Source organism: Streptomyces sp. NPDC051452 (assembly GCF_044454765.1).
Lineage (GTDB): Bacteria > Actinomycetota > Actinomycetes > Streptomycetales > Streptomycetaceae > Streptomyces.
Genome location: NZ_JBITEB010000001.1, coordinates 260,584 through 372,703, shown reverse-complemented (window position 1 = coordinate 372,703; position 112,120 = coordinate 260,584). Strand labels below are relative to the sequence as shown.

Genomic DNA, 112,120 nt, shown 5'->3' with positions numbered 1-112,120 from the left:
CCCGGTGCGGCTGCGCCGCCGCATCGGGTACGTCATCCAGCAGGTCGGCCTCTTCCCGCACCGCACCGTCCTGGACAACACCGCGACCGTGCCCGCGCTGCTCGGCTGGAAGCGGTCGAAGGCGCGGGCCCGCGCGGCCGAGCTGCTCGATCTGGTGGGCCTGGACCCGAAGACGTACGGGCGGCGCTATCCGGAGCAGTTGTCCGGCGGCCAGCGGCAGCGGGTCGGGGTGGCGCGGGCGCTGGCGGCGGACCCACCGGTGCTGCTGATGGACGAGCCGTTCGGCGCGGTCGACCCGGTGGTGCGCGAGCAGTTGCAGGACGAGTTCCTGCGGATGCAGGCCGCCGTGCGCAAGACGGTGCTGCTGGTCACGCACGACATCGAGGAGGCGGTGCGGCTCGGCGACCGCATCGCCGTCTACGGCGAGGGCCGCATCGAGCAGTTCGACACGCCCGGCGCGGTGCTCGGGTCGCCCGCCACGCCGTACGTCGCCGGATTCGTGGGCGCCGACCGGGGCCTGAAGCGGCTGTCGGTGACCACGATCGAGCCGGACGACCTGGAGCAGCCGCCGGTGGCCCGGCTGGACGAGCCCGCCGCCCGGGCCGCGCAGCGGCTGCGGTCCGAGGGCTCCCGGTGGGCGGTCGTCCTCGACACCCGGGGCGACCTGCACGGCTGGGTCGGCATCGACGAGCTGACACCGCACGGCACGGTCGGGGAAGCCGTCCACCGGATGACCGCCTGGGTGCCGGTGGGCGCGCCGCTGAAGCAGGCGTTCGGGGTGATGCTCCAGTACGACGCCGGGTGGGTCGCGGTGCTGGACGGGGCGCGGTTCCTCGGGGTGCTCACCCCGGCGAAGCTGCACGAGGCGCTGCGCCGCTCGGTGGACGCGGACGCGCGGGGCGTAGCGCGGGCACAGGTGCCGTTCGACTCGGTGTCGGACGCCTGAGAGGGCCTGCCCGCCGACCCTTCTCACGTCCGCTGCTTGAGCAGGCCCTCGCGTTCCAGATAGGCGCGCGCCACGTCGGCGGGCAGTCGGCGCCGGCTGTCGACCTCCCGGTTCATGTCGGCCAGGTCCTGTGTGGTGAGGACGTCGTTGAGCTTGCCGAGCGCCTTCGTGACGCCGGCGCTGCCGGCTCGGGAGCGGTTGACGACCGGGACCACGTAGTCGGCGTTCTGCAGATGCTTGTCGTCGTCGAGCAGGACCAGGCCGAACTCGTCGAGCGTGGCGTCCGTGGTGGTGGTCAGCACCATCTGGTCCCGGCCGTCCTGCACCGCGCGCTTGGCCTGCGTGGTGCCCACCCCCTTGGGGTCGACGCCGGTGATGTCGATGCCGTACACCTTCTTCAGCCCCGGCTCGCAGTACGGCCGCCGCACGCACTCGTCACCGGCGGCCAGTCGCACCTTCAGCTTCGAGGCGCCGAGGTCGCCGAGGGTGGCGAGGTGGTGCTGCCGGGCGTAGGCGGCGCTCACCGCGAAGGCGTTCTGGTCGACCGCCCGGCCGGGTGGCAGGACGGTCAGTCCCCGGGGTGTGGCGAGCCCGCGCAGCGCCTTCATCGTGGCGTCGAGGTCGGGCGAGCCGACCGGACGCGCGTCGGCGCCGTGCGTCTTGGCGTTCAGCCAGTCCGCGAAGGTGGCCGCGTACTCGGGCACGACGTCGATCTGGCCGGACTCCAGCGCCGGTTCGTAGAGCTCCCGGTTGGCGACCGTGAGGAGGGACGTCCGGTAGCCGGCCTGGTCGAGGAGCTGGGCGTACATCTGGGCGAGCAGATCGCTCTCGGTGAAGCCGGCCGAGCCGATGGTCAGGTGGTGGCTGTCTCCGGGCGGCGCGGTGACCTGGCCGCGGTTCTCCAGGGAGGGGCCGGTGGTGCAGCCGGTGGGACCGAGGAGGGTGAGCACGGGGAGGAGGGTGACCGCGGCCCGGGCCCTTCGGCCGTTCACCGCCCGCCCCTGGCCCACACCGGTGCCAGCCGTTCGGCGAGCTCGAAGAGGCCCTCGACGAGGAGCGCGAACACGGCGACGAGCAGCGCGCCGGCGACCACCTGGGGTGTGCTGGCGAGGTTGAAGCCGGCCGTGATGATGCGGCCGAGGCCGCCGCCGCCCGCGAGGGCGGCGATGGTGGCGGTGGCGACGAGCTGGACGGCGGCGATCCGCACCCCGTTCATGACCATCGGCAGCGCGAGGGGCAGTTCCACGCGCAGAAGCGTCTGCCGGCCGGTCATCCCCATGCCGCGGGCGGCCTGGACGACGCCGCGGTCGACCTCGCGCATCCCCACGTAGGCGTTGGTGAGCAGCGGCGGTACGGCGAACAGCACCAGGGCGACCACCGTGGGCCCCTCGCCCCACTTCCCGACCGGGGTCAGCAGGAGCAGGACCAGGACGGCGAAGGTGGGGACGGCCCGGCCGACGTTGGAGATGTTGACGGCGAGCGCGCCACCCCTGCCGAGGTGGCCGAGGACCAGGGCGACGGGCAGCGCGATCAGACAGCTGACGACGAGGCAGACGACGGTGAGCACGAGGTGCTGCAGCAGCCGGTGCCGGACGCCGTCCTCCCCCGACCAGTGCGCGGGGTCGGTGAGCCAGTCCCAGGCGGCGGTCAGAGTGCTCATGCGCGCCTCGCCCGCACCCAGGGTGTGATCAGCCACTGCACGCCCAGCAGGAGCAGATCGGCGGCGATCGCGATCAGCACGCACAGCACGGAGGCGGTGAGCACCTGGGCCTTGAAGTAGGTGTTCATACCGGCGTAGATGAGGTTCCCGAGACCGCCGAAGCCGACGATCGCCCCAACGGTGACCAGGGAGACCGCCGAGACCGTCGCGATGCGCAGGCCGGCCATGGCGGCGGGCAGGGCGAGGGGCAGTTCGACGGTGAGGAGGAGGCGGACGGGGCCGTAGCCGAGTCCGCGCGCGGCCTGCCGGGTCTCCTCCGGCACCGCGCGCAGACCGGCGAGGATGTTCCGGACGAGCAGGGTGAGCGAGTACAGCACGAGTCCGGCGACGACGAGGGTGGCGGAGAGGCCGTAGACCGGCAGGAGCAGGGAGAACATCGCCAGGGACGGGATGGTGTAGAGGATCGTCGTCCCGGCCAGGACCGGTCCGGCCGCCCAGCGCCAGCGACGGGCGAGCACCGCGAGCGGCAGGGCGATGACCAGGCCGATGAGGATCGACAGGGCGGTCAGCTGCACATGCTGGCCGACCGCGTCGAGCAGGATCTGCCGCCGGGTCCGCACATAGTCGCCACAGATCCACTCGTTGCGCGCGAGGCAGTCGTCCGAGGCGGCGGTCACAGCTCCATTGCACCGGTCCGGCGGCGCGTCGGGCGCGCTGAGGTGATCCGTATGGGGGTCCGGGCCGTGCCTCGGGGGATCTCAGTCCACGCCGGCGGCGTCCAGCAGGACGGTCGCCGTCGCCGTGGCGAGGCCGTCGGCCAGGTGTTCCACTCCGGCGCCGGCCCGGGCACTGGCGCCGTCGAAGACCAGCACGAGCTGGCGGGCAAGCAGCTCGGGGTCCCGGGCGCCACCCCGCTCGGCCTCGGCGCGGAAGGAACTCCTCAGGCCGTCCTTGACCCGCCGTGCCACCGCGTTCGCCGGGTGCCCCGGGTCCTTCAGCTCGACCAAGGCGGCCAGATAGGGGCAGCCGCGGAAGCCGTCGTCCACGGAGTCCTTCTCCAGTCGTTCGAACACGTACAGGATCCGCTCGCGGGGTGTGGCCGATTCGGGGTGGGGGTGGGTGAGCCGGGTCTGGTACCCGGGGATCCGCCGCTCCAGGCTCGCGGCCAGCACCGCGTCCTTGCTGTCGAAGAGCTGGTACATCGACCGCTTGGAGACCCCGGCCTCCCGGCACAGCGCCTCGACGCCGACGAAGACGCCGTCGCGGTAGGAGAGCCGGGCGGCCGCGTCGAGCAGCCGGTCGCGGGAGGACGCCTTGTCTGTGGAGGCCATAAGGCGAGGTTACCGCGCCACGGGCGCATGGAAACCGATCGGTGTATCCATCTCGCCGCCGCCGACACCGACCATCCGCCCGCCACGGGGGCGCGTCCCCCGAACGCCTTGGGGGCATCCCCCGAACGCCATGGGGCATCCCGCGAACACGTGACAGGCAGTCCCGCGAACAGTCCGCGAACACGTGACAGGCAAGCTGAACAAGCGCTTAGATAGTGCCCGGAAAGGCCGCACCGCTCCTCGACCCCGCCGGAGGCCCCGTTGTTCTCTTCCGTCGACGACGTCTCCGCCCGCCTGGCCGAGACCGGCTATCTCGCCTCGCCCGCCGTCGCCACGACCGTCTTCCTCGCCGCCCGGCTCGGCAAGCCGCTGCTGGTGGAGGGCCCCGCCGGAGTGGGCAAGACCGAGCTGGCCAAGGCCGTCGCCCAGGCGGCCGGAGCCCGGCTGGTCCGATTGCAGTGCTACGAGGGCGTGGACGAGTCCCGGGCGCTGTACGAGTGGAACCACGCCAAGCAGTTGCTGCGGATCAGCGCGGGCCGCGGCGAGGACTGGGACGAGACCCGCACCGACATCTTCAGCGAGGAGTTCCTGCTCCCCCGCCCCCTGCTCACCGCCATCCGCGGCGAGGAGCCGACGGTGCTGCTGATCGACGAGACCGACAAGGCCGACGTCGAGATGGAGGGCCTGCTGCTGGAGGTGCTCGGCGACTTCCAGATCACCGTCCCCGAGCTGGGCACGGTCACCGCGACCCGCCGCCCGTTCGTCGTCCTCACCTCCAACGCCGGCCGCGAACTGTCCGAGGCCCTGCGCCGCCGCTGTCTGTTCCTGCACATCGGCTTCCCCGAGGAGGAGCTGGAGCGGCGCATCGTAGGGCTGAAGGTGCCGGGCCTCGGCGAGGCGCTGACCGGGTCGGTGGTCCGGGTCGTGGGGGCGCTGCGCGCGATGGACCTGCGCAAGGCGCCGTCCGTCGCCGAGACCGTCGACTGGGCGCGGACGCTGCTGGCCCTGGGCGCCGACACCCTGGACGAGACGGTGGTCCGCGACAGCCTCGGCGTGATCCTCAAGCATCAGGACGACATCCAGAAGGCGGCGGCGAAGCTCGACCTGGACGCGCTGTGAGCGGTGTCGCCGAGCGGATCACCGGCCTGGTCGGGGCGCTGCGCGCGCACGGGATGCGGATCGGCACCGGGGAGAGCGTGGACGCGGCCCGCGCGGTGGAGGCGCTGGGGCTCGCGGACCGGGAGCGGCTGCGCGAGGGACTGGCCGCGACGCTGTTGCACGGCCCCGCTGGGCGGGCCGTGTTCGACCCGGTCTTCGACCTGTACTTCCCGCGCGGGGTCGGTGGCCGGGACGGCGGGCCGGTGGACCGGGAGGACTTGCGCGACCGGCTGGCCAAGGCGCTGGCGGCCGACGACCGTGCGCTGCTGGCCGAGTTGGCGGCGGAGGCGGTCGACGGCCTGGGCGGGTACGGGAGTTCACCGGCCTCGGACGGCTGGTCGGCCTACCAGACCCTGGACCGGCTGCGCCCGCAGACCCTGTTGGCCCGGGTACGGGCCGATGTGCGCGGCCAGGACGGCGGCGGCACGCGGTTCGCCGACCGGCTGCTGGACGACGAGATCCGGCGCCGTATCGAGGAGTTCCGGCGGCTGGTCGGGGCGGAGGCGCGGCGCCGGGTCGCGGAGCGGCGGGGACGGGACGAGATGGCGCGACGCGCCGTGCGGCCGACCGCGGACCGGGTGGACTTCCTGTTCGCGAGCCGGGAGCAGCTGGCCGAACTGCGCCGGGCCGTGTCACCGCTCGCGCGCAAGCTGGCCACCCGGCTCGCCGCGCGCCGCCGGCGTGCCGCGCGCGGCACCGTCGATCTGCGCCGCACCCTGCGTTCCTCGCTGTCCACGGGCGGTGTGCCGATGCGCCCGGTGCTGCGCCGGCGCCGCCCGGTCCGGCCCGAACTCGTGCTGCTGTGCGATGTGTCGGGCTCGGTGTCCGGCTTCTCCGACTTCACGATGCTGCTGGTACAGGCGCTGCACGACCAGTTCACCAAGGTGCGGGTGTTCGCCTTCGTCAACCGGCTCGACGAGGTGACCGGCCTGCTCGACCACGGCCGCGCCGATCCCGAGGGGCTCGGCGCCCGCATCCGCGCCGAGGCCACGCTCACCGGCTGGCACGGCAGCAGCGACTACGGCGTGGCGCTGGGCGAGTTCGCCGAACGGTACGCCGACGCGGTCGGGCCGCGTACGACGGTGTTCGTGCTCGGGGATGCCCGGACGAACATGAGCGACCCGAACCTGCCCGCCGTGCGGGAGGTCGCCGGGCGGGCCCGCCGCGTGTACTGGCTGAACCCCGAACCGCGCGCCCAGTGGGGCACCGGCGACTCGGCCGCGCCCGCCTACGCCGGGCTGGTGGAGATGCACGAGTGCCGTACGGCCCGGCAGCTCGGCGCGCTGATCGCCCGCCTGCTGCCGGTGTGACGCCACCCGGCCGGCCGTGATCGACTGGCCTTCCGCCGGCCCGCTCTCCAGGAGTTCCGCCATGAGCCACCCGCCCGTTCCGCTCGGCACGTACCCCACCCCCGTCGAACCGGCGCCCCGGCTGGCCGCCGCGCTCGGGCTCGAACCGGACGACCTGTGGATCAAACGCGACGACGTGACCGGCCTGGGCGGCGGCGGGAACAAGATCCGCAAGCTGGAGTGGGCGGTGGGCACGGCACTCGCCGAGGGCGCCGACACGCTCGTCACCACGGGCGCGGCGCAGAGCAACCACGCCCGGCTGACCGCGGCCGCCGGTGCCCGCCTCGGGCTGGACGTCGTCCTCGTGCTGCGCGGCTCACCGGGCGTCGCACGGTCCGGGAACCTCGCCCTGGACGGCCTGTTCGGGGCCCGGCTCGCCTGGGCGGACACGGTGGACCAGGCGGGGCTGGACGCGGCCGCGGCCGAGGTCTGCGCACGGTTGCGGGCGGACGGCGCGCGTCCGGCACTGATCCCGTTCGGCGGGTCCAGTGCCGTGACCGCGCAGGGGTACGCCCGCTGCGGCGAGGAGTTGCGCGAGCAGGTGCCGGACCTGCGTACGGTCGTGGTCGCGCTCGGGTCGGGCGGCACCATGGCCGGACTGGTCGCGGCCCTCGGCACCCGGTCGGTACTGGGCGTGGACGTGGGCGCGCTGGCCGACCCGGCCGCGGCGGTCGTACGGTTCGCCGCGCCACACACGGCGGGGGCGCTCACCGCGGAACGGCTGCGCGTCCGCCGGGACCAGGTGGGCGGGGGGTACGCGACACTCACCGGCGCGGTGGCCGAGGCGCTCCGGCTCGCCGCCCGCACCGAGGGACTGGTCCTGGACCCGACCTACACGGGACGGGCCCTCGCCGGACTCCACGCGGCCGTACGCGACGGCGACGTCCGCCCGGGCGAGAAGACCGTCCTCCTGCACACCGGCGGCCTGCCCGGCCTGTTCGGCCACGCGGACGCGCTCGCCTTCGCGGAGCGGGGGGCGACGACGTTCCCGGGCTGACGTTCCCGGGCTGACGCGATCCCGGAGGGGCCGTACACGACGTCATGGCCCGGCCGACGGCAACGCCGTCCAACCCGCCCCACGAGCTGGGCCGTGACGTCGGGCCTTCGCCGCGTGGTGGGTCCCGCCGCCGGATGGGCCGGCTACCAGGTGCGCGCCGCCTCCAGCAGGCGGGCGCGGACCCGGGCCACGTCCGGGTTGTCGAGGGCGCCGGGGCGCTGGACGAGGAAGCCGGTGTTGATGGGCGGGTCCTCCGGCTCCAGCAGGGCCACCAGCGCGCCGGACTCCAGCAGGCCCTGGCACAGATAGCGGGGCACCACGCTGAAGCCGGCGCCCGCGGCGACGGCGGCGAGCACGCCCCGCAGATCCGGCACGGTCACGGCGGCGGTCCGGGACAGCCGGCGGCCGAAGACGTGGCGCCAGTAGCGGCGGGCGATCGGCAGATCCTCGGCATAGGTGATCAGCGGGACGTCGTGCAGGGCCGCCGGCCCCTCGACGGCCGGCCGGTCGGCCAGCCGTCCGGCCCACACCGGCGCGGCGACCAGGACGAACTCTTCGTCCATCAGCGCGACGGCCTGCAGCGTACGGCCCCGGGGGCGGGAGGTGGCGATCACCAGGTCGTGCCGGCCGGCGCGCAGTTCCTCCAGCAGCGGATCGGTCAGCCCGGTCACCACCCGCAGCCGTACGCCCTCGCCGACCAGCGGGGCCAGGGCGGGCAGGACGGTGGTGCACAGGAGTTCGGCGGGACCCGCCAGATGGACGGGCTCGGCGCGGGCCCCGCCCGGCGAAGCGGGGCCGGCCACGGCGGACAGCTCGTCCAGCGGGTCGGCCACCCGGGCGGCGAGTTCCTCGGCCACCGGCGTCGGCGCGACACCGCGGGGCAGCCGTTCGAACAGCTCGCGGCCGGTCAGCCGTTCCAGCGCGCGCATCTGCGCCGTCACCGTCGGCTGCGACAGGCCCAGCAGCCGGGCCGCGCCGGTGAAGGACCCGGAGCGGTACACCGCGAGAAAGGTGCGCAGCAGGTTGAGGTCGAGAGAAGCGGTCTCCACGCGTCCGAGTATCACCGCCCGACATTTCCCGGGCCCCATAGGTATCCCTATACCGGGCATTCGATGCCCCATTGGCTGCCTATGCGCCTCCTCGCCTACGTTCTTCTTCATAGGGCTCGTAGGGCTCGTAAGGCTCGTAAGGCTCGTAAGGCAAGACTTCCGGGAGAGAGAACCTCATGTCGAAGATCCTGTTCGTGATGACCGGCGCCGACCGGTGGACGCTCGCCGACGGCACCTCGCACCCCACCGGCTTCTGGGCCGAGGAGGCCGTGGTCCCCTACCGCGCCCTCAAGGCCGCCGGTCACGAGGTCGTCGTCGCCACGCCGGGCGGTGTGGTGCCGCCGGTCGACCGGGCGAGCCTGGCCGCCGAGGTCAACGGCGGCCAGGAGAAGGCCGACGCCCTCGCGCGCGCGGTGGAGGAGATGACCGAGCTGCACAGCCCGGTGAAGCTCGCGGAGGTGGACCTCGACGACTTCGCGGCGGTGTTCTACCCCGGCGGCCACGGCCCCATGGAGGACCTGTCCGTCGACCCCGAGTCGGGCCGGCTGCTCGTGGAGGCCCTCGACTCGGGCAAACCGCTGGCCGTGGTCTGCCACGGGCCGGCCGCCCTGCTCGCCGCCGTCCGGGCCGACGGCACCAACGCCTTCGCCGGCTACCGGGCCGCCGCCTTCACCAACGAGGAGGAGACCCAGGGCGGCCTCGCAGAGCGGGCCGCCTGGCTGCTTCAGGACCGGCTGACCGAGGCGGGCGTCGACGTGCGCGCGGCCGAGCCGTGGGCGCCGCACCTGGTGGTCGACCGGAACCTCGTCACCGGCCAGAACCCGGCGTCCTCGGCCCCGGTCGCCGAGGAACTGGTCAAGCGGCTGGGCTGAGGCAACGGTCACGGCCTCCCCCAGCGCACGACGGCCGTGAGAGGGCCGGAGGAGCCGGTGGAACGCGTCCGGTGAAGCGGGTTCCGGCGCCTGGCACGGCGGGACCGGCTCCGAGGCGGGCGCCCCCATCCCGCCCGACCCGGGCTCACCCCCGCGTCGCCGGCCCCCGCCGCCCCGCCGACCGCGCCGCCCGCCGTAGGGCCCCCGGCACCCGCCGTACCCGAAGGGCCCGTGACGCCCACCGCGACTGTGGCGCCCACCGCGCTCGTGGGGCGACGGCGGTGGCGGTGGCGCGGGAGGCGACGGGCAGACCAAGCGGTACGCGGGTTCCGCGCTCACGGCACGGGGGCGAGCACCGCTAGGTTGGGCGGTATGAGCAACCTTGACCGTGCGCCCGTGCCCAGTGCCTGCGGCGGCCGCGGGTTCGTCGTCGCCGAACCCGTGCGCGAGCTGCTGAGCCCCCGACGCGTGAAGCTGGGCGAGTCGACCGAGGTGCGCCGACTGCTGCCGAACCTCGGCCGCCGCATGATCGGCGCGTGGGCCTTCGTCGACCACTACGGCCCGGACGACATCGCGGACGAGCCCGGCATGCAGGTCCCACCGCACCCGCACATCGGGCTGCAGACGGTCAGCTGGCTGCACCAGGGCGAGGTGCTGCACCGGGACTCCACCGGCAGCCTGCAGACGATCCGGCCCCGCCAGCTGGGCCTGATGACCTCGGGCCGCGCGATCAGCCATTCCGAGGAGAGCCCGAGGTCACACGCCCGCTTTCTGCACGGAGCCCAGCTGTGGGTGGCGCTGCCGGACGAACACCGCCACACGGAGCCGAAGTTCGAGTACCACCCGGAGCTGCCCACCGTGACCGCGCCGGGCCTGACGGCCACGGTGATCCTGGGCGACCTGGACGGCTCCCGCTCCCCCGGTACGGCGTACACCCCGATCGTCGGCGCCGACCTCACCCTCGCCCGGGGCGCCGACGTCCGCCTGCCCCTCGAACCCGACTTCGAGTACGGCGTCCTGGCCATGTCCGGGGAGGTGCGCGCGGACGGGGTGCCGGTGCTGCCCGGCTCGATGCTCTACCTGGGCTGCGGACGCTCCGAACTGCCGCTGCGCGCCGAGTCGGACGCCTCCGTCATGCTCCTGGGCGGCGAGCCGTTCGCCGAGGAACTCATCATGTGGTGGAACTTCGTCGCCCGCTCCCAGGAAGAGATCGTGCAGGCTCGCGAGGACTGGATGGAGGGGGTTCGTTTCGGCGAGGTGAAGGGCTACGACGGGGCTCCGCTGCCGGCACCCGAGCTGCCGCCGGTGCCGATGAAACCACGCGGAAGGGTGCGCTGACCTGGACGGCCCTTGAACGCACGCCCGGCCAGGCCGGTGACGCACCCGCGTCCACTCAGGTCATGGCCCGCTTACGGGTCCCCCGTCGGACCGGCCGCCCAGGACCATGCCGGACGTGGTCCTGATGAGGAAACACCCTAGGTCCTCTCATCCGGCCTCGGCCTGTCCGAACCCGGATTCAGCGCCGTCACCTCGACAACGCTGCCGGCGGTCACCGATTCCACTTCGCCGATGTCCTGCGGCGTGAGGTCGAGGTCGGAGATCTCGTCGTCACCGGGCCCCTCTGCCTCTCTCCGGGCCGTGCGCCGGTCTTTGAGAAGCGCAAAGACAACAGCGGCGAAATAGAGCACCCAGATCGGCGCGGCCAGCGCCAGCATGGTCAGCGGGTCCGTGCTCGGCGTCGCCACGGCCGAAAAGGCCGTGATCCCCATGACCATGCCGCGCCACCAGCCGAGCATCCGTCGGCCGCCGAGCACTCCGGTGAGGTTCAGCATCACCAGCAGCAGCGGCATCTCGAAGGAGAGACCGAAGACGACCACCATGCGGGTGACGAGGTCGAGCAGATCGTCCAGCGGCAGCAGGTTCTGCACCCCGTGCGGGGTGAAGTCGATCAACACCTTGGCGGTCGTGGGCAGCACCTTGTAGGCGAAGAAGGCTCCGCCGAAGAATAGGGGCACGCCCGCGCCGACGAACGCGTAGGCGTATTTCCTCTCGTGTTGGTGCAGGCCGGGGGCAACAAACGCCCACAACTGGTACAGCCATACCGGCGAGGCCAGCACCACGCCAGCCATCAGGGACACCTTCAGCGCCAGGGTGAAGGGCGCGAGCAGACCGTTGATCGTGATGCGCGCGCAGGTGGTGGCCGCGGTCCGCTTGGCCAGATCGGCGAAGGACGTCGGGCAGCCGACCGAGTCCAGCACCGGCCTGGTGAAGAAGTTCACGATGCCCTTGTAGGAGAAGGCTGCGGCGATCGTGACGACCAGGATGGCGAGGACGGCCTTGGTGAGCCGGTTGCGGAGCTCACGAAGGTGCTTCGCGAGCGGCATCCGCCCCTCGGGATTCTTCTGCTGGCTGCGGGCTGACTGGAGCACGCCGCGTCCTCATCTCGTGCGGCAGGCCGGATGCCACCGGCCTTGCGTCAGTGCTTGATCGTCCCCGGTCCCGGTGCAGGCTCAGGCTCGGGGGGTGGCTCGTTCGGGGCACCGTCGTCCTTCATGGCCTTGGTCTCGCTCTTGAGGATCCGCATGGACTTGCCCAGCGCCCGGGCTGTGTCGGGTAGCTTCTTCGAGCCGAAGATCAAAACCACCACGGCGACCAGGATCAGCACGTGCCAGGGCTCCAGCGCATTGCGGAACATCGTCACACCACCCCAAGCGGCACCGATCGCCGCAGACGGTATGAAGGCTGACGCGTTCGAAGGCGGTTGACGGGGCGGGAGGCGCACACCTTGTCGTTGCGGGTCATGTCTCCTTCTTTCCGGTCGGATCGGGGTCGAGTCAGGTTCCGGGGCGCCCGGCGGCCGTCCAGGCGGCGTACTCCTGGCGGACATAGAGGCGGCGGTTAGGGGTGAGGGCGTCGGGGTGGTGTGAGCCGGCCACCAGGTCGGGATGGCTGCGGTCGAGCAGGACGAGTTGTTCGGCGGTTTCCGCGGCGGCTGCGACCGGGCCGGGGCCGGGGTCGTCCAGGGCCATCCGATCCATGAGGGCGGCCCGGCGCAGCCGCCAGGTGCGTTCGGCGACTGTCGGATCGACCGGGGGGCCGGTGACGGGCCTGGCCTGGCGGCCGTCGCGTTCGGCCCCGAGGGCGAGCACCTGGTGTATCTCGCGGCGCAGCTCCGGCGCATTCGCGTACGCCTCGTGCGGGGGCGGAGCGCTGATGCCCTCGCCACTGTTCGGGGTGTTCGGGGTGACGTTCACGCTCACACCTCCGCCGGCAAGTAGGGGGCTGGCGCCGCAGCGTTGGTCGTCGGGTGCCCCGGCGCCGCAGCCGCCCCCGGTGACCTGTCGCTGCGCCGGCCCGGTCATGGCCAGCACCTCAGGCACGCGCGGACTTCGCGGCCACTGCGTGTCTGGTGGACCTCGGTCGACTCGGCGAGGTACTGGACGATGCCGGTGCCGCGGCCGTGTTCGTCGGGGGCGGTGTCGGGGCGATGGTGTTCCACGCTCATGCCGGAGTCGGTGACCACGATGTGCAGAGCGCCGGCGTCGAGGACGAGCAGCAGGGTCATCCGCTCGTGGCCGTACTGCGCGGCGTTGGCGGCGAGTTCGTCGACGATGAGGACGGCGGAGTCCCGCTTGCCTGCGGGCACACTCCAGGTCTCCAGCAGATCGGCCGCGAAGTGACGAGCGGCGGAGACGTGCGCCTCCTGCGCGGGCAAGGTGAGCAGCGCGCGGTGGCGGCTGTGCCGACCGAGCAGTGAACTCGGGCTGGGGGAATCGGTCACAAACATGGTCTTCTGGCTCTTCCGTGGATGTGCGGGTGCCGGTACGGGGGGACCGCCAACAACTTCGGGGACGGTCGGCAGGCGGGATCCTGTATGGCCGCGCTCATTTGGTTCCACGGACGACACATGCCGAACGGTTCGGGTTATCCGCCCCTTTTATTCGACTTCTTGCGAGTCATGTCGATGCCAGCGGTCGGGCTGGACTCACTCGCCTTTGTCAGAGCTCTACGCAGAAGGGAGTTGAGGTCGCCCCGTGCCGGCGTGGTGGCATCGGTCGACGACGGTGATCACGAGCGTGGCTGTGCAGCCGGCCCCAGTGGCACGAGCGTCCTGGCCTCGCGTCACGCCCGGATGGTGACCAGCTTCTGACCGTTGCCTGCGTGGATCTCGAAGTGCTCGATGGCTCCCGGGGACATGGCAACCGCTCCTGGGATGGTGGTGCCGGGAGGATACTCGCCTGCCCGCCAGCTGGCGACGTCCGTCCTGGCTCCGCCGGGCCCGACCACCTGAAGCCGGCAGGTGATCCCGGCGGGTGCCCCCTTGGCCGAGACCTGCACGACGCTGCCCCAGGATGCGGGCGAGACCTTCACCGAGGCGGAGACACCGGTGGCGGGATCGCTTCCGGAGAAGGTGCGCCAGGTAGTCGGCGCGGTCGGCCCAGGCGGCGCCGCCTGACTGCCCACGGATCCGACGGCCGCCAGCCATGTGCCGCCGACCGCTGCCGCGATGAACGTCAGCGAGGCAGCAGCGCCGGCCAGTTGCAGACGCCAGGTCCTGCGGCGCCGGGACGCGGCCTGCTGAAGCAGCCTCTCCAGCAGACCCCCCTCCGGCATCCTCGACATCGCGGCCATGGCGGGCTGTTCGGGCAGGGAGCCGTGCCCGCCTTCGGCTGCCCGTGCCACCAGCCGGTCGGCCAGGTCCCCGTCGGCCGTCGGCACCATCCGGCCTGAGGCTTCGGCCTCGGTCACCGTCGCCAGCAGCGCGGGCAATCCCGCCAGCTGGGTGTGTTCGGCCCGGCATTCGGCGCATTCCATGAGGTGGACGCGCACCCGTTCCATTTCCGCCGGGGGCAGCGCGCTCAGGACGTATCCTCCCAGCGCCATCCGGAGGGCGTCGTGCTCCGCACTCATGGTCGCCACCTCCTGCGCGCCACGGTCATGGCTCGATCCCCCGTTCCTGCAGCGCCAGGCGAAGGGCGTGCAGGGCGTAGTACGTGCGCGACTTCACAGTGCCCAGCGGGATGCCCAGCACCTGCGCGGCCTGCACCATGGTCCGGCCGCGGTAGTAGGTCTCCAGCAGTACGGCGCGGTGATCCGGGGACAGCGACCGGACCGCGTCGGCGACCGCCCAGCTCTGCAGCGCCTGCTCGATCTCGTCCTCGCCGGGTTTCTGCTCGACGGCCCGCTCCAGCACCTCGCCGCCGGCTTCGGCCGGCCTGGCCTGCCGGGCCCGGTGGGCGTCGATGACCAGGTGCCGGGCGACCGTGCACAGCCATGCCCGGGCCGGGCCGCGTGCGGGGTCGAACGCGTCGGGATGCTGCCACGCTCGCAGCATCGTCTCCTGCACCACATCCTCCGCCCATTGCCGGTCTCCTGAGGTCAGTCGCAGCACGTAGTGGAACAGGGCTCCTGCGTGCTCCGCGTACAGAGTGCGCAGCAGTTCCTCGTCTGTGGTCGAAAGCGTCCCTCTACCGGAGACACGGTGCGCGGAGCGATCCGGATCGGTCCTTGGACCACGCTTTCGGGAACTCCAGGACATAAGACGATCATCGCGCATATGTCCCGCTTTGTCCTGCAACGCACAGCAGGAAACAGGTAACGCTCTGCGAGCATCGCGGGCGATCAGCCTCGATACCAAGAAGTCTCAATAAAAGTGCATGTCCACCGAACCGCGGGAGCCCCGCCGTCCGTGGAGCCGGACAAGAGCCGACTCACACGAAATCCCTCATCCGTCCCTGTCTCCGCCCAATCAGTGAGGAGCGGACACCATGTACCTGAACTTTCGCACGCCAGGCCGTCGATCGCGGCCCGCGGCCGGGCTGGCCGCCGCCACCATCGCCGCTGCCGCCGCGGTGGGGCTCCTCAGTTCATGCGGCCAGTCGTCGCATTCCTCGTCCACCGGAGCCGACGCCCTCACACCCGGTGCGGGGCAGCACCAGACGGCGGGCATGCCCGGAGCCACGGGGCCGGGGAACACAGCGGGCCCCGCTTCCGGCACCTCGCCCATGCCGAGCATGAGCATGCCCATGAGTCCCTCGAGTACGGGCGGCCCGGCCTCACCGGTGACCGGCAACACCGTAACGATCAACAACTTCGCATTCTCCCCGGCCACGCTGAAGGTCAAAGCGGGCACGACGGTGACCTGGACCAATCGGGACAGTGACGCCCACACCGTCACCAGTGCCGGAACGGGCGGCCCGTTGCACTCGGCCGCCCTGGCCACCCACGCCACCTACACGTACACGTTCACCAAGCCCGGCACCTACGCCTACCTCTGCACCATCCATCCGTTCATGACCGGCACCGTGGAGGTGACCTGATGAGCAACTACTACGACAGTCACGAAGGGGCATCGGCCGAAGACACCGGACACCCCGAGGCCGAAAACGGTATGAGTCGGCGTCAGCTGCTGCGACACGCAGGGTGGTTCGGAGGAGCGGTAGTGCTGACCGTGGCCAGTGGAGAGGTGATCAGCCACATCGCGGACTCCGGGGACACCAACGCCACGGCCGTCGCAGCCGAAAGCGGTGCGCTGCGGTTCGTGCAGATCTCCGACAGCCACATCGGATTCCGGGGCCCGGCCAACCTGGACGTGGTCGGTTCGTTCACCGAAGCGATCCACCAGGTCAACTCGCTCGGCTACCGGCCGGACTTCGTCATGCACAGCGGTGATCTGACCCACCTGTCCACAGCCGGGCAGTTCGACCAAGTCAAGCAGCTGATGGCGGGATTGAAGACGGACCGCGTCTTCACCGTGCCGGGCGAGCACGACTCCATCGGCGATGCCGGCCGCGCCTACCGGCGGACTTTCGGCACGGGCAAGCTCGGCGAGGGCTGGTACAGCTTCGACACCCACGGCGTGCACTTCATCGCTCTGGTCAACACTCTGAGCCTGGAGAAGCTCGGCCACCTCGGCAACGAACAGATCGACTTCGTCCGTAAAGACGTCGCAGGACTGTCGTCGGACACACCCATCGTGGTGTTCAGCCACATCCCGCTGTTCGCCATGTACCCACAGTGGGGCTGGAGCACCGACGACGCCCTCAAGGTCATCGCACTGCTGCGCCGCTTCTCCTCCGTCACCTGTCTCAACGGCCACGTCCACCAGCTGTTCACCAAGACCGAGGGCAACATCACCTTCCACTCCGCCACCACCACCGCCTACCCCCTGCCCAAACCGGGCCGTGCCCCCGCCCCCACCCCGCAGGTCGTCCCCGCCCGGCGGCTCAAGGACGCACTCGGCATCCGCAGCGTCGGCTACCGCCAAGGCGACCGCGAACTGGCCATCAAGGATCAGAGGCTGGCATGAACGCCCGAAGGCTCCTCGCCCCCACCCTGCGGTCGGCGACCGCCGCGACGCTCGCTGCCGGCGGATACATCCACGCCCAGCTCTACGTCGGCGGGTATCGCTTCATCCACGTCGTCGGCCCACTGTTCCTCCTCCAGGCCAGCGCTTCCTTCGCGCTCGCCGCCCTGCTGCTGGTCGGGATGTCACCCCTGCTGCTACGGACCGCCGCGGCAGGTGTCGCGCTCGGCGCCCTCGGCGGCTTCACCGCTTCGCGTACCGTAGGCGTGTTCGGGTTCACCGAGCACGGTCTGCAGCCCGAGCCGCAAGCCGTCCTCAGCCTCCTCGCCGAAGTCGGCACGTTGCTGCTGCTCGCCATCTGGCAGGTGAGCGTGACCAGGCAACCCCGTGCTGCCCGACCGCCCGTCATGACACCCGACTGGGCCGCCACCCGCACACCACCCAACTGAACGACCATCACGAAGCCGCCCGGGATGCCTGCTTCCAGGCTCGAGTGCGGCGGATCCGGCAGAGCCATACACCGCCGCACGGCCTGAATACCGGCCACTCTCCCCCTCGCTGCGCGAGCCGCAGACGGACGGCGGTGTGGATGCCGTACGCGAACCACCAGGCCGGCGGGGCGCACCGGCTACGCCCCCCGGCCAGCCAGTCGCAAGGCCTGCGACATCGGCTTCGCCTCCGAACACACCGTCGACTTCACCGGTGCTGTCTGCGCCGCCGCCCCCCATTTCCGGAACCAAGGAGCACCCCCATGTACCTGGAACCGCGCCCGGGAATCGCTTGGCCGAGCCCGCTCCTGCGCGAACTGAGGGACGCAGTACGCGCGTTGCTCGGTCTGGACGAGGACACCGCCGTCATAATCCGCCAACTCATCCGTGGCGAGGCCGGCCACCCGCCGCTGGAAACCGTCGTCAAGGTGCTGCCCATGGACAGCGAGGCCCGCCGCTGGACGCTCCACCGCCCCGCTGAGCAGATCACCGTCAGCGAGCTACGGGCCACCTTGCTCCACCACCGACCGAGCTGACGGCGGTCGGCGGCCCCCTCGACACCGCCCAGCTTGAGGGCAGCGTCGGCCAGCGATTGCAGGAAGTCCTCCGCCGCGGGCCCTGCTTGCAGGCGCTGCGCAGCGGCGAGGAAGTCGCCGCCGACGACATGCTGAGCGAGACGCGCTGGGGTGACTGCCCGGCGTACGCCGCGGCCTGCGGGATCCGCTGCCCGTTCTCCCTGCCGATCGCCCCCCACAGTCACACGGCCTCAAGCTCCGGGAGCTGTGCGTCGAACTGATCGCGGGCCTCACCGGTCAGCCCCCCTCCTCTCCCGAGCTGCTTCCACGCCCGTAAGCCAGGGATTGAGGGTCGGGCAGGGAGCGGGCAACCTCTCCCCGCGCCGGCGCACTCGGCCCCGTCCGCACGCCGACCGCCGAATCCGGGTGTGTCACGGTGGGCGTCCCGGGCACTCCACGGGCATGCGTCCCCACCGTCTGGTTCCCGAGTCCCTGGCCCTGCTGAGCGAGGGATACGCCTGGCTGCCCGATCTCCTGCGCGCCCGGGGCGAGACCACTGTGGGCTTTCGCCTTCTCGGCCATCCGGCACTGGTCCTGCGGGGCCCCGAGGCGGTCCGCTTCTTCTACGACGAGGCACACGTCCGACGCCACGGCGCCCTCCCCGCCCCGGTCCTGAGCACCCTCTTCGGTCACGGCGCGGTCCACACCCTCGACGGCGCCGCCCACCGGGCCCGTAAGTCGTTGTTCCTGCCCCTGCTGGAGACCGACGCGGTCGCGGGTTCGGCGGAGCACATCGCCACCGCGTGGGACGAGGCCGTACCGCGCTGGCGGGAGCGGCCGGACGTGGTGCTGTTCGATGCCGTCGGCCGTGTGATCACGCGGGGTGTGCGCCGCTGGGCCGGCGTCCCGCTCGCCGAGCACGAGGAAGGAGCACTGGCGCGGGACCTGCCGGCCATGGTGAGCGGATTCGCCACGGCGGGCCCGAGGCACTGGCGGGCCAGACGAGCTCGTAGCCGCCAGGAGCAGCGGTTCGCCGACCTGGTCACCGAGGTGAGATCCGGCAGGGCCGAGACGCCGGCGGGCTCCGTGCTGGACCGCGTCTGCCGGCACCGCGACGCCGACGGCGCCGAACTCACGCCCCGGGTCGCCGCCGTGGAACTGCTCAACGTCATCCGGCCCACGGTGGCGCTCAGCCGGTTCGTCGCCTTCGCCGCGCACGCACTGCACCGGTGGCCCGGAAACACGGATCGGCTCGCGTCGGGCGACCCGGAGTTCGCCACCGCCTTCGCCCACGAGGTCCGCCGGTTCTACCCCTTCGCCCCCTTCCTGGGCGGTCGGGCGGTCACCGACCTGACCTGGCAGGGCCGCCAGGTCCCGGCGGGTGGCCTGGTCCTCCTCGACGTCTACGGCCAGAACCACGACGAGCGGCTGTGGAAGGACCCGTACGCCTTCCGCCCGGAGCGGTTCCTCGGCCACCCGCCCTGCCGGGACGAACTGATCCCCCAGGGCGGCGGGGACCCGCGCACCGGACACCGCTGCCCCGGCGAGGCCATGACGGTGGGCATCCTGGAGATGCTCTCCCAGAGACTGGCCGCCCTGCCGTACGAGGTCCCGCCGCAGGACCTCACCATCGCCCTGCACCGCGTTCCCACGCGTCCACGCAGCGGAATGATCATTCGGCTGACCGCCGGCCGGCCCCCTTGGATGCCCCGCGACGAGGAGACCGACACGGACCGCCGTGCCGTTCGGTCCTGACGGGGGCATAGCAACAAGGCGCCCAGGACAGCCGCGGGACGAGCGGGACGGGAAACGGAGTCTTCATGGCCAGCACCAAGGTGTCCGACTACATTCTCCAGCGACTGCGCGACTGGGACGTGGAACATGTCTTCGCCTATGCGGGTGACGGGATCAACGGTCTGCTGGCGGCCTGGGGGCGGGCGGACAACAAGCCGAAATTCGTCCAGGCACGTCACGAGGAGATGGCCGCCTTCGAGGCGGTGGGGTACGCCAAGTTCTCCGGCAAGGTCGGGGTGTGTGCCGCCACCTCGGGCCCTGGTGCGATCCACCTGCTGAACGGGCTCTACGACGCCAAACTGGACCACGTTCCCGTGGTGGCGCTGGTCGGGCAGACCAACCGCAGTGCCATGGGCGGTTCCTACCAGCAGGAAGTGGACCTCGCGAACCTGTACAAGGACGTCGCCTCGGCCTTCTGCGAGACGGCGATGGTGCCCGAACAGCTGCCCAACCTGATCGACCGGGCCTTTCGTACCGCGTACGCCAGGCGCACCGTCACCGCGATCATCCTCCCCGCCGACGTGCAGGAGCTGGACTACAGCCCGCCCACCCACGCGTTCAAGATGGTGCCCTCCAGCCTCGGACTCGGACGCTACGCGCCGGTTCCGGCCGACGAGGACGTCCAGCGGGCCGCCGACGTGCTGAACGCCGGTGAGAAGGTCGCCGTCCTCATCGGCCAGGGCGCGCGAGGCGCCCGCGAGGAGGTCGAGCGGCTGGCGGACGTGCTGGGCGCGGGTGTGGCCAAGGCCCTGCTCGGCAAGGACGTGCTGGCGGACGACCTGCCCTACGTGACCGGCTCCATCGGACTGCTGGGCACCCGCCCCTCCTACGAGCTGATGCAGGAGTGCGACACCCTGCTGATGATCGGGTCCAGCTTCCCGTACACGCAGTTCATGCCGGAACTGGACCAGGCGCGGGGGGTGCAGATCGACATCGACCCGCACATGATCGGCCTGCGTTACCCCAACGAGGTCAACCTCGTCGGCGACGCCCGCGAGACGCTGCGAAGGCTGCTGCCGCGGCTGCACCGCAAGGAGGACCGCGCCTGGCGGGAGAAGATCGAGAAGAACGTCTCCCGGTGGTGGGAGGTCATGCGGCGGCGTGCCGCCGTGAGCGCCGACCCGGTCAATCCGGAGTTCGTCGTCCACGCCCTGGACGACAAGCTGCCCGACGACGTCATTCTGGCCGCCGACTCCGGCTCGGCCGCCAACTGGTACGCCCGGCACCTGCGTCTGCGCGGCCGGATGCGCGGCTCGCTGTCCGGCACCCTGGCGACCATGGGGCCCGGGGTGCCGTACGCCATCGGCGCGAAGTTCGCCCACCCCGACCGGCCGGCGATCGCTCTGGTGGGGGACGGTGCCATGCAGATGAACGGCATGATGGAAATGGTCACGGCGGCCAAGTACTACCGGGAATGGTCCGACCCCCGGCTGATCGTGGCCGTACTGAACAACGGCGACCTGAACCAGGTCACCTGGGAGATGCGGGCGATGTCCGGGGCGCCGCAGTTCGAGGAGTCGCAGCACATCCCGGACCTGCCCTATGCGGGGATCGCCCAGCGTTTCGGCCTGGACGGCGTACGGGTGGAGAAGCCCGAGCAGGTGGAGGCCGCCTGGGACCGGGCGCTCGCCGCCGACCGGCCCTTCGTCATCGACTTCCGCACCGACCCCGCCGTCCCGCCGATCCCCCCGCACGCCTCGCTCGACCAGATCGAGGCCGCTGCCTCCGCGATCCTGCACGGCGACAGCGACCGCGCCTCCATGGTGAAGCAGGGCTTCAAGGCCAAGGTGCAGGAGATGCTGCCCGGCGGCCGGCACCGCGGCGACCGGTCCGGCGCCGGGCCGCACGACGGCGGTGAAACGAACAAGTGACGCACCCGCGGCCGACCCCCTCGGTGTTCCGGGACGGTCCCGCCGTGGAACACCTCGGCGTCCGCGTGTACCGCGTCAGCAGGGCGCCGCCAATACCTCAGCCAGGCGTGCCGCCGGCTGCATCCTTGGCTATGCCCTCGCCTGTCGCCGACGGTCAGTGCCACGCCGGATCACCTCCCATCAGTATGGGTACAGCGCTCCATCGTCGAGGACGAAGTACGGACATGGCTCGCTGTACGCCCAGCAGGAAGCGGGAAAAGCACCGGGGCCGAACCGGGCGGCACGCAGGGCGAAGGGGAAGAAGCAGGCGACCTTGACGCGACCGGCCGAAACTTCAAACGCAAGATCATGGGCGGCATCCAACGCGTCGGTTACTCGGCCGGTAGGCCGGTGATAGCTGCGATCTCTGCGGGGTTGGTCACCTTGCGGAACTGCTCGCCACGATCACAGTCGACGACGGCCCGGCCGCCGCCGGGATGCAGCGCACCGAATCCCAGATGCACGCCACGGGCGACCAGATGGTCGCCGACGCCAAGTCCTGGCGAAGTCAGTCGCCGAGTCCGACAACTACGGGCCGCAGACTCAGGCCGCCGTCGCCAAGTTCCACAACGCACACCCGACGTACCGCGCCGCGGGCAAGAGCTACGACCCCGCCATCGGTCCGAAGAGGTGGGCCGCCCTGCACCGCCTCGCCTACGGCAAGTAGGCCCCGCCAACACCCCGCCCGCCCGGTCGGCACCGCGCCGCGGGGCGGGCCCCACACAAACAGGAGCACCCCATGCAGCCGAAGAACACGCGCGCCATCCGTACGGCGCTCCAGACGTTCGCCGCCGTCGTCACGGTCGTGCCCGCCCTAGCCGCGGTCGTCGCCGATTCCGGCGACCTCGCCGTCGCCAGCCCGTGGATGATCGGCGCCGCCACCACGGCCGCCGCGGTCGCCGGCGTCATAGCTCGCGCCATGGCCTCGCCCGTCGTCGAGGCCCTGCTCGACCGGTTCGGTCTCGGCCTGGTCGACGAAAAGGAGCCCACCGCGCCGTGACGAGCCAGCCCACGCCGTCGGATCCGGCCGCGATCGCGCTGGAACTCGAACGCATCCGGAGGACGATCGAGGTCGGGTTCACCCGCACCGACGGCGCCCTCGCCCTACTTGTTCAGCGCCACGACCACACCGACGCGGAGATCAAGCAGCACGCCGCACGCCTCGACGCCCTCGAACGCGCACGGTGGCCCCTGCCGTCGCTCGCCGCCCTGGTCGGCGTGACCGGCCTCGCTCTGTCTGTTTGGCAGTTCGCCAGATGAAGTGATCTCTACGGCTGACCAGTGACATGCGGTAGCACCTGTGCAAGTGCTCGTTACGCGCGTTGACTTGGCACTCACATAACGTTTCCATAACGTAAATTGAATCTTGGGGCGCCTTTATGCCCCGCCGGGAATTTCGCGCTTAAATACACCCATGGATTTCCGAGCGCGGCGTCGTCGCAGCTCAGGATGGAGGAGTTCAAGAACTGCCATCCCGAGTTGACGTTAGAACCCCTCGGCATGCCCAAAAACTGAAAATTTCGACCCTTCAGACGGCTGTTTGCGCAGGTCACAGGCCAGATCCATGCTTCTCGCCATGACCCAGATTGACGCAGCCGTCGCTGAGTTGCGCGGCACGATGGCCGAGCGGTTCGCCACGGCCAACGGCTCACTTGCCCTGGTATCCCAACGGCAGGATCAGACCGAGCAGCGACTCGGTGACTACGGTGCGCGGCTCGCCGCTCTCGAACGCGGCGAAACGGAGCGTCAGAAGCGCGACGTGGCCCGCCTCGACGCCCTCGAACGCACCCGATGGCCCCTGCCGTCCCTCGCCGCTCTGGTCGGCGTGGCCGGCCTCGCCCTGTCCGTCTGGCAGTTTGCCACCCGCTAGACCGGCCCCCCGTATCGCCGTGCACTGCGATGCGGGGGCCTCATGGTCGTTGCCTGCGCACCCAGTTCAGCGACGCCGTACTCTCGAATCATGAGCGCCAACTTCGGTGAACGGCTCCGTGAGATTCGCAAGCGCCGGGGCCTGAGCCAGCGAGAGTTGTCCCAGAACTCAGGCGTCTCCCTCTCGCTCATCCGGAAGTTGGAGCAGGGGGAGCGAGAAGACACACGCCTCGAAACGGCCCGGCAACTCGCCAGCGCGCTCAAAGTACCTACTACACGGCTCGTCGCGGAGCACGCCGAGGAGCCTGCCGACGATGCGACCGTGAACCGTTGGGCGCCTGTTCACGCAGCTCTCGCGGCACCTGTTCAGCTTGATGGACTGGCGGAAGCGCCCACCTTCGAAGGCGTCCGAGATGCTGTCCGAGCAGCCGTACCACTCTTCTCACATGATCGCTTCGTAGAGCTTGGCACAGCTCTTCCGTCCCTCTTGCGCGACGCGGAAGCACTCACGGAGATCGACCCACGCGGCCGACCACTTCGCGCCCGGCTTCTCGAACTCACCGGCTGGCTCATGACCCAGACTCGACAGTTCGACGCGGCGGAAATGGCTCTTGACCGAGCCCTCGATGATGCCACCGACCGCATCCAGGGTGCGTCCACCGTCAACACTCAGTGCTGGCTACTCCTGCGTAGAGGGAAACTCGCCGACGCCCGCGAGTTGGCCGCACAGTGGGCCGATGACGTCGAACCACGCATGTCCCGAGCGACGCCGGCCGAACTGAGTACCTGGGGCTGGCTGTTGCTACGCCTCTCGGCGGCGGCCGTCCGTGATAACCGCCCTGGTGAAGCCGAGGACGCGCTATGCCTTGCCAATTCAGCCGCAGTGGCCCTTGGACGCGAGTGCACGCCCGAAGGCGATTTTCTGCGGACCTTTGGCCCCGTCACCGTGGCCTTGAAGCGCACGGAAAATGCCATGGTGGCTGGACAGCCCGACAAGGTGCTCACACTGGCCGCGCGGATCCCCATGAATAGCCTGAAACCGACGTCCAACAATAGAAACCGCCACCTACTCGACGTTGCGAACGCCTACACACAACAAAGGCAGTACGCGGAAGCCGTTGACGTCTTCAAGCAAATCCGGGCCGGCTCGCCTCAGTGGCTGCCCAACCAGCGATACGCCCGCGACATCCTCGCCGGCATAGTGGGCAAACGGCGGACCTTGACGCCCGACATGCGAGAGCTAGCAGACCTCGTCAACCTGCCCGTGTGACACTCTGTGGCACTTCCGTCTCCCTCTCCGTAAAAGTGCCATCGACGCACAGTCACAGCAGCTCATAGCTTCACTACATGGCTACCACGGAAAAAGATCAGACGGCCGTGCCGCCCAAGAGCCTCGTGGTCGGCTCCTTAGCGAAAGACCTCGAACGCAACAAAGACGGCCTCGTCATGGGTCACCTCGGGGCGAACCGCGTCCAGCTCCGCCCGATTGGCGGAGGCACAGAGTGGGACGCCTTCAAGGTAAGACCGCTAACCGAGGACGAGGAAGCGCGGCGGCACCACCCAGGGCCCCGGGCAGCGTCGGAAAGGGCCGGCCAATGAGCGGACCCTACGCATCCCGCATACGGCCACGCCCCTCCGACCCGGTGGGTTTCGTCCTCAACCTGCTGTGGGCCGTCGGCACAGCCGCCGGTTTCGTCTGCCTCGGCCTGCTCGCCGGTAACCACGTCGACGAACCGCTTGCCCACGACCCTGCGCTCACCAACCCCGACGTGGCTCCAGTCTCATAAAGCTCCCCGCCCGCTCGGATGCTTCCTACTCCCCCGGGCGGGTGGGGGTACCACCGCAGCCGAGGTCGCTGCGGCTGCCTCGGCGCGCAGACCCCAGGTACCACCCAACAAAAGGAGATCCCTGTCATGGTCACCACAGAGAAGCGCGACGGTACGGATGCGCGCTCCCTGATCAGCACCGAAATGCGCGAGACCCTGGTCGACAACATGCGCGCTAAGTTCCCCCAGCTGACCGAGGAGAAGGCAGACCGAGGCGTCGGCCAGATGCTCGCCTTCCTCGCCGCATGCGACTACGCCGACCGACCGCTCAGCCCCTCACCGCTCGTCGACGACTTTTGGCACGCCTTCCTGCTCCACACCAAGGCGTACGCCGAGTTCTGCGAGCAGCAGTTCGGCCGCTTCCTGCACCACCAGCCCGGATTCCTCGACAAGGAGGAGCACGGCGGCGGCAAGGCCCTGCGCGCGCTGACCGTCGACTCGATCACCCTCGCCGGGTACGAGATCGACATGGAGTTCTGGCCCGAGCTGGACCTCGCCAACTGCTCGCAGTGTCACGCGAACTGCTCCGACAGCCCGAACCACCCGTAGCGGTACCCCTGGCGGTCCTCGGCCTGTGCCACGCTGTGGCCAGGTCGGGGACCGACCCCGTTTTCGCTCGACCAACGCAGGAGACCGCGGGTGGACCGCATCGAATGGCACGACCTACCGGCAACGACCCGGGCCGCCGTCGAACAGCACACAGGCCCGGTCGAGACGGCCGAGACCGCGCCGCACGGCGTCATGTCCCGGCTCGCCTGCACCGTCCGCACACCAGCGGGGCGAGCGTTCATCAAAGGCACTCGACACGACGACCCACAGGCGTGGGTGTATCGCCACGAGGCGCGGGTCACGCGACGCGCACCCCTCGCGCCCGGCGTGCTGTGGGAGATCGACGCCGGCGGGTGGCTGCTCTACGGATACGACTACATCGACGGCCGACATCCGGACTTGACCCCGGGGTCCGACGACCTCGCCCCTCTGCTTCGCACGCTTATCGTTACGTCCGAGGTGCCATGGCCCGAGGCACTGAACAAGAAGCCGCTTCACACACGGTGGGCTGAATTCCTGCCCGACGACGTGCCGTCCGGGCTGCAAGGCCGAGGACTCGCCCACACGGACATGTCCCCGCACAACATGCTGATGACCAGGGGCGGCAAGCTGCTGCTACTGGACTGGGCCCTCTCCTGCCCCGCCCCTGAGTGGGCCGACACGGCGCTTACGGTGCCCCGGCTGATCTCCGCCGGCCACACGCCGGAGCAGGCCGAGACGATCGCCCAGCAGGTGCCCGCATACTCCGCGGCCGACCCTGCCACCGTCACCACGTTCGCGCAGACCGTCTACGCTGCCTGGGAGGACTGGGAACGAACGCGCCCCATGCCTCACAGGGCCGCTCTCACCGCCGCCGCCAAGACATGGGCCACGTACCGCGAGAAAGGTCGGCAGACGGGCGCACATGCCCTTTCCTCTTGACCGGTCACGCTGCGCGAGGCCACGAGACGTCTCCTCGTGGCCTTTCGTGTACCCGCTGACTCCCGGGTGCCGGCGCCGCCGAGACTTCGCGAAAGGCCGACGTGACCTATGCAGCGGCAGGAGGTTGCTCCTCTTCATCCGCGGGACGGGCAGTTAGCTGCGTCACTTGGTTGGGTGCGGACGGTTCTTGATCATCCGAGCTCTTGAAGCGACGCCACGCGGCGCGCGCACGGCTGGCGGAATTGATCACATCGGGGACCTGATCCAAGATCCCCTTCAGTGCAAAGAGAAAGATCGAGGCCACACCTGCGACGGCGAGGATGGCGAGCGTCATTGCCCCGTCCAACTGACTCGGTACCTTTCGGGTCGGGTGACCGAGCAGAAGACTCATGCGCAGGGCACTCATCAGCTCGGCCACAACTAACGTGGCTCGAACTGAGAAGCCCTGCATCCGACGTCTCGCCGGGAATCTCAGACACCAGGCGTGAGCCTGGCTGTTAGTAATCTGTTCGTGATGAAAGCAGAAGACAGCCTAAGTCGAGTGGGATCCGACGTCGGATGGCTTCTGGGGTGTTCGTGACTTTCCCGTACAAGCGCAGCAGCCAGACAGATCACACGTCCTCTGGAACGCCCCGCGTACTCATGCGGATCACAGAGGTGACAAGACATGAAGTTCTGCTGACTGAATGAACAACAACCGACCCAAGGGCCGCCCGTCGACAACCAGTCATGCCCCCACAGGAGTTCGCAGCTCCACCGTGGGCACGTCCATGAGAATAGCGCACAGTTACAGAACATCGCGCAAGTTCAGGCAAACTGGACGTTGAGCTGCACAAATGCCGCTGCCCCGCCTCTCGTAGTGAGGCGGGGCAAGCGCGTCTTTGGTTCCCGAGACTGACTGTCAAACCCTTCGGCATCGCGAGTACGTCGCGTGCCCTTGATCCGCCGGCGCCGCCGCCGTTCCCTACCCGCGCGACGACCACGGCTCCGACTAACGACGCTCGACGAGAGCCATCGCACGCACGCCGCCCTCGTCGAGAAGCCACGACGCCTTCGACGTGCCCGCCGCCAACGACCGCATGAGCCGCGCCGTACGCAATACCGGACGGCCCGGTGTCGCGGCCGGCGCGATCTCCGCCGTGGACACGGCCCTGTGGGCCCTCAAGGCCCGCCTGCTCGGGCTGCCCCTGCTCCGGCTGCTCGGCGCGGCCCGCGACCGGGTCGCCGTGTACGGCAGCGGTGGCCTGACCACGTACGACGACGACCGGCTCGAACGGCAGCTCCGCGACTGGGCCGACCAGGGCATCGACCGTGTGAAGATCAAGATCGCTGAGTCCTGGGGCCGCGAGGAGGCACGCGACCTGCACCGGACCCGGCTGGCCCGCGGGGTCGTGGGCGACGCGGCCGAGCTGTACGTCGACGCGAACGGCGGCTACACCCGCAAACAGGCCGTACGGGTGGCCGCCGCGACGGCCGATCTCGGTGTCACCTGGCTGCAGGAGCCGGTCTCCTCCGACGACCTCGCCGGCCTGCGCGTCGTACGCGACGCGGTCAGGGCCGACGTGGCGGCCGGCGAGTACGGCTACGACCTGCCGTACCTGACCCGGATGGCGGCCTCGGGAGCCGTCGACTGCCTCCAGGCCGACGTCACCCCCTGCGGCGGCGTCACCGTGTGGCTGCGCGCCGCCGCCGTCGCCGAGGGCCTCGGACTGCACATCTCCGGGCACTGCGCCCCGCATCTGCACGCCCACGTCGCCGCCGCCGTGCCCAACGTCCGGCATCTGGAGTGGTTCCACGACCACGTCCGTATCGAGAACATGCTGTTCCGGGGCACGCTCGATCCGGAGGGCGGCACTGTCACACCCGGAGCGTCCGGTGAGCCGGGGCACGGCCTCACCCTGGACCAGCGGGCCGCCGAGCCCTACCGCGTCGCGTGACCGTGCCGGTCCTCGAGCTGTCCGACCTCCTCGCCGGTGGTGGCCTTCAGCTCGTCTGCACACTGGGTGCCGGGTACCCAGGGAGCGGCGGCTGCGGAGCGAGCTGTCTACGGCAAGGTCTCTGAAGGCCAGGCGGCGGTGCCGCGGTCGGACCCCCGCGCCGGTCGTGCGCGGGCTCAGCCGAGGGCGTTCCAGAACGCGCAGTGGTGGCGGAATCGCGACCCGCGCGTGGGGACGATGTGGTCCGGTGCCAGGGACAGCGTCCTCTGCCGGGGCCAGTGCGGCGACGACGGGCCGTTCGGGTCGCCGGAGCGCGCGAAACGCGTCCAGTAGTCGATCATGGTGTCGGCCAGCCGGTGCTGTGCCGCGGTCAGGGCGCGGGGGCGGCCGCCCAGGTCGAACAGGTAGGGCAGTTCACTCGCATGCGGTGCGCCGAGCGGGAAGGGCGGCGTGCCGGGGGTGAGCGGTGGGGCGTGCTCGTCGGCGAACTCGTAGCGCCATACCGGCACATGGGCCGCCAGCAGGCCGGCGGTGCGGGCCGTCGGGCAGGCGAAGTCCGCGTCGCCGATGACGGCGCCGAGCACCTGGCCCCCGCCGGTACGGTGGACCGGGTACGCGCGGACGATCTTCCCCGCCTGTCCCGCGGCGGGGAAGAAGGTGGCCACGACGTCGGGCCAGGTGTCGGGCGTGACGGGGTATCCGGCCTGGACGATCCCGGCGGCCCAGCCGTTGCCCTCGTCGTGGTTGTTGCCGACGAGCACCGGGACATGGTGGAAGCGGTCGGCGGCGATCGTCGAAGCGGGGTCGGCGGGCAGCAACGGGGTGGTGTTCGCGGGCCGTTGGTCGGTGTCCTGGGCGGCGAGCAGCCGGGCGACGTCCACGCGCCGCAGGCAGGCCATGGCGTCGCGGGCAAAGTCGCAGCCGACCTTCGCCGCGAGGTCCGCGCCCGCGGCGCGGGCCGTGGACAGCGGGACCGAGGACGGGGCGAACTGCCGGTCGGGGCGGCCGGTGCACGGGCCGCTCTCGATGATCGCCCGGTCGAAGAGCCCCGCCGCGGCGGGCGAGGCGAGCTGGGCACAGACGCTGTAGCCGCCCGCCGACTCGCCGGCCAGCGTCACGTTGTGCGCGTCACCGCCGAAGGCTCCGATCTCGGAGCGGACCCAACGCAGCGCCGCCTGCTGGTCGGCCAGGCCGAAGGTGCCGGAACCGGGCAGCCCGTCGTGCGCGAGGAAGCCGAGCGCCCCGAGGCGGTAGTCGACGGTCACGACCACGACGTCACCGCGCACGGCCATGCGGTGGGCTTCGTAGGAGCCGCCCGCGCCGATGGTGAAACCGCCGCCGTGCAGCCAGACGATCACGGGCCGGGGGTGGGCCGCCCCGGCACCGTCGGGCGTCGTGACGTTCAGGTGGAGACAGTCCTCGTCGGTGCTGCCGCCGGGCACCTCCCCGGCCGGCTGCGGGCAGGCGCTCGCTGGCCGGATCGCTTCCCGTACCCCGGACCAGGGGGCCGGGCGGCGGGGTGGTGCCCAGCGCAGACCGCCGACCGGGGGTGCGGCGTAGGGGACGCCTTCGAAGGTGCGGTAGCCGTCGTGGACGGCGCCCCGCAGCGAGCCCTCGTGCGTGCGTACCGTCGTGGCGGCGGGCCGGGCGGTCCGCGTCGGTGGCGCCGCGCACCAAGCCGTCGCCAGCACGGCGGCCAGGGCGCAGCCCAGCGTGGTCAGGGCGCGGTGCGTGGTCATCGTCTCCCCCTCGGTCAGCCGCCGCCCATGCCGCCGTGCGCGGCGATCATGGTCGTCGGCAGTGTGCGTACGGCGTCCCGCAGGCCGGGCGGGAGGCCGGCCAGACCTCCCGTGCGGATGTCGACCCGATCCCGGAAGGTCTTGCGGTCCCGGCGCGACACGACCGACCGGATGCCGCCCGCCGCGGCCAGTGCCAGCAGGGCGGCGTCGGCGGCGGGGATCTCCCGCGCCGGCCCGTCCCCGCGCAGTGCCGTGGACACGCGAGCGCGGACCGCGGCGGGCACGGCGCGGTCCGTCGCGGTCAGCCGTCGTGTGCCGAAGCGGGTGCGGGGCGCCCGCACGGTGAGGAGTCCCGCCGCGACGAGCCGGTCCTCCACTTCGTGCAGGGTTCGCCCACGGTGGCGGCGCAGCAGGCGCTTCCAGCCGTGCCCGGCTGCGGCGTCGCGCAATACGGCGTCCAGCACGGTGTCGCCGGTCGGTTCCGCGCCGACGACGGTGACCGTGCCGCCGTCCTCCCCCAGCCGACCGCGCAGCGCGAGGTCGATCAGGGCGGCGGCACGCACGAGCAGCTCGGTGCGGGAACGGTCGTACGGGCCTTCGGACGCGTCGTCGTAGGCGAGCAGATACACAAGGCAGGGCAGGTCGTCGGTCACACCTCGACGCTATGGCCGGGGGCCCCGGCCATGGATCCGCCCCGGGAAGGGGCCGGCGTTGGGAACGTGGGAGGATCCGCGGGCCGGTCTCCTCCCTGAGCAGGAGACGGCGCCCTCAGGGGTGGCGTGGCCGTACGAGGCCGTGGTCGTAGGCGGCGACGACGGCCTGGACGCGATCGCGCAGGCCCAGTTTGCGCAGCACGGCGGTGACATGGTTCTTGACGGTGGCCTCCGACAGGCGCAGCCGCTCGGCGATCTCCGCGTTGGACAGCGCCTGCCCGATCAGGGTGAGCACCTCCCGCTCGCGGACGGACAGGTCCCGCAGGGAGGGTGGCGGCGCGGAATCGGGTGTGGTGCGCAGGAAGCGGTCGAGGACACGGCTCAGTACGGCCGGGGCCAGCAGGGCGTCGCCGCGCGCGGTGAGGCGGATGGCGTCGACCAGTTCGGCGGGGCGGATGTCCTTGAGCAGGAAACCGCTCGCCCCGGCTCGCAGGGCGGCGACCACGTGCGCGTCCACATCCCAGGTGGTCAGGACGAGCACCCTGGCCGCACTGCCGCTCCGCGCGATGAGCCGGGTCGCCTCGATGCCGTCCAGCACGGGCATGCGTACGTCCATCAGCACCACGTCGGGCGTCAGCTCGCGCGTGAGCCGCACCGCCTCCCGGCCGTCGGGCGCCTCACCGACCACCTCCAGGTCGTCCCGGGCGTCGATGATCATCCGGAATCCGGTCCGGACCAGGGTCTGGTCGTCGGCCACCACCACGCGCAGCGTCATGACGCGCGCTCCACCGGCAGCTGCGCGGCCACCTCGAACCCGCCCCCCGGCAGCGGACCGGCACGCAGGCTGCCGCCCACGAGCCGTGCGCGCTCCCGCATCCCCACCAGGCCGCGTCCCGGTCCCGGCCCGGGCGCACCGCTGCCCCGCGGCACCCGCCCGTCGTCGACCACCGTCACGTTCACACAGTCCCCTTCCAGCGTCACGCGCACGCTCACCTCGCCGGCACCGGCCGCGTGGCGCAGCGTGTTGGTGAGGGCTTCCTGAACGATCCGGTACGCCGTGAGGTCCACCGGGGCGGGCAGCTCGTCGGTGGCGCCCTCGCGCCGCACGTGTACGGTCAGCCCGGTCGCGCGCACGGTCTCGGCCAGCTCCTCCAGACGCGCGAGCGAGGGCCTCGGCTCCCGCTGCTCCCCGTCCTCGTCCTCCCCGGCATCGGGGCGGAACGCGCGCAGCAGCAGACGCAGTTCGCCGAGCGCGGAGCGGGCGCTCGTCTCGATCGCCCGCAGCGCCTGCCGGGCCTGCTCGGGCCGCTGGGTGAACACGTCGTCGGCGGCGGCCGCCTGGACGGTCATCACCGACAGGGTGTGCGCCACGACGTCGTGCACCTCGCGCGCGATCCGGGCACGCTCCTCCAGCACGGCGCGGCGCGTCTCCGCCCTCGTGCGCGCCTGGTGCGCCCTGCGCCACTGCCCCGCGGTCCACGCCAGCACCACGGTCGGCAGATAGACCGCCAGCCCCGCCGGGCCGCCCACCAGGAACGCCGCCAGCGCCGGCAGGCACATCGCCGCGAGCGCCCCCACCGACACCCGCCGGGGCCGCGTCGCCGACAGCACGCACAGGGCGATCTGCGCCGCGAGCAGCGCCCCTGTCAAGGTCACCGCGGGCAGCAGCACCCACACCACGAGACCGGTCACCGCGGTCGCGGCCAGTACGGCGGCCGGGAAGCGCGCCTGCCATCCGAGGGCGTATGCCTGCACGACCACCAGGGCCATGGCCACGGACAGTCGTCCGACCTGCCCGGCGCCGGCGACGACCACCGACGTGCCGAGGACGGCCAGCACCAGACCGGCCGACCCCCGCCACAGGGCCCGGGCCACCCGGGGCGGCAGTTCGCCCCCCGCTTCGCCGGCGAACGCCTCGTCCGGCTGCCTACCGCTGCGGTCCACGCCTCGACCCTATCCGGCGCTCGCGCACGCGCGGCCGTTCCGCTCCCGGCGGTCCGGGGTCCAGGGTCCGGGGTCCGCCCACAGATCGCCGGAAAACCGGATCCACGCACCCACATGCCGCGCCGATCCGTGGGCACCAGATGTCCGACCCTGCACGCCGCCCGAGCACCGGAGGTGAGAGCATCCGCCTCATGGATGACGCGGACGGTCGCACGGCTCGTTGGTGGGCGGCATTGCGCCGGACACCGGCCGCCGTCTGGAACGACGACATCACGGACTGGGCCGCCGCACTGACGTACTACGCGGTCCTGGCCCTGTTCCCGGTGATGCTGGTGATCCTGTCGATTCTGGGTCTGACGATGCCCATGGCCAAGCCGGAGGTCATCGACCGTCTGTCACAGGCCGCCCCGGTCGCGTCCCGCGAGTTGCTGCGCAGCAGTCTGCGGCAGACGACCGGCCAGTCGTCGGCGGCATGGACGCTGGTCTTCCTCGGAATGTCGGGAGCCCTGTGGTCGGGCTCCAGCTATCTGAGTGTCTTCCGCCGGGCGTTGCACGCCATGCACCGGGTCAGCGCGCACCGGCCGGTCTGGCGCACCGCTCCCCGCATCATCATCACCGCGCTCGTCCTGCTCGCCCTGCTGCTCACGTCCACCCTCGCGCTGCTCCTCACCAGCGGCATGGTCCGCAGGCTGGGCCGGGTACTGCATCTGGGCACCGGGCCGCAGGCGGCGTGGGACGCGCTGCGGTGGCCGGTCGTGGCCGTGGTCGCCGTCGCCCTGGTGCTCATCCTGTACCGTTCGGGCCCCGCGCTTTCCCGCCCCGTCGCGAGGATGGCACCGGGCGGCGCCCTGGCGGTGGTGCTCGTGCTGGCCGTCTCGCTCGGGTTCGCCGCCTACACCTCTCACGTCAGCGCCTACCACCGCCTGTACGGTTCACTGGCGGGTGTCGTCGTGTTCCTGGTGTGGTTGTGGCTGTCCAATCTGGCCCTTCTCATCGGCGCTCAGTTCAATGTGGAGCTGGCGAAGTCCGCCCGAGGGGAGGGAGCCGACCGGCCAGTGCCCGTGGCGGACCTGCCGTAGCCTCCGGCGATGCTCGCGATACACGCGAACGGCAAGCCGCGCTTGTGCTGCGGCCGCCCGGGTACAGCGTTTGAATATGGGTTGTCCCGCAGCACCCGGCCTTACCGAAAGTGATGTGTCGTGACTCTTCCCGGCGGCGCCGACGACCGCGCCCAGGGCTCGGGGGGCGAGCCGCGGGCGGGCGCTCACGAGATCGCCGACGCCGTGGAACGTCTCGCGAACCTGTGGAGCACCGCCGCTCAGGAGGCCGCAGTCCGGTTGTCCCCCCACCAGTTGCGGGCGCTACGGGCTCTGGAGACGGCTCCGGAGGTGAATCTCACCGGCCTGGCGGAGCGGCTGGACATAGGGCTTCCCACCGCGAGCCGTCTGTGCGACCGGCTGGAGGCGGCGGGGATGCTGGAGCGTTCGCTGCACCCCCACAACCGTCGTGAGGTGCAACTGAGCCTCACCGGTCACGGGCGTATGGTCCTGAACGACGTGGCCCGTCGACGCGTCGAGGCCCTGGCCGGAGTACTGGCGGCCATGGAACCCGCGGAGCGGTCGGCCCTGGTCCGCGGGATGAGAGCCTTGCTCTCCGCGCCGAGCGCGGACGCCGCCAAGCCACAAAAGGCGCCGTAGGCTGTGGGCCGTAGTCCGTGGGGCCGTAGTCCGTGGCCGTAGGGTCAGCCGTTCGGCCGCGGCCCCGGCCGCGACTTCGTCTCCGCGTCGCGCCCCCTCCAGTCGAGGCAGACGACGGCGGCATCCGAGACGAGATCCTCGGTGCCGACGTGTTCGATCAGCGCGGCGACGACCGATCGTGCCGTCTCGTGAGGCGTGCTGCGCCTGGTCGCGCCGAGGATCTGACGCAGGACGGCTTCCCCGAACTCCTCCCCGGCCGCCGACCGGGTGCTGTGGACGCCGCTGCTCAGGACGACCAGCCGGTCACCGGACCGCACCTGGAAGGTCTGTTCCTCGTAGAGGGTGTCCTCGAACATGCCGAGAGGCATCTGGGGGTCCAGTTCGACGCGTTCGACGGTCGTGCCGCGCTGGCGGTAGAGCCGCGGGGACCCGGCGTCGACGGCGCGCACCATGCCGGTGGCGAGGTCGAAGCGCAGCAGCAGCGTGGAGGCGTAGACCTTGCCTCCGTACTGGGAGTAGAGCGCCTGGTCGGCGAGGCACGCCTGATCGGCGAGGTCGAGGCCGGCGCGCCGGGCGTTGCGCAGGGCGCCCACGGCGAGACTCGTCAGCAGCGAGGCCTCGATGCCCCGGCCCATGCCGTCGGTGACGGTGAGGGTGAGATGGTCGGCGCTGGTGGACCAGTCGAAGTTGTCGCCACCGATCGCGTAGGCCGGCTCCAGGTGGGCCCCGATGACGTACTCGTCCCGGGCGCACCCGCGGCCCGGCAGGAGCTGCCACTGCATCTCGGCGGCGAGGGTGAGACGCCGGGTGCGGCGGGCCTGGAGGTACAGGTCGGTTTCCCGGCCGGCCGTGACCACCTCGTGGCCCAGCGCGGTGGCGAAGTCGCCGAGCCGCAGCACGGTGCCGGGATCGACGGCGGTATCGGGCATACGGACGGTGAGCACGCCGAGCCGGTCACCGCGGACGGTGATGGGGAGGTGCACCAGCTGCGTGGCCGGATCGGCCGTGACCTCCACCACGGGGTTCTGGGTGGTGAAGGCGGTTCCGGCGGCGCCGTCCTGGGCGGAGACCGGATCGCCCGTGTACGGCAGCCGGGTGACGGGTTGCAGGACCGTCAGGCCGTAGTCCGCGAGGAGCAGCGTGACGTCCCGGGCGCCGAAGCGCTCCGCCAGCAGGCGTCCGGCCGTGGCCACCAGGGCGTGCGGCGGAGCGGCGCGCAGCGCGCCTTCCTCGGACGGCACCGGCTCGGAGGTATCCACGGCGTCTCCATCTTCTCCCCGCATGACCTCCACGCTATCGCGACTTCCCGTGGGCACCGCGGGGCCGGGTTCGGATCGTGACGGCGGACGGCATCGTCACGACCGAGGCTCGTGATCACCGGGACGGCGTCCGCGCCAGTCCAGACAGACCACCAGGGCGTCGCCCTTCGGGACGGACTGCCCTCGAGGGCCGGACAGTTCCCGCAGGATGGCGCGCGGCACCTCCGCCGCGGGCAGGAGGCGGGTGGACATGATCGCCCGAACCAGTGCGGCGTCACCATGGGCCTCCCCCTGGGGCGAGGTGACCGCGTGCACCCCGTCGCTGACGAAGACGAGCCGGTCGCCGGGCTCGACGGCGAAGTCCTGAGCCCGGTAGTCGGTCTCCTCGAACATCCCGAGCGGCAGTTGCGCCTCGAAGGTGACGCGCTCGACCACCCCCTCACGCAGTCGCAGCAGCCGCGGGGAGCCGGCGTCCACGACCTTCGCCCGCCCCGTCGCCAGTTCGAGGTCGAGCATCAGCACCGAGGGATGGCAGCGCCCCCGGTAGTGGGCGTACACCGCCTGGTCGGCCAGCGCGGCCTGGTCGTCGATGGCGACACCGGCCCGCCGGGCGTTACGCAGCGCGTTGATGGCGAGGTTCGTCAGCAGGGAGGCTTCTATGCCCTCCCCCATGCCGCTGGTCACGTAGAGCATGAGTCGCTCCGCGGTGGCGGACCAGTCGAAGTTGTCGCCGTGGATGGCGTAGGCGGGCTCCAGTTGTGCGCCGAGTTCGTACTCGAGTCCGGAGCAGGAGCGGCCGGGCAGGAGCTGCCACTGCATCTCGGCAGCCAGGGTCAGCCGGTCCTTGCGCCTCGCCCTCAGGTACACGTCCGTGTCGCGCTCGGCCACCACGACCTCGTGAGCGAGCACTACGGCGATGTCCGCGAGCTCCTCCAGATCGCGGCGCGCGCCTTCTCCGTCCGGCAGGGTGACCGACAGCACGCCCAGCCGGTCCCCGCGCACCGTGACCGGCAGATGTACGCGTACGCACCCCTCGTGGGCGCCCTCGACGAATGGTTCCTGGGCGCCGAAAGCACGGCCGGCGGGGCTGCCGTGCGCCGACACCGGTTCCGTGGTGTGGGGCGGCAGGGACACCGGCCGCAGGACGGTGAGGCCGTAGTCGGCCAGGAACAACTCGACGGACCGCGCCGCGTACTCCTGCGCGAGCACGCGTCGCGCGGCCTCGAGCAACGCGTGCGGGGCCGCCGTGCGCAAGGCGCGCTCGGCAGTCACATATCTGTTCACGATGGGTAAATACACCAATCCCTTGACGGACTCATACGGACCTCGTCCGGGCGTCGAGGCCGCTCGGGCCGAGCCGGGCAGGACCGTTCGGCCTCTCTCCCGCCGGATCCCTGCGAGAATGTGACGGTGACTGTCTTCCGCTCCCGCCCCGGACCCGTCGAGGCCACACGCGTGACCCTGACAGCCATGGAATTGCTGGAAGTCCTGTGGGGCCGGGCGTCGACCGCGCCCGCCTCTCCGTCGCAGATGCGCGTACTGCTGATGCTCGAACACCAGGACGGCATCAATCTGCGCACCCTCGCCGACTCCCTCGCCTCCACGCCCCCGTCCACCAGCCGGCTCTGTGACCGGCTGGTGGCCGCCGGCTTCATCGAGCGCATGGTCAGTCCGGTCGACCGGCGCGAGGTGCGGCTGCATCTCAGCGGCCGCGGCCGTGCGTTCCTGGACGACCTGCGCGGGCGCCGGGAGCATGAGCTGCGGGCGGTGCTGGAGCTGATGCCCGCCGCGAAGCGGGCCGCGCTCCTCGAGGGGCTGGAGGCGTTCTGCGCCACGGCGGCGCTGCAAATACGCGACAGTGCCTCGCAGTCCAGGGGCCGGACGGCCTGAACACAGGGTCGGCCCTCCGCTCGCCCCGCGCCCCGGAGCCTCGGACGACCGGCGCACGGAGCGACTTCCGCCCACCGGAACATTGCAGACCTTTCCCCGCGCAGCACGTCCCGGCTACTTTGTTGCCTCGCGGGCATAGTTGTCAAACGGCAACAGTCGGTTGGCCGCCCGGCCCGTCGCGCGGGATCCGGTCGACCTGGTGTGCCCGCGCCGCCTGCCCGTGCCCGGGTGGGGAGTTGCTCGTTTGAGCATCTTATGGACTACGATTTCTGGAGCCAGATCTTCGAGCGCGGCGGCGTCGACGCCGTTCAGGCCGCGTTGGGGGATTTCGCTCCCTGCGCGAGCGAAGACGAACTGGACGCGGCCGTGGATCTGGCTTGCCAGGTCGTAGACGATGACACCGACCGCGTCATTGCCCGTGTCGATCGCATCAGGGCGAGGAAGAGCCGGTTCGGCAAGGGGGCCGCGGTGCTGGAGCACTAGCTCGACAGCCCGCCGGGCCGCACGATCGGTGAGCTTCTCGATCCGCGTCTCATACGGCTATGACGATGCCTCAGCCGGGCGGGAGCAGACCGGTGCCCGGCGCCGACGCTGAGGCCGAACTGGCCGTACTCCACCTGGAGTTCACAGCTGTACGCATCCGGGCCGTCGGGCGCCGGGAAGAGGTAAGCCCGCCGTACCGCGACCGAGGGACCCGTACCCCTGGACGAACCGGTGCTCCTCGGCGGGGCCTGAAGCGGCGGGGCGCCGAGGGGTGCGGGGGGGGGCCGGTGGCCCGGATGAGGTCCTGCCCACCGGGCCACCCGGCCACCGGCGACGCGATCGCGTGCCGGCGGCCGGCCGGTCGGTGAGATCGACTGGTTCACTGCACCCTGTTGACGTTCTCCGCCTGTGGACCCTTCGGGCCCTGGGTGACGTCGTACTCGACCTTGTCGCCCTCGTACAGTTCCTTGAAGCCGGTGCCCTGAATGGCAGAGAAGTGAACGAATACGTCCGGTCCGCCGCCGTCCTGCTGGATGAAGCCGAAGCCCTTCTCGGCGTTGAACCACTTCACACTGCCAGTTGCCATCGCTCTGAATCCTTCTTCATGTCCCACGGCACCGGAGTCGCGGTGCCGGCCGAGCCCTGCGGGGCGCCGGCAATCCAAGTCTCCACCTCTTGGCGGGACTCCGCTCGTCGCCGGGCCGGGCGGAGCCGTGTTCACAACCGGTCAAGCGTCGTGACGCAGCACGTCGTAGGCCAGGTGCGTCGCGGTGGACGTCGGGATCACGTTCCGCTGTACGAGGGTGTGCGGTACTCCGCCGGTGAACAGGGGCGTCCCGCCGCCCAGCACGACGGGCGCCAGGTGAACCGTCAGCGCGTCGACCAGACCGGCGTCGATCGCCGAGCCGATCGTGGCACCGCCGCCCATCAGGATGACGTCGAGGTCGCTGCCGGTGTCCGACGACGCCGCCTCCGCGCGCCGACGCGCGGTGGCGAGGGCGTCGGCCAGACCGGTGGTGACGAACGTCCAGTCGAGGTCGGTCAGGCGCACCGACTCCGGCGGCGAACTAGTCACGACGACGAAGGCCGGCGTGCCGACCTCGCCGGCGCCGTAGCCGCACCGGTCGTCCCAGCCGTTCGGCCCGTCGACCAGGTCGAAGAGGTTTCGGCCGAGGACGACCGCGCCCGAGCGGGCGGTCCCCTCGCGCAGGATCCTGCGGTCCTGGGGGTCGTCGGAGAACGCCCAGGTGTGCAGGGCGTCGCCGCCGGCCCCCAGACCGGTGTCCGGCCCCGGGTCGGGGCCGGTGACGTAGCCGTCGAGGGAGATCGAGATGTCAGCGATGATCCGGGTCATGCCCGTATAGACCCGGTCCGCGGGCCGGACTCATCGCCGGTCCGTGGCCTGTTCACGGACGAGGGCGCAGCTGCGGCTGATGAGCCGGGAGACGTGCATCTGGGAGAGGCCGAGGCGGTCGGCTATGCGGCTCTGCGTCATGTCCTCGAAGAAGCGCATGTAGAGGATGGCGCGCTCGCGCTCGGGCAGCCGGCGCAGCCCTTCCTTGGCGGCCTCGCGGTCGAGGACCACGTCGTAGGAGGTCTCTGCCGTGGCGAGGGTGTCGGCGAGGCTGTAGCCGTCGTCGCCGTCGGCCAGCTCGGCGTCCAGCGAGAGGGTGCTGAAGCTCTCCAGCGCCTCCAGGCCGGCGCTCACCTCGTCCTCGGCGAGCCCGGTGTGTGCGGCGATGGCGGCGACCGTGGGTTCGGGGCTGCCGGGCCGCTGGGTGAGTTCGCGCCGCGCCACCCGCACCCGGTTGCGCAGGTCCTGCACCCGGCGCGGCACCCGAACGGCCCACATGCGGTCCCTGAAGTGCCGCTTGACCTCCCCGGTGATGGTGGGTACGGCGTAGCTCTCGAACGCTCCCTGGGACGGGTCGAACCGGTCGATCGCCTTCACCAGCCCGAGCGCGGCGACCTGCCGCAGATCCTCGAGGGACTCCCCGCGATCACGGAATCGGCCGGCGATCCGGTGAGCCATGGGCAACCAGGCGGTGACGAGTTCCTCCCGTACGGCGTTCCGCCGGGGACCGTCCTCCAGCTCTTTGAGCAGGGCGAACAGCCGGCCGGTGTCGGGTGCGTCGGCGTGAGAGCGCCGGGCGGGTGGCTCGGCGACGGGGAGGGTCGTGTCGGGCGTGCCGTGACGGCTTGTCGACATGTCGGTGAGCATGCGGAATCGCTCCTGAACGTGATCGCAGGGCACCGTCGGAACAGGGTTCCGGATTCAGGCCCGAAAGTGGTGCCAGGGTCTGCCGCGGGATGTACCGCCCAGGCCGCCGGTAGGGGACCCAGGCAGCGGTACAGACCCCGCTGGGCGCGCGCCTCCGGTCCGAAGCACGAGACCCGCTTGCCCCTCGCGTCCGCCGGTAAACACCGGTATGCGGACCTTCGGGGCTCGCCCGGCGTTACGCGGGCGGGCCGGCCGTACGGCCGAGGGGGCGAGGCGTCCTGTGGTGCTCCGCGATACCTGTCTCGGCTGCCGCCCGGCGGTTGGTGGGCGTGGGCCCGAGCCATTCGCACAGCAGGACGGTGGCGTCGTCCTGCAGGTAGCCGTCGTGATGGTCGACGACGGCCCTGGTCAGACGGCGCAGGGTCTCGGGGACGGGGAGGCCGTCGGCGTGATGGCGGACCAGGAAGTCCACGAAACGGTCGAGACCGAACTCGGTTCCGGCGCGCCGGGCCTCGGTGATGCCGTCGGTGTAGAGCACGAGCCGGTCGCCTGGTTCGAGCTGCTCACGGCAGAGGGAGACGGGCAGCCCGAGGCGGGTGCCCATGGGATGCGCCGGCGGGCAGCCCAGCCGGGTGGCCCAGCGGCCGCCGCGGATCAGCAGCGGTGGCACGTGCCCGCGATTGACCCAGGTCAGCAGGCCGGTGGCGGTGTCCAGGTCCGCGAGCACGCCGGTCGCGTAGGAGCTGTCGGCGAACTGCTCGGTCAGGACCTGCTCGATCGTCTCGGTGACCTCGACGAGTCCCGCGCCCTGGCGGCGCGCGTTGCGGCAGGCCGCCATGGCCAGGTTCGCGGTCAGGCCGGCGGCGGTGTCGTGGCCCATGGCGTCGAAGACGGACAGGTGCACCACGTGTCCGTCGGTCGCGTAGTCGAAGGCGTCCCCGCTGATCCGATAGGCGGGCTCCATGACCGCGGAGACCACCACCCGGCCGTCGGCGTAGGTGCGCGGCGCGGTCAGACTCCACTGCATCTCCGCGGCCACCCCCATCGGCGCCGACCGCACGAGCCGGGCGTAGGAGTCGCTGTGGTCCCGCTTGCTGACGATGATCAGTGCCAGCAGCGACGCCAGGGCCTGCATGTCGTCCGCGGTGCGCTCGTCGTCCGTCGCCGTGACGATGTGCAGCGCGCCCAGCCGTTCCGTGCCGTCCAGCAGCGGCACCCACCAACCGTGGCCGTCCGGACCCGCCGCGGCCGGCACGATCCGGCCGAACCGGTAGGCCCGGCCGGCCAGGGTGGCGTCGACGACCAGCTCGGCCGCGTCGCCGCGCGCGCCCTCGGCCGCATCCGGGCCGGAGCCGGTCAGCAGTCGCAGGACCGTATGCCTGAGATCGGCGAGGTAGATCCGCACCTCGCGCAGCCCGGCGGCCGCCGCGTACGCGTTCGCCTCGCGCGGCAGCGCCTCCAGCGGCATCAGATGGCTCGCGGCCAGCAGATCCGCCAGCATGCGTTCCCCGCTCGAGCCCTCAGTGGTCACGCCAGAGCCGCCTCTCGCGCAGCACGAACAGCGGATGCCGTCGGCTAAGGCCCAGCGTGCCACGCGACACCGGTCCCCGCCCTCGCCCGGCCGAGGCCGGACCCGTGCGCACCCAAGGGTGGGCGCCCGCCCGGCCGTACCGCGTGCTCGGCGGGAGCGGTACGTCGGCGTTCCGATCGGGTGGGGGCCGGTCCGAACCAGTCGGTCAGGGCGGTGTGCGGGTCGTCGGTGCCGGGAGGGGTCGTCACCGGCTCGGGCGAGATGGCCGCCGGTGCGGATGAGCAGCACCGCGGCCTCCGTGTCGGTGTGCGGCGCGGTGACGGCTCGGACGCGACCGCTGCAGGGGGCCGCGGAGCGTACGGCCGCGGGGGGGGTGAGGTGCGGTCCGGCAACAGCGGTCGGCCCTCGCGCAGCGGTCCCGCCGGTCGTGCGGACCCGGAGCCGGTCGCGAGCCGCCGGTCGGCGACGAAGGCCCCCACGCGGGGGTCGCCGTCGCCACCTCGGCACGGTTACGCCGGGCATCAGACGCTCCACTACCAGAGCAAGATCATCCGGATTGCACCGTATTCCGGATTGTTTACTGCGGCCGCGTTTCGAGCTCATGGCGGGACCCGCCGAAACCTGGTGTGCGGCGCAAGGTACGGACCAGGCTGGCCTGCGACCTTCCCGTCTCCGCAGAAAGCTCCGCCACGCATGTACTCGTGTCCTCTCCCCGGCGCCCCGCAGGCGCACCTCTTCTGTGTGGTGAGGGGGTGCCGCGCGTGGTGCGCTATGTGACACGCAAGGCGGCCGGCTGGCTGCTGATGATCGTGGTCGCCACCAACGCCACCTATTTCCTGGCGAGTTGGTTCCTGGATCCGCGATCGAACTTCAAGGAGCTGCGGCCGGTCCGCAGCGAGGACCAGATCGACCGGGCCCTCGCTCCCTACAACCTGGACCCGCGGGTGCCGTTGGTGCACCGCTGGTGGGACTGGCTCACCTCGGTGGTCCTCCACTTCGACTGGGGCAAGTCCCCCACCGGCGTCTCCGTCAACGGCGAGGTGGGCTACCGGTCCCTCGTCAGCGCGGAGTTGGTCGTCATCGCGACGATCCTGTCCGTGGTGATCGGCGTCGCGCTCGGGGTCTACACCGCCGCACGGCAGTACGGCTGGGCCGACCGGCTCACGCAGGCCGTGTCCATCGCGGTGTTCAACGTGCCCACGTCCGTCGCCGCGCTCGCCGTGGTCTTCGTCGCCATCTGGCTGAACCAGCACGCCGGGCTGCACTTCCTCTACGTCGCCGGGGCCAACTCCCCCAACGTGGAAGGGCTGCTCCCGACCATCGGCGACCGCCTCCTGCACCTCATCCTGCCCACCCTGACGCTGACGTTGATGGGGTACGTCGGCTACCACCTGACGCAGCGTTCGCTGCTGCTGGACACGATCAACGCCGACTTCGTCCGCACGGCCCAGGCCACCGGCCTCACCCGTGGCCAGGCGATTCGCAGACACGCCCTGAGGGCGGCGCTCATCCCCACGGCGGCCTCCGTGGCGTTCAGCGTCCCGGCCATCTTCACCGGCGCCGTCATCACCGAGACGGTGTTCGGCTGGAACGGCATGGGCCGCTACTTCGTCCAGACCATCGCGAAGAACGACGTGCACGGCACGGTGGCGACGGCCGCCTTCGCGGCGGCGCTGACCGCCCTGGGCGCGGTCCTCGCGGACATCGCCACCGTCTTCCTCGACCCGAGAGTGCGGGTGAGCTGACATGGCCATCGACGCGACGCCCGGCCCCCCGTCCACCACGGCGCCCGGCCCGGCCGCCGACGTGCCGCTGCCCGCGCCGGACCATGGCGACCTCGGCCTCGGCCGGCTCTATCTGCGGCGCTTCCGGCGCAACCGGCTCGCCGTCGCCGGTGTGGCGCTCTTCGTGCTGCTGGTGCTCTTCGGCGCCCTCGGCGGCCTCTTCACCTCCTACGCGTACACCGACGCCGACTTCACCGCGCTCACCCAACCGCCCAGCGCCCTGCACTGGTTCGGCACCAACCAGGGCGGCAACGACATCTACGCGTGCGCCGTGCACGGACTCCAGCGCTCCCTGGTGATCGCCGTGAGCGTATCCGTCCTGACGATCGTCGTCGCCGCGGTCATCGGCTCCAGTGCCGCGTACTTCGGCGGCCGGGTCGAGACGGTGACACTCGCCGTCATCCACTTCCTGCTGATCGTCCCCTCGTTCCTCATCCTCGCCCTGGTCTCGCACCGCCTGGCCGGCGACTGGCGCGTCCTCGTCGCCGTGCTGACCGTGTTCGGCTGGATGCCCACCGCGCGGGTCATCTGGTCCGTGTCGACCTCCCTGCGCGAACGGGACTACGTGACGGCGGCGGAGTTCATGGGCGTCAGCCCGCCGCGCATCATCCTGCGCCACATCATCCCCAACCTCGGCTCCCTGCTCATCGTCAACCTGACGCTGGGCGTGGTGGCGACGGTGCTCAGCGAAACCGCCCTGTCCTTCCTCGGATTCGGCGTCCAGAGCCCGGACGTCTCCCTCGGCACAATGCTCGCGGACGGGGCGAGCACCGTCACCAGCGCACCCTGGCTGTTCGCCTTCCCGGCGGGGCTGGTCGTCCTGCTCACCGTGTCGATGACCTTCATCGGCGACGGACTGCGCGACGCCCTCGACCCCACGTCGGTGACCGGCTCGGCGGGAGGCCGACGTTGACACTCGCGACCCCACTGAGCGGCCCGGTGCCGCCCGCCGACGCCACTGCCGTGCTGTCCGTGCGGGACCTGCGGGTCTCCTTCCCGTCCGAGGCCGGAACCGTCGAGGCGGTGCGCGGGGTGAGCTTCGACCTGCTGCCCGGCCGGACCCTCGGCATCGTCGGCGAGTCCGGCTCGGGCAAGTCGGCCATGGCGACGGGCATCATGGGCCTGCTGCCGCCCTCCGCCGAGCTGCGCGGTCGGGTGCTGCTGGGCGGGCGGGACCTGATCGGCCTCGGCGACCGGGAACTGTCCGGGATCCGGGGCAACTCCATCGGCATGGTCTTCCAGGACCCCCTGTCCGCGCTGACGCCGATCTTCTCCGTGGGCAGGCTGCTCTCCGACGCCCTGCGGGTCCACCAGGACCTGACCAGACGGGCGGCCTGGGAGCGGGCCGTCGAACTGCTCGACCTCGTCGGCATCCCGGACCCGCGGAACCGGGCCACCTCCTTCCCGCACGAGTTCTCCGGCGGCATGCGCCAGCGCGTGGTCATCGCCCTGGCGATCGCCAACAAGCCGTCCGTGCTCGTGGCCGACGAGCCCACCACCGCGCTCGACGTCACCGTGCAGGCACAGATCCTCGACGTCCTGCGACTGGCGCAGGAGGAGACCGGTGCCGGTCTGGTCCTCATCACCCACGACCTCGGGGTCGTCGCCGGGCACGCGGACGACGTCGCCGTCATGTACGCGGGCCGGTTCGTGGAGCACGCGGGCGTCGAGGAGCTGTTCCGCCGGCCGACGATGCCGTACACCGCGCGGTTGCTCGCCGCCGTACCGACCGTGGACGGCGGGGCCCGCCGGCCGCTGGTCCCGATCGGCGGCGAACCGCCCACCCCGGTGGGCCTGACGGGCGGCTGCCCCTTCGCGCCCCGCTGCGCCGTCGCGCTCGACGCGTGCCGCGACGACGAACCCGACCTGCAACATGTCACCGGGCACGGGCACGTGGCCTGTCTGCGCGCGACGGAGATCGCCGACGGATCCCTCGACCCCGCCGGGAACACCGGCTACGACGGATCCCTCGACTCCGCGGGGGAGTTCGAGCCCGCGAGGTGCACCGGGCCCGCCGCCCGGTCCGAGGGGAAGGCCACGCCCGCACTCGCGACAGCCACGGTCCCGCCCCCGGGTCCGACCGCGTCGCGCGAAGTGGTGCTCCGGGTCGAGGACCTCGTCAAGACCTTCCCGGTGACCAGGGGCGCCCTCCTCAAGCGCAGGATCGGCACCCTGCACGCCGTCAACCGGGTCGGCTTCGAGCTGCGCGCCGGTGAGACGCTGGGCCTGGTGGGCGAGTCCGGCAGCGGCAAGACGACGACGCTGATGGAGATCCTGCGGCTCAGACGGCCCGAGGGCGGCCGGATCGAGATCGCCGGCACCGACGTCGCCACGATCGGTTCCGGCGCGCGGACCCGGCAGCTGCGGCAGGACGTGCGCATCGTCATGCAGGACCCGCTGGGGGCCCTCGATCCGCGGCTGCCCGTCTTCCAGTCGCTCGCCGAGCCGCTGCGGGCGATCGGCCGGGACCGCGCCTCGATCCGGTCCCGGGTGCGCGAACTGCTGGCGCTGGTAGGCCTGGACGGCTCGGTGGGCGACCGGTTCCCGGCCGCCCTCTCCGGCGGTCAGCGCCAACGGGTCGGCATCGCAAGGGCCCTGGCGACGGAGCCGAGGCTGCTCGCCCTGGACGAACCGCTCTCCGCCCTGGACGTGTCGGTGCAGGCCGGGGTGATCAACCTGCTCGCGCGGCTCCAGCGTGAACTCGGCCTGGCCTACCTGGTGGTCGCCCACGATCTGGCCGTGGTCCGGTACATCTGCGACCGCATCGCGGTGATGTACCTGGGACACATCGTGGAGAGCGGGGACACCGAGACGATCTTCTCCGACCCCCGACACCCGTACACCCGGGCGCTGTTGTCCGCGATCCCGGTGCCGGATCCGGTGCGGGAACGCTCCCGTGAACGCGTCGTGCTGGAGGGCGAGCAGCCCAATGCCGCCCGACTGCCCCCGGGCTGCGTCTTCGTCGACCGGTGCCCTCTGTACCGGACCGCCGACGAGACCGTGCGGCGCCGCTGTCGTACGGAGCGCCCCGCACCGACCGCCGTGGCCGGACAGCCCGGCCACCAGTACGCATGCCACGCGGGCTGAGTGCCTGTCACACCGTCTGCACACCCGCCCGCGGACCCGGGCCGCCCCCGGCCTCCCTGTCCAGGCCCGCCGTTCCCGGCCCGGCCGCTGTCACCGACCCGTAAGGACTCCTCCCCCATGCGCACAAGACTGGCCCTGCCCGTCGCCCTCCTCGCCGCCGTCTCCGTCGCCGCCACCGCGTGCCGGTCGTCGTCCGGGACGGGCGCCGCGGACTCGGACCCGAAGGGTGCTCCGACCGCCGCGCCGGCCGCCGCCGACTACAACCCCACCCCCTACGACAGGATCAGGGACGGTGGCACCTTCACCACGGTCGGCACGTTCGACGACCAGGGCAACCCGTTCAACGTCAATGCCACGCTGACCGCCGCCCGGGTCTGGGCCTGGTACAACGCCGACGCGATCACCTACTCGCCGACCGGCGAGGTGCGGTACAACCCGGACTACTACAGCGATGTGAAGGTGACCGTCGAGGGCGGCGACCAGAAGGTCACGCTGACGATCAACCCGAAGGCCGTCTTCAACGACGGCACACCGATCGACTGGACCGCGATCAAGGCCACCTGGAAGGCGAACAACGGCTCCGACAAGGACTACGCCGCCTCTTCGACCAACGGCTACGACCAGATCACCTCGGTCGAGAAGGGCAGGGACGCCAAGCAGGCCGTCATCACCTTCAAGGGCGTCGACTCCGCCTGGTCGAGCCTGTTCACCACCTTCCTGCACCCCAAGGCCGCCACGGTCGACCATTTCAACAAGGCGTATGTGAAGAAGGCACACCCGGAGTGGGGCGCCGGCCCGTACACGGTCGGCAAGTGGGACACACACTCCGGCGACATCACCTTCGTCCGCAACCCCAAGTGGTGGGGAAGGAAGGGCAAGTTGGACAAGCGCGTCTACGTGGACCTGGAATCGACCGCGGCGGTCAACGCCTTCAAGAACGGCCAGCTGGACTACGTCTCCGCCGTCGACGCGGAGAGCCTCAAGCAGGTCAAGGGGCTGAGCGGCACGGAGATCCGCAGCGGTGGCAGCCCCTTCGAGTACGCGCTCTACTTCAACACCCGCTCGTCCGTCCTCGCGGACCGGGGTGTGCGCAAGGCCATCGAGGAGAGCATCGACCGCGCCCAGATAGCGAGGATCCGGTTCCAGGGCCTCGACTACCGGGAGCCGTTGCCCGGTTCGGCCGTGCTGTACAGCTTCCAGAAGGGCTACGAGGACAACGTCTCAGCCGTGCTGAAGTACGCGCCGGACGAGGCCGGGAGGGCACTCGACGCGGCGGGCTGGAAGCCCGGGGGCGACGGCATCCGGGCCAAGGGCGGCAGGAGGCTCGAGGTCGGCTACACCCTCCTCGGCGACGACCCGCTGGACAAGGCCACCGCCGGCGCCTTCGCCGCGATGCTGAAGCGGGTCGGCGTCAAACTCGTCGTCAAGAAGGCCGACGAGGCGGACTTCTCCAGCATCCTCAGCGGGCGCAAGTTCGATCTCTTCCTCTCCGGCAACCGCTCCATGGACCCCTTCGGCGCCCGCTATCTGTGCGACTTCTACTGCTCGGACCGTTCCTCCAATCTGACCGGCGCGGGCTCACCCGCCCTGGATCGGGAGATCCGGGCCACCGCCAAGATCGCCGACCTCGGCAAGCAGGCGGCGGCGGTCAACAAGGTCGAGCGGAAGGCGCTGCGGCAGTACGCATTCCTTCCGCTGTTCAGCGGCCCCTCGACCTACGGGGTGAAGAAGGGGCTCGCCAACGTGGGCGCCACCATCTTCGCCAACCCGCTGCCGGAGACGGTCGGCTGGGAGAAGTAGGCCCCGCGCCCGACGCCCCCCACCTGTCGCCCCCGAGCCCGAGCCGTCCCCGCTAGGGCCAGATCGCACTTACCCGCCGCCGGGCGGCAGTGCTACACCCGAGTAGTAGGCCGCACAACAGCCGTTCCTTCGTCCCCGCGCGGATCCGAGGAGGGTTCATGAACGCCTCGACCGGTACCGTGGCCGATCCGGCCGCACCCGCCGACCAACAGGACGAACCGACCGTACACATTCTGTGGATCAACGCGGGGCTGAGTTGCGACGGGGACTCGGTCTCCCTGACCGCCGCGACCCAGCCCAGCATCGAGGAGCTCGCGCTGGGGGCGCTGCCGGGGCTTCCGAAGGTGGCCGTGCACTGGCCGTTGATCGACTTCGAGTGCGGTCCGGTTCAGGGGGCGGACACGTTCATCGAGTGGTTCTTCAAGGCCGAGCGGGGGGAGATCGACCCGTTCGTGCTGGTCGTCGAGGGTTCCATCCCGAACGAGCGGATCAAACCGGAGGGCTACTGGTGTGGTTTCGGCGACGACCCGCAGACGGGTCAGCCGATCACCACCAGCGAATGGCTCGACCGGCTCACGCCGAAGGCCCTCGCGGTGGTGGCGATGGGCACGTGCGCCACGTACGGCGGCATCCACGCCATGGCGGGCAACCCCACCGGAGCGATGGGCGTGCCCGACTACCTGGGCTGGGAGTGGACCTCGCAGGCGGGCATCCCGATCGTCTGCATCCCGGGCTGCCCGGTGCATCCGGACAACGCCTCCGAGACCCTGCTCTACCTGCTCTACCAGGCCACCGGCGCGGCGCCGATGATCCCGCTGGACGAGGAACTGCGGCCGACCTGGCTGTTCGGGGCCACCGTGCACGAGGGCTGCGACCGGGCCGGCTACTACGAGCAGGGACAGTTCGCCGAGGAGTACGGCTCCCCTCAGTGCCTGGTGAAGCTGGGGTGCTGGGGGCCGGTGGTCAAGTGCAACGTGCCCAAGCGCGGCTGGATCAACGGGGTCGGCGGCTGCCCGAACGTGGGCGGCATCTGCATCGCCTGCACGATGCCCGGCTTCCCGGACAAGTTCATGCCGTTCATGGACGAGCCGCCCGGCAGCCATGTCTCGTCGGCGGCGAGCAGCGTCTACGGCTCGGTCGTCCGGCGGCTGCGCCACTACACGGAACGGACCGTGGACAACGAACCCAAGTGGCGGACCAGGGGCGAGAAGCTGACCACCGGGTACCGGGCGCCATGGTGACCGGCCTGGCCGGCGGCGGTGCCGCCCGGCCACTGCCCCGCGCCACGCAGGCGGACCCCCGCCCGGGCGCGCGGAGAGGGCACAGCACCCGACAGGAAATCGGAGCGGCATCATGGGGACGGTGACGGACAAGTCGACCGGTGGCAGCCTCGTGGAGATGTCCTGGGACCCGATCACCCGGATCGTGGGCAGTCTCGGCATCCACACCAAGATCGACTTCAAGGCGAAGCGGGTCGCCGAGTGCTACAGCACGTCCTCGGTGTTCCGCGGGTACAGCATCTTCATGCGCGGCAAGGATCCGCGCGACGCGCACTTCATCACCAGCCGTATCTGCGGCATCTGCGGCGACAACCACGCCACCTGCTCGGTGTACACGCAGAACATGGCCTACGGCGTGGCGCCACCGCACCTCGGCGAGTGGATCATCAATCTCGGCGAGGCAGCGGAGTACATGTTCGACCACAACATCTTCCAGGAGAACCTGGTAGGGGTCGACTACTGCGAGAAGATGGTCCGCGAGACCAATCCGGGCGTGCTGGAACTGGCCGAGCGGACCGAGGCCCCGCACGCGGCGGAGCACGGCTACCGCACCATCGCCGACATCATGCGCTCGCTGAACCCGCTGGAGGGCGAGTTCTACCGTGAGGCCCTCCAGGTCAGCCGGTACACCCGGGAGATGTTCTGCCTGATGGAGGGCCGCCATGTGCACCCCTCCACGCTGTATCCGGGCGGCGTGGGCACGGTGGCGACGGTGCAGCTGTTCACCGACTACCTCACCCGCCTCACCCGCTACGTGGAGTTCATGAAGCGGGTGGTCCCCCTCCACGACGACCTCTTCGACTTCTTCTACGAGGCCCTGCCGGGCTACGAGGACGTCGGACGGCGCCGGGTGCTGCTGGGCTGCTGGGGCGCGCTCAACGACCCCGAGTACTGCGACTTCACCTACGCCCGGATGTCCGACTGGGGCCGGCGGATGTTCGTCACCCCCGGTGTGATCGTGGACGGCAAGCTGATCACCAACGACCTCGTGGACATCAATCTCGGCATCCGCATCCTGCTGGGCAGTTCGTACTACGAGGACTGGGTGGGGATGGGCAAGTTCGTGGAGTTCGACCCGCTGGGCAACCGTGTCGACGAACGCCACCCCTGGAACCAGCACACCGTTCCCGCGCCGCAGAAACGGGACTTCGACGACAAGTACAGCTGGGTGATGTCCCCGCGCTGGTTCGACGGCACGGACCACCTCGCATTGGACACCGGCGGCGGCCCCATCGCCCGGCTGTGGTCCACGGCCCTGTCCGGCCTGGTCGACATCGGATACGTCAAGGCCACCGGACACAGTGTCCAGATCAACCTGCCCCGCACCATGACCAAGCCGGAGACCACCCTGGAGTGGCACATCCCGCGCTGGAGCAACGCCCTGGAACGCAACCGGGCCCGCACCTACTTCCAGGCCTACGCGGCCGCCGCCGCCCTGCACTTCGCCGAGCAGGCGATGGCCGAGGTACGCGCCGGACGCACCCAGACCTGGGAGAAGTTCGACGTGCCCGACGAATCGATCGGCTGCGGCTTCACCGAGGCCGTGCGGGGCGTGCTGAGCCATCACATGGTGATCCGCGACGGCAAGATCGCCAACTACCATCCGTACCCGCCCACGCCGTGGAACGGCAGCGTCCGCGACTCCTACGGCACTCCGGGCCCCTACGAGGACGCCGTGCAGAACACCCCGATCTTCGAGGAGAACCCGCCGGAGAACTTCAAGGGCATCGACATCATGCGCGCCGTGCGCAGCTTCGACCCCTGTCTGCCGTGCGGCGTGCACATGTACGTCGGCGGCGGCCGCACCGTGGAGCAGACCCACATGCCCACCGGACTGAGCGGACTCGCCGTCTGAGCACGGCGCCGGGACGCCCGGGCCGGCCGAGAGGAAGGGGCCGTCGATGGCGGGACAGGACACGGGCGAGCGCGTCGCCGCCCTCCTCGACGAACTGGCGCGCACCGGCGACCCACGCGCCCGCGCCGCGGCCGACGAACTGGTGCGCACGCTCGTCGAGTTCTACGGCGAGGGACTGGCCCGGGTGGTCCGGCTGCTCGGCAACGCCCCGCCCGGCGCGGACCCCGTGGCCGTCCTCGTCGCCGACGAACTCGTCGCCGACCTGCTGATCCTGCACGACCTGCACCCCGAGGACACCCTGACCCGGGTCGGGCGCGCGCTGGACAAGGTGCGGCCCTACCTGGGCTCCCACGCGGGCGACGTCGAGGTGCTGGGCCTCGACGACGGCTCGGCGGAGGGACAGGTGCTGCGGCTACGGCTGCGCGGCAGCTGCGACGGCTGTCCGTCCTCCGCGCAGACCGTGCGCTGGACCATCGAGGAGGCCGTCGCGCGTACGGCCCCCGAGATCGCCCGCATCGACGTCGAGGGAGCGACCGAGGCCCCCGCCGCCGGACCGGCCCTGCTGCAGATCCTGCCCGGCCCACCCGAGGACGCGCCCGGCCACAGGCCGCCGGGCTCCGCATCCCCCGCGTCGCCCGGCCTCGCCCCGCCCGGGCCCGCGCACTGGCACACCGTGGGGCCCGAGGGGCTGCCCGGGCCGGAGCACGCCCTGGGCAGCGCGCGGGTGGACGGCGCCCTGCTGTTGTTCGTGCGGCTGCCGGGCGGGCTGTACGCCTACCTCGATCGCTGTGCCGACTGCGGCTCCCGGCTGGACGACGCCGACCTCAGCGGTGATCTGCTGCGCTGCGCCGACTGCGGCACCGAGTACGACGTACGGCACGCGGGCTCCGGCGCCCAGGGGCATCTCGAACCGCTGCCGCTGCTGGCGGAGGACGACGGCTCCGTGCGTATCGCGCTGCCCGAGCGTCAGGCGGCGGCGTCGTGACCGGCGACGTGCTGCGGCAGTTCACCCGCCGGCCGGCGCCGCCGGGGCAGCTCTGCGAGCTGTGCGGCGAGCCGCTGCCCGAGGAGCACCGTCACCTGGTCGACACCCGGCTGCGCGGCCTGAAGTGCGTCTGTCCGCCCTGCCATCTGCTGCTGGACCGGCCCGGTGCCGGAGGCGGGCGGTTCCGGGCCGTCCCCGCCCGCTACCTCGTCGATCCCGGTTTCCGGCTCGACGAACAAGACAGCGGCCGGCTCCAGATCCCGGTGGGACTCGCCTTCTTCTTCCGCAACTCCGGCCTCGACCGGCTCTGCGCCTTCTACCCCAGCCCGGCCGGCGCCACCGAGAGCGAACTCGACCCGACGACCTGGGACGAGGTGCTCGGCGGCACCCGGCTGGCCGCCCTCCTCCAACCGGACGTCGAGGCACTGCTGGTGCACCAGGAGCGCGGCGGACCGGGCCTGTGCGCGCTCGTGCCCGTCGACGTCTGCTACGAACTGGTCGGCCGGATGCGTCTGCACTGGAAGGGCTTCGACGGCGGCTCCGAGGCGCGCGCCGACCTCGCGGCGTTCTTCGAACGGGTCCGGGCCGCCGCCCGCCCGCTGCCGGCCGGTTCCACCGCCGGCGCGGACCCGGGCACGAACGTCGGGGGGCCGGCGTGACCGACCTGGAGATCAGCTGCACCGGCGTCCGGCCCGAACCCTACGGCGCGGGCCCCACCCTGCTGTTCGGCCTGCGCATCGAGGAGAGCGACCACCGGCCGGTGCACGCGGTCGCGCTGCGCTGCCAGATCCGCATCGAGCCCGCCCGCCGCACCTACGAACCGGAGGAGGTCGACATGCTCGCCGACCTCTTCGGCGAACCCGGACGCTGGGACACCACGCTCAAGCCCCTGCAGTTCGCGCACGCGTCCATCACGGTGCCCGGCTTCACCGGGCCGACCGAGGTCGAGCTGCCCGTGCCGTGCACCTACGACACCGAGGTGGCCTCGGCGTCGTACTTCCGCGCCCTCACCCAGGGCGAGATCCCGCTGCTGCTGCTGTACTCGGGCACCGTCTTCACCTCGGACGGCGGTTTCCGCGCCGAGCCCATCCCCTGGCACAAGGAGTCCGCGTACCGGATGCCGGTGCGGGTGTGGCGGCAGCTGATCGACACCTACTTCCCCGGCACCGGCTGGATTCGCGTACGCAACGACTGCCTGGAGGCACTGCGCCGCTACCGGTCCGAGCGTGCCCTGCCGTCCTGGGAACAGGTCGTGACCGAACTCCTCGGCGCCGCCGACGGGCAAGGGAGCCGCTGACATGAAGGGCGCCACGCACACCGCCGACGTGCTCGACCATGCCCGCGCGGTCGCCGACGCGGTCCTCTACGAGGGCTATGTGCTGTACCCCTACCGTGCCTCGGCCGCGAAGAACCAGGTGCGCTGGCAGTTCGGCGTCCTCGTCCCGGCGGCCGTGGCCCACGAGGGCGGCGAGAACTGCGCCCAGCGCACCCAGTGTCTGCTGGAACCGCGCGGCGCGGCGCGGGTGGACGCCGAACTGCGCTTCCTGCGGGTGCGCCGGCGCACCGTCGAACGCCTGGAGGCCGACGGCTCCTACACCCCGGTGCCCGAGCTGGAACTGCCCGACCGGATCCTGGTGCCGTGGGACGAGGGCGCCGAGGAGCGGGTCCGCATCCACCTGCCCGCCCGGGACCTGACCGCCGGCGGCGAGGACTGGGACGTCGCGTTCGACCTGCCCGCGCACACCGGCCGGGAGCCGGTGACGGACCCGTCCGGACGGACCGTGGGCCGGCTGGTGCGCCGTACCGCGCGCGTGACCGGCACGCTGAGCCCCGCCCTGGAGGAACTGCCCGGCCCCTACCGGGTGCTGCGGCTCACCGTGACGGTGCGCAACACCACCCCTGCCCCGCCGGGGCAGGGCGACCGCGCCGCGGTCCTGGCCCACGCCATGGTCGGCACCCATCTGCTGCTCGGCGCGCCCGGCGGGCACTTCCTGTCGATGACCGATCCGCCGGAATGGGCCCGCGGGCAGGTCCAGGAGTGCCACAACGACCGCACCTGGCCGGTGCTGGCCGGCGCGGCCCACGCGGACGACGTCGTCCTGTCCGCGCCGATCATCCTGGAGGACCATCCCACGCTCGCCGAGGAGAGCCCCGGCCCTCTCTACGACGCCACCGAGATCGACGAGATCCTCTCCCTGCGCACCGCCGCCCTCACGGACCGGGAGAAGCGCGAGGCCCGGGGCACCGACGCACGGGCCGCCGAGGTCATCGACCTGGTCGACGGCCTGCCCGCCGCCGTGCGCGACCGGCTGCACGGGACGATCCGCTCACTGCGCGAGATCACCGGGGAGCGGCAGCCGGACCCCGCGCCCCGGCAGGGGCTCGACCTGCCGCCGGGCACCGGGCACCCATGGTGGGACCCGGCCCAGGAGCCGGGGGCCGGGGACGAGATCGTGGTCGTCGTCGAAGGCGTCCCGCTCGGCGCAGGCAGCCGCGTCGTGCTCACGCCGGGGGCCCGCCGGTCCGACGCCCAGGACGTCTTCCTGCGCGGACGGCACGCCACCGTGGAGGCCGTGGTCGACGACCTGGACGGCGAGACGCACCTGGCGGTGGTGATGGACGACGACCCCGGCTCCGACGTGCGCCGCGCCCAGGGCCGGTTCCTGTACTTCCGGCCCGACGAGGTCAGGCCGCTCACCGGGGAGGAGCCGTGACCGCCGCCCCGGCCGGCCCGGCCGTCCTGGTGGCGGGCGTCGGCAACGTCTTCCGGCGTGACGACGGGTTCGGGGTGGAGACGGTCCAGCACCTGGCCCGCCGCGGTCCCGCCGGCCTGCCACCGGGCGTCGACCTGATGGACGTGGGCATCCGCGGGCTGCATCTGGCCTATCGCCTGCTGGACGGCTACCGCACGCTGGTCCTGGTGGACGCCGTGCACCGCGACGGGCCGCCCGGCACGCTCTACACCATCGACGTGGGCCGGCCGGCGGACGGCGCCGCGGACGCCTGCCCCGGCCCCGTCGACAGTCACGCCATGGATCCGGCCGCGGTGCTGCGGCTGATGCACGGGCTGCACGCGTCGGCGGGCGGCACCCTGCCGGATCACGTGTACGTCGTCGGCTGCGAGCCCGGCGACGTCGGCGACGGCCTCGGGCTCACCCCGCCCGTGGCCGAAGCGGTCGACCGGGCCGCCGATCTGGTGACCGGGCTCGCCCGCCGGGCGTCCCACACAGCGACGAGGAGTTGACCCCCATGCACGGACACACGGGTTACGCGTGGCTCGGCCTCGCGGTCGGTTTGATGTTCGCCTACGAGATGGCGAGAAACCTGCCGGACGTCCAGCGCTATTTGCGTATGCGACGAATGTGACCGGTGGACGGGGATGTTCGCGGCAGACGGCTGCCACCCGGCCCCGCGGCATCCGTGAGCTGGACGTACCGCTCCAGGAAGACATGGAGGACGCCGTGCATCTCCCCCAGGCGTACGAACCACAACGCCAGTTCCATGGCGCCCTGCTCGGTCAGCGTGTACACGCGCCGCGCCGGTCCGTGGTCGGAGGAGTCCCAAGCCGAGGTGACCGACCCGCAGCCCTCCAGGCCCCGCAGCACCCGGTACACGTGCGCGGACTCCACCTCCGGCCAGCCCATGCCCACCAGCCGCTGCACCAGCTCGTAGCCGTGCCCCCGGCGCTCGGCCAGCAACAGGAGCAGGACCGGGGTGAGCAGCGTGCGGCGCTCGGCCTCGTGTGCGTTCATCGCCCCTCCAGCCTAGCCATCGAGCGCCTCGCGCCCCATTCGGCGGCCGCCCGGTGGCGGACCGGGAGGTGAGCGGCGTGCACGAGTTGTCCATCGCCACGGCTGTCGTGGACGAGCTGGAACCGCTGGCCGGCGCCGAGACGGTGCGCTCGGTGACGCTGCGCGTCGGGGAACTGGCGGCGGTCGTCCCCGAGGCGCTGTATCTCGCCTTCACCCTCGCCACCGAGGGCACCACGCTGGCGGGCGCCGAGCTGCTGATCGAGACTGTAGAGGGGCGGGCCCGCTGCGACGGCTGCGGGCACGAGAGCCCCACCGGGATGCCACCGGTGCTCTGGTGCGAACAGTGCGCCCGGCCACTCGTCCTGCTCTCCGGTCGCGAGCTGGAGATCGTCCGGCTGGTCACGGAGCCCGTCTCCGCACCGGCCCCCACCACCCGCTTCGCCTCGGCGAAGGAGCCGTCTCCCACCCGGAGGTAGCCCATGTGCCGCTCGGTCGACCTGCACCGGGCCGTACTCGCGAGGAACGACGAGAACGCCACCGCGCTCCGCCGCTATCTCGACCGGCACGGCACGGCCGCCGTCAATCTGATGTCCAGTCCCGGCAGCGGCAAGACCGAGCTGCTGGAGCTTCTGCTCACGCGGGCCCGTGCGCGGGGTACGCAGGTCGCCGCGGTCACGGCGGACCTCGCCACCGAGAACGACGCCCGGCGGCTGGCCCGCTCCCGGGCCCCCGTCCAGCAGATCCTCACCGACGGGCTGTGCCATCTGGAGGCGGGGATGCTCCGGGAGCGTCTGGAGCCGTGGCTGCCCGACGGTGTAAGGCTGCTGTTCGTGGAGAACGTCGGCAATCTCGTCTGTCCCGCCTCCTACGACCTCGGCGAGACCCTGCGGATCGTGCTGGTGTCGGTGACCGAGGGGGAGGACAAGCCGCTGAAGTATCCGGCCGCGTTCGGCCTGGCCCAGGTCGTGGTGGTCACCAAGAGCGACCTGGCCGACGCCGTCGGCTTCGACCGGGAGGCCTTCCTCGGCGGCGTGCGGCAGGTCAACCCCGGGGTGCCCGTCATCGAGACGTCCGCCCGCACCGGCGCGGGCGTGGACGACCTGCTCACCCACGTCATGGCCTGCGCCGGCGGGCGGCCCCCGCACGAGCCCGTACTCGCGCGCCGGCACGATGGGCACCCGCACCACCACGAGCGTCCGCACCCGGCCGCGGTCGACGCGGTGGCGGGCCCGGGGCTCTCGCCATGACCACGGCGCGCGCCCGTCGGCACGTCACCGTGCGGGGCGTCGTGCAGGGCGTCGGGTTCCGCCCGTTCGTCCACGCCCTCGCGGCCGAGCACGGCCTCACCGGCTGGGTCGCCAACGACGCGCGCGGCGTGGACACCGAGGTCGAGGGCCCGTCGGCGGCCGTGGACGCGTTCTGCCGGGAGATCGTCACCCGAGCCCCGCCACTGGCCGTCGTGGAGTCCGTGGCACACCACTCGGTACCCCTCGGGCACGACACCGGCTTCACCATCCGGCCGTCCGGCACGGGTCCGGGACGCACCCTCGTCGCTCCGGACACCGCAACCTGTGACGCCTGCCTGGCCGAACTCGCCGACCCCGCCGACCGCCGGTACCGGCACCCGTTCCTGACCTGCACCCACTGCGGCCCCCGCTTCACCATCGTCACCGGCCTGCCCTACGACCGGGCCACCACGACCATGGGCGGCTTCCCGCTGTGCGAGGACTGCGCCCGCGAGTACGCCGACCCCGCCGACCGGCGTTTCCACGCCCAGCCGATCGCCTGCCCGCGCTGCGGTCCCCGGCTCACCCTGCTGCACGCGCCCGGCACCGCCCACCGGTTGCCCGCCGCGCTGGACGCCCCCGGTGCCGTACGCGACGGCGAGGCGCTCGCCCGGGCGCGGCGGATGCTGGCCGACGGAGCCGTCCTCGCGGTCAAGGGCATCGGCGGCTACCACCTGGCCTGCGACGCCTCCGACCCGCTCGCCGTACGCACCCTGCGCAAGCGCAAGAACCGTGGCGACAAGCCCTTCGCGGTCCTCGCCGACGGCCTGGCCACGGCGGAGCGGATCGCCCACGTCGACGCCGCCGAGCGGGCCCTGCTGCTCGGCCAGCGCAAACCGATCGTCCTGCTGCGCCGCCGCGACCCGGCGCCACCCGAGGTGACGGCCGGCGTCGCGCCCGGCAGCCCCGACCTCGGCGTGATGCTGCCGTACTCGCCGCTGCACCGGCTGCTGCTGGGCCTGCCCGGCGACCCGCCCGGACCCGGCGTGCTGGTCCTGACCAGCGGCAACCGGGCCGGCGAACCGATCGCCACCGACGACGCGGACGCCCTGCGCCGGCTCGACGGACTGGCCGACGCCTGGCTGCTGCACGACCGGCCGATCCATGTGCCGTGCGACGACTCGGTCGTCCGGGTCTGCGACGGTGTGGAGCTGCCGGTCCGCCGCTCGCGCGGCTACGCGCCGTTCCCGGTGGCGCTGCCCGCCCGGGTCGTCCCTGCACTCGCCGTGGGCGGCGACCTGAAGAACACCTTCTGCGTGGGCGACGACCGCTACGCCTGGCTGTCCGCCCACGTCGGCGACATGGACGACCTGGCCACCCTGACCGCCTTCGAGCGGGCCACCGCCCACCTGGCGGAGCTCACCTCCGTCCGCCCCCGGCTGCTGGTGGCCGACCTGCACCCGGGCTACCGGTCGTCCCAGTGGGCCCTGCGCACCGGACGGGCACGGGGCCTTCCGGTGGTCCGCGTGCAACATCACCACGCGCACATCGCCTCCGCCCTGGCCGAGCACGGTCTGGACGGATCCCGTCCGGTGATCGGCGTGGCCTTCGACGGCACCGGCTACGGGGACGACGGCGCCGTGTGGGGAGGCGAGGTGCTGCTGGCCGACTACGCCGGCTACCGGCGCTTCGCGCATCTCGGCTACGTCCCGCTGCCGGGTGGCGACGCGGCCGTACGCAACCCCTACCGGATGGCGCTGGCCCATCTGTGGGCGGCCGGGCTGCCCTGGTCGCCGGCGCTGCCGAGCGTCCGCGTCGCCACGCCCGGCGAACGAAGCGTGCTGGCACGGCAGTTGGAGCGCGGCTTCAACTGCGTGCCCACCTCGAGCATGGGCCGCCTCTTCGACGCGGTGTCCTCGCTGACCGGTGTCTGCCATCGCGTCGCCTACGAGGCGCAGGCCGCGATGGAACTGGAGAACGCGGCGCTGGCCGACCGCGACACCACCGCGGGCGCGAGCTACGGATTCGGGCTGCGCCCGGAGTCGGAGGACGACGGCGCCCCGCTCGTGGCCGACGCCGGCCCGGTGCTGGCCGCCGTGGTGGTGGAGACGCTCGCCGGGGTCCCGGTGGAGCGGATCGCGCGCCGCTTCCACGACTCGGTCGTCGCGCTGGTCCGTGACGTCTGCCGCGCGGCCCGTGCCCGCACCGGCCTCGACACGGTGGCCCTGTCGGGCGGGGTGTTCTGCAACACCCTGCTCACCTCGGGCTGCCGCGCCGTACTCGAACAGGACGGGTTCACCGTCCTCACGCACCACAAGGTGCCCCCCAACGACGGCGGTCTGGCGCTGGGCCAGTTGCTCGTCGCCGCCCGGACCCCGCAGTGAGGAGTTCATCATGTGCCTGGCTGTCCCCGGCCGTGTGCTGGAGATCGAGGAACGGGACGCGACCCGCATGGCGAAGGTCGACTTCGGGGGCGTCGTGAAGGACGTGTGCCTGGAGTACGTGCCGGACATGCGGGTCGGTGACTACGCCATCGTGCACGTGGGGTTCGCGCTCCAGCGACTGGACGAGGAGTCGGCGAAACAGACGCTGGAACTCTTCGAGAACCTCGGGGTGCTGGAGGAGGAGTTCGGTGACGCCTGGGCCAAGGCCGCCCGTGACGCGGGAGCGGACCACCCGGCGGCCGTGGACGCCGATGAGGAGGAACGGCGATGAGGTATCTGGACGAGTTCAGCGACCCGGTGCTCGCGCGGCGCCTGTTCGACGACATCCGCGCCGTCACCACCCGGCCGTGGGCGCTCATGGAGGTGTGCGGCGGGCAGACCCACTCCATCATCCGGCACGGCATCGACCAACTGCTGCCCGAGGAGATCGAACTCATCCACGGGCCGGGCTGTCCCGTCTGTGTCACCCCGCTGGAGATCATCGACAAGGCCCTGGAGATCGCCTCCCGGCCCGACGTGATCTTCTGCTCCTTCGGCGACATGCTCCGGGTACCCGGCAGCGGACGGGACCTGTTCAAGGTCAAGAGCGAGGGCGCGGACGTCCGGGTGGTGTACTCGCCGCTGGACGCGCTGCGCATCGCCCAGGACAACCCCGAGCGCCAAGTGGTCTTCTTCGGCATCGGGTTCGAGACGACGGCGCCGCCCAACGCCATGACCGTCTACCAGGCGAAGAAGCTCGGCATCACCAACTTCAGTCTCCTCGTCTCCCACGTCCGGGTCCCGCCGGCGATCGAGGCGATCATGAACTCGCCCGACTGCCGGGTGCAGGCGTTCCTGGCGGCCGGTCACGTCTGCACGGTCATGGGCACCGCCGAGTACCCCGTGCTCGCCGAGCGCCATCAGGTCCCCATCGTGGTGACCGGCTTCGAGCCGCTCGACATCCTGGAGGGGATCCGGCGCGCGGTACGGCAGTTGGAGGCGGGCCGGCACGCGGTCGAGAACGCCTATCCGCGTGCCGTGCAGGCCGAGGGCAGCCCGGCCGCGCGGGCGATGCTCGCCGACGTCTTCGAGGTGACCGACCGGGCCTGGCGCGGTATCGGCATGATCCCCCGAAGCGGCTGGCGGCTGGCGCCCAAGTACCGTGAGTACGACGCCGAGTACCGCTTCTCGGTCACCGACCTGCACACCAGCGAGTCCACCGTGTGCCGCAGCGGCGAGGTGCTCCAGGGGCTGATCAAGCCGCACGAGTGCGCCGCCTTCGGCAAGCAGTGCACCCCGCGCAACCCGCTCGGCGCCACCATGGTCTCCAGCGAGGGCGCCTGTGCGGCCTACTACCTCTACCGCAGGCTCCAGGTACCGGCCAAGGAGGAGGCGAATTCCGTTGGCTGACACTCCCGACGCACCGGTCGCGCTCGACACGTCCGACTCGATGGACGCACCGGCCGACTTCTCCCACTGGACGTGCCCGGCGCCGCTGCGCGACCACGACCGGGTCGTCATGGGCCACGGCGGCGGCGGGACCCTCTCCGCCGAGCTGGTGGAACACCTCTTCGCCCCCGCCTTCGGCAACGACGTCCTGGCCGAGCTCGGCGACTCCGCCCGGCTGCCGGCCTCCGGTGAACGGCTCGCCTTCTCCACCGACTCCTTCGTGGTGCGGCCGTTGTTCTTCCCCGGCGGCGGCATCGGCGACCTCGCGGTCAACGGCACCGTCAACGACCTCGCCATGTCCGGCGCTCGGCCGCTCTACCTGTCCTGCGGGTTCATCCTGGAGGAGGGCGTCGAACTCGCCGTCGTGGCCCGGGTGGCCGGGGACCTGGGCGCGGCGGCCCGGCGGGCCGGGGTCGTCGTCGTCACCGGCGACACCAAGGTGGTCGAGGCCGGTCACGGGGACGGCGTGTTCATCAACACCGCCGGGATCGGGGCGATCCCCGACGGGGTCGACATCCGTCCGCAGCGGGCCGCGCCGGGTGACGTCGTCCTGGTCAGCGGGCCGATCGGGGTGCATGGCGTGGCCATCATGAGTGTGCGCGAGGGGCTGGAGTTCGGGGTGGAGATCGAGAGCGACACCGCGCCGCTGGGCGGCCTCGTCGCGGATCTGCTCGAGGTCTGCCCGGACGTCCATGTGCTGCGCGACCCCACCCGCGGGGGTCTGGGCACCACCCTCAACGAGATCGCCGCCGCGTCCCGCGTGGGCGTGGCGCTGGACGAGGGCGCCCTCCCGGTGCCGGACACGGTCTCCAACGCCTGCGCGCTGCTGGGGCTGGACCCGCTCTACGTCGCCAACGAGGGCAAGCTGGTCGCCTTCGTGCCACCGGAGCGGGCCGAGGAGTGCCTGACGGCCCTGCGTGCCCACCCGCTGGGCAAGGAGGCGGTGGCGATCGGCCGCTGTGTGACGGACCATCCGGGCATGGTCGTCTGCGCCACCGGTCTGGGCGGCACCCGGGTGGTGGACATGCCGCTCGGCGAACAGCTCCCCAGGATCTGCTGAGAGCCGGCCGGGCGGCCGCCGGCCGTCATCCGGAACGCTGTCCGGCCGGGCCGGCGTCCGGGGCGTCCTGGAGCGCGATACGCGCGGTGACCCATTTGCCGGCCGGCGCGCTGCGGGCCTCGAAGCTGTGGGCGACCGCCTTCACGATCTCCAGGCCGTGCTGGCCGATCCGCCCGGCGTCGGCGGCCCTGGCCGCGGGCAGCGTGGGGTCGGAATCCCATACGACGATCTCGACCATGTCACCGTCGATCCGCAGGTCCATCGTCGCCGGGCCGGGCGCGTACTTGCCGGCGTTGGTCACCAGCTCGCTGACCACCAGCTGCGTCACGTCCAGGGCGCGCCGCGAGATCGGCACCTGCCGGACGGTGCCGGTCCGGGCCAGGAAGTCGGCGGCCGCGTGGCGTGCCCGCGCGATGCACCCGCCGCTCCCGTCCAGGGCGACCGTCATCCGCATGGGCTGTTCGCTGGGCGCCGCCGTGCCCTCACCCAAGGTCTGCATCCAACGTTTCCTCTTCGCTCCCCCACTACCCCCGCGCCCGCCCGGGCGGGCGCGGGGCTCCCGCCGTGGTTCTGTTGACTCCGCCGCGCGGAGACATCACTCCCGGCATGCGGGACGGCGCTCCTCACGAAGATCTCGCCGTGCCAGTATCGCCGACATGACCGCGGGGGCAATGGCGGATACCGAACAGGCCGAGCGGCCGGGCCGGCCGGGAGGCGCCTCCACCGTCACCGGCGGCGTGCGAGTCCTGGAAACCGACGCCTCAGCGTTCCCCGCTGTCATGGCTCCCCAGCCGGCCGTAAGCCGCGTCGACGGTGGGGTGGAGGGTGATGACCTGGTCGATCCCGACGATCTCGAAGAACCGCCGCATATCGGGGTTGAGGCCGGCGATGCTGAACTCGGAGCCCGCGGCCGTGGCCTGGTGGTAGGCGGTGATGAGCACGGTCAGGCCGGTGGAGTCGCAGTACTCCAGGCGGGAAAGGTCCACGATCAGGCCGCCGGCCGGCCCGAACGGGATCTGTGTGAGGGCCGCGCGGAGCCGGGGGGCGGTGTGGTGGTCCAGTTCGCCGGCCACGCGCAACACGATCGAACCGTCGGGACCGGACTCCTGTGTGATGGCCAGAGTGCGCTCTGTCTCGGTCACCGATCGTCTCCTGTGCGGCGGATGCGGGAACGGGGCTACGGCCGCCCAGTGGTGCAGCTCGCCCCAGGATAAACGAGGAGGCCGGACGGAGGCCGCACCGTTCACCGACCCCGCCGCCCGCCCGGCCGCAACCGCTTCCGGAGGACCGCGCGCAGGTGTCCCGATCAGCTGCCTTATCCTACGAACCGCATGACCTCGATCGAAGGGCGGCCGCCGGTGTCGGCGGCGCGGTCCGGGCCGGCCCCTGCCGGGTGGCCACCGGTCGGCGCACGGATCGGGCCGCGGCGTCGCGCCGTACGCCCGAGCGCCCCCGGTCAGCCCCCGGAGCCGAGCCGGCGAGCGGACGCGTCACCCGCGCACGCGGCGTGATCGGTGGGGGCGGTGGGGAGAAGGCAGGGGGTCGAGAGGACGGGAGAGTGTCGCGTGGCGCGTTCTGGGGACGCTGAGCACGAGCTGCCGGCGGTGGCCGGTGGCGACGCGTTCGCCGCGGACCGGGAGGTCGGCCGGGACCTCGCGGCGGTGGACTGGGGCGCGACCCCGCTGGGACCGCCCGGGAGCTGGCCGCAGAGCCTGCGCACCGCCGTGAGCATCCTGCTGTCGTCCAGGTTTCCGATGTGGATGGCGTGGGGCCCGGAGCTGACGTTCTTCTGCAACGCCGCCTATCGGCGCGACACGCTCGGCCGCAAGTACCCCTGGGCGCTGGGCCGCCCGGCCGGCGAGGTGTGGGCGGAGATCTGGGACGACATCGGCCCGCGCATCGACACCGTGCTCTCCGGCGCGGAGGCGACCTGGGACGAGGCACTGCTGCTGTTCCTGGAGCGCTCGGGCTACACCGAGGAGAGCTACCACACGTTCTCCTACAGCCCGCTGCGCGACGACACCGGTGCGGTGGTCGGCATGCTGTGCGTGGTCAGTGAGGACACCGAGCGTGTCATCGGCGAGCGGCGGATGGCGACCCTGCGCGATCTGGGCTCCGATCCCAGTGTGATCCGCACCGAGCAGGAGGTCCTGGCCTTCGCCGGCCGGCAACTCGCCCGCAACCAGCGGGACCTGCCCTTCACCCTGACCTATCTGTTCCAGGACGACGGTTCGGCCCGGCTGGCGGCCTCCACCGGCCTGTCGACGGGGCACCCCGCCGCCGTGGCCACGGTGGACCCCCACGATCCGGACGCGGCATGGCCGGTGGCCACGGTGGCCCGCGGCGAGTCGGCGCTGATCTCCCTCGACGGGGACCGGTTCGCCGCTCTGCCCACGGGGAGCTGGGAGCAGCCGCCCGTGCAGGCGCTGGTGGTGCCGCTGCTGCGGCAGGGCAACGCGCCGTACGGGTTCCTGGTGGCCGCTCTGAACCGGTTCCGGGCGCTGGACGAGGGCTACCGCGGGTTCGTGGAGCTGACCGCCGGGCACCTCGCCTCCGGTATCGGCAGTGCCCGCAGCTATCAGACCCAGCAGCGGCGGGCGGAGGAACTCGCCGAGCTGGACCGGGCCAAGACCACCTTCTTCTCGAACATCAGCCATGAGTTCCGTACCCCGTTGACGCTGATCACGGGGCCGGTGGCGGAGCTGCGGGCGCGGCTGGCCGAGGACGCCGGGGCGCAGCGGGAACTGGACACCATCCACCGCAACGGGCTGCGGCTGAGCAAGCTGGTCAACACCCTGCTGGACTTCTCCCGGATCGAGGCCGGCCGGATGCAGGCCCGCTACGAGCCGGTCGACCTGGCCGCCGTCACCGGTGAGCTGGCCAGTGTGTTCCGTTCCGCCGTCGACCGGGCCGGACTGGACTTCCGGGTCGACTGCCCCCCGCTCGGCCGGCCGGTCCACGTCGACCGCGACATGTGGGAGAAGGTGATCCTCAACCTGCTGAGCAACGCGCTGAAGTTCACCTTCGACGGTTCCATCGGTGTCACCGTGCGGGAGGAGGAGGGCCGGGCGGTGGTCCAGGTCACCGACACGGGGATCGGTGTGCCGGCGGCCGAGGTGCCCAGGCTGTTCGAACGGTTCCACCGCATCGACAACGCCCGCTCCCGGTCCAACGAGGGAAGCGGCATCGGACTGGCCCTGGTCCAGGAACTGGTCGGACTGCACGGCGGCACCATCTCCGCGGAGTCCACCGAGGGCGAAGGCACCCGCTTCACCATCCGGCTGCCCTTCGGCACCGGCCACCTGCCCGCCGAGGCCCTCGCGCCCGCGGCCGCGCCGGGCGCCCCGCGTCCCGCCGCGCGGGCCACCGCCGACCCCTATCTGCACGAGGCGCTGCGCTGGCTGCCGTCCGACAACGACACCGCGGACCGGATGCCGCAGGCGGCCGACGCCCTGTCCTCCCCCGCCGCCGGATCCGATGTCCCCGCGCGGATCCTGGTCGCCGACGACAACGCCGACATGCGCGACTACCTCAGCCGGCTCCTGGTCGGCGCCGGCTACCGGGTGGACGCGGTCACCGACGGGCGCGAGGCGATGGAGGCGATCCACCATGACGCCCCGGACCTGGTCGTCAGCGACGTCATGATGCCGCGCATGGACGGTCTGCAACTGGTGGCCGCGCTGCGCGCCGACGCCCGCACGGCCTCGCTGCCGGTGCTGCTGCTGTCGGCCCGGGCCGGACAGGAGGCCTCCATCGAGGGGCTCCAGGCCGGCGCCGACGACTATCTGGTCAAGCCGTTCGCGGCCGCCGAACTCCTCGCCCGGGTCGAGGCCAACGTGAAGCTGGCCCGGCTGCGCACCCACCACGCCCGCTGGCGCACCGCGCTGGTGGACTCCCTCCAGGAGGCCTTCTTCGTCTGCGACGAGGACGGCGCCGTCATCGAGATCAACACCGCCTTCGCCGAGATCCTCGGGTACGGCCCGCAGGAGCTGCCGTACGAGCCGGTCCACCCCTGGTGGCCGGATCCGGTCACCGACCCGGCCGCGCACCGGCAGGTCGCCGACGCCTTCGACCGGCTCATGACCGCCCCCCAGGGTTCCTACACCATCCCCGTCACCCACCGCGACGGTCATCGAGTGTGGGTGAGCGCCAACTTCGCGCACGCCGAGGATCCCGACTCGGGGCGCCGCGTCACCGTCGGCACCTTCCGTGACGTCACCGCCGAGCACTACGCCATCCAGCGCGAGAGCGCCCTGGCGTCGCTGAGCACCGGTCTGTCCCGGGCCACCAGCCTTCCCGAGGCCCTCATCGGCGCGCTGACGGAGCTGAAGACCCTGTGGCGCGCCCGGTGTGTGCTCGCCGCGGTCTTCGCGGGCGGCGGCGAGCCGTCCCTGACCGCGACCGACGCCTCCGACTGGCGGGACCTGCCCGCCGGGCACCGGCAGGCGATCACCGACATGCGTGAGCGGCCCCTGCTGACCTGCGCGCCGCATCCCACGGGCGCCGGGATCGTCATCGAGCATCCCGACGGACCGATGGTGGTGTGGATCGACCTCGGCGAGCACCGGCCGTTCACCGAGGAGGACCAGCTGCTGCTGACGCTGCTGGCCGGCAACCTCGCGCAGGGCCTGACCCGCGCGCACCAGATCGACCAGCAGCGCGAGACCGCCCTGGCCCTGCAGCGGGCGATCCTCGGCCCGTCCAGCCTGCCCGACGGCTTCGCCGTCCGCTACGAGCCGGCGACCCGGCCCCTGGAGGTGGGCGGCGACTGGTACGACACCATCGCGCTGCCGGACGCCCGGATCGGCATCGTGGTCGGCGACTGCGTCGGCCGCGGTCTGGAGGCCGCCACGGTCATGGGGCAACTGCGCAGTGCCTGCCGGGCGCTGCTGTTGCAGGACGCCAGTCCCGCCCAGACGCTGATGGCGCTGGACCACTTCGCCGCGACCGTTCCCGGCGCGCTGTGCACCACCGTGTTCTGCGCGGTCCTCGACCCGGCGACGGGTCGCCTGACCTACTCCAGCGCCGGACATCCGCCGGGCATCCTCGCCCTTCCCGACGGCACGACGCGGTTGCTGAACGACGGGCGGGCCATCCCGCTCGCGGTGCGACCGGGCAGGTCGCGTCCGGAAGCCGAGTACGTGGTGCCGGCCCGCGCCACCCTGCTGCTGTACACCGACGGCCTGGTGGAACGCCGGCGCCGTCCGCTGACCGCGGGCATCGACCAGGCGGGCGAGGCGGTCCAGGACGGCCGCGACATCGCCGTCGACGTCCTGGCCACCCAGGTCATGACCCGGCTGGCTCCCGCCGGCGGCTACGACGACGACGTCGCCCTGCTCCTCTATCGCCACCCGGCGCCGCTGGAGGTGTCCTTCCCGGCCGAATCCGCTCAGCTCGCTCCCGTGCGCAAGGCCCTGCGCAGCTGGCTCGACCAGTGCGAACTGCCCCCGCACACCGTGCAGAACGTCCTCGTCGCCGCCGGGGAGGCGTGTGCCAACGCCATCGAGCACGGCCATCGCGACCGTCCCGGGCAGACCGTCCGGCTGCGCGCCGAGGCCTTCGTCGACGACCTGCGCCTGACCGTCACCGACACCGGCCGCTGGAAGGCTCCGCAGCCCGAGCTCAACGCCCACCGGGGTCGCGGTGTCACGCTGATGCGCTCGCTGATGCAGCACGTCACCATCACGCCCGGCACGGCCGGCACCACCGTCGACATGCACACGAGGATCGCCTGATGACCACTCCGCTCACCCTCACCCCCGGCCGGCGTCCGGACGGCTCCGCCCAACTGGCGGTCAGCGGTGAGATCGACATGAGCAACGCCGCCTCGCTCGCCGAGGCGCTGGAGACGACCTCCGGTCCGCTCGTGCTGGACCTGACCGACGTCGAGTACCTCGACAGCGCGGGTCTGAGTGTGCTGTTCGCCCACGCCGACCGTCTCGAACTGATCGCCACGCCTGTGCTGGGCCCGGTGCTGACCGTGTCCGGTCTGACCGATCTGGCCCCCGTCCACGGCATCGGCGAGGGGCCCGCTCCCCAGTGAGCGGGCCCCTCGCCGATGGTGGGTGGTCTGAGTTCAGGAGGTGCTGAGCATGCCCTCGCGCAGGCGCCCCAGCATGCGGGAGATCAGCCGGGAGACGTGCATCTGCGAGATGCCCAGTCGATCGCCGATCTCCTTCTGGGTGAGTTCCTCGACGAACCGCCAGTGGATGATCTTCCGCTCGCGTTCGTCGAGTTCGGCGATCATCGGCGCCAGCGCGTGGAAGTCCTCGACCAGGCCGAGGGCGGCGTCGTCGTCGCCGATGAAGTCCGCCAGCGCGGCCTCGCCGTCCTCGCTGCCGCTGATCGCCGCGTCGAGGGATGCCGAGCGGTAGCCGTTGGAGGCCAGCCGGGCCTCGACGACCTCCTCCTCGGGCAGGCTCATCAGCTCGGCCAGTTCCCTGGTGGTGGGGGTGCGGCCGAGCCGGCTGCGCAGTTCCTCGGTGGCGCGGGCGAGTTGCACCCGGGCCTCCTGCAGGCGGCGGGGCACGTGCACCGCCCAGGAGGTGTCGCGGAAGAACCGCTTGATCTCCCCGACGATGTAGGGGACGGCGAAGGAGGTGAACTCGACCTCGCGCGTCAGCTCGAAGCGGTCGATCGCCTTGATCAGGCCGATCATGCCGACCTGGACGATGTCCTCCATCTCCTCCGCGCCCCGGCTGCGGAACCGTCCGGCCGCGAAGCGCACGAGGGACATGTTCATCTCGATCAGCGTGTTGCGCGCGTACTGGTACTCGGCCGTGCCCTCTTCCAGGACCGCCAGCTGGTCGAAGAACAGCCTGGACAACTCCCGGGCGTCCCTGGGCGCGACCTTGGCCGGTTCCGCTATCTCCGGAACCTCCGCGATCTCCGCCGTCCGCCGCGTCGCCTGCACGGTCGTCGCCATGATGTGCCCTCCCAGATCGGTCGGCCTCGTAGGTGCCTGTTCATCGGCCGACGAACAGGCGCCTACCCCGCCCGGAGCCGGGCATGCCAAGAAGTTGCGACGGACTCGTGCACTTCCCTCGGGGCCGCCCGGCCGGCTCAGCCGGTGCTGTCGTCCCCGTGGCTGCGCATGACCTCCTTCACCTTGGCCAGGGCGAAGCCCCAGCCCTGTTCGACGGTCGGCTTGGCGGGGACGGCGATCTCGTCGGGATTGGTGAGCACGTCGAGCAGGACGGGCCCCGGGGTGTCGAAGGCGCGGCGGACGGAGTCCTCCAGGTCGGCCGGGTCGGTGACCCGGATGCCGGTGATGCCCATGGCCGTGGCGACGGCCGCGAAGTCGGGGTTGTCCAGTACGGTGCCGAACTCCGGCAGGCCCGCCTGTTCCTGTTCCAGCTTCACCATTCCCAGCCGGCGGTTGTCGAAGACCACGAGCTTGACGGGGAGCCGGCTGGTCTTCAGGGTCATGAGGTCGCCGAGGAGCATGCTCAGCCCGCCGTCGCCGCAGAAGGCCACGACCTGGCGCTCACGGTCCAGGCCCTGCGCGCCGAGGGCCTGCGGCATCGCGTTGGCCATGGAGCCGAGGTTGTAGGAACCGATCAGCCGGCGCCCACCGCGCATCTCGACGAACCGCGAGAGCCAGACGGTGGCCATGCCGGTGTCGGAGGTGAACACGGCGTCGTCCTCGGCCAGCCGGTCCACGACGGCCGCCAGGGCCTCCGGGCGGATGTCGTGGGCGCGGTTGTCCAGGGCGGAGCGGACCCGGCCGATCAGGCCCTTGTCGTGTGCCGGGTCGGCGAGCCGGGCCTGGCCCGCACGCCACTGCTCGAAGCGGTCGCGCGCCTTCTCCAGGTGGGAGCGGTCGCGGGCCCCGGCGGGCCCGTCGGTCGTGGCGCCGAGGCGGGCGAGGAGGTCGCGCACGGTCGCGCCCGTGTCGCCGACGAGCCCGACCTCGACCGGGACCCGGCGCCCGATGTGGGCGGCCTCGGTGTCCACCTGGATGACGGTCCTGCCCTCCGGATACCAGTCGCGGTAGGGGAAGTCGGTGCCCAGGAGCAGCAGTGTGTCGGCGTCCTGCAGGGCGGAGGCGGCGGCGGGGTTGCCGATCAGGCCGGTCTGGCCGACCTGGAAGGGGTTGTGGTCGCCCTCGAATCCCTCCTTGGCCTTCAGCGTGAGCACCATCGGCGCGGCCAGGCGGTCGGCGAGGCGCAGGACGTCGTCACGGGCGGCGTGGGCGCCCCGGCCGACGAGCAGCGTGACGCGTTCGGCCTCGTCGAGCAGTTCGGCGGCGCGCGCCACGGCGGACTCGTCGGGCCGGCTCACCGGGGGGTTCAGCGAGAACCGGGCCGGCCGGTCCGCCTCCAGTTCCCGTTCGCCCAGGTCGCCGGGGACGGTCAGGACCGCCACGCCCTTGCGGCCCAGCGCGTTGCGCACCGCCGTCTCCAGCAGCTGCGGCAGCTGGTCCGGTGAGGTGATCGTCGCGCGGAAGACGGCCACGTCGCTGAAGAGGGCGTCGTTGTCGACCTCCTGGAAGTAGTCGCTGCCGAGTTCGGCGAGCGGCACCTGGCCGGCGATGGCCAGGACCGGGGTGTGGCTCTTGGCGGCGTCGTACAGGCCGTTGAGCAGATGCACCGAGCCGGGTCCGACGGTGCCCATGCACACGCCCAGATTGCCGCTGAGCTGCGACTGGGCGCCGGCGGCGAACGCCGCCGCCTCCTCGTGCCGGCAGCCCACCCACTCGATGCCCTCGGTGGTGCGGATGGCGTCGGTCAGCGGGTTCAGCGCGTCGCCGACGACGCCGAAGACCTGGCGCACGCCAAGCTCGCTCAGCGCGTCCACGATGACACGGGCAACGGTTCGGGCCACGGATTTCCTCCCAGTCGTACGGTGAAGCGGTGTCCTCGGGTCCGGCGGTGTCACACGGCCGGCGGTGTCACACGGTGAAGCGGTCGGGGTCGGCCGCGTGCCAGTCGGCCGCCCAGGACGCGGGCGGCTCGGCGAGCAGCTGCCCGGGCTCCAGCCATTCGTAGAGTTCTGCGTAGGACAGTTCGGTGCAGGGGTCGACGCGCCGGCGCAGCATGTGCGGGCGCAGCCCGGCGGGTTCGGTGACTCCCATGGACGCCATGATCTGCAGCGCGCTCGCCACGGTCGCCTCCTGGAGGCGTTGCACGCGCGGCGTCTTGTCGCCGACGTCGAGCGCGCGGGCGCGCCGGGGGTCCTGGGTGGTGACGCCGGTGGGACAGGTGTTGGTGTGGCAGCGCTGGGCCTGGATGCAGCCCACGGCGAACATCATCGCCCGGGCGGCGTTGCCGTAGTCGGCGCCCTGCGCCATGCGCTTGACCAGGTCGGTGCCGGTGGCGATCTTGCCGCTGGCCCCGATCTTGACGTGGTCGCGCAGGCCGGTGCCGACCAGGGCGTTGTGCACGGTGATCAGCCCTTCGGTGAGGGGGGCGCCCACGTGGTCGGCGAATTCCAGGGGGGCCGCTCCGGTGCCGCCCTCGGCACCGTCCACGACGATGAAGTCGGGCGCCGTCCCCTCCTCGAGCATGGCCTTGCACACGGCGAGGAACTGCCGCCGCGAGCCGACGCAGAGCTTGAACCCGGTCGGCTTGCCGCCGGACAGCTCCCGCAGCCGGGCGATGAAGCGGACGAGTTCGCGTGGCGTGGAGTACACCCGGTGATAGGGCGGTGAGACCACCGTCTTCCCCTCGGGCACCTCCCGCGCCCGCGCTATCTCGGCGTTCACCTTGGCGCCCGGCAGCACCCCGCCGATGCCCGGCTTCGCGCCCTGCGAGATCTTCAGCGAGACGCATTTGACCTGCTCGTGCGCGGCCTTGTCGGCGAAGGCGCCCGGGTCGAAGTCGCCGTCGCCGGTACGGCAGCCGAAGTAGCCGGTGCCGATCTCCCAGACGAGGTCGCCGCCGGGCCGCAGGTGGTACTCCGTGAGGCCGCCCTCACCGGTGTCCTGGGCGAAACCGCCGGCCGCCGCGCCCCCGTTGAGGGCGAGGACGGCATTGGCCGACAGTGAGCCGAAGCTCATCGCGGAGACGTTCAGCAGCGCCATGTCGTAGGGCCGGCGGCAGTCGGGGCCGCCGATCCGCACCCGGGGCGGGGTCTTCGGCACCGGGCAGGGCGCCATGGACGGGACCAGGAACTCGTGCCCGGGCTGGTAGACGTCGCGTTCGGTGCCGTACGGCTCCTCGGCGTCGGTGCCCTTGGCCCGTTCGTAGACGATGGTGCGCACGTCCCGGTCGAAGGGACGGCCGTCGTAGTTCCGCTCGATGAAGTACTGCTGCAGTTCGGGGCGGATCTTCTCCAGGGCGAAACGCGCGTGGCCGAGGACCGGGTAGTTGCGCAGCACCGAGTGACGGCGCTGGAGCAGGTCCCGCGCGCCCAGCGCGCCGAGCAGCAGAAGGGGTACCGCGGCCCACCACCACCAGGGGGAGGTCCACACGGCGGCCGTGGCCGCCGTGAGCGCGGCGGCCAGGGCCAGGACGATGATTGCGATGCGTGCCACGCTGGGCTCTTTGCCCGGCAACGGCCCTCCATGCCCCCCGGAGGTCACGGGACCGGACGAGATCGTCTCGGCCGGTCCCGTGACCTCCGCCCCCCTAGGCCGTCTGTCCCGGAGGGGGCGGGTCACCTCCGGTACGCGGTCACCGCTCGTCCTCCAGGTCGCCCTCCGTCTCCAGGTACACCTGGCGCAGCTCGGCCAGCACCGCCGGATCCGGCTTCTCCCACATCCCCCGGGACTCCGCCTCCAGCAGCCGTTCGGCGATGCCGTGCAGGGCCCAGGGGTTGGCCTGCTGGAGGAACTCGCGGTTGGCCGGGTCGAGGACGTAGGCCTCGGTGAGCTTGTCGTACATCCAGTCGGCGACCACGCCGGTGGTGGCGTCGTAGCCGAACAGGTAGTCCACCGTGGCCGCGAGTTCGAAGGCGCCCTTGTAGCCGTGGCGGCGCATCGCCTCGATCCACCGGGGGTTGACGACGCGGGCGCGGAAGACGCGCGAGGTCTCCTCGACGAGGGTGCGCGTGCGGACCGTCTCGGGGCGGGTGGAGTCGCCGATGTACGCCTCGGGCGCGGTGCCGCGCAGGGCGCGGACGGTGGCGACCATGCCGCCGTGGTACTGGAAGTAGTCGTCGGAGTCGGCGATGTCGTGTTCGCGGGTGTCGGTGTTCTTCGCCGCCACCGCGATACGCCGGTACGCCGTCTCCATCTCCTCGCGGGCCGGGCGGCCGTCGAGTTCGCGGCCGTAGGCGTAGCCGCCCCAGACGGTGTAGACCTCGGCGAGGTCGGCGTCGGTGCGCCAGTCGCGGGAGTCGATGAGCTGGAGGATGCCGGCGCCGTAGGTGCCGGGGCGGGAGCCGAAGATACGGGTGGTGGCCCGGCGTTCGTCGCCGTGGGCGGCCAGGTCCGCCTGGACGTGGGTGCGGACGTGGTTGAGCTCGGCCGGCTCGTCCAGCGAGGCCGCCAGGCGCACGGCGTCGTCCAGCAGGCCGATGGTGTGCGGGAAGGCGTCGCGGAAGAACCCGGAGATGCGCAGGGTGACGTCGACGCGGGGGCGGCCCAGCTCCTCGTGCGGGATGGGCTCGAGGCCGGTCACCCGGCGGGAGGCGTCGTCCCAGACCGGGCGGACGCCGAGCAGGGCGAGGGCCTCGGCCACGTCGTCGCCGGCGGTGCGCATGGCGCTGGTCCCCCACAGGGACAGCCCGACGGAGGTGGGCCAGTCGCCGTTGTCGGCGCGGTAGCGCTCCAGGAGGGAGTCGGCGAGAGCCTGGCCGGTCTCCCAGGCGAGGCGGGAGGGTACGGCCTTGGGGTCGACGGAGTAGAAGTTGCGGCCGGTCGGCAGGACGTTGACCAGTCCGCGCAGCGGGGAGCCGGAGGGGCCGGCCGGGACGAAGCCGCCGTCCAGGGCGTGCACGATGTGGTCGAGTTCGGCGGTGGTCGCGGCCAGCCGGGGGACGACCTCGCGGGCGGCGAACTCAAGGACGGCGGCGACCTGTGCGCCGTGTTCGGTGGGGACGGCGGCGGGGTCCCAGCCCGCGTCCTCCATCGCCCGCACCAGGGCGCGGGCCTTCTCCTCCGCCGCGTCGGCCGTCGTGCGGGTCGCGGCCGATTCGTCGAGTCCGAGGGCCTCGCGCAGGCCGGGCAGGGACTGGGCGCCGCCCCAGATCTGGCGGGCGCGGAGGATGGCGAGGACGAGGTTGACGCGGTCCTCTCCGGTGGGCGGGTTGCCGAGGACGTGCAGGCCGTCGCGGATCTGGGCGTCCTTGACCTCGCACAGCCAGCCGTCGACGTGCAGCAGGAAGTCGTCGAAGCCGTCGTCGTCGGGGCGGTCGTCGAGGCCGAGGTCGTGGTCGAGGCGGGCGGCCTGGATCAGGGTCCAGATCTGGGCGCGGATGGCGGGCAGTTTCGCCGGGTCCATGGCGGAGATCTGGGCGTACTCGTCGAGGAGTTGTTCCAGGCGCGCGATGTCGCCGTAGGAGTCGGCGCGGGCCATCGGCGGGACGAGGTGGTCGACGAGGGTGGCGTGGACGCGGCGCTTGGCCTGGGTGCCCTCGCCGGGGTCGTTGACCAGGAAGGGGTAGATCAGCGGGAGGTCGCCGAGGGCGGCGTCGGGGCCGCAGGCGGCCGACAGTCCGGCGTTCTTGCCGGGCAGCCACTCCAGGTTGCCGTGCTTGCCGAGGTGGATCATCGCGTCCGCGCCGAACCCGCCCTCGTCCCGCGCGGCGGCGATCCAGCGGTAGGCGGCCAGATAGTGGTGCGAGGGCGGCAGGTCGGGGTCGTGGTAGATGGCGATCGGGTTCTCGCCGAAGCCGCGCGGGGGCTGGATGAGGACGAGCAGGTTGCCGAAGCGCAGGGCCGCGAGGACGATGTCGCCGTCCTCGTCGCGGCTGCGGTCGACGAACATCTCGCCGGGCGGCGGCCCCCAGTGCTCCTCCACCGCGGTGCGCAGCGTCTCGGGGAGGGTGGCGTACCAGCGACGGTAGTCCGCGGCCCGGACGCGGACCGGGTTGCGGGCGAGCTGTTCCTCGGTCAGCCAGTCCTGGTCGTGTCCGCCGGCCTCGATGAGCGCGCGGATCAGCTCGTCGCCGTCGCCGGAGGCCAGCCCGGGCAGTTCGCTCGTCCCGAGGTCGTAGCCCTCGGCGCGCAGCCGGCGCAGCAGGGCGACGGCGCTGGCGGGGGTGTCCAGTCCGACCGCGTTGCCGATGCGGGAGTGCTTGGTCGGGTAGGCGGACAGGACGAGCGCGAGCCGCTTGTCGGCGGCCGGGATGTGCCGGAGCCGGGCGTGGCGTACGGCGATTCCGGCGACGCGGGCCGCGCGCTCGGGGTCGGCGACGTAGGCGGGCAGGCCGTCGGCGTCGATCTCCTTGAAGGAGAAGGGCACGGTGATCAGGCGGCCGTCGAATTCGGGGACGGCGATCTGGCTGGCCGCGTCGAGCGGGGAGACGCCCTCGTCGTTCTCCTCCCAGGAGGAGCGCGAACCGGTCAGGCACAGGGCCTGGAGGATCGGTATGTCGAGGGCGGTGAGCGCGCCCGCGTCCCAGGACTCGTCGTCGCCGCCGGCCGATGCCTCGGCGGGCCGGGTGCCGCCGGCGGCCAGCACGGTGGTGACGATCACATCGGCGGCGCGGAGGGTGTCGATCAGCTCCGGCTCGGGGGCGCGCAGGGAGGCGACGTACAGGGGCAGCGGGCTGGCGCCCGCGTCCTCCACGGCGTCGCACAGGGCGTGCACGAAGGCCGTGTTGCCGCTCATGTGGTGGGCGCGGTAGTAGAGCACGGCGACGGTCGGGCCCTCGGCGGGCCGGGGCCGGCGCTCCAGCGGACCCCAGGTGGGGGCGGGGGCGGGCGCGTCGAATCCGTGGCCGGTGAGCAGCACGGTGTCCGAGAGGAACCGGGCGAGGTGTTCCAGGTTGGCGGGGCCGCCGTGCGCGAGGTAGGCGTGGGCCTCGGCGGCGATGCCGACGGGGACGGTGGAGGCGGCCATCAGCTGGGCGTCGGGGGCCTGTTCGCCGGTCAGGACGATGACCGGGCGCCCCTCGGCGAGGAGCAGGTCGAGGCCTTCCTGCCAGGCCCTGATTCCGCCGAGGAGGCGTACGACGACCAGGCCCACGCCGTCGAGGAGGGCCGGCAGCTCGTCGAGGTCGAGGCGGGCGGGGTTGGCGAAGCGGTAGGCGACCGGGCCGCCGGCCGCTCGGGCGCTGAGCAGGTCGGTGTCGGATGTCGACAGGAGCAGGATCTCGCTGGCGTGCGGGGCTCGCTCGCCGGACGGGCTGGACATGCGGCGCCTGGCCTTCCTCGGGGTCCGCGCCCCGGGCGGTGTCGGATGGGTCTCCTGCGCGCTCGGGGCGCCTCCCGGGCGGGGAGGGCGAACCCGAGGGTCGAGGAAGGGAGTTCCTGGCTCACCCGGCCCCGGGGGGCGGGTTCACAGTGGCGGGACCGCGCCGGGATCGCACCGGCTTCCTCCCCTGTCGCCGTCGTGGCGGTTCGTGGACCGGTTGATCCACTGGGGAGCATAGTAAGGGGCCGTGGGGGGACCGCGGGGCTGGCAGGGGCCCCGGTCGTCGGTATGCTCACCGCCATGTCCATGGCCGCATCCCACTCGTCGTCCCAGGCCACGGCCCTCTCGCGGGCCCGCGGGGACGCATGCCCGGGGACGCTGCGTCTGCACGCGGCGGACGACGGGGCGTTGGCCCGCGTCCGGTTGCCCGGCGGCGTGCTGACCACGGGCCAGGCGCGTGCCCTGGCCGAGGCGGCCCGAGAGCTGGGCGACGGCGACCTGCATCTGACGTCACGCGGCAACGTGCAGCTGCGCGGGCTGCGGGACGGGTGCGGGGCGCTGTTGGCGCGGCTGCTGGACGCGGCCGGTCTGCTTCCCTCGCGGGAGCACGAGCGGGTGCGCAACATCGTCGCCTCGCCGCTGTCCGGGCTCGACGGGGAGGGCGTGCGGGACGTGCGGCCGTGGCTGACGGCCCTGGACGCCGCGCTGTGCGCGAGCGGGGCCGCGAGGGAACTGTCCGGGCGGTTCCTGTTCGCCGTGGACGACGGGCGGGGTGACGTGTCCGGGCTGGGCGCCGACGTCACCGTGCGGGCCACCGGGGCCGACAGCGCGTGGCTCGCGCCCGGGTCGGTGCGGGTGGCCGCCGCTCAGGCGCCCCGGGCCGCGCTGGCGGCTGCCGAGGCGTTCCTGGACGCGGCCCGGTCGCACGGCCCACGCGCCTGGCGAGTGAACGAACTCGCCCTCACCGAAGACGAGTTGGCACATCTGGTCCGACGCCGGCTGACGGCCGTGGGGATCGCCCACGAGGAAGGCGCCGAGCCGGCCGGCACCGTCGCCGGTCCTCCCCCGGGCGTCGTCGGGGAAGCCCTGTCGCTGCACGTCCCGCTGGGGCGGCTCACGGCCCGCCAGTGGGAGGAGCTGACCTCGGTGGCCGTCACCGAGCTGCGGCTGACACCCTGGCGCGGCGTCGTGGTACCGGTCCCGGGCACGACCGCGGCGCGGGCCGCCGACTCGCTCGCCCGGCTGGAGGCGGCCGGGCTCGTCGCCGACCCCGCCTCCCCCTGGCTGCGCGTGGGCGCGTGCATCGGCCGGCCCGGGTGTGCCAAGTCACGTGCCGACGTGCGCCGGGACGCGGCCCGGGCACTGGCGGCGGCCGACGATTCGGAGTTTCCCCTGTACTGGTCCGGATGCGAACGCCGCTGCGGGCATCCGCGGGGCGACCACGTCGACGTGGTCGCGGCACCGGAGGGCGGTTACCGGCTGTCGCTCACCGCGGCGGGCCGGTGCTCGCGTACCGTTCCGGCGGGGGATGCCGCGCAGATACCTGCCGCCCTGGCGGCGATCACCACATGAGCCGCAAGTCGACCGAGAGCAGTGAGAAGAGCACCGTGACCACCCACGTCTACGAGAAGGACGGGGCGGCCATATACCGCCAGTCCTTCGCCACCATCCGCGCGGAAGCGGACCTCGCCGGACTGCCCGCCGACGTCAGCCAGGTAGCGGTCCGCATGATCCACGCCTGCGGGATGGTCGATCTCGTCCGGGACCTGTCCTACACGCCCGGGGTGGTGGCCCGGGCCCGGGAAGCCCTGCGCGCGGGGGCACCGATCCTCTGCGATGTGCAGATGGTGGCCAGTGGCGTGACCCGTAAGCGGCTGCCCGCCGGCAATGAGGTGCTGTGCACGCTGTCCGACCCGGCCGTACCGGAGTTGGCCGCCCGGATGGGCACCACACGCAGTGCCGCGGCGCTGGAGCTGTGGCGCGACCGGCTCCAGGGCGCGGTCGTCGCCGTCGGCAACGCGCCCACCGCCTTGTTCCGTCTGCTGGAGATGGTCGAGGAGGGCGCTCCGCGGCCCGCGGCCGTCATCGGTGTGCCGGTAGGTTTCATCGGCGCCGCGGAGTCCAAGGACGCGCTGGCCGCGCATCCCTCGGGCCTGGAGCACCTGGTGGTGCGCGGCCGTCGCGGTGGCAGCGCCATCGCGGCCGCCGCGCTCAACGCGATAGCGAGCGAGGAAGAGTGAGCGGCAAGCTGTACGGCGTGGGGCTCGGCCCCGGCGACCCTGCCCTGATGACCGTACGGGCGGTGGAGGTGATCGCCGAGGCGGACGTGGTCGCCTACCACAGTGCCCGGCACGGGCGGTCCATCGCCCGTTCGATCGCGGCGGGGCATCTGCGCGCCGACCACATCGAGGAACCTCTGGTCTACCCGGTCACGACGGAGACGACCGATCACCCCGGCGGTTACCGGGGTGCCATGGAGGAGTTCTACACCGAGGCGGCCGCGAGGCTGGCGGCACATCTCGACGCCGGCCGGACGGTGGCGGTGCTCGCCGAGGGCGACCCGCTCTTCTACGGCTCCTACATGCACATGCACAAGCGGCTGGCCGACCGGTACGACACCGAGGTCGTCCCCGGTGTCACGTCCGTGTCGGCCGCGGCGGCCCGGCTGGGCACGCCCCTCGCCGAGGGCGAGGAGGTGCTGACCATCCTGCCGGGCACGCTGCCCGAGGAGGAGCTGACCGCGCGGCTGGCGTCGACGGACGCCGCGGTGGTGATGAAGCTCGGCCGCACCTTCCCCAAGGTGCGGCGCGCGTTGGCCGGTTCCGGGCGGCTGGCCGAGGCCCGCTATGTGGAGCGGGCCACCATGAGTGGGGAGCGGGTCGCCGAACTGGCGGACGTGGACGCGCAGTCGGTGCCGTACTTCGCGGTGGCCGTCCTGCCCAGCCAGGTGGACGCCGAGCCGCCGGCGCGGGAGTCGGGCGAGGTGGTCGTGGTCGGTACCGGTCCGGCGGGGCCGCTGTGGCTGACGCCCGAGACGCGCGGTGCGCTGGCCGCCGCCGACGACCTCGTCGGTTACACGACCTACCTCGACCGGGTCCCCGAGCGGCCGGGGCAGCTGCGGCACGGCTCGGACAACCGGGTGGAGGCCGAGCGCGCCGAGTTCGCGCTGCGGCTGGCCGGGCGGGGACGGCGGGTGGCCGTGGTCTCCGGCGGCGACCCGGGGGTCTTCGCGATGGCCACCGCCGTGCTGGAGGCGGCTTCCCGGCCGCCGTACCTGGACGTGCCGGTGCGGGTGCTGCCGGGCGTGACCGCGGCGAACGCCGCCGCCGCGCGCGCGGGCGCCCCGCTCGGGCACGACTACGCCACGCTCTCCCTGTCCGACCGGCTCAAGCCGTGGGAGGTCATCGCGGAGCGGCTGCGGGCGGCGGCCTCGGCCGATCTGGTGCTGGCCCTGTACAACCCCGGTTCCCGCAGCCGTACCTGGCAGGTGGGCAAGGCCCGGGATGTGCTGCTGGAGTTCCGGGCGCCGGGGACGCCGGTGGTGGTCGCGCGGGACGTGGGCGGTCCGGACGAGCGCGTCCGGATCGTGCGGCTGGGCGAGCTGGATCCGGCCGAGGTCGACATGCGCACGATCCTGCTGGTCGGTTCCTCGCAGACCCGGGTGGTGCGGCGGGGCGACGGCGAGGAGATCGTCTGGACCCCGCGCCGGTATCCGGAGGCGTGAGAAGGGGGGCGGCGCCGCGCCACGGGGGCGGCGCCGCCACCGGCGCTATTCGGGGTGCTCGGCGACGGCGGTGACCGGCCGGGCCGGCGGGGTGGTCCACTTCTCCTCGATGCGGCCCACCTTCCACACCATCAGGGCGACGGCCCAGGTGGCGAGGAACAGACCGACGATGACGTACCCGACGACGTTGAGGTCCAGGCCGGAGATCCAGTCCCAGAACGCCCCGTGCAGCCCCGCCTTGTCGGCGACCAGGCCGAGGAGTTCGACGGTGCCGATGATCAGGGCGACGGCGACGGACAGACCGGTGACGGTGAGGTTGTAGTAGACCTTGCGGACCGGCTTGGAGAACGCCCAGCCGTAGGCGAAGTTCATGAACGAGCCGTCGATGGTGTCCAGCAGGGCCATGCCCGCGGCGAACAGCACGGGCAGGCACAGGATGGCGTACCAGGGCAGCCCGGAGGCGGCGCCGGAGCCGGCGAGGACCAGCAGCGCGATCTCGGTCGCCGTGTCGAAACCGAGGCCGAACAGGGCGCCCAGCGGGTACATCTGCCACGGCTTGGTGATCGACTTCGTCAGTCGTCCCAGGAAGCGGTTCAGGAAACCGCGGTTGTCGAGATGTCGTTCCAGGGCGGCCTCGTCGAAGTGGCCGGAGCGCATCGTGCGGAAGACCCTCCAGATCCCCGGCATGATCAGCAGGTTGATGAGGGCGATGACGTAGAGGAAGGTCCCGGAGACGGTCGTGCCGATCCAGCCGGTGACGTCGTGCAGCCGGGAGCCGTCGTTCTCCACCGGGCCGGCCAGCGCCTTCATGCCCAGGGAGAGCAGGAGGGAGAGGACGAAGACGATCGAGGAGTGCCCGAGGGAGAACCAGAAGCCGACCGACAGCGGGCGCCGGTCCTCGTTCATCAGTTTGCGCGTGGTGTTGTCGATCGCCGCGATGTGGTCGGCGTCGAAGGCGTGCCGCATGCCGAGCGTATACGCGGTGACACCGACGCCCATGCCGAAGGTCTTCGTCCCGAGGCTGTAGTGGTGGGGCGCGACGATCGCCACCAGGGTGAACCAGCCGATGACGTGCAGCGCCAGGATGAAGGCGGCCATGCCGCCGACACCGGCCCACTCCGTGCGGGTCATCGAGGTGCGGACGCGATGCCAGGAGGTGCCGCGGCGGGCGGCCGGCGCGGGCGGCCGCGCGGACGTGGAATCGGCGGCGGTGGCCATGGGGCGGCCCTTACTTCTCGGCGAGCGGCCGTTTTCGGCCGCGACTCCCAGGTTCCTGCGACCTTCTCGCAACTAGAATACGGGTGCAGTAAAGCCCCTGCCAGGTTTCGGTCAACGGGCCGCCCGGCTACGGCCCCGGCTCGAGGCGCTCAAGCAGCCACCGCAGCGCGTCCCGCGGGCCGGATACGACGGCCATCCCCTCGGGGACCGGTGGCCTGCGGACGACGACGACGGGGAGCCCGGCCTCGCGGGCGGCCGTCAGTTTCGGCGCGGTGGCCGTCCCGCCGCTGTCCTTGGTCACGACGACGTCGACGCGGTGGTGCCGCAGCAGCTCGCGTTCGGCGTCGAGGGTGAAGGGGCCGCGGTCGAGCAGCACCGTCATGCGCGGCGGGTGCGGGGGCTCGGGCGCGTCCACGGACCGCACCAGGAACGACAGCTCGTCCAGGTCCGCGAAGGCGGACAGGCCCATGCGCCCGGTGGTCAGGAACACCCGCCGGCCCAGCGCGGGCAACAGCCGCGCCGCCTCCTCGAGCGAACCCGCCTCGAGCCACCGGTCCCCTTCGACGGGCATCCAGCCGGGCCGGCGCAGGGCGAGCAGGGGGATCCCGGTGGCGGCGGCGGCCCGTGCCGCGTTGAAGCTGATCCGTTCGGCGAAGGGATGGGTGGCGTCGACGACCGCGTCGACGGCGTGCGCACGCAGCCACGCTGCCAGTCCCTCGGCGCCGCCGAAGCCGCCGACGCGCGTCTCGCCCGGGGGCAGCCGGGGACTGGCGACCCGGCCGGCGAGGGAACTGGTGGCCGTGATCGAGGGGGTGCCGTGCAGCAGTTCGGCCAGTCGGCGGGCCTCCGTGGTGCCGCCGAGGATCAGTACGTGCGCGGGGGCCGACGGCGGTCGCCGCATCAGCAGGAGTGCCGCTCGCGCTCGGGCGAGTAGAGGTGGCTGTCGGGGAACTGCTCGGCTCCCAGCGTCCGCCCCACCAAGATCACGGCGGTGCGCACCACGCCCGCCTCCTTCGTCTTCCCGGCGATCTCCTGAAGGGTGCCCCGGATGATCAGCTCGTCGGGACGGGAGGCGTAGGCGACGACCGCGGCGGGGCAGTCGGCCCCGTAGTGCGGCAGGAGTTCGCCGACCACCCGGTCCACGTACCCGGCCGCCAGGTGCAGCACGATCAGCGCGCCGCTGCGGCCGAGGGTGGCCAGGTCCTCGCCCTCGGGCATGGCGGTGGCGCGCTGGGCGACCCGGGTGAGGATGACGCTCTGGCCGACGGTCGGCACGGTCAGCTCGCGCTTGAGCGCGGCGGCCGCGGCGGCGAAGGCGGGGACACCGGGGACGACCTCGTAGGGCACCCCTGCGGCGTCCAGCCGTCGCATCTGCTCGGCGACCGCGCTGAACACGGCCGGGTCGCCCGAGTGCAGCCGGGCCACGTCGTGGCCCTCCTCGTGGGCCCGGACCAGCTCGGCGGTGATCTGGTCGAGGTTCAGCGAGGCGGTGTCCACCAGCCGTGCGCCGGGCGGGCATTCGGCGAGCAGTTCCCGGGGCACGAGGCTGCCCGCGTACAGGCAGACCCGGCAGGCGGCGAGCGTCCGCGCGCCGCGTACCGTGATCAGGTCGGCGGCACCGGGTCCGGCGCCGATGAAGTACACGGTCACCTGGCTGCTCCTGACGCGGGATCGGGGGACTTCTGTGCGGACCACTGGGTCACCGGCATGGCCTGTCGCCAGCCGGTGAAGCCGCCCACGGGAACGGCGTGCGCCACCGCGAGCCGCACCAGTTCACCGCCGTGACGGCGATGGGCGCCGGCGAGCAGCGCCTCGCTCTCCAGCGTCACGGTGTTGGCGACCAGCCGGCCGCCGGGTGGCAGCGCGTCCCAGCAGGCGTCGAGGAGGCCGGGCGCGGTGAGCCCGCCCCCGATGAACACGGCGTCGGGCGGCGGGAGTTGGGTCAGGGCGGCGGGCGCGGCGCCGGTGACGATCCGCAGCCCGGGCACCCCCAGCCGGTCGGCGTTGCGCGCGATGCGCTCGGCGCGGGCCTGGTCGCGTTCGACGGTGACCGCCCGGCAGGAGGGGTGGGTGCGCAGCCACTCGACGGCGATCGATCCCGACCCCCCGCCGATGTCCCAGAGTAGTTCTCCCGGGGCCGGTGCGAGCGCGCCCAGCGTGGCGGCGCGGATGTGCCGCTTGGTGAGCTGGCCGTCGTGCTCGTACGCCGCGTCGGGCAGGCCCGGCACGGCGCCGAGCCGCAGCGCGCCGGCGGCCCGGCGGCATTCCACGGCCACGATGTTCAGCGGATCGCCGGGCGGGTCCCCGTGCGCCCAGTCGTCGGCGGTGGTCTCGGCGGTCGTCCGTTCCCGCGCGCCGCCGAGCTGTTCCAGGACCCGTATCCGGCTGGGTCCGAAACCGCGGTCGCGCAGCAGGGCGGCCACCTCGCCGGGGGTGCCGGCGTCGGCGCTGAGCACGAGCAGGCGGCGGCCGTGGTGCAGGGCGGCGGCGAGACGGGCGGTGGGACGGCCGACGAGGGTGACGACCTCCACGTCCTCCAGCGGCCAGCCGAGACGAGCGGTGGCGTAGGACACGGACGACGGGTGCGGCAGGACGTGCGGCGCGGCGGCTTCCTCGGCGAGGGCGCGTCCGATGCCGTAGAACATCGGGTCACCGCTGGCCAGTACGGCGATCCGGCGGCCGGCGTGCTCGGCGAGCAGACGGGGGACGGCGGGGCGCAGCGGCGACGGCCAGACGATCCGCTCGCCGGCGCAGAGAGGCGGCAGCAGGTCCAGCTGGCGGCGCCCGCCGATGAGCACCTCGGCGTCGCTGAGGGCTGTGCGGGCGGCGTCGGAGACGCCCTGCCAGCCGTCGGCTCCGATGCCGACGACGGTGACGGCGGAGGGCGGGCCTGGTCGGGCGGCGATCACTGCGGGCTACCTCGGGCTTCGGGGGGCGTCAGGGGCGCACTCTACTGGGCACGCCTCCGCACTCGTGTGCCCGGGTGCGACCCCGGACGATCTTATGACAGCGCCCCGTACGCAGAGGTAGTGGAATATTGAACAAACACGTTCGGTTGGGGACGCCGAAGGAGGTCACCAGTGGAGATGCAAGGGACGACCACGTACTACGACCACGGCACACCGGCCGAGCGCTGGGAGCGCGCGCGGCGGTTCTTCGACGCGAAGGACTACGCGGGCGCCGCGCGGGTGCTGGCCGGGCTGGTCGAGGAGGTGCCGGAGCAGACCGGTCCCCGGCTGCTGCTGGCCCGCGCCTACTACCACTCGGCCCAACTGCGCCGCGCCGAGACCGAGTTGCGGACCATCGTGGAGCGCGACCCGGTGGAGCACTACGCCCGGCTGATGCTGGGGCGCACACTCCAGCGGCAGGCCCGGCACGAGGAGGCACGGCGACATCTGCGAGTGGCCTCGGCCCTCGCGGGTGACTTCCCGCAGGAGTGAGGCAACCGCCCCCTTTCTCCTACGGGGGCCGCCACCCACTCCCCGCGGGCCGTCACGGCGAGAGGGGCGCGACCCTTGCCGGAGCCGCCCAGGGGGCGGGCGCAACGGGCTCCCGACCGCCGCGAGCGCCGGAATGGCGGGCCGCCACCTCGCCGTACGGCTGGTCCGACCCGCACCCGCGGGTCGGACCAGCCGTCGGCAGCGGGAGGCCGGGCAGCCGGGCGGTGCCGACCACCATGAGCAGGGCCGGGCAGGGTGCCGCACCGGGCCGGGACGCCGGCGGCAGGACGCGTCGCAGGAAGGCGAACTCCCCCGGGTGCGCTCAGTTCGCCGCAGGTGGCGCATGCGCGGGGCGGCCCGGGACTTGTCGGCCGGTGGCGTCCACCGGAGACAACGGCCGTGCCATTCACGGGAGACGATGTCCCTTGGCGAGCGGCCGGGCCGGGATGGTGACCACCGTGGTCTGGGCGTGGTCGGCGCCGAGGTGCTGCCGCACCCAGGGGCACCCAGGCGGCGGTGACCGGGCCGTCCGCGTCGCGCGGCGCGCCGAGGACCTGGCCCTCCGGTTCGCCCCGGCCACGCCGCCGGGCCCGGGCCGTCTTCCCGCGCCGCCCCGGGGCGCTCGCCGCTGGGCGGCGGCACGCACGCCCCGCGGTCCGGCACGGCCGCGTGCCGCCACGCACGCGGCCGTGCCGGACAGCGCTCCTTCCCGAGGTCGCCGTCGCCGTCCCGAGCGTGCCCGCGAGCGGCTCGGGCATGGCATTCTGACGCGATGGCACCTCCCCGTGATCACGCGCCGCTCGCCGAGCGGGTCGAGGAACTCCTCGCCGCCGGCGGCCCCCTGCCCATCGTCGCCGCCGGACAGCCGGTGCTGCGGCAAGGCACCGAGCCGTACGACGGCCAGCTCGGGCCGGCGCTGCTGGACCGCTTCACCCAGGCCCTGCGCGCCACCATGCACGCCGCCCCGGGCGTGGGCCTCGCCGCTCCACAGGTCGGGGTGCCGCTGCGGATCGCCGTCATCGAGGACCCGGCGCCGGTGCCCGAGGAGGTGGCGGTGGCCCGGGGCCGCGTCCCGCAGCCCTTCCGCGTCCTGGTCAACCCGGTGTACGAGCCGGTCGGCACCGCCCGTGCCGCCTTCTTCGAGGGCTGCCTCAGCGTGCCGGGCTGGCAGGCCGTGGTGGCCCGGCACGCCGAGGTGCGGCTGCGCGGCGAGGACGAGCGGGGCAACGCGCTGGACGAGGTGTTCACCGGCTGGCCGGCCCGTATCGTGCAGCACGAGACCGACCACCTCGACGGCACCCTCTACCTGGACCGCGCGGAACTGCGCTCGCTGTCGACCAACGAGGCGGTGGCGGCGCTGTGGGCCGGGCCGACACCACGGGCGGCGGCACAGGCCCTGGGGTTCGAACTCCCCTGACAGCGGACCTCAGTTGTCGCGGTAGGCCTCCAGCAGGCGCAGCCACACCTCGCTCAGGGTCGGATACGACGGGACGGCGTGCCACAGGCGGCTGACGGGCACACGCCCGACGACGGCGACGGTGGCCGAGTGGATGAGTTCACCGACGCCGGGGCCGACGAAGGTGACGCCGCGCAGCACCTCGTCCTCCAGGTCGACGACCATCCGGGCGCGGCCGGTGTAGCCGTCGCCGTACAGGCCGGCCCCCGCGACCGAGGAGAACTCGACGTCGACGGCGCGCACGCGATGCCCCGCCTGCTCCGCCTCCGCAAGGGAGAGACCGACCGCGGCGGCCTCGGGCTCGGTGAAGACGACCTGGGGCACGGCGTGGTGGTCGGCGGTGGCCACGTGCGCGTCCCACGGCTCGTCCAGCAGGGGGCTGCCGGCCGCGCGGGCGGCGATGGCGGCACCGGCGATCCGGGCCTGGTACTTGCCCTGATGGGTGAGGAGCGCGCGGTGGTTGACGTCGCCGACCGCGTACAGCCAGTCGGTGCCGGTGACCCGGAGGGTGTCGTCGACGTCCAGCCAGGACCCGGGTTTCAGACCCACGGTGTCCAGGCCGATGTCGTCGGTGTGCGGGGCGCGGCCGGTGGCGAAGAGGATCTCGTCGGCCTCGACGCGGTCACCGGTGCCGGTGACCGCGACGACGGTGCCGTTCTCGCGGGTCACGGACTCCACGGAGGTGCCGGTGCGCACGTCGACACCGGCCTTGGTGAGCGCCTCGGCGACCAGTTCCCCGGCGAACGGCTCCATGCGGTTCAGCAGGCTCTTGCCGCGTACCAGCAGGGTGACCCGCGAGCCGAGGGCCTGCCAGGCCGTGGCCATCTCGGCGGCGACGACACCGCCGCCGACCACGATCAGCCGGCCGGGGGCCGCCTTGGCGCTGGTCGCCTCCCGGCTGGTCCAGGGCCGCACCTCGGCGAGGCCGGGCAGGTCGGGCAGCTGGGCGCGGGTGCCGGTGGAGACGACGACGGCCTGCCGGGCGCTGAGGGTGGTGAGCGTGCCGTCCGGGCCGGTGACCGTGACCGTGCGGGGGCCGGCGAGACGCCCCTGGCCGCGGTAGAGGTCCACGCCGATGCCCTCCAGCCAGGCGACCTGGCCGTCGTCCTTCCAGTGGGAGGTGAACTCGTCCCGGCGGGCGAGCACGGCCGGCGTGTCGAGGGGCTCTCGGACCGCCTGGGCGAGGCCGGGCAGGCGGCGCGCGTCCGACTGGACGATGACCGGCCTGAGCAGGGCCTTGCTGGGCATGCAGGCCCAGTACGAGCATTCGCCGCCGAGCAGTTCGCTCTCCACGACCGCGGTGGTGAGACCGGCCGCCCGAGTGCGGTCGGCGACGTTCTCCCCCACGGGTCCGCCCCCGATCACCACGACGTCGTACGCGTTGGATTCCGTTTCCGTCATGGGGTCAGTCTGGTGGGTGGTGTGCGCCAGGGCCACATGGGTACGCGCGCGGAACACGGGCGTGCACGGGTGGAATAGGCTGCCGGGCGCCCGCGTTGTGCCCGTCGGCACACCCCCACACCAGGAAGAGGGAATCAGCCATGAGCAGCACCGTGGAGCTGACCAAGGAGAACTTCGACCAGACCGTCACCGAGAACGACTTCGTCCTCATCGACTTCTGGGCGTCCTGGTGCGGGCCGTGCCGGCAGTTCGCCCCGGTGTACGAGAAGGCCGCCACGGACAACCCCGACCTGGTCTTCGCCAAGGTGGACACCGAGGCGCAGCCGGAGCTGGCGGCGGCGTTCGAGATCCAGTCGATCCCGACGCTGATGATCGTGCGTGAGAAGGTCGCCGTCTTCGCCCAGCCGGGTGCCCTGCCCGAGGCCGCTCTCGCGGACATCATCGGCCAGGCCCGCCGGCTGGACATGGACGAGGTCCGCAAGAGCATCGCGGACACCGAGGGCGACGCGGCGGCGCAGTAGCGGGACGGGGGTGGCCGGCCCGGGCCGCGGGGCGGCTGCCTTGAGGCCACCGCCTCGGCGGCCGTTCGGTCAGCTGGAGTCGCGCTGGATCACGCGGGCCCCCAGCACCGTGTGCGCCTCGGGTTCGCCGCCGGGGTCGCGGACCGCCCGGTCGACCAGTTCGGCGAGGTCGCGGCCCGAGGGCAGCTCGATGTGCACCGTGCTGAGCCGGGGCCGCAGCAGCCGGCCCAGCATCAGGTCGTCGGCGCCGATCAGCGCCACGTCCTCCGGGATCCGCACGCCCTCGTCCTGGAGGGCGCGCATCAGCAGCATCGCGTACTCGTCGTTGTAGGCGAACACCGCGTCCAGATCCGACGCGCCCCAGCGGGCGGCCAGTGCGGCGGCGGCCTCCTCCGTGTAGTCGAGCGGCAGCTCGGTCACGGTCGCGTCGGTGCCCCGCAGAGCCTGGCGCACGCCCGCGAGCCGGGGCCGCGAGTAGGCCTCGAGCCCCGCTTCCCCGGGCACCACGACACCGATCCGGCGCCGGCCCCGCTCGTACAGGTGGGCACCCGCGCGGTGGCCCACCGCGGAGTGGTCCATCAGCAGGGCGTGTGCGCCCTCGACTCGCTCGGGGCCCAGGGTGACGACGGCACGGGCGCCGGCCCGTTTGAGGATCTGCACCCCCAGCGGGCCCGGTCCCGCGCCCGGCACCAGCACCGCGACCGGCCGCAGCTCGGCCCAGGCCCGGGCGGCCTCGTCACCCTGCGGGCCGACGCTGCCGTACTGCACGACGGTGTAGTCGAGCCGCCCCAGCGCCCACTGGAGTTCGTTGAGGAACTTGCTGTAGAGCGGGCCCACCGGGATCGCCGGGGCGGGCATGAGGACGATACGGCTGTGTCCGGCGCGCAGGCTGCGGGCGGCGGCATGGGGGACGTACCCCAGTTCCCGCGCGGCCTCGCGGACGCGCCGGCGCGTCGGTTCGCTGATCCGTACGGCGCTGGTGTTGTTGAGGACGTAGGACACGGTCGCGCGCGACACGCCGGCCAGGCGGGCCACGTCGGCACTCGTGGGCGTGTTCGGTATCTGCACCATGACAGAACGCATCCTGGCAGAGGCGCACGGGCCGGGAGCGGCCGGGGGAGCCTTGCATTGACGAGCGGTGACGACCGGTGACGATCTTCGGCGAGTGACGAACATGTTCGTCACGAACTTGTTCGCGGCGAACATGTTCGTTACCTTGGTGGCATGACCGCTGCTCCCCGCTCCCGCCGTGAACGACCCGCCAAGCCCGCTCTGAGCCGGGAGGGCATCGTCGCCGCCGCCGTCGCGATCCTGCGCGCCGAGGGGCTGCGCAAGGTGACGATGCGGCGGCTGGCCGAGGAACTCGACACCGGCCCGGCCTCGCTGTACGTGTACGTCCGCAACACCGACGAGCTCCATGCGGCCGTCCTGGACGAGCTGCTCGGCACGGTCGGCCCCGCCCCGGCCGGGGGCGACTGGCGGGAGCGGCTGGAGAAGGTGCTCATCGCCTGCACCCGGATGCTGCTGGACCACCCCGACCTGGCCCGTTCGGCGCTGACCGCCCGGCCCAGCGGACCGAACTATCTGCGGCTCATCGACACGCTGCTGGGCCTGCTGCTGGAGGGCGGGGTGCCGCGCGAGCGTGCGGCCTGGGGCGTCGATCTGCTGTTGCAGCACGCCACCGCGACCGCCGCCGAGCACGCGGGGCAGACGCCTCCAGGCGACTGGCAGGCACTGGAGCGGGCCCTGCGCGAGGCGCCCGCCGACACCCACCCGCACATCGCCGCGACCGCCGGCTCCCTGCTGTCCGGCACCCCCGAGGCCCGGCTGTCCTGGGCCTTCCGGGCCCTGGTCCGCGGCATCGAGCGCACCGCCGTACCCGACTGACCCGGTCCGACCTCGACCGGGCACTCCGCCCGGCCGACCCACTCGCCAGGAGGCCACCCCACCATGACCGTCACTCCGCCACTCCCGCACCACCCCGTCGCCGTCGTCGGCGGAGGGCTCGGCGGGCTCACGCTCGCCCGCGTCCTGCACGTGCACGGCATAGCGGCCGCCGTCTTCGAGCTGGACGCCTCGCCGGCCGCCCGGACACAGGGCGGCATGCTCGACATCCACGACGACTCCGGGCAGCGGGCGCTGCGCGCCGCCGGTCTGCACGAGGAGTTCCTGCGGCGCGTCCATCCCGGCGGCCAGGCCGTGCGGGTGCTCGACCGGCACGGCGCCGTCCGGCTGAGCGAGCCCGACGACGGCACGGGCGGGCGCCCGGAGATCGACCGAGGCGACCTGCGCGACCTGCTGCTCGGCTCCCTGCCCGAGGGCACGGTCCGCTGGGGGGCCAAGGTGACCGGGGCACGTCCCCTGGGCGGCGGGCGGCACGAGGTGACACTCGCCGACGGCACCGCGTTCACCACGGACGTCCTGGTCGGCGCGGACGGCGCCTGGTCCCGCGTGCGCCCACTGGTCTCCGGCGCCCGGCCCGCCTACACCGGTGTGTCGTTCGTCGAGGCGGACCTGGCGCGGGCGGATTCGCGCCACCCCGTGAGCGCGCGGGTGGTGGGCGGCGGCATGCTCTTCGCGCTCGACGCGGGACGCGGTTTCCTCGCCCACCGCGAAGGCGACGGCGTCCTGCACGTGTACGCGGCCGTGGTGACGGCGGAGGACTGGCTGGACGGCATCGACTTCACCGACACCGAGACGGCGAAGGCGGCCGTGCTGAAGGAGTTCGACGGCTGGGACGAGAGCCTGCGGGCGCTGGTCGCGGACGCGGACGGACCGCTGGTGCCCCGGCTGATCCACGCCCTGCCGGTCGGGCACCGCTGGGACCGGGTCCCCGGCGTCACCCTGCTCGGGGACGCGGCCCATCTGATGTCGCCGTTCGCCGGCGAGGGAGCCAATCTGGCCCTGGCCGACGGCGCCGACCTGGGCCTCGCGCTCGCCGCGCACCCGGCGGACACCGAGACCGCGCTGAGCGTCTACGAGGCCTGCATGTTCGCACGCGCCGAATGGGCGGCGGCGGAGTCCGCACGCAGCGGCGACCTGCTGTTCCGCGCCGACGCGCCCCAGGGGCTGCTCGACTTGTTCGCCGGCCAGGACGCCTGAGCCTCAGCCGGGCGGGTCGCCTGAGCCTCAGCCGGGCGAGTCGCCTGAGCCTCAGCCGGGCGGATCGGTGCGGGTCACCCGGGCGACCAGGTCGATCCAGCCGGCCTCCAGCCGCTCCATGGGCAGCCCGCGCTGCCGGGTCAGATGGTGGACGAGGGCCGGGTCCAGGGAGGCCATCAGCGTGTGGGAGAGCAGCTCGCAGTCGGCCTCCGGCACGATCTGCCGCAGCAGCATCGTGACCTGTGTGCGCAGCGCCCCGGCGGCGGGGTGGGAGAAGCGACGGTTCGGCTCCGGCTGGGCGGCCAGCTGCAGATCGAGCTGTTCCGCCGAGCGGTACAGCACCGCGACGCCGAACGCCCGCAGCCGCTGCAGCGGCGGCGCCCCGGGCCCGAGCGGCGGGGGGCCGCAGAGGAAGTCGGTCTGCAGTCGGCGTGCCGAATGGTCGAGCAGGGCCATGAGCAGGCCCGTGCGGTCACCGAAGCGGCGGAAGACCGTCCCCTTGCCGACCTGGGCGGCCGCGGCCACCGCCTCCATCGTCACCCCGGCCACCCCGTGCTCCGCGATCAGTCTCGCGGCCGCCTCCAGCAGGCGGGCCCGGTTGCGGGCGGCGTCGGCGCGCAGGCACGGTTCGTCACCGGCCGCCCCGACCTCCAGCAACTGTGGGGTCTCGAGGGGCTCCTGAGGCTGGGGGAAAGGCGGCAGGGCGCTGGACATGAAGCCAGCGTAAAGCATCGGGAAGAAAACTGGACCCCGGTCCGTTTAGGGTGATAGAAAGCAAACGGACCCCGGTCCGGATCAAGACGCGATGTTTCAGCCTGTTTCAGCCTCCTGGAGTTCTCATGTCCGTTCGTATCCTCGCGCTCGTCGGCAGCCTCCGCGCCGGCTCGCACAACCGCCAGCTCGCCGAGGCGGCCGTGAAGCTCGCGCCCGAGGGTGCCGAGGTCGAGCTGTTCGAGGGCCTGGCCGACGTCCCGTTCTACAACGAGGACATCGACGTCGAGGGCGCCGTCCCGGCCGCCGCCGCGAAGCTGCGTGCCGCCGCGCAGGCCGCCGACGCCTTCCTCTTCTTCTCCCCCGAGTACAACGGCACCATCCCCGCGGTCCTGAAGAACGCCATCGACTGGCTGTCCCGCCCGTACGGCGCCGGCGCCTTCGGCGGCAAGCCCGCCGCCGTGGTCGGCACCGCCTTCGGCCAGTACGGCGGCGTGTGGGCCCAGGACGACACCCGTAAGGCCGTGGGCATCGCCGGCGGCAAGGTGGTCGAGGACATCAAGCTGTCCATCCCCGCCTCCCTGACCCGGTTCGCCGAGACCCACCCGGCCGACGACGCCGAGGTCGCCGCCCAGCTGACCGAGGTCGTGGCGCGTCTGCACGGCAATGTGACCGAGGCCGTCGCCGCCTGAGTCACAGCTCTTCTGCCCGCACGGGGCCGGAGCCGTTCGCGGCTGCGGCCCCGTCGGCGTCACCAGGGGCGCCCCGGTGCGTCATCGGAGGTACCGCAATGAAGGTGCGGTGAGGAATCCTCGCGAGTCACCGCCGCGGTCGGCCCGTGACGGGGTAGGCGACTGCCGAGCGCGTCGCGCCGCTCCGGCGGTTCGGTGCGAGCAGCCTCCGCCTCAGCCTCCGAGTCCTCCGAGGAGAATTCATGCCCTTGGTCCCGCCGCCGTTCGATCCGGAGCTGGCCGCCGCGCTGGAGCTGGTCAAGGACGTGACCCCGCCCGGCTTCACCCTGGACGACCTGGACACCGCCCGGGAGGCCTCCGGCCCGGAACTGCTCGGGCTGCTGGACGTCACCCTGGACGGCGCCTTCGAGACGGAGGACCGCGCGGTGCCCGGGCCCGAGGGCGCACCCGACATCTCCCTGCTGTTGTGCCGCCCCGCCTCCGCCGCTCCCCCGCCGCCGCTCCCGGTGATCTACTACGTACACGGCGGCGGCATGGTCACCGGGACCAACCGGGCCGGGGTGACCGAACCCCTCGGCTGGGCGCGCGAGCTGGGAGCGGTCGTGGTCTCGGTGGAGTACCGGCTCGCGCCCGAACACCCCTACCCCGCGCCCATCGAGGACGTGTACGCCGGTCTGCTGTGGACCGCCGGGCACGCGAAGGAGATCGGCGGCGACCCGGACCGGATCGTCGTGGCGGGTGCCAGCTCCGGCGGCGGCCTCGCCGCGTCGCTCGCCCACCTCACCCGGGACCGGCAGGGCCCGCGGCCGCTCGGTCAGCTGCTGATGTACCCGATGCTGGACGACCGCAACGACAGCTTCTCCGGCCACCAGATGGCGGGGCTCGGCGCGTGGGACCGTACCGCCAACGAGACGGGCTGGACTGCGCTGCTCGGCGACCGGCGCGGCGGCCCCGACGTGCCCCCGTACGCGGCCGCGGCGCGCGCCACCGACCTGACCGGTCTGCCCCCGGCCTTCCTCGACGTCGGCTCCGCCGAGACCTTCCGGGACGAGGTGGTCGCCTACGCCTCCCGCCTCTGGCAAGCCGGTGGCGCGGCGGAACTCCACGTCTGGCCTGGCGGTTTCCACGGTTTCGACGCGCTGGTCCCCGAGGCGGCCCTGTCCCGGGCGGCCCGCGCGGCCCGCGTGGCGTGGCTGCGGCGACTACTGACGGCGGACCACGCGCCCGACGAAGCGTGACCGCGCTCAGACGGGGACGGGGGCGGGGCGACACCGTGCGTAAACCGTAGGCGTGCCGCCGACATGACGTTACCGTTCGGTAGACATCCTGCCCGGAGCCTCCCGGAGGTGCCCCACCCCATGACGCCCGACCGTGCCGCAGGCCTCGCGGAGAGCCGACGTGCCCTCGCCGACGGGGAGGTGACCTCACGCGCGCTGACCGAGCAGGCCCTCGCCCGGATCGAGGCCACGCAGCCGACGCTGAACACCTTCCGCCTCCTGCGGGCCGAGGCGGCGCTCGCCGAAGCGGACGCCGCCGACCGGGAGTTGGCCGCCGGAGGGCGCCGCCCGCTGCTCGGGGTGCCGGTGGCGGTCAAGGACGACATGGACGTGGCGGGCGAGCCGACCGCCTTCGGCTGCCAGGGCGTCTTCCCGCCGGCGGCGGCGGACGGGGAGGCGGTACGGCGTCTGCGCGCGGCCGGCGCCGTGATCGTCGGCAAGACGAACACCTGCGAGCTGGGACAGTGGCCGTTCACCGAGGGCCCGGCGTTCGGCGAGACCCGCAACCCGTGGCACACCGAGCACACCCCCGGCGGCTCCTCCGGCGGCTCGGCGGCCGCCGTGGCCGCCGGACTGGTCCCGGCCGCGCTCGGCTCCGACGGCGCCGGCTCGGTGCGCATCCCGGCCTCCTGGACCCATCTGATCGGCATCAAGCCACAGCGCGGCCGCATCTCGACCTGGCCCCGGGGCGAGTCCTTCCACGGCATCACAGTCAACGGCACCCTCGCCCGCACGGTCGCCGACGCGGCCCTGCTGCTGGACGCGGCGAGCGGCAACCACGACCGCGACCCGCACCGGCCGGCCGCCCTGACGGTGGCCGACGCGGTCGGCCGCGACCCGGGCCGGCTGCGCGTCGCCCTGTCGCTGAAGCCGCCGTTCACCGCCGTACCCGCCCGGCTGCGGCCCGAGGTACGCGCGCGTGTCGTCGAACTCGCCGAGACGATGGCCGCGTTGGGCCACCACGTCGAGGAGGCAGACCCGCCCTACGGCCAGATCGGGCTGACGTTCCTGCCGCGCGCCACCGCCGGGATCGCCGAGCGGGTCCGGGAGGCGCCCGACCCCAGGCTGCTCGACCCGCGCACCCGGGGCGCCGCCCGGCTGGGCCGGCTGCTCGGGGGGCCGCCGCTCAGGGCGGCACGCCGCGCGGAGGCGGTGCTGCACCGGCGGATCGGCACGTTCTTCCGGTCGTACGACGTGATCCTCGCCCCGACCACGGCCGCTCCCCCGCCCCGCATCGGCGCCCTGAAGGGGCTGAGCGGGTTTGCCACGGACCGCGCGATGATCGCCGCGTGTCCCTACGCCTGGCCCTGGAACGTGCTGGGCTGGCCGGGCGTCAACGTCCCCGCCGGGTTCGTGGACGGCGGCCTGCCGGTGGGCGCCCAGTTGCTCGGCCCCGCCGGCAGCGAACTCCTGCTGGTGTCCGTCGCCGCCCAGTTGGAGGCGGAACTGCGGTGGCACGAGCGGTGGCCGCCGCGGCTGACGGAGGCCGGCACACCGGCCACCTGACGGCGTTGCGCCCGTACCCTGTGGCCATGGACGACGCGTCGATGATCGGGCTGATGGGGCGGGTCTCGGGCACGGTCGGACCCGGCCTGGTCGGCGAGGTGATCGTGCGGGTGCGCGGGGGCGCGGAGCACTTCCTCGCCTACCCGGCCGACGGCACGGAGCGCATCCAGCCGGGAACGGTGGTGATGGTGATGGAGTATCAGCCGCCACGAACCGTCTATGTGACGGCGGCCTACGGCACCTGACGGATCACCATGTGAGCACCCTCCGCCCCAGGTGAGGGCGGTATGCGTCAAGATTGCAACAAGGATCCGTCAGCGTCTTCTCGGGGCTGCCCGACAGGCGCACACTCCCTTCGTTCGGTGCCGGAAGGGCACCATGCAAAGGGGGCGTATGCCGATGGTTGTCGGCGTCGTTGCGGGGGCGGTCGTCGTTGCCGTCCTCGTGTTGATCGGTCTGTTCAAGATGATGTGGCGGGTCGCCGAGCCGAACGAGGCGCTCATCATCTCCGGTTCCAAGCACCGCACCGAGGGCATCGAGGAGGGCCTGGGATTCCGCATCGTCACCGGACGCGGCACCCTGGTGCTGCCCGGGGTACAGGCGGTGCGCAAGCTCTCGCTCGATCTGAACGAGACCGAGCTGCACGTGGACTGCGTCACCCACCAGGGCATTCCGCTCAAGGTGCGGGGCGTGGTCATCTTCAAGGTGGGCGACGACTTCGTGTCGATCGCCAACGCGGCCCGTCGTTTCCTGGACCAGCAGAAGCTGATGGCGGAGCGGGTGCACAACGTCTTCGCCGGTCATCTGCGCTCCATCGTGGGCGGGTTGACGGTCGAGGACATGATCCGCGACCGGGAGAAACTGACCGGGCAGACCCGGGCGGCCTGCGGTACGGAGATGGAGAAGCTCGGTCTGATCGTGGACTCGCTGCAGATCCACGAGATCGAGGACCCGACCGGCTACATCCGGAACCTGGCGATGCCGCACGCGGCGGCCGTGCAGCGGGACGCCCGGATCGCGCAGGCGGAGGCGAACCGGCTGGCCACCGAGGCCGAGCAGCAGTCGTTCGCGCGGATGGCGGAGGCCACCCGGGACAGCGAGATCCTGCAGGCCGGCTACCAGGCCGAGCGGGACAAGGCGGCGTCGAAGGCCGAGCAGGCCGGCCCGCTCGCCGCGGCGGCGGCCCGGCAGGAGGTCGTCGTCCAGGAGACGCGGGTGGCCGAGCTGGAGGCGCAGCGGCGTGAGCAGCAGCTCCAGGCGGACGTGCGCAAGCCCGCGGACGCGAAGGCGTACGAGAAGCGGACGCTGGCCGAGGCCGAGCGCGACGCGCGGATCTCCGCGGCCCAGGCCAAGGCGAAGGAGACGGAGCTGGCGGCCGCCGCCGAGGCGACCCGGGTGAAGGCCGCAGCGGCCGCCGAGGCGGAGGCGACCAAGTCCCGCGGCGCGGCGAGTGCCCACGCCACCCGGGCCACCGGTGAGGCCGAGGCCGCCGCCGCGCAGGCGAAGGGCCTGGCGGAGGCCGAGGCGACCAAGGCCCAGGGTCTGGCCGAGGCGGAGGCCATCAAGGCACGCGCCGCCGCACTGGCCGAGAACCAGGAGGCGGTCGTCGCCCAGCAACTCGCCGAGAAGTGGCCGGAGATCGTCCAGGCGGGCGCGTCCGCGTTCGGCAACGTGGACAACATGGTGCTGCTCAACGGCGCCGACGGCATGGGCGAGATGTTCGCCAAGGCGCTCACCATGGGCGGTACGGGCCTGGGCCTGGCCCGCAAGCTGCTCGCCACGATGGGCGAGAACGGGCCCGCGGCGAGCGGTCCCCCACCCTCGCTCAACGGTGTGGCGGCGCCTGCGCCGCAGAAGGTGCCGGTGGAGCGGGAGGACTGAGACAGGGACGGTCTGCCGTGCCGCGACCGGCCGGGACCCCGTAGTGGGGCCCCGGCCGGTCCGCGTCGGCGGGCGCACGGAGCCGGAACGGCCTCCGGGTGCGGTGCGGGCGTGGCGTCCGGGCACAGGGGTCGCAACGTCCGGACGCGGGGTGGCCGCCCCGCTCGGCGACCGGACCACTAGGGTGCCGTCGTGAGCACGTCTACCGATGAGAACGTCCCCGGCCGCCACGGCCGCCACGCCACCTGCGAGGCCGACCCGTGCGAGGTCGGCCCGGTGCGCACCGAGTACTCCCCGGCCCACGACGGCGACCCGGACCCCGGTGAGATCGTGTGGACCTGGGTGCCGTTCGAGGAGAACGACGGCCGGGGCAAGGACCGCCCGGTCCTGGTCGTGGCCCGGGAGGCGGCGGGCACGTTCCTCGCCGTGCAGCTCTCCAGCAAGCGGCACGACGGCGACCGGGAGTGGGTGCCGATCGGCAGCGGGCCGTGGGACCAATCGGGGCGCGACTCCTGGGTGTCCGTGGACCGGGTGCTGCGGCTGCACGAGGAGGGGATGCGCCGCGAGGCGTGCGCCCTGGACCGGATGCGCTTCGACCTGGTCCGCCGACGGCTCCACGAGCGCTACGGCTGGACCTGACGCGGACGCCCCGCCGCGCGCGAGCGCGGGGTCACCCGCCCGGGGCGCCGCTACGCGAACGCCTTGGCGAAGGCTTCCCGCACCGCCGCTCCCGGCGTCCGGTCCAGCACTCCGAACACCACGTGCTCGAAGGACCCGCTGAAGCGGCCGTCGGGCCCCAGCAGCCCGTGGAAGGCGGCCGCGACCTGCGCCGGGTCGTTCCGGAAGACGCCGCAGCCCCAGGCCCCGAGCACCAGGCGCCGGTAGCCGTGCGCCACGGCCGTCTCCAGGACCCGCTCGGCGCGGCGGGCCAGGACACCCGGCAGCGCGGCGGCGCGCTGTGGGACCGTACGGCGCACGACACCCGCGTTGGGCGCCGCCGCGGTCAGGAAGCCCGCGGAGTACGGCTGCGCGAGCAGAGCACCCCGGTCGTCGCGGAAGACCGGGACGGCCGGTGAGTGGATCACCCGATCGGAGTAGAAGGGATCGCGGTCCGCTCGGTGGTGGTCGTAGAAGCCGCGGGCCGACAGGAGGCAGGTGTGCAGCGCGGAGGCTCGGCACAGGGCCTCCTCCTGGGCCTGCGCGCCGTTGAGGTAGCCGCCCCCCGGGTTCCGGGCCGAGGCGAAGTTCAGGACGGCCACGGGCCGGGCGGCCAGCCGGCGGGCCGCCTCCAGACTGCTCTCCCCGGTCACCTCACAGAGCGCCTCGGCGACCGTCCCCGAGCCGGTCGCCGCGCGGCCGGCCTGAGGGGCAGTCCCCGAGCCGGTCGTCGCGCGGCCGGCCTGGGGAGCCGTCCGCGAGCCAGTCGTCGCGCAGAGCGCCTCGGCGGCCGTCCCGGAGCCGGTCGCCGGCGGGACCGGCAGCGGTTCGGGACCGAACATCCGCGTGCCGGCTCGAGCCGCCGCGACGGCCGCCGCGAGGGACACCTCGGTGCCGTCCGGTGCCCGGTAGCCGCCGGCCGCCACGATCCGTTCCGTCTCCGCGGCGAGGGCGCGCAGGCGCGCGCTCACGGCGCCACCCCCGTGGACGCCGTGCCCGCGGCCTGCGCGTTCTCCCCCGTAGTGCTCACTCGTGCATCCTGGGTGATGCTGGTGATGCGGTGCAACGGAGTTTTCCGCCCGTGCGACGGGCAGGAGAACTCCCACGGAAAGGGAGACGACCGACCCGGAAACGGAGATGACCGACCCGGAACATCCGCAGGGCACTCTTGTGCGAAAGCGCTCAAGGGTTTTGGGTGGGACGAGTGCCTGCCCGGCCCCCCTGCCGTCACCGGGCCGGTGGCATGGTGGAATCTCAGGAGGATCCCGACATGTCCGATTCACTCAGCGATGGTGGCGACTGTCCCGAGCACCCCATCGCCGTCACCGAGCCCGAGGTGGAGGCCCTGGTCAAGGGCATCTGCTTCAAGACCGGTCCGCCCCGTGCCCTGGGTGTGGAGCTGGAATGGCTCCTCCACGAGCTGCGGGACCCGCAGCTCCCCGTGACACCCGAACGTCTCGAGGCGGCCTATGCCGCGCTGCGGGCCGTGTCCCTGGGGTCGGCGCTCACCGTCGAACCCGGCGGTCAGCTGGAGCTGAGCTCGCCGCCCGCCGCCTCCCTGATGGAGTGCGTCGGCACCGTCTCGGCCGACCTGGACACCGTCCGCTCCGTCCTCGCCCGGGACGGTCTCGCTCTGGCCGGCATCGGTCAGGACCCCTGGCACGCACCCCGCAGGTTCCTGCACGAGCCGCGTTACGACGCCATGGAGGCCTGTCTGGACCGCAACGGTCCGGCCGGCCGGCACATGATGTGCGCCTCGGCCTCCGTCCAGGTCTGCGTGGACGCGGGCCACGAGGAGCCCGGCCCGCTCGGGCACCGCCGACGCTGGTGGCTGGCCCACCAGTTGGGCGCCGTCCTGGTGGCCGCGTTCGCCAACTCCCCGCTGGTCGGGCAACAGCCCACGGGCTGGGTGTCCACCCGGCAGCTGACCTGGATGGAGATCGGCGCCGGCCGGGCGGGCGGTCCTCCGCTGGAGGGTGATCCGCGGGCCGTGTGGGCCCGGCACGTGCTGGACTCGCCGGTGATGTGTGTCCGCGGGGACACCGGGGCGTGGGAGGTGCCCGACGGGCTCACCTTCCGGGAGTGGACCCGCTCCCGGTCACCCCGGCCGCCCACCCGCGCGGACCTCGACTATCACCTGACCACCCTGTTCCCGCCGGTGCGCCCGCGCGGTCATCTGGAGCTGCGGATGATCGACGCGCAGCCCGGGGAGGACGGCTGGATCGTGCCGCTCGCGGTGACGGCGGCGCTGTTCGACGATCCGGCGGCCGCGGAGACCGCGTACCGGGTGGTGAAGCCGCTCGCCGAGCGGACGCTGAACCTGCCCGCCCCCCACAACCCGCTGTGGGCCGACGCGGCCCGGCTCGGGCTCGCCGATCCGGAGTTGCGCGAAGCGGCCGTGGCCTGTTTCACGGTGGCGCTGGAGGCCCTGCCCCGCCTCGGCGCGTCCGAACAGGTCACGCGGGCCGTGGCGGACCACCTGGACCGGTACGTGGCCCGGGGCCGCTGCCCGGCCGACGACCTGCTGGACCGGTCGCGGAAGACGGACCGTCACCGGTTGTGGGCCGGCTCCGTCGGGGGCACGCCCACCGCCCACGGGAGGAAGGACCTCAGCACATGAGCGCGCCCGAGACCGACACCACCGACGCCGGGACCACCACCCCCGGCGTCGCGGTCGGCACCACCACCGCCGGGACCGGCGTCCCGGCCGCCGAGGCGGACGCCGACACCCTGCGCGAGCGGGCGCTGGCCTCGCTGACCACCGCCCGAGCCCGCACCACACTGCTGACCGACTCCGTCGACGAACCGGACCTCGTCGCCCAGCACTCCCCGCTGATGTCCCCGCTGGTGTGGGACCTCGCGCACATCGGCAACCAGGAGGAGCTGTGGCTGCTGCGGGCGGTCGGCGGCCGGGAGGCGATGCGGCCGGAGATCGACACCCTGTACGACGCCTTCGAGCATCCCCGGTCGGAGCGGCCCTCGCTGCCGCTGCTGCCGCCCGCCGAGGCCCGCCGGTACGCGGCCGAGGTTCGCGGCCGGGTCATGGACCTGCTGGAGGGGGCGGACTTCCACGGCACCCGGCTGACCGAGGCCGGCTTCGTCTTCGGGATGATCGCCCAGCACGAACAGCAGCACGACGAAACGATGCTGATCACCCATCAGCTGCGCAAGGGACCGGCTGTCCTGGCCGCCCCGGACCCGGAACCGGCGCCGCCGTTCACCGGTCCCGCCGAAGTCCTCGTCCCGGGCGGCCCGTTCCTGATGGGCACCAGCGGCGAGCCCTGGGCGCTGGACAACGAACGCCCGGCCCATGCCCGGGAGGTGGCCCCTTTCTGGATCGACACGACCCCGGTGACGAACGGGGCCTACCAGGCGTTCATCGAGGACGGCGGCTACGACACCGAGCGCTGGTGGTCCCCGCGCGGCTGGGCACACGTCCGGCAGCACTCCCTGACGGCCCCCCTGTACTGGCGCCGGGACGGCGGCCAGTGGCTCAGGCGCCGGTTCGGGACGACCGAAGCGGTCCCGGCCGAGGAGCCGGTGCTGCACGTGTGCTGGTACGAGGCCGATGCCTATGCCCGCTGGGCGGGGCGCCGGCTGCCCACCGAGGCCGAGTGGGAGAAGGCGGCCCGCTTCGATCCGGCCACCGGCCGCTCGCGCCGCTATCCGTGGGGCGACGCCGACCCGGGGCCCGAGCACGCCAACCTGGGCCAGCGGCATCTGCGGCCCGCGCCCGCCGGGAGCTATCCCGCGGGCGCGTCCCCGCTCGGGGTGCGGCAGCTCATCGGTGACGTGTGGGAGTGGACGTCGAGCGACTTCCTGCCGTACCCGGGGTTCCGGGCGTATCCGTACGAGGAGTACTCGCAGGTGTTCTTCGGCCCCGACCACAAGGTGCTGCGCGGCGGCTCGTTCGCCGTGGACCCGGTGGCCTGCCGGGGCACCTTCCGCAACTGGGACTACCCGATCCGCCAGCAGATCTTCTCCGGTTTCCGCACCGCCCGTTCGGAGGCCGTCTGATGTGCCGGCACCTGGCCTACCTGGGGCCCGAACAGCCGCTCGGCCGACTCCTCGTGGAGCCTGCGCACAGCCTGTTCCGGCAGTCGTGGGCGCCGCGCAGGCAGCGGTACGGGACGGTCAACGCCGACGGGTTCGGGGTGGGCTGGTACGCCCCCGGGGACCCGGCCCCGGCGCGCTACCGGCGGGCCGGGCCCATCTGGGCGGACCTGTCCTTCACCGACCTGGCCCGGGTGGTGCGCTCCGGTGCCGTGCTCGCGGCCGTCCGGGACGCCACGCTCGCGGGCGCGGACGCCGAGGCCGCGGCGGCTCCGTTCGCGTCCGGGCGGTGGCTGTTCAGCCACAACGGCGCGGTCGCGGGCTGGCCGGACGCGGCGGCGCCCCTGGTGTCCGCGCTGCCCCCGGTCGACCTGCTGTCGCTGCAGGCCCGTAACGACTCGGCGTTCGTCTGGGCGCTGGTCCTGCACCGGCTGCGCGCCGGCGACGACCCGGCCCAAGCCCTCGGTGAAACGGTTCGCCGGCTGGCCGGGGCGGCCCCCGCGTCCCGCCTCAACCTGCTGCTGACCGACGGCGACACGATCGCGGCCACCGCCTGGGGCGACACCCTCTGGTACCGCGCGGAGTCCGGCCGCGGCACGGTCGTCGCCTCCGAGCCCTACGACGACGACCCGCTCTGGCGGGAGGTCCCCGACCGCACCGTGCTCACCGCGAGCCGCGCCGGTGTGCTGCTCGCCCCGCTCAAGGATCCGGCGGCCTCCCCCGCTCTCGGCTCTGCTCGAGCGGCGGCGTCCCCCTCATCGAAGGAGCCCTGTACGTGAGTCCCCTGCGCGTCACCCGCACCCTCCCCGAGGACGCCACGGACGCGGCGCTGCGCGCCGACGTCCTGCGCGGCCTGACCGGCACGCCCAAGTGGCTGCCGCCGAAGTGGTTCTACGACGCCCGTGGCAGCGAGTTGTTCGAGCAGATCACCGAACTGCCCGAGTACTACCCCACCCGCGCCGAACGGGAGATCCTGGCCGAACGGTCCGGTGAGATCGCCGACGCGAGCGGCGCCCGTACGCTGGTCGAACTGGGCTCGGGTTCCTCGGAGAAGACCCGCTACCTCATCGACGCGCTCCCGCTGTCGGCCTACGTCCCGGTCGACGTCAGCGAGAGCGCCCTCACCCAGGCCGGGCAGGCGCTCATCGCCGAACGCCCGGAACTCGACGTGCACGCGCTGATCGCGGACTTCACCGCTCCACTGACGCTGCCGGCCACACCCGGCCCCCGGCTGGTGGCCTTCCTGGGCGGCACGATCGGCAATCTGCTGCCCGAGGAGCGTGCCGCCTTCCTGACCTCCGTGCGGTCCCTGCTCGCCCCGGGCGACGGGCTGCTGCTCGGCACGGACCTGGTCAAGGACGAGCGGGTGCTGGTCCGGGCGTACGACGACGCGGCCGGGGTGACGGCCGCGTTCAACAAGAACGTGCTGGCCGTCGTCGACCGGGAGCTGGGAGCCGACTTCGATCCGGACGCCTTCGACCATGTGGCGCTGTGGGACGCCGAGCGCGAGTGGATCGAGATGCGGCTGCGCTCGCGGACCGCGCAGACGGTGAAGGTGCCCGCGCTGAACCTCGCCGTGGACTTCGCGGCGGGCGAGGACCTGCGCACCGAGGTGTCGGCGAAGTTCCGCCGGGCGGGCGTCACCGCCGAACTGGCCACCGTCGGGCTGGAGCTGACCCACTGGTGGACGGACGCGCAGGGCCGCTTCGCGCTGTCGCTGAGCGTGGCGTGGTGAGAGTCAGCCGACGTCCGGGGTGAGCGCCTCGGTGATCTTCCGGGAGGCCCGGCGTGCCTCGGTCGCCGGGTCCGCCCCGTCGAGCACCCGGGTCATGTACTCCTTGATCGGGTTGTCGGCCTCGACGTCGGCCCACTGAGGGGTGTTGGGGGTCGCCCGGCCGTGGGCCGCGCCCGCGGCCATGGCGGCGACCCCCTCCTCACCGTCGACCGCGCCGGCCAGAGTGGTCTTGTTGGGCACGTAGTTCATCGCTCGGGCCAGCTCGGTGTCCCACTTGGCGCCGGTGAGCGCGCCGACGACGGCGGTCGCGGCGAACTGGTCCCCGGTGTTCTGCGGGACGACGAGGTCGGAGCCCCCGGTGAACACGGTGCCGGGCCGGCCGGCGGTCGGGCCGGGCACCGGGAAGAAGCCGAGCTTGTCCTTCAGGGCCGGGTTCTGCCGCACGATCGCCTGGGCGAGGCCCGGTACGGCGACGATCTGGGCGACCTTGCCGCCGGCGAACACCCCGGCCTGCGGCGGGTGTTCCTCGTCGGCGTCCACGGGACCGTCGCCCAGTGCCTGGAGGCGGCGGTAGAAGTCCATGCCGCGCAGCGCGGCGGGCGAGTCCAGGGTGCCCCGCCATTCGAGGTCCTTCTGCCGGGCGAGGTCGCCGCCCTCGTCCCAGATGAAGCCGGAGAGCGTGTACCAGTCCTGGCCGGCGAGGTAGATGCCCTGGTTTCCGGCGGAGTCGAGCTTTCCGGTGTCGGCGAGCCATTCGTCACGGGTCTTCGGTGCCCGGGTGATGCCGGCCCGCCCGAACAGGTCCTTGCGGTAGATGACGACGCGGTTGGCCGCGTACCAGGGGATGCCGTACTGCTTGTTGCCGTCCTTGCCGGGCTGGGCGAGGCCGGGCAGCCAGGTGTCCTTGCCCCAGTCGCGCATCGACTCCAGGGTGAGGTCGGCGAGCCGGCCGCCGTCCGCGTACAGCGGCACCTGGGTGTTGCCGACCTCGATGACGTCCGGACCGTCGCCCGTGTCCTTCTTGAGCGCGTCGCGCACCTTCGCCACGATGCCGGTCCACTCCTGGATGCGGATGTCGAGGCGCAGGTCCTGGTGGGTGTGTTCGAAGTCCTCGGTGAAGCGCCGCAGGAAGTCCTTGGAGGCGCTGTCCTTCATCAGCCAGACGGTGACGGTCTTGCGCTCGTGGCCGCCGGGGAGCATCCCGCAGGCGCTCAGGAGGGAGCCGGTGACACAGAGGAGGGCGAGCAGGCGACGTCTCACGAGGGGTCCTGTTCTGTCTGGCAGGGGCGGTGCGGACAGGGGTGGGGGCCCGGTCGTGGGGGGACGAGCGCGTGTGCTCGTACGGGTCTGCTGGATTTTGGTATGGACCAATGCGAGGGGTCAAGGGGCCCCGCGAACCGGTGACGCCGTGCGGGCCGGGCGCGGATGCGGCACCGTGGAGTACGCCGTGAGACGAGAGGAGCACCCGCATGTCGAACCACACCTACCGGGTCACCGAGATCGTCGGAACCTCGCACGAGGGTGTCGACCAGGCCATCCGCAACGCCATCGCCCGCGCCGACCAGACACTGCGCAACCTGGACTGGTTCGAGGTGACGCAGGTGCGCGGACAGATCGAGAACGGGCGGATCGAGCACTACCAGGTGGGCGTGAAGGTGGGCTTCCGGATCGAGGACGAGGCCTGACGCCCCTCAGGTACGCCCCTCGCCCTCCTGCGCCTCCTCCAGCGCGGCGGACCGGACGGCCCAGCGGGCCCGTACGACGGTGAACCCGGCACGTTCGGCGTCGTCGCACACCAGCTCGTCGTCGTCCACGAGGACCCTCACCTCCCGCTCCCGGGCGAACCGGCGCAGGATCTCGAGCTTGACGAACCGGGCCGGCCGGCGGTCGGCGTCGCTTCGCATGTGCACCCGCCCCTCGGGCAGCCCGTGGGCCGCGAGCCATTCCACCGTGTCCCGGCGGCACCGCTCCGGGCGGCCGGTGAGGTAGACGACCTCGCAGTCCCGGGCGCTGTCCAGGGCCAGCGCCACCCCCTCGGCGAGCGGCGGGTCCGCGGGCGCGGCGGCGAAGAACGCCTTCCAGTCCCGGGGCCGGCCCTCCAGGAAGTGCTGCCGGTGCGCGGTGTCCGCCAGGGTGTTGTCGAGGTCGAACACGGCGAGTGGGCGCTTGCTGCTGTCCGTCACGCGAACAGACTAGTCATGCGCGGCCCGTCGCAGGCTTCTCCGGCGCCCGCCCGCGCCACCGCGCGGCGGCGGGAATCCCCGGCCCCCCAGGGCGTTGAACCCTGAGTGAGCAGCGCAGTGACAGCCCAGGCCCGGTTCTCCGTCCTCGACCGCTCCCGCACCCGTGCGGGCCGGCCGCCCGCCGAGGCGCTGCGGGACACCGTCGCGCTGGCCCGGGAAGCGGAGGCGTTCGGCTACCACCGTTTCTGGGTGTCCGAGCACCACGGTGTGCCCGGAGTCGCCGGGTCGGCGCCGACCGTGCTCGCGGCCGCGGTCGCCGCGGCCACCCGAACCATCCGGGTCGGCACCGGCGGGGTGATGCTGCCCAACCACCAACCCCTGGTCGTCGCGGAGCAGTTCGCGGTGCTGGAGTCGCTCTTCCCGGGCCGCGTCGACATGGGGCTCGGCCGTTCCGTGGGGTTCACGGACGGCGTGCGCAAGGCCCTCGGCCGGGACAAGGGCGACGCCGAGGACTTCGCCGCCCGACTGGCCGAACTGCTCCAGTGGTTCACGGGCGGCTCGCCGACGGGGGTGCGCGCCCGGCCCGCGGAGGGCATGAGGGTGCCGCCGTTCGTGCTGGCGATGGGCGAGGGCGCGTCGATCGCGGCGCGCGCGGGCCTGCCCATGGTCATCGGTGATCTGCGCGACCGGGAGAAGATGCTGCGCGGTATCGACCGCTACCGCTCGGGGTTCCGCCCCTCCGCCTGGGCCGCCGAGCCGTACGTGGTGATCTCCGGGACGGTCGCGGTCGCCGGCACCGAGGAGGAGGCGCGGCGGCTGCTGGTCCCGGAGGCCTGGTCGGCCGCGTACGCCCGCACCCACGGCACCTTCCCGCCGCTCGCCCCCGCCGAGGAGGTCGCCGCCCGCGCGATGACCGCGCGGGAACGGCAGGCGTACGAGGCCTCGCTCGCCGGTCATCTCGCCGGCACCGGGGAACAGGTCGCCGACCGCCTGGAGACGGTGCTGAAGGAGACCGGCGCCGCGGAGGTCCTGGTCACCACCAGCACCTACGACCGTACGGCGCTGCTGGACTCCTACCGCAGGCTGGCCGCGCTCTTCGCACCGGGCCGCCGACGGGCCCGAGATGCGAAGGCGGCGGCGGCCGGTGACCCTGGGAGGGAAACCCCAAGCGACGAGGAGGGCTGCCATGTCCTTCATGGACAAGATCAAGGGCATGCTCAAGGGCCATGAGGGCATGGCCGACAAGGGCATCGACAAGGGCGGCGACTACGTCGACCAGCGAACCGGCGACAAGTACCGGTCGCAGGTCGACACCGGACAGGACAAGATGAGGGACGAGTTCGGCACCCGCCGGGACCCGGGCAGCCCTCCGCGGCCGTAGCGCACGGGGGCGGATAGAGTTCCCCCGGTGCACAACCCCCACGATCCCTACATCCGCGTACGCGGCGCCCGCGAGCACAACCTCAAGGGCGCCGACGTGGACATCCCCCGGGACGTGCTGGCCGTGTTCACCGGTGTGTCCGGCTCGGGCAAGTCGTCGCTGGCCTTCGGCACCCTCTACGCCGAGGCCCAGCGACGCTACTTCGAGTCGGTCGCGCCGTACGCGCGCAGACTGATCCACCAGATCGGGGCGCCTGCAGTCGGCGAGATCAGCGGCCTGCCGCCCGCGGTCTCGCTCCAGCAGCGCCGCTCGGCCCCCACCTCCCGCTCCTCGGTGGGCACGGTCACCGCACTGTCCAACTCCCTGCGGATGCTGTTCTCCCGGGCCGGGGAGTACCCGCCCGGCGCCAGGCGGCTCGACTCCGACGCGTTCTCGCCCAACACGGCGGCGGGCGCCTGCCCCGCCTGCCACGGTCTGGGCCAAGTGCACGACACGACCGAGGAGTTGCTCGTCCCGGACCCTTCGCTGTCCGTGCGCGAGGGCGCCGTCGCCGCCTGGCCGGGCGCCTGGCAGGGCAAGAACCTGCGGGACATCCTCGAGGCGCTCGGCTACGACGTGGACCGGCCCTGGCGCGAACTGCCCGCCGAGCAGCGCGAGTGGATCCTGTTCACCGACGAGCAACCGGTGGTCACCGTGCACCCGGTCCGGGACGCCGACCGCATCCAGCGGCCCTACCAGGGCACGTACACGAGTGCCCGCCGGTATGTGCTGAAGACCTTCTCGGACACCAAGTCGGCGACGCTGCGGACGAAGGCGGAACGTTTCCTGGCCAGTCGGCCCTGTCCGGTGTGCGGGGGCAGCCGGCTGCGGCCCGAGGCGCTGGCCGTGACCTTCGACGGCCGCACCATCGCGGAGCTGGCCGCGCTGCCGCTGGCCGACCTCGCCGCGCTGCCGCCCGGGCCCACGCCTACGGGCCGGGTCCTCACGGAGGACCTCAGGGCGCGGATCACGCCGGTGGTCGAACTGGGCCTCGGATATCTCAGCCTGGACCGGGCCACCCCCACTCTCTCGGCGGGCGAGCTGCAACGGCTGCGGCTGGCCACCCAGTTGCGCTCCGGGCTGTTCGGCGTGGTGTACGTGCTGGACGAGCCGTCCGCCGGACTGCACCCGGCGGACACCGAGGCGCTGCTGACGGTGCTGGACCGGCTGAAGGCGGCGGGCAACTCGGTGTTCGTGGTCGAGCACCACCTGGAGGTCGTACGGCGTGCCGACTGGCTGGTGGACGTGGGTCCCGGCGCCGGCGAGCACGGCGGGCGCGTGCTGTACAGCGGGCCGCCGGCGGAGCTGGCGTCGGTGGAGGAGTCGGCGACCGCCGCGTTCCTCTTCGACGAGGCACCGGGACCGGCACGGGACGTCCGCGAGCCGCGCGGCTGGCTGACGGTCGGCCCGGTGACCCGGCACAACCTGCGCGGGGTGACGGCCGAGTTCCCGCTCGGCGTGTTCACCGCCGTCACGGGTGTCTCCGGCTCGGGCAAGTCCACGCTCATCGGGGAGTTGGCACAGGACCTCGCGGGCGTGGACCGGCTGGTCCGGGTGGACCAGAAGCCGATCGGGCGCACCCCGCGCTCCAACCTGGCCACCTACACGGGCCTGTTCGACGTGGTGCGCAAGGTGTTCGCCGGCACCGAGGAGGCGGCGGCCCGCGGGTACGGCGCGGGACGCTTCTCCTTCAACGTGTCCGGCGGGCGCTGCGAGACCTGCCAGGGCGAGGGGTTCGTCAGCGTCGAGCTGCTGTTCCTGCCCAGCACGTACGCGCCCTGCCCGGACTGCGGCGGCGCCCGCTACAACCCCGAGACGCTGCGGGTGACCTACCGGGGACGGACCATCGCCGAGGTGCTCGACCTGACGGTGGAGGCCGCGGCGGAGTTCTTCGCGGACGTCCCGGCCGCGGCACGCAGCCTGGGCGCGCTGCTCGACGTGGGCCTCGGCTATCTGCGGCTCGGCCAGCCGGCGACCGAACTGTCCGGCGGCGAGGCCCAGCGGATCAAGCTGGCGAGCGAGCTGCAGCGCGGGCGCCGCGGCCACACCCTCTATCTGCTGGACGAGCCGACGAGCGGACTGCACCCGGCCGACGTGGAGGTGCTGATGGACCGGCTGGACGGACTGGTGGACGCCGGGCACACCGTCGTGGTGGTGGAGCACGACATGACCGTGGTCGCGGGCGCCGACTGGGTGATCGACCTGGGGCCGGGCGGCGGTGACCGGGGCGGCCGGATCGTGGCGGCCGGGCCCCCGCGGCGGGTGGCCCGGTCGGCGGACAGCGCGACGGCGCCCTATCTGGCGCGGGTCATGTCCTGAGCCCGGTGGGCGTGGTCGTGACCGGGGTGGCGCGACCGGGTGTGGCCAGTGTGGGTGCGGGGGAACGGCGTGGGTGACGTCCGGCCCGCGACGAGGGCGGCGTGGGTCCAGGCGGGCTCGGGCGTGAGCGGCTGGGCGGCGCGGGCCAGGGCGCGCCGGTCCGGGTGGACGCCCGGCGGTATCACCGGCCGTACCTCCACCTCGGCGATCAGGTCCCTGGCGCGGGCCACCCGCCACAGCGAGGCGAGGAGGGTGTCCTCGCCGACGAAGGCCGCCGCGGTGCCGGGCCCACCGCCCCGCCGCCGGTAGCGCAGCCTGACCGGCTGCACGGGCACCCCCGCGTCCAGCGCGGCCTGGAAGACGGCCCGGCGGAACTGTCCGTGGGCCCGCCCGCACCAGGTGCTGCCCTCCGGGAAGGCGGCCACGGCCGTGCCCTCGCGCAGGACGCCGGCGATCCGGGCGACCGTGCCCGGCAGGGCGCGCAGCCGGTCCCGCTCGATGAACAGGGTGCCGCCGCGCGCGGCCAGCGCGCCCGCCACCGGCCACCGTCCGATCTCGGACTTGGCGAGCATCCGGGCGGGACGTACGGCGGTCAGCAGCGGGATGTCCAGCCAGGAGACGTGGTTGGCGACCAGCAGCACCCCGCCGGCCGGGGCGGCTCCCCCGGTGAGGCGGACCCGGACCCCGGCGGCCCGCACGATCGCCCGGCACCAGCGCCCCACCCAGTCGGCCGGGATCCCGCCCCGCTTCCGGCGGCACGCCCGGCCCAGCGGGGACAGCGCGATCCCGGCCAGCACCAGCGATGCGACCGCGGCCAGCCGCAGTACCGCGCGCGGTAGCGCGACGACACCCCCGCCCGGCTCCACGCAGGCGCCCGGGGTGCAGGGCGCGCCGGGCAGCCAGCCGCTCATCAGGCCGGCACGAGGGAGAGGAAGTGCCGCAGATAGCGCGGGTCGACCCGGCGCATCGACAGCAGCACGTACAGGTCGGCGACCCCGAACCCCGGATCGTGCGCGGGCTCGCCGCAGACCCACGCGCCGAGGCGGAGGTAACCGCGCAGCAGGGCGGGGAGCTCGGGGCGGCGGGGCGCTGCTGTCGTGGGTCCGGCCGTGGCGGCGGGGTCCGGGACCCACGGCAGCAGCGGCCGTACCCGGAACTCCTCGGGCGCCAGGTGCCTGGCACGCGCCCGTTCCCAGGCGGCGGTGGCCAGGGCGCCGCCGTCGGCGAGCGGCACCGAGCAGCAGCCGGCCAGCCACTCGTGGCCCCGGTCGGCCATGTAGCGGGCGATGCCGGCCCAGATCAGGCCGATGACGGCGCCGTCCCGGTGGTCGGGGTGCACACAGGAACGGCCGACCTCGACCAGGGACGGCCGGATCGCGGCCAGCGGGCCGAGGTCGAACTCGCCCTCGGCATACAGCCGTCCGGCGACTTCGGCACGCTCGGGAGGCAGCAGACGGTAGGTGCCGACGACCTCGCCGGTGGCGGCCCGGATCAGCAGGTGGTCGCAGTAGGCGTCGAAGGCGTCCGTGTCCAGATCCGGTTCCGGACCGAGGAGCCGGGCGCCCAGCTCCCCGGCGAACACCTGGTGGCGCAGGCGCTGGGCGGCCCGGACGTCGTCCTGGTCACGGGCGAGCGAGAGCAGGTAACCGGAGCCGCCGGGCGGGGCGGCGAGGGCGGGAGGCGAGGCGGGCATGGCGGTCATGGAGGTCTCCTGCGCCGAGCGGAAGCATGAGGAAATCTGCACCTGCTTTCTTCCGCGACAGGCTGGCCTCGGCGTGTCGGGCGCGGGGACCGCACATGTGCGGCTGCTGAATGGCGGGAGCCGGCCCGGCCGGGCCGTATGCCTGGTGGGACCGGGTCGAGCACCACGCCCGGTGGCCCCCCCCCCCCCCCGGGGGGGGCCGGGGGGGGGGGGGGGCCCCCCGGGGGGGCCCCCCGGGGGGGGGCCCCCCCCCCCGTTTTTAGGAGAGTGTGGGCCCACACCGG

Annotated in this window: 106 protein-coding genes, 1 pseudogene and 1 riboswitch (1 of these 108 cut by a window edge); of the genes and pseudogenes, 66 read left to right on the top strand and 41 right to left on the bottom strand. The window is 72.6% G+C overall.

Annotation, left to right across the window (positions count from 1 at the left end; translation table 11 throughout):
* Positions 1 to 946 carry the 3' portion of an ABC transporter ATP-binding protein gene (locus ACIBA9_RS01650; protein ID WP_399359351.1) on the top strand. The gene continues 209 nt to the left of window position 1, outside the view, so the window shows 946 of its 1,155 coding nt (coding positions 210–1,155); its start codon lies off the left edge, out of view; it ends in the stop codon at positions 944 to 946.
* A gap of 23 nt (positions 947 to 969) precedes the next feature.
* Here the strand turns inward: ACIBA9_RS01650 and ACIBA9_RS01645 are convergent, their stop codons facing one another.
* The 4 genes from ACIBA9_RS01645 to ACIBA9_RS01630 form a co-directional block, all read right to left on the bottom strand.
* Positions 970 to 1,938, bottom strand: coding sequence for an ABC transporter substrate-binding protein (locus ACIBA9_RS01645; protein WP_393899180.1), 969 nt, complete (start codon positions 1,936 to 1,938; stop codon positions 970 to 972).
* Positions 1,935 to 2,606, bottom strand: coding sequence for an ABC transporter permease (locus ACIBA9_RS01640; RefSeq protein ID WP_362151443.1), 672 nt, complete (start codon positions 2,604 to 2,606; stop codon positions 1,935 to 1,937). The genes ACIBA9_RS01645 and ACIBA9_RS01640 overlap by 4 nt, the downstream gene beginning before the upstream one ends.
* Positions 2,603 to 3,283: an ABC transporter permease gene (locus tag ACIBA9_RS01635; protein WP_399359350.1), complete on the bottom strand. Its 681-nt coding sequence runs from the start codon at positions 3,281 to 3,283 to the stop codon at positions 2,603 to 2,605. The genes ACIBA9_RS01640 and ACIBA9_RS01635 overlap by 4 nt, the downstream gene beginning before the upstream one ends.
* Positions 3,284 to 3,364: 81 nt before the next feature.
* Complete coding sequence (locus tag ACIBA9_RS01630) at positions 3,365 to 3,937, bottom strand: TetR/AcrR family transcriptional regulator (protein WP_399359349.1); 573 nt, start codon at positions 3,935 to 3,937, stop codon at positions 3,365 to 3,367.
* 261 nt (positions 3,938 to 4,198) lie between these two features.
* On the opposite strand from ACIBA9_RS01630, the gene ACIBA9_RS01625 reads away from it, so the two are divergent.
* The 3 genes from ACIBA9_RS01625 to ACIBA9_RS01615 all read left to right on the top strand — a co-directional run bounded on the left by ACIBA9_RS01625 (position 4,199) and on the right by ACIBA9_RS01615 (position 7,441).
* The gene (locus ACIBA9_RS01625) at positions 4,199 to 5,056 is read left to right on the top strand and encodes a MoxR family ATPase (protein WP_362151450.1); all 858 of its coding nucleotides are present in this window, start codon (positions 4,199 to 4,201) and stop codon (positions 5,054 to 5,056) included.
* Between the two features lie 53 nt (positions 5,057 to 5,109).
* On the top strand, positions 5,110 to 6,405 hold the full coding sequence (locus ACIBA9_RS01620) for a VWA domain-containing protein (RefSeq protein ID WP_399359988.1): 1,296 nt from the start codon (positions 5,110 to 5,112) through the stop codon (positions 6,403 to 6,405).
* Between the two features lie 61 nt (positions 6,406 to 6,466).
* Entirely contained in the window at positions 6,467 to 7,441 is a 975-nt protein-coding gene (locus tag ACIBA9_RS01615) for a D-cysteine desulfhydrase family protein (protein ID WP_399359348.1), read from the top strand.
* Between the two features lie 143 nt (positions 7,442 to 7,584).
* Here the strand turns inward: ACIBA9_RS01615 and ACIBA9_RS01610 are convergent, their stop codons facing one another.
* Positions 7,585 to 8,529, bottom strand: a complete 945-nt coding sequence (locus ACIBA9_RS01610; protein ID WP_399359347.1) for a LysR family transcriptional regulator — start codon at positions 8,527 to 8,529, stop codon at positions 7,585 to 7,587.
* 137 nt (positions 8,530 to 8,666) lie between these two features.
* On the opposite strand from ACIBA9_RS01610, the gene ACIBA9_RS01605 reads away from it, so the two are divergent.
* On the top strand, positions 8,667 to 9,362 hold the full coding sequence (locus tag ACIBA9_RS01605; RefSeq protein ID WP_399359346.1) for a type 1 glutamine amidotransferase domain-containing protein: 696 nt from the start codon (positions 8,667 to 8,669) through the stop codon (positions 9,360 to 9,362).
* A gap of 372 nt (positions 9,363 to 9,734) precedes the next feature.
* The gene (locus ACIBA9_RS01600) at positions 9,735 to 10,700 is read left to right on the top strand and encodes a pirin family protein (protein WP_399359345.1); all 966 of its coding nucleotides are present in this window, start codon (positions 9,735 to 9,737) and stop codon (positions 10,698 to 10,700) included.
* Between the two features lie 137 nt (positions 10,701 to 10,837).
* Here ACIBA9_RS01600 and tatC read toward each other — a convergent pair whose 3' ends face one another.
* The 6 genes from tatC to ACIBA9_RS01570 form a co-directional block, all read right to left on the bottom strand.
* Entirely contained in the window at positions 10,838 to 11,791 is a 954-nt protein-coding gene (gene tatC / locus ACIBA9_RS01595; protein ID WP_399359344.1) for a twin-arginine translocase subunit TatC, read from the bottom strand.
* 47 nt (positions 11,792 to 11,838) lie between these two features.
* A complete protein-coding gene (tatA, locus tag ACIBA9_RS01590; protein WP_399359343.1) occupies positions 11,839 to 12,057 on the bottom strand; it encodes a Sec-independent protein translocase subunit TatA in 219 nt (72 codons plus the stop codon).
* A 139-nt stretch (positions 12,058 to 12,196) separates the two neighbouring features.
* Positions 12,197 to 12,616: a hypothetical protein gene (locus tag ACIBA9_RS01585; protein WP_399359342.1), complete on the bottom strand. Its 420-nt coding sequence runs from the start codon at positions 12,614 to 12,616 to the stop codon at positions 12,197 to 12,199.
* Positions 12,617 to 12,720: 104 nt separating this feature from the next.
* Positions 12,721 to 13,143: an ATP-binding protein gene (locus ACIBA9_RS01580; protein WP_399359341.1), complete on the bottom strand. Its 423-nt coding sequence runs from the start codon at positions 13,141 to 13,143 to the stop codon at positions 12,721 to 12,723.
* Positions 13,144 to 13,484: 341 nt separating this feature from the next.
* Positions 13,485 to 14,273, bottom strand: coding sequence for a zf-HC2 domain-containing protein (locus tag ACIBA9_RS01575; protein ID WP_399359340.1), 789 nt, complete (start codon positions 14,271 to 14,273; stop codon positions 13,485 to 13,487).
* A 25-nt stretch (positions 14,274 to 14,298) separates the two neighbouring features.
* The gene (locus tag ACIBA9_RS01570) at positions 14,299 to 14,901 is read right to left on the bottom strand and encodes a sigma-70 family RNA polymerase sigma factor (RefSeq protein ID WP_399359339.1); all 603 of its coding nucleotides are present in this window, start codon (positions 14,899 to 14,901) and stop codon (positions 14,299 to 14,301) included.
* Between the two features lie 487 nt (positions 14,902 to 15,388).
* Between ACIBA9_RS01570 and ACIBA9_RS01565 the strand changes: the two genes are divergently transcribed.
* The 13 genes from ACIBA9_RS01565 to ACIBA9_RS01505 all read left to right on the top strand — a co-directional run bounded on the left by ACIBA9_RS01565 (position 15,389) and on the right by ACIBA9_RS01505 (position 26,540).
* Positions 15,389 to 15,682 (top strand): plastocyanin/azurin family copper-binding protein, encoded by a 294-nt coding sequence (locus ACIBA9_RS01565; RefSeq protein WP_399359338.1) that lies wholly within the window; start codon positions 15,389 to 15,391, stop codon positions 15,680 to 15,682.
* 122 nt (positions 15,683 to 15,804) lie between these two features.
* The gene (locus ACIBA9_RS01560; RefSeq protein ID WP_399359337.1) at positions 15,805 to 16,671 is read left to right on the top strand and encodes a metallophosphoesterase family protein; all 867 of its coding nucleotides are present in this window, start codon (positions 15,805 to 15,807) and stop codon (positions 16,669 to 16,671) included.
* Positions 16,668 to 17,117, top strand: coding sequence for a hypothetical protein (locus ACIBA9_RS01555; RefSeq protein ID WP_399359336.1), 450 nt, complete (start codon positions 16,668 to 16,670; stop codon positions 17,115 to 17,117). Before ACIBA9_RS01560 ends, ACIBA9_RS01555 begins: the two co-directional genes overlap by 4 nt.
* 302 nt (positions 17,118 to 17,419) lie before the next feature.
* On the top strand, positions 17,420 to 17,692 hold the full coding sequence (locus ACIBA9_RS01550; RefSeq protein ID WP_399359335.1) for a hypothetical protein: 273 nt from the start codon (positions 17,420 to 17,422) through the stop codon (positions 17,690 to 17,692).
* A gap of 441 nt (positions 17,693 to 18,133) precedes the next feature.
* Positions 18,134 to 19,426, top strand: a complete 1,293-nt coding sequence (locus tag ACIBA9_RS01545) for a cytochrome P450 (RefSeq protein ID WP_399359334.1) — start codon at positions 18,134 to 18,136, stop codon at positions 19,424 to 19,426.
* Positions 19,427 to 19,491: 65 nt separating this feature from the next.
* Complete coding sequence (locus ACIBA9_RS01540) at positions 19,492 to 21,336, top strand: thiamine pyrophosphate-requiring protein (protein WP_399359333.1); 1,845 nt, start codon at positions 19,492 to 19,494, stop codon at positions 21,334 to 21,336.
* Positions 21,337 to 22,114: 778 nt separating this feature from the next.
* A complete protein-coding gene (locus tag ACIBA9_RS01535; RefSeq protein ID WP_399359332.1) occupies positions 22,115 to 22,375 on the top strand; it encodes a hypothetical protein in 261 nt (86 codons plus the stop codon).
* Complete coding sequence (locus tag ACIBA9_RS01530) at positions 22,372 to 22,635, top strand: hypothetical protein (protein ID WP_399359331.1); 264 nt, start codon at positions 22,372 to 22,374, stop codon at positions 22,633 to 22,635. The genes ACIBA9_RS01535 and ACIBA9_RS01530 overlap by 4 nt, the downstream gene beginning before the upstream one ends.
* A gap of 316 nt (positions 22,636 to 22,951) precedes the next feature.
* Positions 22,952 to 23,245, top strand: a complete 294-nt coding sequence (locus ACIBA9_RS01525; RefSeq protein WP_385992276.1) for a hypothetical protein — start codon at positions 22,952 to 22,954, stop codon at positions 23,243 to 23,245.
* Between the two features lie 90 nt (positions 23,246 to 23,335).
* On the top strand, positions 23,336 to 24,514 hold the full coding sequence (locus tag ACIBA9_RS01520; RefSeq protein WP_399359330.1) for a helix-turn-helix domain-containing protein: 1,179 nt from the start codon (positions 23,336 to 23,338) through the stop codon (positions 24,512 to 24,514).
* A 325-nt stretch (positions 24,515 to 24,839) separates the two neighbouring features.
* Positions 24,840 to 25,031 carry a hypothetical protein gene (locus tag ACIBA9_RS01515; protein ID WP_399359329.1) on the top strand — a complete coding sequence of 64 codons (192 nt, stop codon included), beginning with the start codon at positions 24,840 to 24,842 and terminating at the stop codon, positions 25,029 to 25,031.
* A 126-nt stretch (positions 25,032 to 25,157) separates the two neighbouring features.
* Complete coding sequence (locus ACIBA9_RS01510; protein ID WP_399359328.1) at positions 25,158 to 25,619, top strand: glycine-rich domain-containing protein; 462 nt, start codon at positions 25,158 to 25,160, stop codon at positions 25,617 to 25,619.
* 90 nt (positions 25,620 to 25,709) lie between these two features.
* Positions 25,710 to 26,540: a phosphotransferase gene (locus ACIBA9_RS01505; RefSeq protein WP_399359327.1), complete on the top strand. Its 831-nt coding sequence runs from the start codon at positions 25,710 to 25,712 to the stop codon at positions 26,538 to 26,540.
* 106 nt (positions 26,541 to 26,646) lie between these two features.
* Here ACIBA9_RS01505 and ACIBA9_RS01500 read toward each other — a convergent pair whose 3' ends face one another.
* Complete coding sequence (locus ACIBA9_RS01500) at positions 26,647 to 26,874, bottom strand: hypothetical protein (protein WP_399359326.1); 228 nt, start codon at positions 26,872 to 26,874, stop codon at positions 26,647 to 26,649.
* 709 nt (positions 26,875 to 27,583) lie between these two features.
* Here ACIBA9_RS01500 and ACIBA9_RS01495 point away from each other — a divergent pair.
* Positions 27,584 to 28,477 (top strand): annotated as a pseudogene (locus ACIBA9_RS01495) (enolase C-terminal domain-like protein); the annotation flags it as partial.
* A 176-nt stretch (positions 28,478 to 28,653) separates the two neighbouring features.
* Here ACIBA9_RS01495 and ACIBA9_RS01490 read toward each other — a convergent pair.
* The 4 genes from ACIBA9_RS01490 to ACIBA9_RS01475 all read right to left on the bottom strand — a co-directional run bounded on the left by ACIBA9_RS01490 (position 28,654) and on the right by ACIBA9_RS01475 (position 32,813).
* Positions 28,654 to 30,216, bottom strand: a complete 1,563-nt coding sequence (locus ACIBA9_RS01490) for a carboxylesterase/lipase family protein (protein WP_399359325.1) — start codon at positions 30,214 to 30,216, stop codon at positions 28,654 to 28,656.
* 14 nt (positions 30,217 to 30,230) lie between these two features.
* Positions 30,231 to 30,869: a GPP34 family phosphoprotein gene (locus ACIBA9_RS01485; RefSeq protein ID WP_399359324.1), complete on the bottom strand. Its 639-nt coding sequence runs from the start codon at positions 30,867 to 30,869 to the stop codon at positions 30,231 to 30,233.
* Between the two features lie 115 nt (positions 30,870 to 30,984).
* Complete coding sequence (locus ACIBA9_RS01480) at positions 30,985 to 31,644, bottom strand: response regulator (RefSeq protein ID WP_393899656.1); 660 nt, start codon at positions 31,642 to 31,644, stop codon at positions 30,985 to 30,987.
* Positions 31,641 to 32,813 (bottom strand): sensor histidine kinase, encoded by a 1,173-nt coding sequence (locus tag ACIBA9_RS01475; protein WP_399359323.1) that lies wholly within the window; start codon positions 32,811 to 32,813, stop codon positions 31,641 to 31,643. Before ACIBA9_RS01475 ends, ACIBA9_RS01480 begins: the two co-directional genes overlap by 4 nt.
* 191 nt (positions 32,814 to 33,004) lie before the next feature.
* Here ACIBA9_RS01475 and ACIBA9_RS01470 point away from each other — a divergent pair, with 191 nt between their 5' ends.
* Both ACIBA9_RS01470 and ACIBA9_RS01465 read left to right on the top strand, forming a co-directional pair.
* Complete coding sequence (locus ACIBA9_RS01470; protein ID WP_399359322.1) at positions 33,005 to 33,892, top strand: YihY/virulence factor BrkB family protein; 888 nt, start codon at positions 33,005 to 33,007, stop codon at positions 33,890 to 33,892.
* Between the two features lie 120 nt (positions 33,893 to 34,012).
* A complete protein-coding gene (locus tag ACIBA9_RS01465) occupies positions 34,013 to 34,510 on the top strand; it encodes a MarR family winged helix-turn-helix transcriptional regulator (protein WP_399359321.1) in 498 nt (165 codons plus the stop codon).
* A 44-nt stretch (positions 34,511 to 34,554) separates the two neighbouring features.
* On the opposite strand, the gene ACIBA9_RS01460 is transcribed toward ACIBA9_RS01465, so the two are convergent.
* Together ACIBA9_RS01460 and ACIBA9_RS01455 are read right to left on the bottom strand one after the other, a co-directional pair.
* A complete protein-coding gene (locus ACIBA9_RS01460) occupies positions 34,555 to 35,793 on the bottom strand; it encodes a PP2C family protein-serine/threonine phosphatase (protein ID WP_399359320.1) in 1,239 nt (412 codons plus the stop codon).
* Positions 35,794 to 35,865: 72 nt separating this feature from the next.
* Positions 35,866 to 37,053: a PP2C family protein-serine/threonine phosphatase gene (locus tag ACIBA9_RS01455; protein WP_399359319.1), complete on the bottom strand. Its 1,188-nt coding sequence runs from the start codon at positions 37,051 to 37,053 to the stop codon at positions 35,866 to 35,868.
* A gap of 171 nt (positions 37,054 to 37,224) precedes the next feature.
* Between ACIBA9_RS01455 and ACIBA9_RS01450 the strand changes: the two genes are divergently transcribed.
* A complete protein-coding gene (locus tag ACIBA9_RS01450) occupies positions 37,225 to 37,659 on the top strand; it encodes a MarR family transcriptional regulator (protein WP_362152204.1) in 435 nt (144 codons plus the stop codon).
* Between the two features lie 255 nt (positions 37,660 to 37,914).
* A complete protein-coding gene (locus tag ACIBA9_RS01445; RefSeq protein WP_399359318.1) occupies positions 37,915 to 38,142 on the top strand; it encodes a hypothetical protein in 228 nt (75 codons plus the stop codon).
* Between the two features lie 379 nt (positions 38,143 to 38,521).
* Here ACIBA9_RS01445 and ACIBA9_RS01440 read toward each other — a convergent pair whose 3' ends face one another.
* The 4 genes from ACIBA9_RS01440 to ACIBA9_RS01425 all read right to left on the bottom strand — a co-directional run bounded on the left by ACIBA9_RS01440 (position 38,522) and on the right by ACIBA9_RS01425 (position 41,864).
* Positions 38,522 to 38,728: a cold-shock protein gene (locus ACIBA9_RS01440; RefSeq protein WP_399359317.1), complete on the bottom strand. Its 207-nt coding sequence runs from the start codon at positions 38,726 to 38,728 to the stop codon at positions 38,522 to 38,524.
* A gap of 141 nt (positions 38,729 to 38,869) precedes the next feature.
* Positions 38,870 to 39,496, bottom strand: a complete 627-nt coding sequence (locus tag ACIBA9_RS01435) for a dihydrofolate reductase family protein (protein WP_399359316.1) — start codon at positions 39,494 to 39,496, stop codon at positions 38,870 to 38,872.
* Positions 39,497 to 39,526: 30 nt separating this feature from the next.
* Positions 39,527 to 40,363 carry a SigB/SigF/SigG family RNA polymerase sigma factor gene (locus ACIBA9_RS01430; protein ID WP_399359315.1) on the bottom strand — a complete coding sequence of 279 codons (837 nt, stop codon included), beginning with the start codon at positions 40,361 to 40,363 and terminating at the stop codon, positions 39,527 to 39,529.
* A 235-nt stretch (positions 40,364 to 40,598) separates the two neighbouring features.
* On the bottom strand, positions 40,599 to 41,864 hold the full coding sequence (locus tag ACIBA9_RS01425; protein WP_399359987.1) for a PP2C family protein-serine/threonine phosphatase: 1,266 nt from the start codon (positions 41,862 to 41,864) through the stop codon (positions 40,599 to 40,601).
* Positions 41,865 to 42,655: 791 nt separating this feature from the next.
* Between ACIBA9_RS01425 and ACIBA9_RS01420 the strand changes: the two genes are divergently transcribed.
* From ACIBA9_RS01420 to ACIBA9_RS01365, 12 genes are all read left to right on the top strand, one after another.
* A complete protein-coding gene (locus ACIBA9_RS01420) occupies positions 42,656 to 43,639 on the top strand; it encodes an ABC transporter permease (protein ID WP_399359314.1) in 984 nt (327 codons plus the stop codon).
* Position 43,640: 1 nt separating this feature from the next.
* Entirely contained in the window at positions 43,641 to 44,591 is a 951-nt protein-coding gene (locus ACIBA9_RS01415; protein ID WP_399359313.1) for an ABC transporter permease, read from the top strand.
* Entirely contained in the window at positions 44,588 to 46,765 is a 2,178-nt protein-coding gene (locus tag ACIBA9_RS01410) for a dipeptide ABC transporter ATP-binding protein (RefSeq protein ID WP_399359312.1), read from the top strand. The genes ACIBA9_RS01415 and ACIBA9_RS01410 overlap by 4 nt, the downstream gene beginning before the upstream one ends.
* Before the next feature lie 117 nt (positions 46,766 to 46,882).
* A complete protein-coding gene (locus ACIBA9_RS01405; protein WP_399359311.1) occupies positions 46,883 to 48,565 on the top strand; it encodes an ABC transporter family substrate-binding protein in 1,683 nt (560 codons plus the stop codon).
* A 158-nt stretch (positions 48,566 to 48,723) separates the two neighbouring features.
* On the top strand, positions 48,724 to 49,806 hold the full coding sequence (locus ACIBA9_RS01400; protein WP_399359310.1) for a hydrogenase expression protein HypE: 1,083 nt from the start codon (positions 48,724 to 48,726) through the stop codon (positions 49,804 to 49,806).
* A 157-nt stretch (positions 49,807 to 49,963) separates the two neighbouring features.
* Positions 49,964 to 51,700: a nickel-dependent hydrogenase large subunit gene (locus tag ACIBA9_RS01395; RefSeq protein WP_399359986.1), complete on the top strand. Its 1,737-nt coding sequence runs from the start codon at positions 49,964 to 49,966 to the stop codon at positions 51,698 to 51,700.
* Positions 51,701 to 51,746: 46 nt separating this feature from the next.
* Complete coding sequence (locus ACIBA9_RS01390) at positions 51,747 to 52,685, top strand: NifU family protein (RefSeq protein ID WP_399359309.1); 939 nt, start codon at positions 51,747 to 51,749, stop codon at positions 52,683 to 52,685.
* Positions 52,682 to 53,344 (top strand): DUF5947 family protein, encoded by a 663-nt coding sequence (locus ACIBA9_RS01385; RefSeq protein WP_399359308.1) that lies wholly within the window; start codon positions 52,682 to 52,684, stop codon positions 53,342 to 53,344. Before ACIBA9_RS01390 ends, ACIBA9_RS01385 begins: the two co-directional genes overlap by 4 nt.
* Positions 53,341 to 53,982, top strand: coding sequence for a DUF6084 family protein (locus ACIBA9_RS01380; protein WP_399359307.1), 642 nt, complete (start codon positions 53,341 to 53,343; stop codon positions 53,980 to 53,982). Before ACIBA9_RS01385 ends, ACIBA9_RS01380 begins: the two co-directional genes overlap by 4 nt.
* A gap of 1 nt (position 53,983) precedes the next feature.
* Entirely contained in the window at positions 53,984 to 55,399 is a 1,416-nt protein-coding gene (locus ACIBA9_RS01375; RefSeq protein WP_399359306.1) for a hypothetical protein, read from the top strand.
* Positions 55,396 to 55,929, top strand: coding sequence for a hydrogenase maturation protease (locus ACIBA9_RS01370; RefSeq protein WP_399359305.1), 534 nt, complete (start codon positions 55,396 to 55,398; stop codon positions 55,927 to 55,929). The genes ACIBA9_RS01375 and ACIBA9_RS01370 overlap by 4 nt, the downstream gene beginning before the upstream one ends.
* A 5-nt stretch (positions 55,930 to 55,934) precedes the next feature.
* Positions 55,935 to 56,051, top strand: coding sequence for a DUF6893 family small protein (locus ACIBA9_RS01365; RefSeq protein WP_399359304.1), 117 nt, complete (start codon positions 55,935 to 55,937; stop codon positions 56,049 to 56,051).
* Here ACIBA9_RS01365 and ACIBA9_RS01360 read toward each other — a convergent pair.
* On the bottom strand, positions 56,027 to 56,437 hold the full coding sequence (locus tag ACIBA9_RS01360) for a helix-turn-helix transcriptional regulator (protein WP_399359303.1): 411 nt from the start codon (positions 56,435 to 56,437) through the stop codon (positions 56,027 to 56,029). The two genes, ACIBA9_RS01365 and ACIBA9_RS01360, sit on opposite strands and share 25 nt — an antisense overlap.
* Before the next feature lie 77 nt (positions 56,438 to 56,514).
* Here ACIBA9_RS01360 and ACIBA9_RS01355 point away from each other — a divergent pair, with 77 nt between their 5' ends.
* From ACIBA9_RS01355 to hypE, 6 genes are read left to right on the top strand one after another with little or no spacing between them, the layout of a single operon-like run.
* Positions 56,515 to 56,913, top strand: coding sequence for a hydrogenase maturation nickel metallochaperone HypA (locus ACIBA9_RS01355; protein WP_399359302.1), 399 nt, complete (start codon positions 56,515 to 56,517; stop codon positions 56,911 to 56,913).
* A 3-nt stretch (positions 56,914 to 56,916) separates the two neighbouring features.
* Positions 56,917 to 57,684, top strand: coding sequence for a hydrogenase nickel incorporation protein HypB (gene hypB / locus ACIBA9_RS01350; RefSeq protein ID WP_399359301.1), 768 nt, complete (start codon positions 56,917 to 56,919; stop codon positions 57,682 to 57,684).
* Positions 57,681 to 60,047: a carbamoyltransferase HypF gene (gene hypF, locus ACIBA9_RS01345; RefSeq protein WP_399359300.1), complete on the top strand. Its 2,367-nt coding sequence runs from the start codon at positions 57,681 to 57,683 to the stop codon at positions 60,045 to 60,047. The genes hypB and hypF overlap by 4 nt, the downstream gene beginning before the upstream one ends.
* A gap of 10 nt (positions 60,048 to 60,057) precedes the next feature.
* A complete protein-coding gene (locus ACIBA9_RS01340; RefSeq protein WP_399359299.1) occupies positions 60,058 to 60,378 on the top strand; it encodes a HypC/HybG/HupF family hydrogenase formation chaperone in 321 nt (106 codons plus the stop codon).
* The gene (gene hypD / locus ACIBA9_RS01335) at positions 60,375 to 61,496 is read left to right on the top strand and encodes a hydrogenase formation protein HypD (RefSeq protein WP_362151569.1); all 1,122 of its coding nucleotides are present in this window, start codon (positions 60,375 to 60,377) and stop codon (positions 61,494 to 61,496) included. Before ACIBA9_RS01340 ends, hypD begins: the two co-directional genes overlap by 4 nt.
* Before the next feature lie 40 nt (positions 61,497 to 61,536).
* The gene (gene hypE, locus ACIBA9_RS01330; RefSeq protein ID WP_399359985.1) at positions 61,537 to 62,595 is read left to right on the top strand and encodes a hydrogenase expression/formation protein HypE; all 1,059 of its coding nucleotides are present in this window, start codon (positions 61,537 to 61,539) and stop codon (positions 62,593 to 62,595) included.
* A gap of 25 nt (positions 62,596 to 62,620) precedes the next feature.
* On the opposite strand, the gene ACIBA9_RS01325 is transcribed toward hypE, so the two are convergent.
* Both ACIBA9_RS01325 and ACIBA9_RS01320 read right to left on the bottom strand, forming a co-directional pair.
* Complete coding sequence (locus ACIBA9_RS01325; protein ID WP_399359298.1) at positions 62,621 to 63,094, bottom strand: ATP-binding protein; 474 nt, start codon at positions 63,092 to 63,094, stop codon at positions 62,621 to 62,623.
* Between the two features lie 262 nt (positions 63,095 to 63,356).
* A complete protein-coding gene (locus ACIBA9_RS01320) occupies positions 63,357 to 63,737 on the bottom strand; it encodes an STAS domain-containing protein (RefSeq protein ID WP_399359297.1) in 381 nt (126 codons plus the stop codon).
* A 423-nt stretch (positions 63,738 to 64,160) separates the two neighbouring features.
* Between ACIBA9_RS01320 and ACIBA9_RS01315 the strand changes: the two genes are divergently transcribed.
* Positions 64,161 to 68,330: a SpoIIE family protein phosphatase gene (locus ACIBA9_RS01315; RefSeq protein ID WP_399359295.1), complete on the top strand. Its 4,170-nt coding sequence runs from the start codon at positions 64,161 to 64,163 to the stop codon at positions 68,328 to 68,330.
* Positions 68,330 to 68,638, top strand: a complete 309-nt coding sequence (locus tag ACIBA9_RS01310) for an STAS domain-containing protein (protein ID WP_399359294.1) — start codon at positions 68,330 to 68,332, stop codon at positions 68,636 to 68,638. The genes ACIBA9_RS01315 and ACIBA9_RS01310 overlap by 1 nt, the downstream gene beginning before the upstream one ends.
* A gap of 33 nt (positions 68,639 to 68,671) precedes the next feature.
* On the opposite strand, the gene ACIBA9_RS01305 is transcribed toward ACIBA9_RS01310, so the two are convergent.
* The 4 genes from ACIBA9_RS01305 to cobN form a co-directional block, all read right to left on the bottom strand.
* The gene (locus ACIBA9_RS01305) at positions 68,672 to 69,520 is read right to left on the bottom strand and encodes an RNA polymerase sigma factor SigF (RefSeq protein ID WP_362151581.1); all 849 of its coding nucleotides are present in this window, start codon (positions 69,518 to 69,520) and stop codon (positions 68,672 to 68,674) included.
* A gap of 137 nt (positions 69,521 to 69,657) precedes the next feature.
* On the bottom strand, positions 69,658 to 71,421 hold the full coding sequence (locus tag ACIBA9_RS01300) for a thiamine pyrophosphate-dependent enzyme (protein WP_399359293.1): 1,764 nt from the start codon (positions 71,419 to 71,421) through the stop codon (positions 69,658 to 69,660).
* A gap of 67 nt (positions 71,422 to 71,488) precedes the next feature.
* Positions 71,489 to 73,072 (bottom strand): FMN-binding glutamate synthase family protein, encoded by a 1,584-nt coding sequence (locus tag ACIBA9_RS01295; protein ID WP_399359292.1) that lies wholly within the window; start codon positions 73,070 to 73,072, stop codon positions 71,489 to 71,491.
* Between the two features lie 139 nt (positions 73,073 to 73,211).
* A complete protein-coding gene (gene cobN, locus ACIBA9_RS01290) occupies positions 73,212 to 76,838 on the bottom strand; it encodes a cobaltochelatase subunit CobN (protein ID WP_399359291.1) in 3,627 nt (1,208 codons plus the stop codon).
* Between the two features lie 110 nt (positions 76,839 to 76,948).
* A riboswitch (cobalamin riboswitch) is annotated at positions 76,949 to 77,023 on the bottom strand.
* Between the two features lie 103 nt (positions 77,024 to 77,126).
* Here cobN and cobG point away from each other — a divergent pair.
* Genes cobG through ACIBA9_RS01275 form a run of 3 tightly spaced genes read left to right on the top strand, consistent with a single transcriptional unit; the run spans position 77,127 to position 80,562 of the window.
* Complete coding sequence (gene cobG, locus ACIBA9_RS01285) at positions 77,127 to 78,410, top strand: precorrin-3B synthase (RefSeq protein ID WP_399359290.1); 1,284 nt, start codon at positions 77,127 to 77,129, stop codon at positions 78,408 to 78,410.
* Complete coding sequence (locus tag ACIBA9_RS01280; protein WP_393899677.1) at positions 78,407 to 79,078, top strand: precorrin-8X methylmutase; 672 nt, start codon at positions 78,407 to 78,409, stop codon at positions 79,076 to 79,078. The genes cobG and ACIBA9_RS01280 overlap by 4 nt, the downstream gene beginning before the upstream one ends.
* Positions 79,075 to 80,562 (top strand): precorrin-2 C(20)-methyltransferase, encoded by a 1,488-nt coding sequence (locus ACIBA9_RS01275; RefSeq protein WP_399359289.1) that lies wholly within the window; start codon positions 79,075 to 79,077, stop codon positions 80,560 to 80,562. The genes ACIBA9_RS01280 and ACIBA9_RS01275 overlap by 4 nt, the downstream gene beginning before the upstream one ends.
* A 45-nt stretch (positions 80,563 to 80,607) precedes the next feature.
* Here the strand turns inward: ACIBA9_RS01275 and ACIBA9_RS01270 are convergent, their stop codons facing one another.
* The 4 genes from ACIBA9_RS01270 to cbiE form a co-directional block, all read right to left on the bottom strand.
* Positions 80,608 to 81,780: a HoxN/HupN/NixA family nickel/cobalt transporter gene (locus ACIBA9_RS01270; protein ID WP_399359288.1), complete on the bottom strand. Its 1,173-nt coding sequence runs from the start codon at positions 81,778 to 81,780 to the stop codon at positions 80,608 to 80,610.
* 127 nt (positions 81,781 to 81,907) lie between these two features.
* Positions 81,908 to 82,681 carry a cobalt-precorrin-6A reductase gene (locus ACIBA9_RS01265; protein WP_399359287.1) on the bottom strand — a complete coding sequence of 258 codons (774 nt, stop codon included), beginning with the start codon at positions 82,679 to 82,681 and terminating at the stop codon, positions 81,908 to 81,910.
* Positions 82,681 to 83,430, bottom strand: a complete 750-nt coding sequence (cobM, locus tag ACIBA9_RS01260; protein WP_399359286.1) for a precorrin-4 C(11)-methyltransferase — start codon at positions 83,428 to 83,430, stop codon at positions 82,681 to 82,683. Before cobM ends, ACIBA9_RS01265 begins: the two co-directional genes overlap by 1 nt.
* A complete protein-coding gene (gene cbiE, locus ACIBA9_RS01255; RefSeq protein ID WP_399359984.1) occupies positions 83,427 to 84,686 on the bottom strand; it encodes a precorrin-6y C5,15-methyltransferase (decarboxylating) subunit CbiE in 1,260 nt (419 codons plus the stop codon). The genes cobM and cbiE overlap by 4 nt, the downstream gene beginning before the upstream one ends.
* 180 nt (positions 84,687 to 84,866) lie before the next feature.
* Here cbiE and ACIBA9_RS01250 point away from each other — a divergent pair, with 180 nt between their 5' ends.
* Positions 84,867 to 85,220, top strand: a complete 354-nt coding sequence (locus tag ACIBA9_RS01250) for a tetratricopeptide repeat protein (protein ID WP_399359983.1) — start codon at positions 84,867 to 84,869, stop codon at positions 85,218 to 85,220.
* A 772-nt stretch (positions 85,221 to 85,992) separates the two neighbouring features.
* Positions 85,993 to 86,637: a peptide deformylase gene (locus tag ACIBA9_RS01245; RefSeq protein ID WP_399359285.1), complete on the top strand. Its 645-nt coding sequence runs from the start codon at positions 85,993 to 85,995 to the stop codon at positions 86,635 to 86,637.
* Between the two features lie 9 nt (positions 86,638 to 86,646).
* On the opposite strand, the gene ACIBA9_RS01240 is transcribed toward ACIBA9_RS01245, so the two are convergent.
* On the bottom strand, positions 86,647 to 88,077 hold the full coding sequence (locus tag ACIBA9_RS01240) for a dihydrolipoyl dehydrogenase family protein (RefSeq protein ID WP_399359284.1): 1,431 nt from the start codon (positions 88,075 to 88,077) through the stop codon (positions 86,647 to 86,649).
* Between the two features lie 140 nt (positions 88,078 to 88,217).
* Between ACIBA9_RS01240 and trxA the strand changes: the two genes are divergently transcribed.
* Positions 88,218 to 88,598, top strand: a complete 381-nt coding sequence (gene trxA, locus ACIBA9_RS01235) for a thioredoxin (protein ID WP_399359283.1) — start codon at positions 88,218 to 88,220, stop codon at positions 88,596 to 88,598.
* Positions 88,599 to 88,667: 69 nt separating this feature from the next.
* On the opposite strand, the gene ACIBA9_RS01230 is transcribed toward trxA, so the two are convergent.
* Positions 88,668 to 89,681 (bottom strand): LacI family DNA-binding transcriptional regulator, encoded by a 1,014-nt coding sequence (locus ACIBA9_RS01230; RefSeq protein WP_399359282.1) that lies wholly within the window; start codon positions 89,679 to 89,681, stop codon positions 88,668 to 88,670.
* A 141-nt stretch (positions 89,682 to 89,822) separates the two neighbouring features.
* Between ACIBA9_RS01230 and ACIBA9_RS01225 the strand changes: the two genes are divergently transcribed.
* A complete protein-coding gene (locus ACIBA9_RS01225) occupies positions 89,823 to 90,485 on the top strand; it encodes a TetR/AcrR family transcriptional regulator (RefSeq protein ID WP_399359281.1) in 663 nt (220 codons plus the stop codon).
* Positions 90,486 to 90,548: 63 nt separating this feature from the next.
* Positions 90,549 to 91,700 (top strand): FAD-dependent oxidoreductase, encoded by a 1,152-nt coding sequence (locus ACIBA9_RS01220; RefSeq protein WP_399359280.1) that lies wholly within the window; start codon positions 90,549 to 90,551, stop codon positions 91,698 to 91,700.
* 51 nt (positions 91,701 to 91,751) lie between these two features.
* On the opposite strand, the gene ACIBA9_RS01215 is transcribed toward ACIBA9_RS01220, so the two are convergent.
* Positions 91,752 to 92,432 (bottom strand): helix-turn-helix domain-containing protein, encoded by a 681-nt coding sequence (locus tag ACIBA9_RS01215; RefSeq protein ID WP_362151623.1) that lies wholly within the window; start codon positions 92,430 to 92,432, stop codon positions 91,752 to 91,754.
* Between the two features lie 107 nt (positions 92,433 to 92,539).
* Here ACIBA9_RS01215 and ACIBA9_RS01210 point away from each other — a divergent pair, with 107 nt between their 5' ends.
* The 6 genes from ACIBA9_RS01210 to ACIBA9_RS01185 all read left to right on the top strand — a co-directional run bounded on the left by ACIBA9_RS01210 (position 92,540) and on the right by ACIBA9_RS01185 (position 98,406).
* Complete coding sequence (locus ACIBA9_RS01210) at positions 92,540 to 93,103, top strand: NAD(P)H-dependent oxidoreductase (RefSeq protein ID WP_393899685.1); 564 nt, start codon at positions 92,540 to 92,542, stop codon at positions 93,101 to 93,103.
* A gap of 242 nt (positions 93,104 to 93,345) precedes the next feature.
* The gene (locus ACIBA9_RS01205; RefSeq protein ID WP_399359279.1) at positions 93,346 to 94,341 is read left to right on the top strand and encodes an alpha/beta hydrolase; all 996 of its coding nucleotides are present in this window, start codon (positions 93,346 to 93,348) and stop codon (positions 94,339 to 94,341) included.
* A 120-nt stretch (positions 94,342 to 94,461) separates the two neighbouring features.
* Entirely contained in the window at positions 94,462 to 95,886 is a 1,425-nt protein-coding gene (locus ACIBA9_RS01200) for an amidase (protein ID WP_399359278.1), read from the top strand.
* A 26-nt stretch (positions 95,887 to 95,912) separates the two neighbouring features.
* A complete protein-coding gene (locus ACIBA9_RS01195) occupies positions 95,913 to 96,131 on the top strand; it encodes a hypothetical protein (RefSeq protein ID WP_399359277.1) in 219 nt (72 codons plus the stop codon).
* 148 nt (positions 96,132 to 96,279) lie between these two features.
* The gene (locus tag ACIBA9_RS01190) at positions 96,280 to 97,767 is read left to right on the top strand and encodes an SPFH domain-containing protein (protein ID WP_399359276.1); all 1,488 of its coding nucleotides are present in this window, start codon (positions 96,280 to 96,282) and stop codon (positions 97,765 to 97,767) included.
* A gap of 192 nt (positions 97,768 to 97,959) precedes the next feature.
* On the top strand, positions 97,960 to 98,406 hold the full coding sequence (locus ACIBA9_RS01185) for a type II toxin-antitoxin system PemK/MazF family toxin (protein ID WP_399359275.1): 447 nt from the start codon (positions 97,960 to 97,962) through the stop codon (positions 98,404 to 98,406).
* A gap of 50 nt (positions 98,407 to 98,456) precedes the next feature.
* Here ACIBA9_RS01185 and ACIBA9_RS01180 read toward each other — a convergent pair whose 3' ends face one another.
* Positions 98,457 to 99,395 carry a TIGR02452 family protein gene (locus tag ACIBA9_RS01180; protein ID WP_399359274.1) on the bottom strand — a complete coding sequence of 313 codons (939 nt, stop codon included), beginning with the start codon at positions 99,393 to 99,395 and terminating at the stop codon, positions 98,457 to 98,459.
* 299 nt (positions 99,396 to 99,694) lie between these two features.
* Here ACIBA9_RS01180 and egtA point away from each other — a divergent pair, with 299 nt between their 5' ends.
* The 4 genes from egtA to egtD are packed head-to-tail and all read left to right on the top strand — an operon-like array spanning position 99,695 to position 104,212.
* Positions 99,695 to 101,044 (top strand): ergothioneine biosynthesis glutamate--cysteine ligase EgtA, encoded by a 1,350-nt coding sequence (egtA, locus tag ACIBA9_RS01175; protein WP_399359273.1) that lies wholly within the window; start codon positions 99,695 to 99,697, stop codon positions 101,042 to 101,044.
* Entirely contained in the window at positions 101,041 to 102,441 is a 1,401-nt protein-coding gene (gene egtB, locus ACIBA9_RS01170) for an ergothioneine biosynthesis protein EgtB (protein WP_399359272.1), read from the top strand. Before egtA ends, egtB begins: the two co-directional genes overlap by 4 nt.
* Entirely contained in the window at positions 102,441 to 103,256 is an 816-nt protein-coding gene (gene egtC / locus ACIBA9_RS01165) for an ergothioneine biosynthesis protein EgtC (RefSeq protein ID WP_399359271.1), read from the top strand. Before egtB ends, egtC begins: the two co-directional genes overlap by 1 nt.
* Entirely contained in the window at positions 103,253 to 104,212 is a 960-nt protein-coding gene (gene egtD, locus ACIBA9_RS01160) for an L-histidine N(alpha)-methyltransferase (RefSeq protein ID WP_393899693.1), read from the top strand. Before egtC ends, egtD begins: the two co-directional genes overlap by 4 nt.
* Before the next feature lie 3 nt (positions 104,213 to 104,215).
* On the opposite strand, the gene ACIBA9_RS01155 is transcribed toward egtD, so the two are convergent.
* Complete coding sequence (locus ACIBA9_RS01155) at positions 104,216 to 105,472, bottom strand: extracellular solute-binding protein (protein WP_399359270.1); 1,257 nt, start codon at positions 105,470 to 105,472, stop codon at positions 104,216 to 104,218.
* 209 nt (positions 105,473 to 105,681) lie between these two features.
* On the opposite strand from ACIBA9_RS01155, the gene ACIBA9_RS01150 reads away from it, so the two are divergent.
* Positions 105,682 to 105,897 (top strand): dodecin, encoded by a 216-nt coding sequence (locus ACIBA9_RS01150; RefSeq protein WP_362151657.1) that lies wholly within the window; start codon positions 105,682 to 105,684, stop codon positions 105,895 to 105,897.
* Between the two features lie 6 nt (positions 105,898 to 105,903).
* On the opposite strand, the gene ACIBA9_RS01145 is transcribed toward ACIBA9_RS01150, so the two are convergent.
* A complete protein-coding gene (locus ACIBA9_RS01145) occupies positions 105,904 to 106,395 on the bottom strand; it encodes a hypothetical protein (protein WP_399359269.1) in 492 nt (163 codons plus the stop codon).
* Between the two features lie 105 nt (positions 106,396 to 106,500).
* Between ACIBA9_RS01145 and ACIBA9_RS01140 the strand changes: the two genes are divergently transcribed.
* Genes ACIBA9_RS01140 through ACIBA9_RS01130 form a run of 3 tightly spaced genes read left to right on the top strand, consistent with a single transcriptional unit; the run spans position 106,501 to position 110,134 of the window.
* Positions 106,501 to 107,625, top strand: a complete 1,125-nt coding sequence (locus ACIBA9_RS01140) for an LLM class flavin-dependent oxidoreductase (RefSeq protein WP_399359268.1) — start codon at positions 106,501 to 106,503, stop codon at positions 107,623 to 107,625.
* On the top strand, positions 107,582 to 107,776 hold the full coding sequence (locus ACIBA9_RS01135; RefSeq protein WP_399359267.1) for an antitoxin: 195 nt from the start codon (positions 107,582 to 107,584) through the stop codon (positions 107,774 to 107,776). The genes ACIBA9_RS01140 and ACIBA9_RS01135 overlap by 44 nt, the downstream gene beginning before the upstream one ends.
* 27 nt (positions 107,777 to 107,803) lie before the next feature.
* Entirely contained in the window at positions 107,804 to 110,134 is a 2,331-nt protein-coding gene (locus tag ACIBA9_RS01130) for an ATP-binding cassette domain-containing protein (protein WP_399359266.1), read from the top strand.
* On the opposite strand, the gene ACIBA9_RS01125 is transcribed toward ACIBA9_RS01130, so the two are convergent.
* Positions 110,110 to 111,045 (bottom strand): lysophospholipid acyltransferase family protein, encoded by a 936-nt coding sequence (locus tag ACIBA9_RS01125; RefSeq protein WP_399359265.1) that lies wholly within the window; start codon positions 111,043 to 111,045, stop codon positions 110,110 to 110,112. The genes ACIBA9_RS01130 and ACIBA9_RS01125 overlap by 25 nt on opposite strands.
* A complete protein-coding gene (locus tag ACIBA9_RS01120) occupies positions 111,045 to 111,827 on the bottom strand; it encodes a GNAT family N-acetyltransferase (protein WP_399359982.1) in 783 nt (260 codons plus the stop codon). The genes ACIBA9_RS01125 and ACIBA9_RS01120 overlap by 1 nt, the downstream gene beginning before the upstream one ends.
* Positions 111,828 to 112,120: the final 293 nt, after the last annotated feature.

Bases quoted from the DNA above. Each gene is read 5' to 3' on its own strand.
- ACIBA9_RS01640 (WP_362151443.1), bottom strand. From the start codon at position 2,606: ATGAGCACTCTGACCGCCGCCTGGGACTGGCTCACCGACCCCGCGCAC.
- ACIBA9_RS01630 (WP_399359349.1), bottom strand. From the start codon at position 3,937: ATGGCCTCCACAGACAAGGCGTCCTCCCGCGACCGGCTGCTCGACGCG.
- ACIBA9_RS01620 (WP_399359988.1), top strand. From the start codon at position 5,110: ATGCGGATCGGCACCGGGGAGAGCGTGGACGCGGCCCGCGCGGTGGAG.
- ACIBA9_RS01615 (WP_399359348.1), top strand. From the start codon at position 6,467: ATGAGCCACCCGCCCGTTCCGCTCGGCACGTACCCCACCCCCGTCGAA.
- ACIBA9_RS01610 (WP_399359347.1), bottom strand. From the start codon at position 8,529: ATGGGGCCCGGGAAATGTCGGGCGGTGATACTCGGACGCGTGGAGACC.
- ACIBA9_RS01605 (WP_399359346.1), top strand. From the start codon at position 8,667: ATGTCGAAGATCCTGTTCGTGATGACCGGCGCCGACCGGTGGACGCTC.
- ACIBA9_RS01600 (WP_399359345.1), top strand. From the start codon at position 9,735: ATGAGCAACCTTGACCGTGCGCCCGTGCCCAGTGCCTGCGGCGGCCGC.
- tatA (WP_399359343.1), bottom strand. From the start codon at position 12,057: ATGTTCCGCAATGCGCTGGAGCCCTGGCACGTGCTGATCCTGGTCGCC.
- ACIBA9_RS01575 (WP_399359340.1), bottom strand. From the start codon at position 14,273: ATGAGTGCGGAGCACGACGCCCTCCGGATGGCGCTGGGAGGATACGTC.
- ACIBA9_RS01570 (WP_399359339.1), bottom strand. From the start codon at position 14,901: ATGTCCTGGAGTTCCCGAAAGCGTGGTCCAAGGACCGATCCGGATCGC.
- ACIBA9_RS01565 (WP_399359338.1), top strand. From the start codon at position 15,389: ATGAGTCCCTCGAGTACGGGCGGCCCGGCCTCACCGGTGACCGGCAAC.
- ACIBA9_RS01555 (WP_399359336.1), top strand. From the start codon at position 16,668: ATGAACGCCCGAAGGCTCCTCGCCCCCACCCTGCGGTCGGCGACCGCC.
- ACIBA9_RS01550 (WP_399359335.1), top strand. From the start codon at position 17,420: ATGTACCTGGAACCGCGCCCGGGAATCGCTTGGCCGAGCCCGCTCCTG.
- ACIBA9_RS01545 (WP_399359334.1), top strand. From the start codon at position 18,134: ATGCGTCCCCACCGTCTGGTTCCCGAGTCCCTGGCCCTGCTGAGCGAG.
- ACIBA9_RS01540 (WP_399359333.1), top strand. From the start codon at position 19,492: ATGGCCAGCACCAAGGTGTCCGACTACATTCTCCAGCGACTGCGCGAC.
- ACIBA9_RS01535 (WP_399359332.1), top strand. From the start codon at position 22,115: ATGCAGCCGAAGAACACGCGCGCCATCCGTACGGCGCTCCAGACGTTC.
- ACIBA9_RS01525 (WP_385992276.1), top strand. From the start codon at position 22,952: ATGACCCAGATTGACGCAGCCGTCGCTGAGTTGCGCGGCACGATGGCC.
- ACIBA9_RS01520 (WP_399359330.1), top strand. From the start codon at position 23,336: ATGAGCGCCAACTTCGGTGAACGGCTCCGTGAGATTCGCAAGCGCCGG.
- ACIBA9_RS01515 (WP_399359329.1), top strand. From the start codon at position 24,840: ATGAGCGGACCCTACGCATCCCGCATACGGCCACGCCCCTCCGACCCG.
- ACIBA9_RS01510 (WP_399359328.1), top strand. From the start codon at position 25,158: ATGGTCACCACAGAGAAGCGCGACGGTACGGATGCGCGCTCCCTGATC.
- ACIBA9_RS01500 (WP_399359326.1), bottom strand. From the start codon at position 26,874: ATGACGCTCGCCATCCTCGCCGTCGCAGGTGTGGCCTCGATCTTTCTC.
- ACIBA9_RS01490 (WP_399359325.1), bottom strand. From the start codon at position 30,216: ATGACCACGCACCGCGCCCTGACCACGCTGGGCTGCGCCCTGGCCGCC.
- ACIBA9_RS01480 (WP_393899656.1), bottom strand. From the start codon at position 31,644: ATGACGCTGCGCGTGGTGGTGGCCGACGACCAGACCCTGGTCCGGACC.
- ACIBA9_RS01470 (WP_399359322.1), top strand. From the start codon at position 33,005: ATGGATGACGCGGACGGTCGCACGGCTCGTTGGTGGGCGGCATTGCGC.
- ACIBA9_RS01460 (WP_399359320.1), bottom strand. From the start codon at position 35,793: ATGCGGGGAGAAGATGGAGACGCCGTGGATACCTCCGAGCCGGTGCCG.
- ACIBA9_RS01445 (WP_399359318.1), top strand. From the start codon at position 37,915: ATGGACTACGATTTCTGGAGCCAGATCTTCGAGCGCGGCGGCGTCGAC.
- ACIBA9_RS01440 (WP_399359317.1), bottom strand. From the start codon at position 38,728: ATGGCAACTGGCAGTGTGAAGTGGTTCAACGCCGAGAAGGGCTTCGGC.
- ACIBA9_RS01435 (WP_399359316.1), bottom strand. From the start codon at position 39,496: ATGACCCGGATCATCGCTGACATCTCGATCTCCCTCGACGGCTACGTC.
- ACIBA9_RS01430 (WP_399359315.1), bottom strand. From the start codon at position 40,363: ATGCTCACCGACATGTCGACAAGCCGTCACGGCACGCCCGACACGACC.
- ACIBA9_RS01425 (WP_399359987.1), bottom strand. From the start codon at position 41,864: ATGCTGGCGGATCTGCTGGCCGCGAGCCATCTGATGCCGCTGGAGGCG.
- ACIBA9_RS01415 (WP_399359313.1), top strand. From the start codon at position 43,641: ATGGCCATCGACGCGACGCCCGGCCCCCCGTCCACCACGGCGCCCGGC.
- ACIBA9_RS01405 (WP_399359311.1), top strand. From the start codon at position 46,883: ATGCGCACAAGACTGGCCCTGCCCGTCGCCCTCCTCGCCGCCGTCTCC.
- ACIBA9_RS01400 (WP_399359310.1), top strand. From the start codon at position 48,724: ATGAACGCCTCGACCGGTACCGTGGCCGATCCGGCCGCACCCGCCGAC.
- ACIBA9_RS01395 (WP_399359986.1), top strand. From the start codon at position 49,964: ATGTCCTGGGACCCGATCACCCGGATCGTGGGCAGTCTCGGCATCCAC.
- ACIBA9_RS01390 (WP_399359309.1), top strand. From the start codon at position 51,747: ATGGCGGGACAGGACACGGGCGAGCGCGTCGCCGCCCTCCTCGACGAA.
- ACIBA9_RS01375 (WP_399359306.1), top strand. From the start codon at position 53,984: ATGAAGGGCGCCACGCACACCGCCGACGTGCTCGACCATGCCCGCGCG.
- ACIBA9_RS01365 (WP_399359304.1), top strand. From the start codon at position 55,935: ATGCACGGACACACGGGTTACGCGTGGCTCGGCCTCGCGGTCGGTTTG.
- ACIBA9_RS01360 (WP_399359303.1), bottom strand. From the start codon at position 56,437: ATGAACGCACACGAGGCCGAGCGCCGCACGCTGCTCACCCCGGTCCTG.
- hypB (WP_399359301.1), top strand. From the start codon at position 56,917: ATGTGCCGCTCGGTCGACCTGCACCGGGCCGTACTCGCGAGGAACGAC.
- hypF (WP_399359300.1), top strand. From the start codon at position 57,681: ATGACCACGGCGCGCGCCCGTCGGCACGTCACCGTGCGGGGCGTCGTG.
- ACIBA9_RS01340 (WP_399359299.1), top strand. From the start codon at position 60,058: ATGTGCCTGGCTGTCCCCGGCCGTGTGCTGGAGATCGAGGAACGGGAC.
- hypD (WP_362151569.1), top strand. From the start codon at position 60,375: ATGAGGTATCTGGACGAGTTCAGCGACCCGGTGCTCGCGCGGCGCCTG.
- hypE (WP_399359985.1), top strand. From the start codon at position 61,537: ATGGACGCACCGGCCGACTTCTCCCACTGGACGTGCCCGGCGCCGCTG.
- ACIBA9_RS01325 (WP_399359298.1), bottom strand. From the start codon at position 63,094: ATGCAGACCTTGGGTGAGGGCACGGCGGCGCCCAGCGAACAGCCCATG.
- ACIBA9_RS01310 (WP_399359294.1), top strand. From the start codon at position 68,330: ATGACCACTCCGCTCACCCTCACCCCCGGCCGGCGTCCGGACGGCTCC.
- ACIBA9_RS01305 (WP_362151581.1), bottom strand. From the start codon at position 69,520: ATGGCGACGACCGTGCAGGCGACGCGGCGGACGGCGGAGATCGCGGAG.
- cobN (WP_399359291.1), bottom strand. From the start codon at position 76,838: ATGTCCAGCCCGTCCGGCGAGCGAGCCCCGCACGCCAGCGAGATCCTG.
- cobG (WP_399359290.1), top strand. From the start codon at position 77,127: ATGCTCACCGCCATGTCCATGGCCGCATCCCACTCGTCGTCCCAGGCC.
- ACIBA9_RS01280 (WP_393899677.1), top strand. From the start codon at position 78,407: ATGAGCCGCAAGTCGACCGAGAGCAGTGAGAAGAGCACCGTGACCACC.
- ACIBA9_RS01270 (WP_399359288.1), bottom strand. From the start codon at position 81,780: ATGGCCACCGCCGCCGATTCCACGTCCGCGCGGCCGCCCGCGCCGGCC.
- ACIBA9_RS01265 (WP_399359287.1), bottom strand. From the start codon at position 82,681: ATGCGGCGACCGCCGTCGGCCCCCGCGCACGTACTGATCCTCGGCGGC.
- ACIBA9_RS01250 (WP_399359983.1), top strand. From the start codon at position 84,867: ATGCAAGGGACGACCACGTACTACGACCACGGCACACCGGCCGAGCGC.
- ACIBA9_RS01245 (WP_399359285.1), top strand. From the start codon at position 85,993: ATGGCACCTCCCCGTGATCACGCGCCGCTCGCCGAGCGGGTCGAGGAA.
- ACIBA9_RS01240 (WP_399359284.1), bottom strand. From the start codon at position 88,077: ATGACGGAAACGGAATCCAACGCGTACGACGTCGTGGTGATCGGGGGC.
- trxA (WP_399359283.1), top strand. From the start codon at position 88,218: ATGAGCAGCACCGTGGAGCTGACCAAGGAGAACTTCGACCAGACCGTC.
- ACIBA9_RS01230 (WP_399359282.1), bottom strand. From the start codon at position 89,681: ATGCGTTCTGTCATGGTGCAGATACCGAACACGCCCACGAGTGCCGAC.
- ACIBA9_RS01225 (WP_399359281.1), top strand. From the start codon at position 89,823: ATGACCGCTGCTCCCCGCTCCCGCCGTGAACGACCCGCCAAGCCCGCT.
- ACIBA9_RS01220 (WP_399359280.1), top strand. From the start codon at position 90,549: ATGACCGTCACTCCGCCACTCCCGCACCACCCCGTCGCCGTCGTCGGC.
- ACIBA9_RS01215 (WP_362151623.1), bottom strand. From the start codon at position 92,432: ATGCTTTACGCTGGCTTCATGTCCAGCGCCCTGCCGCCTTTCCCCCAG.
- ACIBA9_RS01210 (WP_393899685.1), top strand. From the start codon at position 92,540: ATGTCCGTTCGTATCCTCGCGCTCGTCGGCAGCCTCCGCGCCGGCTCG.
- ACIBA9_RS01205 (WP_399359279.1), top strand. From the start codon at position 93,346: ATGCCCTTGGTCCCGCCGCCGTTCGATCCGGAGCTGGCCGCCGCGCTG.
- ACIBA9_RS01200 (WP_399359278.1), top strand. From the start codon at position 94,462: ATGACGCCCGACCGTGCCGCAGGCCTCGCGGAGAGCCGACGTGCCCTC.
- ACIBA9_RS01195 (WP_399359277.1), top strand. From the start codon at position 95,913: ATGGACGACGCGTCGATGATCGGGCTGATGGGGCGGGTCTCGGGCACG.
- ACIBA9_RS01190 (WP_399359276.1), top strand. From the start codon at position 96,280: ATGCCGATGGTTGTCGGCGTCGTTGCGGGGGCGGTCGTCGTTGCCGTC.
- egtA (WP_399359273.1), top strand. From the start codon at position 99,695: ATGTCCGATTCACTCAGCGATGGTGGCGACTGTCCCGAGCACCCCATC.
- egtB (WP_399359272.1), top strand. From the start codon at position 101,041: ATGAGCGCGCCCGAGACCGACACCACCGACGCCGGGACCACCACCCCC.
- egtC (WP_399359271.1), top strand. From the start codon at position 102,441: ATGTGCCGGCACCTGGCCTACCTGGGGCCCGAACAGCCGCTCGGCCGA.
- ACIBA9_RS01150 (WP_362151657.1), top strand. From the start codon at position 105,682: ATGTCGAACCACACCTACCGGGTCACCGAGATCGTCGGAACCTCGCAC.
- ACIBA9_RS01135 (WP_399359267.1), top strand. From the start codon at position 107,582: ATGTCCTTCATGGACAAGATCAAGGGCATGCTCAAGGGCCATGAGGGC.
- ACIBA9_RS01125 (WP_399359265.1), bottom strand. From the start codon at position 111,045: ATGAGCGGCTGGCTGCCCGGCGCGCCCTGCACCCCGGGCGCCTGCGTG.
- ACIBA9_RS01120 (WP_399359982.1), bottom strand. From the start codon at position 111,827: ATGCCCGCCTCGCCTCCCGCCCTCGCCGCCCCGCCCGGCGGCTCCGGT.